Raw genomic sequence first — 115,343 nt, 5'->3', positions numbered from 1 at the left:
CTCCGCGGAGATGTTAGCGAGATAGTTTCAGCAATTAGGAAGTATGTCTCTCCGTCCGGGCGCGAACATGTATTCCGCAAATCAGAACCATCCAACATAATGAGTCTAATATGTGAGCTATGCGATATATTTGGAGCACTCAACGAGAAAGATATTATTGATTTTCTCGGATTGCTCGACATACCAGTAAGCTCAATAGAAATTTCACGGTATTTATTTTTATTGCAGAAATGCCAGTTGCTATTTGTAAAATCTAAAGGCCATGGTCGGTATTTCTATGCAGATGATTGGGTTTCACGCATATCCTTCGGATACGTCCCGGGGACCAAGTTCAATCGAGAACGCGTGAAAATTGATACCATTTCATTTTATGAAAACAAGATTCCAACCAGAGCCCAAGTCGTAAAGTCAATACGGAGGGCCAAATGACCGGCCTTGTATCCAAAATTTCCTCCCTGATTGGAATATCCACTTCAAGTTGCCGTGTAATAGCCAGGGGTGCATATCGCAGATACAAAATATTTAACATTCCCAAAAAAAATGGTGATAGACGGGTCGTTGCGCAACCGGCCCGAGAAGTAAAAGCTGTACAGCGTGCAATCTGTCACCTACTCAGTAAAGAAATAGAAATCCACCAAGCAGCCACTGCCTACAAGCCCGGAAGTTCAATATTACGCAATGCGGATATCCATAAGGGCGCAAAATATCTAACAAAACTTGATTTTTCTGATTTTTTTAGCAGCATAGATGAAGAGTCCATTGTCCATCTGTTGCAAGAAAAATGCACCCATTTAAGTGTTTCTGAGCTTAAGTTCATTGTAGACGCTTGTACTTGGAGGCCAACGGGGAAGCCGGTACTTTGTATCGGCGCGCCGAGTTCACCATTTTTTGCGAACGCTGTAATGTTTGAATTTGACGAAAAAGTCTCCGTTCTCGCACGTTTCCTTAATGCGCGATACACTCGCTATTCGGACGACATTGCGATTTCTTCGTCAGATCCTGACGTACTCAGTGAACTTGAAAATGGGATTCGCCAGTTGGTGGAAAAATCTCGCCTGCCTACAGTAAAATTTAATGAAAAAAAACGCATAGCGGTTTCTCGCTCGACATCAATGACGGTTACAGGCCTAACTCTCACCAACCAAGGTGGCGTCAGTGTAGGGCGAGAACGAAAAAGAGGAGTTCGTGCAGGAGTTTTTCGTTTTTTAAGTGGCCAGCTAAACGATATCGAAGCAGAAAGGCTAAAAGGCGAAATAGCTTTTGTTCTGAGTATAGAACCAAGCTTCAGGGGAGTACTTATCAACACATATGGTATGCGCGCTTGGAGCCTGCTTCCAAAAATCCGCCAAGATTAATATCTGCGACAGTGGTTAAGCACAGCTTGGCGGAGAGCAAAAGCCAAACAACCTACCGCTGAAGTAAACCTATCCGAGGCTATCTTGAGCCCGATAGGTGACTATGGAAGGGCTCTCATGGGTTAACAGTGTCACTTAGCTACATGACGTGTGACCAATACCCCTGCCATGCGCGAGCGCCGTTATCGCGATACATTACGAGAGATCAGCGGGGCGGGCTCCAATCGCCACACGCTGCGGATCGAGCCCAACCTCTGCAACGTCCGGCATCGCCAGCGCATCGGCAATGCGCCGCTGCCTTGTCAGCCGTTGATAGTCCTCGAAGCTCAGCAGCACGTGCGCAGGCTTGCCGCGATCCGTGATAAACACCGGACCGCTCTTGGTGGCCTTCTTTGCTCGCATCATATCCAGGTTAAGTTCGCGGCTGGACAGGATTGTGATGGTCATAGGTGCACCTCCTACATCAGTTGCATGTAATTACGTTACTACAATGACGATTGGCCGGAGGGGAGGGATTAAGCGGCAAGCGCGAAGTCCAGGTTGATCGCCCCGCCTTGGTAGATCACTGTTGCTGCTGTGTCAGCGAAGAAACCACTGGCACGATCTGCGTCGCGGGAAGCCTCCAGCACAGCGATGATCGGAGCATCTTGGCGTGCCGAGCGGAGGTCCTTGAACTTTCCGCCGGCCTCATAGACTGCCTTCCACTGGATCACATTTCCGTCAGCAGCGATGGGCTGCACATAGGCGCGCCGGTCACGGCCCATGTCTAAGGCGAAGGGAAAACGAATTTGGTGGCCACTGAGCCCTGTCACTTCTACCCGCTTCCGGAGGCGTTCGCCGTACTTATTCGCGAGGGCGTCGCCAACGATCCTCGTGAACCGCTCTTCATCGCGCGGCCGATGTTTCAACCCCTTCGTCGCGATAGCGGAAGCAGCTTGCAGGTATTGACTAAGAACGCTGGTCAGCTCTGTGTCCCCGCAGGTCACGCTGATGACACCCTCATCGTTCAGCGATAGGCCGTGCTCTTCCGCAATCGATCGGTAAGCCTTGATACGGGACGGAGTGATCTCAGCGCCGGCTGCCGCAACGTGAAACGCAACGTCGCCGTCGTCTGTAACGACAAAGCGCCCTGGACCAGCCTCGAGCACGTACGCGCCAATGAGCGTTCCATCGACAGGGAACGCTAAGGGCGACTCGATGTAGCCCGAGCCGTCGCTGATGGCGGTGTAATGTCCGCAGATGGCATGTGCTAGCGCGTCGTGGTTCATCGTAGTGGTAGTTCGCGCTGACCTGGCGGAAGGCTGAAGTTAGGACCGTTCTGGATACCGGCGAGGAAGAGAAAGCTATCTATCCCAGTGTTCAGAAAACTCGGCTGGTTCTAGGGGCTCAGCATAGCCGTATATTGCATCGTCGCTGATGGTGTGCAAATGCGGGTGGTGGATAGATTTTAGGAAATGCGGGCGGCCTTCACCAACACTGTTCCTGTGACGACTTGGACCGTCCTCATCGAGACCTAGGATTCGTTGATCACGATAGAACAGGCTAAGTGAGAGCTTGTCAGGTACGCCTTCAATGCTTGACGGCTTGTAGTATCCGTCGACGTAGAGGCTTCCTGGCGTGTGACCTTGAACAGACAGTGCTGCCCGGAACTTGTAGCCTTTCGGCTTGCCACCAGCATCCACCCAGGCTATCTCGCCAGCTGAGATCCAAGCCTTTGGCGTTGCCAGCACCTGCCGTAGATCGCGGACAAATTCTCGGTCTGGCGGCGTCCTGCGTGCCATGCGTTACCCTCAGTCTACCCGTCCGCCAATCCAGTAGACGCAGCTGATCACTTGGATCGATGACCGTTGAGCATTCACGTTCACTCCTCGCCTCAGCTTTCATCAGATTAGCAAGCATAGCAACGGCCTGAGCGAGGCGCGCAGACAGATGCAGAGCGCGGTGTAGCTGCTGAGGCCGGCATAGGCAAACGGGCACCGACAGGAGTTCACGGGCAACGCCAATGGCTACAAATCAATGTAAGTCATTGAATTCCCTGGTGGGCCCACCAGGATTCGAACCTGGAACCAAAGGATTATGAGTCCTCTGCTCTAACCGTTGAGCTATAGGCCCGGACGCGTCCGGAGCGGGCGGGCGAGGCGTCGGCCGCCGGCTTGGCGCCTCTGGCGTGCATGCAGAGGAAGGCGCCGAGGCGGGCGTGAGTTTAGCGTCCGGGGTGGTGTCGTGTCTTCCTGGGCTGTCGATGCGCGTGCAGCCGCTGACTCGCATGCGTGTTGGCTACCCAGGGCAAAAGGCAGGGCTGCGCCTGATTGGGACGACGCCCCGGGCAATCCGCAATGGAAGAGCATCAGCTCTGATGGTGAGCCGGGAAAGCCCGTCGGGACTGAAGTCCCTCCCACAACAGCCTGCTTTTCCACAACAGCGCCGCATCGACGGCCGATGCGACGCCGCTAAGCGCGCAAGCGCCCTCCCCTCAATCCTCCAACCCCAACACCAGCACCCCCAGCGGCGGGATGGTCAGTGACAGCGAGGCCGGATGCCCATGGGCGCCGATTGCCTCGGTGCGCACGCTGCCGCCGTTGCCGGTGTTGCTGCCGCCGTAGATCTCGGCGTCGGAGTTCAGCAGTTCGCGCCAGCGGCCGCCGCGGGGCACGCCGATGCGGTAGCCGTGGTGCACCAGCGGGGTGAGGTTGGCCACCACCAGCAGCGGGGCGTCGCTGCCCTGGGCGGTGCGCAGGTAGGCGAACAGGCTGTTGCCGGCGTCGTCGCCGATGACCCAGGCGAAGCCGTCGGGGGTGTCGTCGCGGGCGTGCAGCGCGGGGTGTTCGGCGTACAGGCGGTTGAGGTCGCGGACCAGGCGCTGGATGCCGCGGTGGCGCGGGTCGTCGAGCAGGTGCCAGGGCAGCGCGGCGTCGTGGTTCCACTCGGTGGGCTGGGCGATTTCGCAGCCCATGAACAGCAACTTGCGCCCGGGGTGGGTGTACATGTAGCCGAGGTAGGCGCGCAGGTTGGCGAAGCGCTGCCAGTCGTCGCCGGGCATGCGCCCGAGCAGGGAGCGCTTGCCGTGCACCACTTCATCGTGCGAGATCGGCAGCATGAAGCGCTCGGAATACGCGTAGACCATGCTGAAGGTCAGTTCGCCGTGGTGGTAGCGGCGGTAGATGGGGTCCAGTTCGATGTAGTGCAGGCTGTCGTGCATCCAGCCCATGTTCCACTTGTAGTTGAAACCCAGGCCGCCGTGCGCCAGGTCTGCAGTGACGCCGGGCCAGGCGGTGGATTCCTCGGCGATGGTGATGGCGCCCGGGGCGTGTTCGGCGACCACTTGGTTGAGCCGGCGCAGGAAGGCGATGGTCTCGTAGTTCTCGCGGCCGCCGTGGATGTTGGGCACCCACTCGCCGGCGTTGCGGCTGTAGTCGCGGTAGAGCATGGAGGCCACCGCGTCCACGCGCAGGCCGTCGACGTGGTAGCGCTGCAGGAATTCCAGGGCGCTGGCGATCAGGAAGCCGGAGACTTCGCGCCGGCCGTGGTTGTAGATGAGCGTGTTCCAGTCGCGGTGGAAGCCTTCGCGCGGGTCGGCGTGTTCGTACAGCGAGGTGCCGTCGAAATGGGCCAGGCCGTGCGCGTCGGTGGGGAAATGCGCCGGCACCCAATCGACGATGACGCCGATGTCCTCGCGGTGGCAGCGGTCGACGAAGCGGGCGAAGCCGTCGGGCGAGCCGAAGCGCGCAGTGGGCGCGAACAGGCCCAGCGGCTGGTAGCCCCAGGAGCCGCCGAACGGGTGTTCGGTGACCGGCATCAGTTCGATATGGGTGAAGCCCATGTCGGCCACGTAGGGAATCAGGCGGTCGGCCAGGGCATCCCAGTCGAGCATGCTGCCGTCGGCGGCATGCATCCACGAGCCGGCGTGGATCTCGTACACGCTCAGCGGCGCGCTGGGGCCGTGGCGGCGCGCGCGCGACGCCATCCAGGCGTCGTCGCGCCACTGGAACGGGGTGGGATCGGCCACGATCGAGGCGGTGCCGGGCGCCAGTTCGGCGCGGCGCGCGACCGGGTCGGCCTTGGCCGGCAGGTCTTCGCCGCGCGGGCCGCGCAGGGCGTACTTGTAGTGCGCGCCCACGTCGACGCCAGGCACGAACAGTTCCCACACGCCGGCCTGGTGGCGCAGGCGCATCGGGTGGCGGCGCGCGTCCCAGGTGTTGAAGTCGCCGATCACCGCCACGCGGGTGGCGTTGGGTGCCCACACCGCGAAGCGGGTGCCGCGCGCGCCGTCCACCTCGACCACGTTCGCGCCCAGCGCATCGGCCAGTTGCAGGTGGTGGCCTTCGGCAATCAGGTGCAGGTCGAAATCGCTGAGCTGCGGGCCGAAGGCATAGGGGTCCTCGGTGACCTGCTCGCCGCCGGGCCAGCGGATGCGCAGCCGGTAGCGGCCGTCGTCGGGCAGCGTGGCGGCGAAGAAGCCGGGGCTGGGGCCTTCCTGCAGCGGAACCTCGCGGCCGTCGTCGAGCACCGCGATCACCGCTTCGGCGCCGGGCAGGTAGTTGCGCAGCACGCGCGCGTCGCCGATGCGGTGCGCGCCGAGCACGGCGAACGGATCGCCGTGGCGGGCGTTGGCGAAGGCACGCAGCGTCGCCTCGTCCCAGGCGTGGCCGGCATCACTCATCGAATCGCCTCCTCGGGCGCGGGAAAGCGCTCGAGTATGCGCAACAGTCCCTGTATCGGCACCATGATCCAGGCCGGGCGGTTGGCGGCCTCGTAGCGAATTTCATAACTGGCCTTCTCGATCAGGAACAACAGGGTGGTGGTCTCGAAGGCGGCCGGCGCCACCCACGGATGCGGGCTGGCGTCGAGCACCTGGCGGTAGGCGGCCAGGAAGGTGGCGCTGGCGCGGCTGCGGAACGCGGACAGGAAGGCGTCCAGCGCGGTGTCCAGGCCGACCCCGGCGCGCGCGGCGGTACCCTCCTCGCCGCGTGCGGACACTTCGCTGGCGTAGTCCAGCGAGCGCAGGAAGCCGGCCACGTCGTGCAGCGGGCTGGCCTTGGCGCGGCGTTCTTCCAGCGACTTGGCCGGCTCGCCTTCGAAGTCGATCAGCACCACGTCGTCGAACGCAACCAGGATCTGGCCGAGGTGGAAATCGCCATGCACGCGGGTCAGCAGCGCGCCGGCGAGCAGGGCCGGCGCCTGCCGCAGCCAGGCGTCCAGGCGCGGGCGCTGCGCGAGCAAGGCGTCCACCGCGGCGCGCTCGGCGCCGTCCTCGCTGCCGTCGCGATGCGAGGACAAGGTGTCCCACATCGCCTGCACTTCGTGCTCCACGCCGGCGACCACCTGCCGCGCGGCCGCATCGTCCACCGGCTGCGGCGCGAACGCGGCGGCGTCGGTGGGCTGGGCCAGCGCGTCGTGCAATTCGGCCAGGCGCCGGCCGACCACGGCGGCGAAGGCGTCGTAGCCGGCGACGCTCTCCTCGCGTGCGGCCTCGTCCTGCGCGGCGGCGTATTCCTCGGCGCCGCGCGCCAGGTGGTCCAGGGTCCAGCGCCAGGCATCGCCCTGGTTGCGCACGAAGCCCTGCAGCAGCGCCAGCGTGGTTTCCCCGCCCTGCGCATCGACCCGGGTGACGTGGCCGAACAAGGGCGCGGCGTTGGCATAGCCGATCTCGGTCAGGCGCGCGCCGAGTTCGATCTCGGGATTGGCGCCGGCGGAGACGCGGCGCAGCAGCTTGAATACGGCCTTGTCGCCGACGATCAGCGAGCTGTTGCTCTGCTCGGCCGACAGCCAGCGGATCTCGGCATCATCGGCGATCTGCACCGCGGCCAGCGCCGGTGTGGGGCAGAAGCGGATCTGTTCGGGCGCGGCATCGGCGCCGGCATGGGTTTCGCCATCCACCGAGATCACCGCGCCCTCGCGCAAGGCGGCGAGCGTGCTGCGGGTCAGCGCTTTCAGCGCGAAGCCGTCGGTGAGGTAGCCGACTTCGCGGCCATGCCGCACCCGCGCCAGCGCCAGCTGCTCGGCCAGCACGCTGGGCTGTTCGCGGTCCCAGACGATGCCCAGCGGCAGGATGTAGCGCTCGCGTTCGCCATGCTCCAGTTCCGCTTCGATCTCCAGCAGGGTGAGCCCGTCGCTGCCGGGCAGCGGCGTGCGCCGGGCGATGCGCACGCCGCGCAGCGCGCGGTCCTTGGCCGCGAACCAGCGCCGCGTGGACAGCCAGGCCGGCAGGATGTCGCGCTCCAGCGTGCCCAGGTGCGGCAGCAGCGGGTCGGCATCGACCGCGCCGCGCAGCACCAGGGTCTGGTAGTCGGGCAGCGGCATCGGCGCGGGCACGTGCCAGTCCGGCAGGGTGGCGTTGCCGACCAGCTGGAACGCGTAGAAGCCGAACGCCGGCACGGTGAGCAGGTAGGTCAGGCGCCCGATCGGCGGGAAGCTGCCGCCGCCGATGATGTCCACCGGCACGCGGCCTTCGAACTCGGACAGGTCCAGTTCCACCGCCTGCAGCGTGTGCGAGAGGTTGGCCACGCACAGCACGGTCTCGTCCTCGTGGCAGCGCAGGTAGGCAAGCAGGCGGCGGTTGCCGGGGTACAGGAAGCGCAACTGGCCGCGGCCGAAGGCGCGGTAGCGCTTGCGCACCGACAGGATGCGCCGGGTCCAGGTGAGCAGCGAATGCTGGTCGCGCTGCTGCGCCTCGACGTTGACCGCCTGGAAGCCGTACAGCGGGTCCATGATGGGCGGCAGCACCAGCGCGGCCGGGTCGGCGCGCGAGAAGCCGCCGTTGCGGTCGATCGACCACTGCATCGGGGTGCGCACGCCGTCGCGGTCGCCGAGGTGGATGTTGTCGCCCATGCCGATCTCGTCGCCGTAGTACAGCACCGGCGTGCCGGGCATGGTCAGCAGCAGCGAGGTCATCAGTTCGATGCGGCGGCGGTCGCGCTCGAGCAGCGGCGCCAGGCGCCGGCGAATGCCCAGGTTGATGCGCGCGCGGCGGTCGGCGGCGTAGGTCTGCCACAGGTAGTCGCGCTCCGAGTCGGTGACCATTTCCAGGGTCAGCTCGTCGTGGTTGCGCAGGAAGATCGCCCACTGGCAGCTCTCCGGGATTTCCGGGGTCTGGCGCATGATGTCGGTGATCGGGAAGCGGTCCTCGCGCGCGATGGCCATGTACATGCGCGGCATCAGCGGGAAGTGGAACGCCATGTGGCATTCGTCGGCGTTCTCGCCGAAGTACTGCTGGGTGTCTTCCGGCCACATGTTGGCCTCGGCCAGCAGCATGCGGTCGGGGTACTCGGCGTCCAGCGTGGCGCGGATGCGGCGCAGGATCGCGTGGGTCTCGGGCAGGTTCTCGTTGGAGGTGCCGTCGCGCTCGATCAGGTACGGCACCGCGTCCAGGCGCAGCCCGTCCACGCCCAGGTCGAGCCAGAAGCGCATCACTTCCAGCACCGCCTCCAGCACCGCCGGGTTGTCGAAGTTCAGGTCCGGCTGGTGCGAGTAGAAGCGATGCCAGAAGTACTGCCCGGCGACCGGATCCCAGGTCCAGTTGGAGTTCTCGGTGTCGCAGAAGATGATGCGGGTGCCGGCGTAGTCCTGGTCGCTGTCGGACCACACGTAGAAGTCGCGCTCCGGCGAGCCGGCCGGCGCGTTTCGCGCGCGCTGGAACCAGGCATGCTGGTCGGAGGTGTGGTTGATCACCAGTTCGGTGACGATGCGGATGCCGCGCGCGTGCGCCTGCGCCACCAGCCGTTCGAAGTCGGCGATGCTGCCGTAGTCCGGATGCACCGCCATGTACTCGGCGATGTCGTAGCCGTCGTCGCGGCGCGGGCTGGGATAGAACGGCAGCAGCCAGATGGTGTCCACGCCGAGGTCGGCGATGTAGTCCAGCTTGGAGATCAGGCCGGGAAAATCGCCGATGCCGTCGTCGTTGGAATCGAAGAACGATTTGACGTGCACCTGGTAGATGATCGCGTCCTTGTACCAGAGCGCATCGCGCGCCAGCGGGCGCGCCTCGCTGTCGGCGGGCAGTGCGAGTGCAACATTCATGGCGTGGCTCCGGCGCGGATACGCCATAGGGAAAACGGCCGCGAGGGATCGAGGCGAATGGTTTGCGGCTTGCCGTGCCAGGCGAATTCATGGCCGTCCCACAGGTCCTGCACGGCGACGCTGGCGTGGTCGGGCAGGCCCAGTTCCCACAGCGGCACTTCGATCTGCGCCTCCTGCGCGGCGTGCGGATCCAGGCTGATCGCCACCAGCACCAGGCTGCGGCTGCGCGCCAGGTGCGCCTCGTCCAGGAACTTGCCGAAGTACAGCACCTGGTCGTTTTGCGCGAGATAGAAACGCGTGCCCAGGTGCGACTGCAGTTCCGGATGCTGGCGGCGCAGCAGGTTGAGGCGGGTGATCTCGTCGACGATGTCGCCGGGCGCACGCTCGGGCCAGGCGCGCAGCTGGTATTTCTCCGAATCCAGGTACTCCTCCTTGCCCGGCGCCAGCGGCGTGGCCTCGCACAGTTCGAAGCCCTGGTACATGCCCCACAGGCCCGACAGCGTGGTCGCCAGTGCGGCGCGGATCAGGTGCCCGCCGCGGCCGCTCTGCTGCAGGAACACCGGGTTGATGTCCGGCGTGTTGACGAAGAAATGCGGGCGGAAGCATTCGCGCGGCGTGCCGGTGTTGAGCTCTTCGATGTAGGCCTGCAGCTCGGCCTTGTGCTGGCGCCAGGTGAAGTAGGTGTAGGACTGCGAGAAGCCGACCTTGGCCAGCCGGTACATCGGCTTCGGCCGGGTGAAGGCTTCGGACAGGAACACCACCTGCGGATGGCGACCGCGCACTTCGGCGATCAGCCATTCCCAGAACGGGAACGGCTTGGTGTGCGGGTTGTCGACGCGGAACAGGTTGACGCCTTCGTTGACCCAGAACAGCACCGCGTCGCGCAGCGCATTCCACAGCTCGGGCACCGCGCCGCTGGCGTAGAAATCGACGTTGACGATGTCCTGGTATTTCTTCGGCGGATTCTCCGCGTACGGGATCGAGCCGTCGGCGCGCCAGGTGAACCAGTCCGGATGCTCGCGCAGCCAGGGATGGTCCGGCGCGCACTGGATCGCGAAATCCAGTGCCAGTTCCAGGCCCTGCTCGGCCGCGGCGGCACGCAGCCGACGAAAGCCCTCCAGACCGCCGAGTTCGGCGTGCACTTCGGTATGCCCCCCCTCGGACGAGCCGATCGCATATGGGCTACCAGGCTCGCCGGGTTGCGCGGTCACGGCGTTGTTGCGGCCCTTGCGGTTCTTCTCGCCGATCGGGTGGATCGGCGGCATGTACAGCACGTCGAAGCCCATCGCGCGGATATGCGGCAGGCGCGCGATCACGTCGTCGAAGGTGCCGTGGCGCGCCGGGTCGCCGCTCTGCGAACGCGGAAACAACTCGTACCAGCTGGAGAAATGCGCGCCGCGGCGCTCGGCCTCGACGCGGAAGGTCATCGGGTATTCGGTACGGAACGGCTTGTCGTCGGCGCGCGCCATCGCGTCGGCGGTGCCGGGTTCCAGCAGGATCTCCGCGCGGGCGGCGGGATCCTCGCTGCGGGTGATGCGGGCGAGGATCGCCTTCAGCCGTGAGTTCAAGGCGCCGCGGCTGCGCGCGCGCGCGGCCTCGACCTGGGCCAGCGCTTCCTGCACGTCCACCGGCAGCAGCGTGCCGGCGGCGCGTTTCTTCTCCAGGTCGGCGTGGGTGGTGGCGAAGATGTCGCGCCAGGCTTCGATGCGGAACTCGTAGCGGCCCAGCCGTTCCAGCGGGAACTCGCCGCGCCAGCGGTCGTTGCCCAGCGCGCGCATCGGCGCGCTGGACCAGCTGCGCGCATCGGCGGCGCGCCACAGCAGCGCCACCGCGATGCGGTCGTGGCCATCGCAGAACGCGTCGGCTTCCACGCAGATGCGGTCGCCGACGGTGCGCTTGACCGGGAAGCGGCCGTCGTCCACCGACGGCGTCACCGCCTCGATGCACACACGTGCCGCGCCGGCGGCGACGTCGGCCGGCGTGCGCGCACGCGCGGCGGCCAGCACCGGGCGCGCCGGCACGCTGCGGTAGATCCGCACTTCGCCCGCCTCCAGGGTGCCGCCCTGGTCGCCCTGGATCGGCTCGCCCTGGTCGCTGAGCAGCGATTCGCTGTCGCCGAGCAGGCGCAACAGCGCCGACCCCGGCACCGGCAGCAGGTGGTCGCGGTCGCTGTTGAGCAGCACCAGCCACGGCGCGGCGCCCAGCGGTTCCACCGCGACCGCGGTCAACGCGCCGTCGCGCAGCAAGGGGCGCAGGCGCAGGCCGTGCGTGGCATCGACCGGGATGGCCGGCGCTGCGTCGGCATCGGTGTCGGCCGGCACCGGCACTGCGGCGGGTTCGGCGATCGCCCAGGCATCGCCGAACGCGGCGGCCAGCCGCGCGCGCTGCGTGCGCTGCAGCGGCGGCTGCGCATCCGAAGGCGCGTCGGGATCGATGGTGGCCACGACCCGGCGCGCCAGGCTGCGCAGCGCCACGTCCTCGTCGAAGAACCAGCTGCCGCGTCCGTCCCACCACGCCAGCGACGAGAACGCCGCGTCGAAATTGGCGCCGTGCAGGCCGCGCAAGGCCTCCAGGCCCAGGCCCGGGGTCCAGGCCACGAACTTGGCGTTGGGCACCTCCGCCTGCACGCCGGCGATCAGGCTGCGCCACAGCGAGGCCGGCACGCGCTGCGGCTGCAGCACGCGGAAGCCGGCCAGGCCGCCGCGCAGCCAATCGCGCAGGCGCACGCTCCACCACTGCGCCAAGCCTGCGCCTTCCTCGGCGTAGGCGAAGCGGCCCTGGGCGATGTCCGGCGTGCCGCGCTGCGTGCGCGGATCCGGCAGCGCCGAGCTGCGCGCGCGGAACCAGTGAGGATGTTCCTGCAGCAGGCGGCTGCCGCCGCCGATCTCGTCGATGCGCAGATCGACCAGCAGTTTCAGTCCGTGCTTCTGCGCCAGCGCCAGCCACTGCTGCAGCTGCGCGTCGCCCGCGGCATCGTCGGCCGCCGGATCCGCCAGCCGCCCCTGCGGGTCCTGCGCGAATGGGTTGGGCAGCACCACGTGGTCGCAGCCATTGGCCTGCGCGGCGGCCATGGCCGCCTCCAGCGCGGCCGTGTCGTGGTGGCTCGGGGGGGACAGCAGGCAGACATGCATTCGGATATCCCGTTCGGCGTGATGAGGGGTGCGCGACCAGACCGCAGCGATCGCCATCGGCAGCCCGGATCGGCCATCTCACGGGACGGAAACGGAATGCACCTGCGCGATGTGCCGCATCGGCAATCGGATTGGGCGCCGGGGCGACCATGCCGCTCGATGCGATGCGACAGCGCCACAAGACCACAGGCGATGCCAATGAAATGTGTTCATGGCATTAAGCAGGCGCATACGGCGGCTAACCACGGACGCGGGCCGATCAGATGTTGCAGCGCCGCCGCATGGGCGTTTGCGAAGCACTGCGCACTGCCACGCAGCAGTGGCGACGCCTTAACGTCATCTTCCGTTCACGCGCCTGCGACGGCTTGCGCGCGTGGGCGGGCAGTGGCGCCCGAAGGAAAGGACACGGCGTGCGGTGTGGGTCGCCGCGACGGCCCCGCACAGGTCCATCGCGGCAACCGGAGCGGCGATCGTGCGTCGTGCGTCTATTCGCTCATCGAATAAGCGCGCTCGGCCCCGCCCGCCGCCCAGGCGGTGTTCGGCTCGGCCTGCAGGGTGAAGCGCAGTTCGCCGCCGGCCATGATCTCCTCGTGGCGCAGGAAGGCGCGCTCCAGCGGGCGGCCGTTGAGGGTGACGCTGCCGATGTAGGGATGCGCGTCGTCCAGGCCGTCGGCGACGATGCTGAAACGCTTGCCGTTGGGCAGCGCCAGCGTGGCATGCGGCAGGAACGGACGGCCGATGATGTACTGGTTGCTGGCCGGCGCCACCGGATAGAAACCCAGTGCGGTGAACACGTACCAGGCCGACATCTGCCCCAGGTCGTCGTTGCCGGCCAGGCCGTCGGGACGCGCCGCGTACTGGCTGCGCATGATCTGCTGCAACCGCGCCTGGGTGCGCCACGGCTGCCCGGCGTACGCATACAGATAGGCAACGTGGTGGCTGGGTTCGTTGCCGTGCGCGTACCAGCCGATCAGCCCGGTGATGTCTTCCATGTGTTCGAACACCTTGGGATCGACCTTGGCCTCGAACACCTGGTCCAGCCGTGACAGCAGTTTGTCTTCGCCGCCGTGCGCGCGGGCCAGGCCGGCCACGTCCTGCGGCACGTACCAGGAATACTGCCAGGCGTTGCCTTCGGTGTAGTCGCTGCCGTAGCCGCTGGCGCTGGGGTCGAACGGTTCGCGGAAGCTGCCGTCGCGCTTGCGCGCGCGCATGAAGCCGGTGCCGGCGTCGAAGGCGTGCCGCCAGTTGCCGGCGCGCTTGCCGAATTCGCTGGCCACCTCGCTGCGGCCCATCGCCTGCGCCATGCGCGCGATGGTCCAGTCGTCGAACGCGTACTCCAGGGTCTTGGACGCGGCCTCGCCTTCCTCGTCGATCGGCACGTAGCCCAGTTCGCGGTACTGGGCGATGCCGTCGTAGGGGCCGTAGTTCGCACTGGCCACCATCGCCTCGAGCGCGGCGTTGGTGTCGTAGCCGCGGATGCCCTTCATGTAGGCGTCGGCGATCACCGGCACGGCGTGGTAGCCGATCATGCACCAGGTCTCCAGGCCCTGGAACGACCACACCGGCAGCACGCCGTACGGACTGTTCTTGCGGTGCGCGAGCAGCGAATTGACGATGTCGTTGGTGCGCTGCGGCGGCTGTACCAGGGTCAGCAGCGGATGCAGCGCGCGGTAGGTGTCCCACAGCGAGAACGTCGAGTAATTGGTGTAGCCCTGCGCCTGGTGCACGGCGTTGTCCGGCCCGCGATAGCGGCCGTCGCTGTCCATGAACAGCGTGGGGCCGAGCAGGCTGTGGTACAGCGCGGTGTAGAACTGGGTGCGCTGCTGCGGCGGCGCTTGCACTTCCACCGCACCCAAGGCCTGCGCCCACTGCGCGCGCGCGGCGCGGCGCGCGCCGTCGAAGTCCCAGCCCGGCACTTCGGCGTCGAGGTTGGCGATGGCGTTGTCCTCGCTGACCGGCGAGATCGACACCTTCACCAGCAGCGGCTCGCGCGTGGCCTGGCCGAAGTCGAAGCTGGCCACCAGCTGGCGGCCTTCGATCTGCGCGCGCTGCGCCGGGTCGCTGTCGCCCGGCGGCGGGAAGCCCTTGTAGGGAATGTCCTGCTCGGTGTTGTGCAGGGCATGGCCGCGCAGCGGCTGCGAGAAGCGCAGCGCGAAGTACAGCTGCCGCCCCGGCGCCCAGCCACGGGTTTCGCGGAAGCCGGTGACGGTGCCGTCGGCACGCACGCGCAGCCGCGACCAGCTGATCTTGCCCGGGTAGTCGTACATGCTTGTGCGCAGGTCCAGCAGCACGTGCGCCGGCTGGCCCTTGGGGAAGGTGTAGCGGTGCACGCCGGCACGCGCGCTGGCGGTGAGCTCGGCGCGCACCTGGTAGTCGTCCAGGGTCACCGCGTAGTAGCCGGGCTCGGCGCGTTCGTCGTCGTGGCGGAAGCGCGAGCTGTAGCCGCTGCCGGGTTTGTCCGGATCGCCGCGCTCCAGCCGCACCGCGCCGCTGATCGGCATCAGCAGCACGTCGCCCAGGTCGGAATGGCCGGTGCCGGAGAAGTGCGTGTGCGAGAACCCGACCAGGCTGCGGTCGTCGTAGCGGTAGCCGGCGGCCCAGCCGTAGGCGTCCTTGCGCGGCTGGATGCGCGTGTCCGGGCTCAGCTGGACCATGCCGAAGGGCACCGTGGCGCCGGGATAGGTATGGCCTTCGCCGCCGGTGCCGATGAACGGGTCCACCGCGGCGACGGCGCGCTCGCCCGGACTGGCCGCACTGGCCGCGGCCTGTTCGGTGGCGGCATGTGCCGCCGGCCACACGGCGGCCAGCAACAGCGCCGCGGCGGCGCGCTTGGTCCAGGTATGACGCATGGAGAACTCCCCGGCCGAATCGGTCCAAACGGATACCACAAAAGCCGCCTGCATTTTGCTGCACTGCAAAATGCGCAGCGGATCACGACGGCGCAGGATGGGCGGCCTTTTGAACCGGTCTAATCGCCGTGCCGTCGTCCCCCGCCGACAAACGCGTCACCGTGTCCGACATCGCCGCCGCCTGCGGCGTGTCGCGGGCGACCGTGTCGCTGGTGCTGCGCAACAGCCCGCTGGTGCATGCGGACACGCGCGCGCGGGTGGCGGCGGAGATCGCGCGGCAGGGCTACGTCTACCACCGCGGCGCGGCCAGCCTGCGCGGGCGCGCCTCCAATGCGGTGGCGCTGGTGGTCAACGACCTGGCCAATCCGTTCTTCGCCGAATTCGCCGGCGGCGTGGACGCGGCGCTGGCCGAGGCCGGCTACGTGATGCTGATGGGCAGCACCGGCGAATCGCCGGAGCGCCAGCACAGCGTGCTGGCCTCGCTGATCGAACACCAGCCGGCGGCGCTGATCCTGTCGCCGACCGAGAACACCGACGCGGCACGGCTGCGCCAGTTGCTGGGCACGCGGCTGCCGGTGCTGCTGTTCAACCGCGCGCTGGACGGCGACTGGCCGCTGCTGGCGCTGGACAACCGCCGCGGCGCGCGCCTGGCCACCGAGCACCTGCTGGCGCTCGGGCACCGTGCGATCGCGTTCTTCGGCGGCCACCGCCAGTCCAGTTCCTGCGCCGAACGCCGCGCCGGCTACCGCGACGCGCTGGCCGCCGCCGGCATCGCCGCCGACCCGGCCTGGCTGATCGAATGCGCGCCGACCCGGCTGGAAGCCGCGCGCCAGGCCGGCGCGCTGTGCGCGCGCGATCCCTTGCCGACCGCGTTGGTCTGCTACAACGACGTGGTGGCGCTGGGCCTGGCCAGCGGCCTGGCCGAACGCGGCCGCCACGCCGGCCACGACTACGCGCTGGTCGGTTTCGACGACATCGCCGAAGCCGCCGTCGCCACCCCGCCGCTGTCCACCGTCGCCGTCGCCCCGCGCGAACGCGGCATGCAGGCCGCGCAGCTGGTGCTGGACGCGCTGCGCCAGCAACAGTCACTGCCTGCCCTTACCATCGCCCCGTCCCGGCTGTGCCTGCGTGCCAGCAGCCGGGTCGCCCTATCGCCCGTCCCCGGAGTCGCTGCATGAGCCGTCGTCCGCTGTCCAACACTGCCGCCATCGCGGTGGTCAGCATGATCTTCTTCACCTGGGGCGGCCTGACCAGCCTCAACGATGTGCTGATCCCGCATCTGAAAGCCGTGTTCCAGATGAACTACGCGCAGTCGATGCTGATCCAGTTCACCTTCTTCGGCGCGTACTTCCTGATGTCGCTGCCGGCCGGTGCGGTGGTGGCGCGGGTCGGCTACAAGGCCAGCATCGTCATCGGCCTGGTGGTCGCGGCGATCGGCGCGGCGATGTTCTACCCGGCCGCGCGGCTGCCGTCGTATCCGCTGTTCCTGACCGCGCTGTTCGTGCTGGCCAGCGGCATCACCCTGCTGCAGGTGGCGGCCAACCCGTACATCAGCCTGATCGGCGAACCGAGCAAGGCGCCGAGCCGGCTGAACTTCGCGCAGGCGCTGAATTCGCTGGGCACCACGGTGTTCCCGCTGCTGATCGGCCCGCTGATCCTGGCCACCGCGGTGCTGTCGGCCGACAAGATCGCGGCGATGAGCGCGCTCGAGCAGGCGGCCTATCGCGGCGCGCAGGCGCAATCGGTACAGGTGCCGTACCTGTTGCTGGCCGGCGGCCTGTTGCTGCTGGCGGTGTTCGTGCTGGTGATGCGCATTCCGTCGCTGCGCGAGGACGATGCCGGCAGCACCGAGTCGCATCACAGCTTCGGCGATGCGCTGCGCCAGTCGCACCTGCTGTGGGGCGTGGTGGCGATCTTCATGTACGTGGGCGCGGAAGTGTCGATCGGCAGCTTCCTGATCAACTACATCTCCGGCCCGACCACCGGCGGCCTGACCGAAGCCACCGCCAGCCGCTACCTGGCGTTCTACTGGGGCGGCGCGATGGTCGGCCGCTTCGCCGGCGCCGCGCTGCTGCAGGTGATCCCGGCGCGCAAGCTGCTGGCCGCCTTCGCCGGCGTCGCCTCGCTGCTGCTGATCGTGACCATGATCAGCACCGGCCACGTGGCGATGTGGAGCGTGATCGCGATCGGCCTGTTCAACTCGATCATGTTCCCGACCATCTTCACCGTGGCCATCGAGCGCCTGGGTCCGCTGACCAGCAAGGCCTCGAGCCTGCTGATCATGGGCATCGTCGGCGGCGCGCTGGTGCCGCTGGCGCAGGGCGCGCTGGCCGACGTGGTCGGCATCCAGCACGCCTTCGTGATCCCGCTGCTGTGCTACGCCTACATCCTCTGGTACGGCCTGCGCGGCTCGCGACTGTCGGCCAACCTGCCAGCCGAGGTGCCCGGCGCCACGCCGGTGGCGCGCGCGATGCATTGATCCGCGGCACGGGCGCGGCGGCACGTTGCCGCCGCGCCTGCGCCTGGCCGTTCTTTTCCCTTCCCCCACCCACCTGGCTCCCAGCGACCGCATGAACCTGCCTGCCACGCCCCTGCCCGACTTCGCCGATGCCGCCGTGCTGCGCGCGCACATCGCCGACACCATGGCCTTCTACCATCCGCGCGCGATCGATCCGGATGGCGGCTTCTTCCACTATTTCCGCGACGACGGCAGCGTGTACGACGCCGGCCACCGCCACCTGGTCAGCAGCACCCGCTTCGTCTTCAACTACGCGATGGCGGCGAACGAATTCGCCGATTCGCCGCTGGCCGCCGAGTACCTGGAGGCCGTGCGCCACGGCCTGCGCTACCTGCGCGAGGTGCACCGCGATGCCGCCAGCGGCGGCTACGTGTGGACCCTGCGCGACGGCGTCGCCGAGGACCGCACCCAGCACGCCTACGGCGCCGCGTTCGTGCTGCTGGCCTACGCCACCGCGAAGAAGGCCGGCATCGACACCGACGCGTGGATGGACGAGACCTGGCAGCTGCTGGAAACCCGCTACTGGGACGCCGCCGCCGGCCTGTACCGCGACGAGGCCACGCCGGAGTGGCAGTTCTCCAGCTACCGCGGGCAGAACGCCAACATGCACCTGTGCGAGGCGCTGATCGCCGCCTACGAGGCCAGCGCCGAATCGCGCTACCTGCAGCGCGCGCTGCTGCTCGCCGACCACATCACCCGCCGCCAGGCGGCGCTGGCCGGCGGCCTGGTGTGGGAGCACTACGATGCGAACTGGCAGGTGGACTGGGACTACAACCGCGACAATCCCAAGCACCTGTTCCGGCCATGGGGCTTCCAGCCCGGCCACCAGGTGGAGTGGTCGAAGCTGCTGGTGCTGCTGCACGGGCACCTGCAGGCCGCTTCCGGCACCGCGCCGGCGTGGCTGCTGCCGACCGCGCGGCACCTGTTCGACACCGCGCTGGCGCACGGCTGGGACGCGCAATACGGCGGCATCGTCTACGGCTTCGCCTCCGGCAGCGAGGCCGAACCGGTGGTCGGCGTGCCCGACGTGGCGCAACACCCGACCTACTTCTGCGACGACGACAAGTATTTCTGGGTGCAGGCCGAAGCGATCGCCGCCGCCGCGAGGCTGCTGGCCGCCAGCGGCGATGCGTCCTACCGCAGCGCCTACGACAAATTGTGGGCGTATTCGTGGGAGCACCTGGTCGACCACCGCTACGGCGCCTGGTTCCGCATCCTCAGCCGCGACAACCGCAGCTACAGCGACGAGAAGAGCCCGGCCGGCAAGACCGACTACCACACCATGGGCGCCTGCCACGACGTGCTGGCGGTGATGCGCGGCAGCAAGGCGTTCGCGTAGGCGGATAGCGCGGAGATGCACTGTGGGAGCGACTTCAGTCGCGACGAGGCTCTACCAGGAATGCCCGTCGCGACCGAAGTCGCTCCCACACGGGTTGGCTAGCCGCTGACATGACAGCGCATGGCGGCGGCATGCACCGCCACCATGCGCAACACCACCAACGCCACGCCCACAAAAAAGCCCCGCACATGGCGGGGCTCTTCGTTGCCGCGAACCGCGCTCGATCAGTCGATGTCGAGGAAGCTGCGCAGCTGCTCGGAGCGGCTGGGATGACGCAGCTTGCGCAGCGCCTTGGCCTCTATCTGGCGGATGCGCTCGCGGGTGACGTCGAACTGCTTGCCGACTTCCTCGAGGGTGTGGTCGGTGTTCATGTCGATGCCGAAGCGCATGCGCAGCACCTTGGCCTCGCGCGGGGTCAGCCCGGCGAGCACGTCGCGCACGGTCTCGGACAGGTTGATGTTGGTGGTGTTCTCGATCGGGGACTCCACGTTGGTGTCCTCGATGAAGTCGCCCAGATGCGAATCCTCGTCGTCGCCGATCGGGGTTTCCATCGAGATCGGCTCCTTGGCGATCTTCATCACCTTGCGGATCTTGTCCTCCGGCATGTCCATTTCCTTGGCCAGCTCCTCCGGCGTGGCCTCGCGGCCGTACTGCTGGAGCATCTGCCGGGAAATGCGGTTCAACTTGTTGATCGTCTCGATCATGTGCACCGGGATGCGGATGGTGCGCGCCTGGTCGGCGATCGAACGGGTGATGGCCTGGCGGATCCACCAGGTCGCATACGTGGAGAACTTGTAGCCGCGGCGGTACTCGAACTTGTCCACCGCCTTCATCAGGCCGATGTTGCCTTCCTGGATCAGGTCGAGGAACTGCAGGCCGCGGTTGGTGTACTTCTTGGCGATGGAGATCACCAGGCGCAGGTTGGCCTCGACCATTTCCTTCTTGGCCTTGCGCGCCTTGGCTTCGCCGTAGGCCATCGCCCGGCTGATTTCCTTCAGCTCGGTCAGGCTCAGGTAGGTCGCCTGCTCCACCGCCACGGTGGCTTCCTGCTCGGCGACGATCTGGTCCTTGACGTCGCGCAGCGCCGAGGACCACTTCTGCTTGCGCTTCAGTGCATCGTCGACCCAGGCCACGTTGGTCTGGTTGCCTTCCCAGGAGCGGATGAAATCCTTGCGCGGCATCCGCGCCACGTGCGTGGCCAGGTGCAGCACGCGACGCTCGTGGTCCTTGACCTGGGCCATGGTGTCGCGCAGCTTGCGCACCAGCACGTCGGTCAGCGGCAGCGGCAGCTTCAAGGTGACGAACACCTCGGCGATGTCGGTGCGCAGCTTGGTGACCAGCTTGTGCTCGGCGCCGTTCTTGGCGTGCGCCTTCTTGAACTTGGCGTATTCGGTGGCCAGCACCTCCATGCGCCGCGCGACCTCGGCCGGGTCCGGACCGGTCGGGCCGGCCTCTTCCTCGGCGGCTTCGACTTCCTCGTCGTCGTCGTCGCTGTCGGCATCGGCGGCGCTGTCGTCGTCGCTGGCGACCACGACCGGCGCCGGCTCTTCCTCGATCAGGTCGTTGAAGCCGACCACGATCTCGGCCAGGCGCTTCTTGCCTTCCTTGTGCTGTTCGTAGTCCTCGAGCAGGGTCTCCACCGCCAGCGGGAACGCGCCCAGCGCGGCCTGGACCTGGCTGAGGCCTTCCTCGATGCGCTTGGCGATGGCGATTTCGCCCTCGCGGGTCAGCAGCTCGACCGTGCCCATCTCGCGCATGTACATGCGCACCGGGTCGGTGGTACGGCCACCTTCGGTGTCGAGCGCGGTCAGCGCCGCGGCGGCTTCCTCGGCCGCGGTGTCGTCGACTTCGCGGTTGCCGGTGTTGCCGTCGTTGAGCAGCAGGGTCTCGGCGTCGGGGGCGACTTCATGGACATCGATGCCCATGCCGTTGATCATGCCGATGATGTCTTCGATCTGTTCGGGATCGACCAGGTCGTCGGGGAGGTGGTCGTTGACTTCCGCGTAGGTCAGATAGCCCTGTTCCAGGCCCTTGCTGATCAGTTGCTTGATGTCGGATTGCTGGGCAGGACGTTCGTTGGCCATGAGTGCTCGCGCCACCGGCAGGTAGATGAATGAGTGAACCTAGCATTATAACAGCCCGGACCGCCGCTTGCCGGACGAGGAGCATGAATCGCTCCGCCAGGAGCGCCCCGGCCTAGGGCCGGAGCAGGAAAGTGACCGGGCCGTCGTTGACCAGGCTGACGATCATATGGGCACCGAAGCGCCCGCTTTCCACCCCTGGCGGGTGCCGTTCCCGGCAGATGTCCAGCAATCGGTTGAAGCCGCGTTCAGCCTCGGCCGGCGGCGCCGCGGTGGTGAAGCTGGGCCGCATCCCGGAGCCGGTGTCCGCGGCCAGGGTGAACTGGCTGACCAGCAGCAGGCCGCCGCCGGTGTCGCGCAGCGAGCGGTTCATGCGCCCGCTGGCGTCGGCGAACACGCGGTAGCCGAGCAGGCGCTCGGCCATGCGCTGCAACCTGGCCTCGGTGTCGCCCGGTTCCACCGCCACCAGCGCCAGCAGGCCGGGGCCGATACGGCCGACCACCGCGTCGTCGACACGGACTTCGGCCTGGCTGACGCGCTGGATCAGGGAGAGCATGGGCGGGATTGGGGATTGGGGATTGGGGATTCGCAAGCATCCGGGTTCGGCCGGGCGCCGTCATCCCGCCGCGATCATCGCCGAATCGCGGCGGTTGGCGGAAGTTGCGCCGGCGCGCAAGCGGGCCGATTCCGTGATGCCGATCGGGTCATGCGGCCGCACCCGGCCTGGCGCGGCCGGCGCAGCGGATAAACTGGGGCGATGAAACCTGCAACGCTCGCGACCCTGCTGTACCGCTGCGCCGCCGCCGTGGCGCGCCTGCCCTGGCCATGGCTGCGCCGCCTGGCCGATGGCCTGGCCGGGCTGTGGCTGCGCCTGGACGCGCGCGAGAGCCGGGTCACCCGCCGCAACCTGGAGCTGGCCTATCCGGAGCTGCTGCCCAGCGAGCGCATCGCGCTGCATCGCGACGTGCTGCGCTCCACCGCGCGGCAGGCGTTCGAGACCCTGGTGCTGTGGACCCGGCCGCCGGCGCAGAACCTGGCGCGGCTGCGCCAGCGCCACGGCCAGGCGCTGTACGACGCCGCGCTGGCCTCCGGCCGCGGGGTGATCGTGGCCGCGCCGCACTTCGGCAACTGGGAGCTGCTCAACCAGTGGCTGGCCTCGCGCGGCGACATCGCCATCGTCTACCGCGCGCCGGCATCCGACGTCGGCGACGCCTTCCTGCAGCTGGTGCGCAGCGGCGACAACGTGCGCCAGGTGCGCGCCGAAGGCCCGGCGGTGCGGCAGCTGTTCAAGGTGCTCAAGGACGGCGGCGCGGTCGGCATCCTGCCGGACCAGCAGCCCAAGGCCGGCGACGGCGTGTTCGCGCCGTTCTTCGGCGTGCCGGCGCTGACCATGACCCTGGTCAACCGGCTGGCCGAACGCACCGGCGCGATCGTGCTGTTCGCCTGGTGCGAGCGCGTCGGCAACGAACTGGAATTCGCGCTGCAGGTGCAGCCGGCGCCGGAGGCGATCGCCGACCCGGACCCGCTGCGCGCCGCGACCGCGCTCAACCAGGGCGTGGAGCGGGTGGCGCGCCGCGACCCGGCGCAATACCAGTGGACCTACAAGCGCTACACGCTGCGCCCGGACCCGGCCGAACCCAACCCCTACGCCACCGCCCGGCATCCGCACTAGGCCGGCACGCCGCGCAGGGGACGTGCGGCGGCCCGCGCCGGCGGCTAGTCGTCGTGCGGGTCCGCCGGGGTGGCGAGGATGCGCTGGTAGAAGGCCAGGTCCAGCCAGCGCCCGAACTTGAAGCCGGCCTCGCGCACGGTGCCGGCATGCACGAAGCCCAGTTGCTCGTGCAGCGCGATGCTGCCGGCGTTGCTGGCGTCGATGCCGCCCACCAGCACGTGCACGCCGCGCGCCTGCGCCGCCTCGACCAGCGCCAGCAGCAGGCGTCGTCCCAGGCCCTTGCCGCGGTGGTCGCGGTGCACGTACACCGAATGCTCGACGCTGTACTTGAACGCCGGCCAGGCGCGGAACGTGCCGTAGCTGGCGAAGCCGAGCAGGGTGCCGGCCGCGTCCTCGACCCCGATCACCGGGAAGCCGCCGGCGCGCTTGGCCGCGAACCAGCCGACCATGCTCTCCGGCGGGCGCGGCCGGTAGTCGTACAGGGCGGTGGAATGGACGATGGCCTCGTTGAAGATCTCCAGGATCGCGCCGGCATGGCGGTGCTCGGTGCATTCGACGAGGTGCATGCGCGGGTCCTGGAAACGATGGCGGCCTAGATTAGAAATGAATCGGCCGCGCTTGAACATGCCCGCCGCACTTGCCGGCGCGTCGCGGTCGCAACCGGGTGGGTGACCATGCGGGCGTAGGCGGTTGCATGCGGCGCATGCCGAACGGCGCACAGTGCGTTCCACCGCGCGGATGCTGGCGGCGCGGCCAAACCACGCGACAATGGCCGACCGGAACCGCGGCCGCGCCCGCCCACGCGCGACGCGACCCGGCCGTGCCGCCGCCGCCCAGCCTTGAAGCGGCGCCGGAGATCCCCATTTGGAGTCGTGCATGACCAGCCCCGCCCCCACCTCCGTGCACGCCTTCGGCGATCCCGCCGCGATCCGCAGCGAACGCGCGGCCTCGGAGCTGCGGGCCGGCCGCCCGGTGGTCATCGAGGACCGCCATGGCCATGCGCGCGCGGTCATGGCGCTGGACAGCAGCACCGCGCAGTCCTACCTGAGCTTCGCCCAGGCGGCGGCGCAGCGGCATTACCTGTTCCTGACCCCGACCCGCGCGCAGGTGCTGGGCCTGGCCGCGCCGCAAGGCGCGCGCATCGCCCTGGCCGGCCAGTCCTACGACGCGCTGGCGGCGCTGGCCTACCTGCGCGACGGCACGCTGCCGGCGCACTGGCTGCCGGGCGACGCGCTGGATGCCGGCGCGGTCGAGATCGCGCGCCTGGGCCTGCTGTTGCCGGCGATGATCGCGGTGGACCTGGGCGCGGACAGCAGCGCCTTCCAGGGCTGCCAGTCGCTGCAGCTGGACGACCTGGAACACGGCTGCGCGACCACCACGGCCGGCAGCTACGAACTGGTGACCCGCACCCAGGTGCCGCTGCGCGAGCTGGGCAGCAGCGAGTTCGTGGTGTTCCGCGGCGGCGTGGCGCAGCGCGACCAGGTCGCGATCGTGATCGGCCAGCCCGACCTGTCCGCGCCGGTGCCGGTGCGGGTGCATTCCTCCTGCCTCACCGGCGACCTGTTCGGCTCGCTGAAGTGCGATTGCGGCGACCAGTTGCGGCATGGCCTGGCCAAGCTCAAGGAGCTCGGCGGCGGCGTGCTGCTGTACCTGGACCAGGAAGGCCGCGGCACCGGCATCGCCACCAAGATGCGCGCCTACGGCTACCAGCACGACGGCCTGGACACCATCGACGCCGACGCGCAGCTGGGCTTCGGCGCCGACGAGCGCCGCTACGGCAGCGCGGTGGCGATGCTGCGCGGGCTCGGCATCCAGCGCGTGCGCCTGCTGACCAACAACCCGTCCAAGGCCGAGCGCCTGCGCGCGGCCGGCATCGACGTGGTCGAACGCATCCCGGTCACCGGCGCGATCACCGCCGAGAACGAAGGCTATCTGCGCACCAAGGCGGCCCGCGCCGGCCATGCGCTGGACGTGGACGCGCTGCTCCACGCCACGCGCTGATCCGCGGCGGCGGCCGCTGCCGCGACCGCACCGGCGCCGGTTCGCGCCGCGCACACACCGCCCAGGCCGGCGTCCGCGCCGCACGCCGCAACCGCCGTCGCGTTAGGATCGCAGGCCATGCGGCGCAGGCAGTGCGCCCGACCGCCCGCTCGAGAGCCCGCCGTGACCGCACCGCCGCCCATGGACGATCCCCCCGCCGCGCCCGGCGCAGACGCGGCCGCCATTGCGCCCGCGCCCGATGCCGGCTGGCAGCCGCTGCCGCTGCGCGGCGCCTGGCTGGCCGCGCTCGGCGGCGGCGGCATGCTGGGCCTCAGCGTGCTGATCGGCGCGGCGATCTTCGGTCTCTCCACGCACAGCCGCCAGGTGTTGCTGATCGGTGCCGGCGCGGCCGCGCTGGGCGCGCTGTTCGGCGCCTGCATCGCCTTCGTGCGCCATCGCCGGATCCGCTGGCGGCTGGACGCGCAGGGCCTGGACCTGCGCCGCGGGCGGATGTGGCAGAGCGAGGTGCACGTGCCGATCTCGCGCGTGCAGCACCTGGACCTGCGCCGCGGCCCGCTGGAGCGCCTGGCGCGCCTGGCCACCCTGGTGGTGCATACCGCGGGCACCCGGCACACCGCGGTGGCCGTGCCCGGCCTGGACCAGGCCGACGCCGAGCGCCTGCGCGAACGCCTGGCGCACCAGCTCGACCACGACGACGACGCGCTGTGAGCACCTCCCCGGACGCCGAGGACACCGCGGTCCGGCGCCTGCACCCGTGGTCGTGGCTGTTCGTGCTGCTGCAGCACCTGCGGCATTTCCTGCTGCCGCTGCTGGCGCTGGCGGTGTTCGGCGGGCGCGACGGCCGCAACGACCATGCCGACCAGCTGATGATGCTGCTGGTGGGCAGCGCGCTGATCGCCGTGTCGCTGCTGCGCTACCTCACCTACCAATACCGGATCGGCCGCGACAGCCTGAGCATCCGCAGCGGCTGGCTGGAACGCAGCCTGCGCGAGATCCCGTTCGCGCGCATCCACAACGTGGTCGTGCACCAGTCGTTGCTGCACCGGCTGTTCGGCGTGGCCGAAGTGCGGCTGGAGTCGGCCGGCGGGACCAAGCCGGAAGCGCAGATGCGGGTGCTGCGGCTGGACCAGGCGCTGGCGTTGGAGCGGCAGATCCGCCACCGCGCAGGCGACGACACCGCCGCCACCCACGTGGACGCCGCACCGGCCAGCGACGTGCTGCTGGCGCTGCCGACCGCGGAGGTGCTGCGCCAGGGACTGATCTCCAACCGCGGCATGGTGGTGGTGATGACCGCGTTCGGCGCCACCTATCACCTGTTCCCCGAGCGCATGGTCTCCAACGCGATCGAACGCTACGGGCAGCAGCTGTTCGGTTACGCCAGCAATCTGCACCTGGGCTGGATGGCCGGCGCCGTCACCGTGACGCTGATGCTGGCCACGCTGCTGCTGATCATGCGCGTGCTGTCGATGGCGCTGGCCTTGCTGCAATACCACGGTTTCCGGCTCAGCGAGAGCGAGCGCCGGCTGACCGTGGAGCGCGGCCTGCTGGCGCGGCTGCGCAGCAGCGTGGCGCGGCGCCGGATCCAGGCCTGGACCCTGCACGAGGGCGTGCTGCAACGCCTGCTGCGGCGGCGCAGCCTGCACATCGACACCGCGGTGATGGAATCGCACCACGAGCACGGGCAGGCGCTGAAGGAACTGGCGCCGCTGGCGACCCCGGCCGCCTGCGATGCCCTGCTGCACCGGCTGCTGCCGCAGATCGTGTGGCCGCCGCCGCGCTGGCAGGCGATCGCCACGCGCTGCTGGTGGCGGCTATGCCTGCCGGCGCTGTGCCTGGTGCCGCTGGCCTGTGCCGGGCTGTGGCGCGCGTTCGGCGCCTGGGCCGCGCTGGCGCTGCTGTGGCTGCCGTGGTCGGCGTTCAAGGCCTGGCGCCAGGCGCAACGGATGGGCTATGCGCTGGACGACCGCTACGTGGCGGTGCGCGGCGGCTGGTGGACGCGCTGGTGGCGGCTGGCCGAGATCGACAAGCTGCAGGCGCTGCAGCTGACCCGTTCGCCGCTGGACCGCTGCTGCGGCACCGCGACGCTGTGGCTGGATACCGCCGGCGCCCGCCATGGCGAGCCGCCGTTGCGGGTGCGGCTGCTGCCGGAGCCCGAAGCGCGGGCGGTCTACCTGCAGTTGAGCCGGGCGCTGGCGCGGCGCCGGCTGCGCTGGTAGCGGCAAGCGCAGCGCCCGGCCGCGCGCCCGGTCAACGCGCGCCGCGGCCCCAATAGCCGATGCGCCGGCGGATCTTCAGCTTGCGCCAGAAGTTCCAGGGCTTGCGCCGGGGATTGCGTCCGCCCTCGGCGACGAAGTCGTCGATCGCGCGCAGCACGCGTTCGCTGGAGCGGCCGTCGCGATAGGGATGCAGGCCGTCGGCGAAGTCGCGGATCGCCGCCATCAGTTCCGGCGGCCGCGCCAGCGCGCGGCGGATCGCCGGTTCGAACTGCGCCGGGTCGTCGATGTCGATCAGCTGCGGACCCGGACGCCGGTTCTTGAACGTCACCACCGGCTTGTAGGTGAGCAGGAACTCGTTGAGCGCCGAGGAGGTGTCCGAGCACATCAGGTCCACCTGCGGGAACAGCTCCAGGATGTTGTCGTTGTCGGCGAAGCGCAGGTAGTCGTTCTCCAGCGCGCGGTAGCGCGCCACCATCTGCGGGTCCATCTTCGGATGGAAGGTCACGATCCAGCGCCATTCGCCCGTGCGCGACAGCCGCGCGACCTCGTCGTGGAGGATGCCGGCCGCGCTCCACGACGGCGAGAACGTGGAGTGGTACAGGATCACCGGCGGCTGCCGCACCGGCGCCAGCTCGGCGCCGATCTCGCGCATGAACGGGTCGATCTTGGGGAAGCCGGTTTCCTTGACCGCGAAGTGGCCGAGCCTGCGCGCCAGCGCGCCGAACGCGGCGGTGTCGCGCGGGCCGGTGGTGCAGTACAGGTCGAAGAAGCCGCGCACGTAGATGTGCCGCGGCTTGCCGGCGTCGAAGCCGTGGAAGGTCTCGACCTTCACCCCGGGGAAGAAATGCGGCACGGCGTTGCTGGAGGTGATCACCGCGTACGGATCCCAGGCCAGCACTTCCTCGACCGTGGCCAGGTGGCGTTCGTCGGCGCTCAGGTCCGCCGCGCCGGGGCCGTCGAAGAACCACGCCACCTGGTCGCCGCGCGCGCGGATCGCCGCCTGCAGCGGGCGCAGGATCGCCAGCGCATAGCGTTCGGATCCGTACAGCAGGTAATGCTTGCTCATCAGTGCTCCAGATCGTGCCGTTGCAGCTGCGCCCGCGCCTGTTCCACCGAGGCCGGGTTGACCTGCATCTCGTAGTAACGCATGCGCTTGTACAGCGCGTAGCTGGCCGCGGTCTGCGCCACCACGAAGCCGCGCCAGCCATCGAGCATCGCCAGGCGCAGCACGTAGTCCTTGAGGAAGGCGCCGGCGAACACGAACGGGCTCTGCCACATTCTCACCGGCTTGCGCTTGTCGCGCCAGCCGAGCGCCTTCAGTTCGGCGTAGCGCAGCACCTTGAGCTGCTTGTGCACCAGGGTCGGGTTGTGCAGGTGGTTGAACGGCGGCGCGAACTCGGCGCTGGCGCCGTCGAAGCGCAGCGATTCGTGCACCCGCGCATCGCTCCAGCGCGCGCGGCCGCGGTGGTACAGCCGCGCCAGGCGTTCGCCGACCATCGGCCGGTACCAGCGCATCGGCGCCCCCATGTACCAGGTGCTGCGGCGCAGCCACACCGCGTCCAGCCGGTCCTCGGCCAGGAGTTGCGGCAACCGCGCCAGGCATTCGGCACGCAGCGCGTCGGACAGGAATTCGTCCGCGTCCAGCACCAGGATCCAGTCGTGCGCGGCCTGGGTGGAGGCGAAGTTGCGCTGCGCGCCGAAGCCCAGCCAGGCCTGCTCGACCACGCGCGCGCCGTGCGCGCGGGCGATCTCCGCGGTGGCGTCGCTGCTGCCGCAGTCCACCACCAGCTTGTCGGCGGCGAACGGCACGCTGTCCAGGCAGCGCGCGATGTTGGCGGCTTCGTTGTAGGTCATCACCACCAGGCTGAGCGGCAGGGTGGTCGCGGCGGCGTCGGCCATGGCGCTCGGTATCCGGGGCAGCGGTGCACCCTGCGGTCGCGGCGCGGACGGCGCCGCGCCGGTCGGCGGTGCGGGATCGGCAGTCTACCGGCTTCCGGCAGCGCCTTCAGCGGCGCCGGCGCGCGCGCGCGGCGTCTCCGCATCCCAGGCCGCCAGCCCGATCAGCACGCCGACCAGCGACACGTAGAAGCCGGTGGTGACCTGGTGCGCGAACATCGACTGGGTCATGCCGCACAGGATGTAGGCGGCCACCACCATGATCCCGGTCGCGGCCGGGCCGTGGAACTGCGGACACGGCCGCCGCCGGTACAGGCGCAGCAGCAGCCACAGCGGCACGCCGTAGACCAGCACGATCAGCAGTGTGCCGGGCAGGCCCTGGGTCGCGCTCCATTCGGCCAGGTCGTTGTGCGCGTGGCCCAGGTGGCAACGCTCCACCCAGGTCTTGCCGCGGCAATCGGGCAGGCGCAGCATCGCGTTGTCGAAGCGGCCCACGCCGACCCCGACCAGCGGATGCTCGAGGAAGGTCGCGGCCGCCACCTGCAGGCGCTCGATGCGCGCGCCGGCCGAGGAATCGCTGTCGCCGCGCTCGTAGCGCTGCACGTCGTGATGCAGTTCGACCAGGCGGGTCTGCCGGGTCAGCGCCGGCACGCTCAGCACCAGCACCGCCGCCAGCGCCGCGATCGCGCCCAGGATCGCCAGGCGCATGGCGCCGCTGCGCCAGCGCACGCACAGCGCGGTGGCGACCAGCAGCAGCAACATGCCCAGCCACACGCCGCGGCTGCCGCTGAGCAGGATGGTGGCGCAGCCGGCGGCGAGCGCCAGCAGCGTCCATGGCCAGCGCCCGGGCGGGCGGCAGAACACCGCCACCACCATCAGCACCAGCACCACGTCGGCGAGCACGATCGCGTTGGTCCAGCCCTCGGCGCGCGGCTGGCCCTGCAGCACCTGCACGATCGCCAGCACCAGGGTGGCGAAGATGCCCAGCAACGCGCCCCACCACAGCCCCTGCCGCGGCGGGCGCAGCGCGTAGACCCACAGCGCGGTCCACGGCAGCACCAGGAAGCGGGTGCGGTTGTCGATGTCCTTCAGCGCCTGGCCGAAGTACAGCAGGGAGAACACCGACAACCCGATCACCAGCAGCGCCAGCACCGTCAGCCAGCGCAGCGACGGCTGCAGGCCGGATGCGGCGCGGCGCATGCGGCCCAGCGCCAGCACGCTGGTCGCCAGCAACAGCAGCCCGAACGGCAGCAGCCCGCCCGGCATGCTGACCACCAGCGCCGGCAGGCACAGCAGGCCGAACGCGGCGCCCCACTCGGCCACGCTGTGGCGATGGGACGCGGCCGGCGGCCGCGCAGCATGGTGCGACGGGGCTTCTTCGGTCATCTAGGAAGGGAACGGACGCAAAGGCGGTGGGGGGCGATGATCCAAGTACGACCCCTAACCCGACCTGACCTGCACGCGGCCATCGCCGGCCGGCGCAGACGCGGCAGGCGGCGGCGCATCGCCGAGCAGATCGGCCACCACCGCCTGCAGGCGTTCGCCGAACTCGCGCTGGCGCGATTCGAAGAACGTGCGCGCGGCGGTGCCCAGCGCATCGCATTGCATCGGCGCCAGCGCCAGCGCCTGCGCCATCGCCCGCTCGATGCCGGCCGCGTCGATCTGGTAGCGCACGCCGAAGTTGTCCCCGCGTTCGCCGACCGGCGCGATCAGCACGCCGCGTTCGGCGCTGACCAGTTCGTTCATCGGCGCGCCGTCGGTGGTGATCACCACCGCGCCGACGCTCAGCGCTTCCATGATGTAGTGGCCGAAGCCCTCGACCTCGGACGGGCACAGGTGGAAGCGGTGCGCGTTCTGCAGCCGGCGCAGCTCGCGCTGGTCCAGGTAGCCGGTCAGGTAGTCGATGTTCTCGGCGTCGATCGGGCGCGATTTCTTGGCGCTCTGCACCACCGTCAGCCGCGGCCATTCCGGGTGCCGCGCCCAGGTCTGCAGCAGCACCGCGGTGCCCTTGGCCGAGCTGCGCCCGGCCACGTGCAGGCAGGCGCGCTCGCGCGGCACCTCCGGGCGGTAGCAGTCGTCGCTGCAGAACCCGATGAACGCAGTCTCCGGACCCAGCGCGGAAAAAAGCTGCTCGGCCTGCCAGGTCTTGCACAGCACCCGCTGGAAGCGCGGCAGCCAGCGCAGCCACTTGCGGCGGAACCATTCCGGATTGGGCACCAGCACGTTGCGCCGGCCGGCGCCCAGGCAGCGCGGATAGACCCGTTCCAGGAAGATCTGCAGGTCGGCGCGGCCGCGCAGCAGGCTGCGCAGGCCCAGGCGCACTTCGCGCAGATGGTTGGCGAAGCGCACGGTGCCGAAGCCGAGCACCTCCACCCGGTAGCGGCCGCTGCTGCGCAGCGCCTCGGCGACCACCTGCAGGTCGCGGCTCAGGCCGCCGCCGTTGTCGCGGCTGATGACCCGGATCAAACGCATCGGCACGCCCCTCCTCCTGCCGGCACCCGCACGGCGCCGGTGTCGCGACCGAAGCGGGCGCGGCCGCGGCTCACTCGAAGCGGTCCTTGTCCTGCTCGCGCAACTGGTCGCGGTCGTGCGCGGTGACCAGGCACTGGCCGTGCACGGCGGCGGCCGGCACCAGCCACCAGTTGCGGCGGTTGGACACGCCGGCCAGGGTACTGGCGCGGCGATCGATGCAACCGAGCATCGCCGCCTCCTGCACCAGCAGCCAGCGCCGCTGCGGCGCCTGCGCCTGCCAGGCCACGCCGCGGCGCAACTGCTCGTCCCACGGCACCACGAAGCCGAAGGTGGTCGCGGCGCGGTCGGCCATCAACAGGTTCTGTTCCTTCCATGCGACCAGGCCCAGTTCCGCGTCCGGGCCGATGCGGCGGCCCACCGCCTCCATCACCCCGCGGGCGGAACTGGACAGGTTGATCAGCGGATACACCAGCAGCCCGGCCAGCACCCACAGCATGGTCAGCAACGAGGCCAGCGCCAGTTCCGGACGCCGCCGCGCGAACACCGCCAGGCTGGCCACGCCCCACAGGCCGATCGCCAGCAGGATCCAGGCCAGGGTCTGGATGGTGTGCAGGTCGACCCCGCGTTCTTCCATCATCCGCACGCGGAAGCCGTGCCCGGCCAGGATCGCCGCGCCCACGCCGCCCAGCGCCACGGTCACCACCACGGTGAACGCCAGCAGCAGCCGCTTGACCCCGGTCTTGCGCAGCAGCCCCGGGATCAGCGGCGCCATCGCCAGGCACAGCATCGGCAGCGCCGGCAGGATGTAGACGTCGCGCTTGCCGGTGGGAATCGAGAAGAACAGCAGGATCAGCGCCCACCACGCCAGCGGCAGCAGGTAGCGCGGATCGCGCCGGCGCAGGCGCCGCGCCCAGGCCGGGATCGCCCACGGCAGCGCCAGCAGCAGCGGCAGCCACATGCTTGGCATCACCCCGAAGAAATACAGGGGCCCGTGCGGATGGTCCCAGGATTTGGTGTAGCGCCCGGCGGTCTGCCGGAACAGGATGTCGTTGAGGTAGGCGCGGTATTCCGGCTCGTTCGCCGACAGCGCCGTGCTCACCATCGGCACCAGCCAGATCGACACCGCGGCCAGGAACGCCAGCGGCCCCAGCCAGAAGCGCGGATTGCGCACGCCGACCTTGACCCCGCGCCACTGCGCCAACGCTACCGCCGCGGCCGGCAGCAGCATCAGCAAGGCCAGCGCGCCCACGCCCTTGGTGATCGTGCCCAGGCCGGCGGCGAACCAGCCCAGCGCCCACATGCGCCAGTCCGGTCCGCGCAGCAGGTGGCGCAGCAGGCCGTAGTTGGCCAGGGTGATGTAGAACACCACCAGCGGATCGATCTGCGCTTTCTTCGCCTGGTAGGTGAAGTGGAACGCGAACAGCAGCGCATACGCCGCATACATGCCGACCCGGCGCGTCCACAGGCGCCGGCCCAGGTCGTAGACGCAGGCCAGCGTGCCGAGCCCGGCCAGCAGCGACGGCAGCAGGAACGCCACCCGCCAGTTGCCGAACACCTCGTAGAACGATGCCTGCAGCCACATCAGCATCGGCGGCTTGTCCGAGTACAGCTCGGTGCCGCGGTGCGGGAACAGCCAGTTGCCGCTGTCCACCATCTGCTTGGCGACCAGCGCGAAGCGCGGCTCGTCGGCCGGGTGCGGATCGCGCAGGCCGAGGCCGGCGCCGAGCACCAGCAGCGCAAGGATGGCCAGCAACCAGAACTCTCGGGACGCGCGGGTCTTCAGCATGGGACGGGATGATACCGGGGCCGCTTCACGCCGTCTTGCGCAGCCGCGCATAGAAGAAACCGTCGCGGTCCTGCTCGCCGGGCAGGCGCTGGCGGCCGGCGCCGGATGCATGGCCGCAGGCGGCGCCGGGATCCTCGGCCGCGGCGTCGGCGGTGCGCGCCAGGAAAGCGTGCAGCTGGCGCGCGTTCTCGTCCTTGAGCAGCGAGCAGGTGGCGTAGACCAGCACCCCGCCCGGCCGCAGCACCTGCCAGCCGGCGTCCAGCAGCCGCGCCTGCAGCGCCTGCAGCGCGACCACGTCCTCGCGCCGCCGGTGCAGCAGCACGTCCGGCTGGCGGCGCACGATGCCGGTGGCCGAGCACGGCGCGTCCAGCAGCACCGCATCGAACGCCTCGCCGTCCCACCACGTGTCGGGCTGCGCCGCATCGGCGACCTGCAACAGCGCCTGCGCGCCGGCGCCGGTGCGGTCGAAGGTCTCGCGTACCCGCGCCAGGCGGCGCGCGTCCACGTCCAGCGCGGTCAGGCGCAGCGTCGGGTCGCGCTCGAGCAGGTGCGCGGACTTGCCGCCGGGCGCGGCGCAGGCGTCCAGCACGCGCGCGCCGGGCGCCGGCGCCAGCACGTCGGCGACCTGCTGCGCCGAGCCGTCCTGCACCGAGATCCAGCCCTCGGCGAAACCGGGCAAGGCGCTCATCGCCACCGATTCGGCCAGGCGGATCGCATCGGCCAGGTCCGGCGCCGCCTGCGCGGCGATGCCGGCCTCGGCCAGCCGCTGCAGGTAGGCATCGCGGGTGCCGCGCTGGCGGTTCACCCGCAGCCACAGCGGCGCCGCCTGCTGGCTGGCGGCGAAGATCGCCGCGGCCTGTTCGGGCCAGTCGGCGTGCAGCGCATCGCGCAGCCACAGCGGCCAGCCGGCGTCGGCCGCCACCGCCGGCAGCCCGTCGCGCAGCGCGCGGCGCAGCAAGGCGTTGACCATGCCGGCCTGGCGCGGCCGTTGCAATGCCCGCGCCGCCTCCACCGTCGCCGACAGCGCCGCATGCGGCGCCAGGCCCAGCACGTCGAGCTGGGCGAAGCCGGCCATCAGCAGCGTGCGCAGTTCGGCGTCGCGCTGCGGCAGCTGCTTCTGCAGCCACAGCCGCAGCGCGGCCTCGTAGGCCGGGCGCCGGCGCAGCACGGCGAAGCAGATCGCCTCGACCAGGGCGCGGTCGCGCGGATCGGGCAGCGTCGGCAGCGCCATGGCCAGTTCGGCCTTCAGCGAACGGCCGCGGTCGATCACCGCGCTCAGCACGCGCGCGGCGACGACGCGGGGCGCGACGCCCGGCGGCGGCGGCACGGCGGCAGGCGGCGCGACGGGCGTCTGGGTCATGGCCGGTCGCGCCGGTTCAGGCCAGCACCGGCAGATCGCGCCGGGCGTTGAGGTAGTCGGCGGCGGTGATCGCCTTGCCGCCTTCGCGCTGCAGCACGCGCAGGCGCAGCGCGCCCTGGCCGCAGGCGATGTCGATGCCCTGCCTGGACGCGGCCAGCACCGTGCCCGGCGGCTGCGCATGCGCCAGCTCCAGCGCCACCGCGCCGTGGATGCGCACGCGCTCGCCGGCCAACACCGCCTCGGTGATCGGCCACGGATTGAACGCGCGCACCCGCAGCGCCAGCTGCGCCGCCGGCTGCTGCCAGTCCAGCCGCGCCTGCGCCTTGTCCAGCTTGTGCGCGTAGGTGACGCCGGCGTCCGGCTGCGGCTGCGGCACCGGGCGGATGCCGGCGCGCAGCAGGCCCAGGCCGTCGGCCAGCACCTGCGCGCCGAGCGCGGCCAGCCGGTCGTGCAGTTGCCCGCCGGTCTCGCTGTCGCCGATCGGCGTGCGCTGCGACATCAGCACCGGCCCGGTGTCCAGCCCCGCTTCCATCTGCATCAGGCACACGCCGGTCTCGCTGTCGCCGGCCTCGATCGCGCGCTGGATCGGCGCGGCGCCGCGCCAGCGCGGCAGCAGCGAGGCGTGCACGTTCCAGCAGCCATGGGTGGGGATCGCCAGGACCGCCTTGGGCAGGATCAGGCCGTAGGCCACCACCACCATCAGGTCCGGCTGCAGCGCGCGCAGGGTCTGCAGCGCCTCCGGCGAGCGCAGGGTCTCCGGCTGCAGCACCGGAATGCCGCGCGCGATCGCCTCCAGCTTCACCGGCGACGGGGTCAGCCCGCGGCCACGCCCGGCGGGCCGGTCCGGCTGGGTATAGACCGCGACCACTTCATGGCGCTGCGCGGCCGCGCGCAACGACGGCACGGCGAAGTCCGGCGTACCGGCGAAGACGATTTTCATTGGGCGGGGATTCGGGAGTGGGGAGTGGGGATTCGCAACGGCGGGGTTCGGCGACCGGAAGGGAATCCGACTCGCGCTTACGAATCCCCAATCCCGAATCCCGACTCCCGGCCTTCAGGCCTTCAGGCCACGTGCTTGCGCGCCTTGGCCAGCTTCTTGCGCACCATCTCGCGCTTGAGCGGGGACAGGTAGTCGACGAACAGCTTGCCGTCCAGGTGGTCCATCTCGTGCTGCACGCAGACCGCCAGCAGGCCGTCGGCGGACAGTTCCTGCGGCTGGCCCTGGCGGTCCAGGTAGCGCACGACGATGGCGTCGGCGCGGGTCACGTCGGCATAGATGCCCGGCACCGACAGGCAGCCTTCCTGGTACACCTGCTCGCCGTCGCGCTGCACGATCTGCGGATTGATGAACACCTGCGGGGTGTTCTTCTCCTCGCTGACGTCGATGACCATGAAGCGCTGGTGCACGTCCACCTGACTGGCCGCCAGGCCGATGCCGGGGGCCTCGTACATGGTCTCGAACATGTCGTCGAGCAGGCGCTGGAACGCCGGCGTGGTCACGTCGGCAGGGTCGACCTGCACCGCCTTGGTGCGCAGGCGGGGATCGGGGAATTCGAGGATGGGAAGCAGGGCCATAGCGGTACCCAGATGGGGGCGCCGGAAAATTCGGCAAGACCGGACAATTCTACCGCGTTCTCGCCGGCGCTTGCGCCGCGCCCTGGGTTCTGGACTATAGTGCGCGGACCTGTTGGGGAATCAGGCTCCGCACTCATGTTCAATCGACTCCGTACGGTCGTCGCCGTCGCGATGCTCACCGTGGCGACCTATGCCGCTTCCGCGAGCATGGCCGCCGAACACCCTGACACCTACGTGGTGCGCAAGGGCGACACGCTGTGGGACATCGCCGGGCGCTTCCTCGGCAAGCCGTGGCTGTGGCCGGAAATCTGGCAGGCCAACCCGCAGGTGCAGAACCCGCACCTGATCTACCCCGGCGACGTGCTCAGCCTGGCCTACCTGGACCGCGTGGCGCGCGCCACGGTCAAGCCCGGCCCGCGCCAGGACGAGCCGATCGACGCGATCCCGCTGTCCGACGTCGAACCGTTCCTGAAGAACCTGCGCGTGGCCGACAGCATCGACGGCCTGCCCTACGTGGTCGGCGTCGAGGACAACCGGCTGCGCGCCACCGCCGGGCAGCTGGTCTACGCGACCGGGCTGAGCAACGCCCAGGCCGGGCAGCGCTACGCGGTGGTGCGCCCGACCGTGCGCTACGAGCTGCCCAGGCTCAGCGACGACCTGAACAACGAGGGCCGCAGCACCCCGGGCACCGGCAACCTGTGGCAGAGCTTCGTCGCGCCGGACAACAAGCGCCGCGAGACGCTGGGCTACGAACTGGCCCAGGTCAATATCGGCACGGTCACCCGCGTCTCCGCCGACGGCAGCCAGGCCACCACCCTGCTGCTGCAGGACAGCGCCCGCGAAGTGCGTGCCGGCGATCGCCTGATCGCGGTCGAGGCGCAGCCCTACGACCTGCAGTTCATCCCGCACCCGCCCGCGGCGCAGGCGCTCGACGCCGGGCTGCGCGTGCTGGCGGTGGCCGACGCGTTCAGCGCCGCCGGCCCGCACGACGTGATCGCCATCTCCGGCGGCCGCCGCGAAGGCATCGACAACGGCACCGTGGTCTCGCTGTGGCGGCACGGCACCCGGGTCAACGACCGCGTGCGCCATCCGAACACCTCGCGCGCCGACGACGGCTTCACCGGCGGCGCCGGCACGGTCGCCCTGCCCGACGAATACGCCGCGCACGCGATGGTGTTCCGCACCTTCGACAAGGTCAGCTACGCGCTGGTGATGGACGGCATCAAGCCGACCCGGATCGGCTACGACGTGAAGCACCCGGACGCACGCTGACCCGCGCACGCGGGCAAGTCCTACATCCACAGCAGACGGCGCCCGAGGGCGCCGTCCGCGTTTGTGGCCCAGCCTGGGGCGCATGTCCGCCCTGACCGACCACGCGCGCCCCGATCCCGCCGACCCCGCCTTGCTGGCGCTGGCGCTGGCCGGCGGCGCCAGCGCCCCGCGCAGGCGCCTGCTCGAACACTGCGGCAGCCCCGCCGCCGCGCTGGCCGCCGGCGACGCCGCCTGGCGCGCGGCCGGGCTGGACCCGGCGCAGATCGCGGCGCTGCGGCAGCCGGACCGCGCCGCGGTGGACGCCGCACTGGCCTGGCTGGCGCAGCCGCGCCGGTACCTGCTCGGCTGCCACGATCCCGACTATCCGGCGCTGCTGCTGCGCAGCCCCAACCCGCCGCTGGCGCTGTACCTGGAAGGCGACCCGGCGGCGCTGTGGCATCCGGCGGTGGCGGTGGTCGGCAGCCGCTCGCCCAGCGCCGGCGGCCGCGACAACGCGCATCGCTTCGCCCTGGCGCTGGCCACGGCCGGGCTGGCGGTGACCAGCGGCATGGCCGCCGGGGTCGATGCCGCCGCGCACGCCGCGGCGTTGTCGCGCCAGGACGGGCTCACCGTGGCGGTGGTCGGCACCGGCGCGGACCTGGCCTACCCGCGCCAGCATGCGGCCCTGCGCGAGCGCATCGCCGCGCGCGGCGCGGTGGTCAGCGAGCATCCGCCCGGCACCCCGGCGCGGCCCGGCCATTTCCCGGCGCGCAACCGGATCATCGCCGGGCTGGCGCTGGCCACCCTGGTGATCGAGGCCGCCACCCGCTCCGGCGCGCTGATCACCGCGCGCCTGGCCGCCGAGGCCGGGCGCGAGGTGTTCGCGCTGCCCGGCTCGATCCACAACCCCATGGCGCGCGGCTGCCACCGCCTGATCCGCGACGGCGCCGGGCTGGTGGAGAGCGCCGAGGAAGTCCTGGCCGGCGTCGCGCCGCTGGCCGCCGAACTGGCCGACGCCTTGCGCGGGCGCCTGCGCGCCCCCACTGAGAGGATCGCCGACGACCCCGGCGCCACGCCGTCCTTCCCCCATCCCGACTACCAGCGCTTGTGGCAGGCGCTGGGCCACGACCCCACCTGTATGGATTCAGTGATCGCGCGCACCGGATTGACGACCGCGGCGGCGTCCTCCATGCTGCTGGCCATGGAACTGGATGGCTACGTGGCGGTCGAACGAGGTCGTTACACCCGCAAACCCTAGTTTCTTCACCTCCACAGCGTCTAGCGACGCAGGCCGAGGGGCAATGAAAGAGAGCATTCTGGATGTCCTGCTGTACCTGTTCGAACATTATTTTAGCGAGGATGCGGACCCGGTCCGCGATCGCGACTCCCTCCAGAATGGCCTGATCCAGGCCGGCTTCAGCCCCACCGAGATCAGCAAGGCGTTCGATTGGCTCGATGCCCTGGCCGACCAGCGGCCGGCCGTGGCGCAACCGCGCATCGACGGCCCGATCCGCATCTACCACGGCCCGGAGCTGGACAAGCTCGACGTGGAATGCCGCGGTTTCCTGCTGTTCCTGGAACAACACGGCATCCTCGACAGCGACCAGCGCGAGCTGGTGCTGGACCGGGCGATGGCGCTGGACCAGGACGAACTGGACCTGGACGACCTGAAATGGGTGGTGCTGATGGTGCTGTTCAACCAGCCCGGCGCCGAGGCGGCCTACGCGTGGATGGAAACGCAGATGTTCGTCGACGAGCCGGAGCCGGTGCACTGACGCACTGACGGGCCCTGTCCGCATGCACGAGGAACCCGCCCACAGCGCCTGGTACTACGCCGACGCGGCACGCCAGCGGCACGGCCCGCTGAGCACCGCGGTGCTGCTGCAACGCCTGCGCGACGGGCTGCTGGAGCGCAGCACCCTGATCTGGCGCGAAGGCATGCCGGAGTGGCGGCCGCTGCACGCGCTCGCCGACGAACTGGGCCTGTCGGAGCCGCCGCCACCGCCACCGCCGCTGCCCCCGCCGGCGAGCGCCGCCCCGGCCGTGCCCGCTGCGGCCCCGCGCAACGGCCTGTCCGGCTGCGGCGTCGGCGCGATCGTGGCGGTCGTGGTGGGCGCGGTGTTGCTGTCGATGCTCGGCATCCTCGCCGCCATCGCCTTGCCCGCGTACCAGGACTACACGCTGCGCACCAAGGCCACGCTGGCGATCGGCAGCATCACCCCGCTGAAGGCGCAGATCTCCGGTTTCGCCATGCAGCACGGGCGCTGCCCGGTGAACGGCGACGACGGCTTCGGCACCGCGCAGAGCTACGCCAGCGAGTTCGTCGCGCAGGTGCGGGTCGGCCGTTTCGACAACGGCCACTGCGGCCTGGAAGCCACCTTGCACGCGCCCGGGAAGGACAAGCTGGATGGCAAGGCGCTGTGGCTGGACTACGATGAGCGGAGCTCGGCCTGGAAGTGCAGTTCCGAGCTGGACGACCGCTACCTGCCCGCGCCCTGCCGCGGCGGCTGAGCGGAAACGGATTTTCGATCGCAACCCTGGGGGACAGGAATGAGTGAGTGGTACTACGCCGACGCGGCGCAACAGCGTCACGGACCGATGCCGGCCGACGCGCTGCAGCAATGCTTTCAGCGCGGCGAGGTCGGCCTGACCACGCTGGTCTGGCGCGACGGCCTCAGCGAATGGCATCCGCTGGCCGACTTCGTCGACGAACTGGGCCTGACCCAGGCAGCGCCGGCGTTGGTGCCGGCCGACGCCGCCGAGGCGCCGCCCGCCGCGCCCGCGCAGGCATTGCCGGCAGCCTGGACCACGCCCGTGGCCGATGCCGCGGTGCACTCGCCCTACGCCGCGCCCAGTGCCTCGACCGCCGAGACCTCGCACTTCGTCGCCGGCGGCGAGGTGGTGCAGGCCGGCTTCTGGAAGCGCACCGCCGCCTACCTGATCGACGGCATGCTGGTCGGCATGGTCGCCCAGGTGATCCAGTTCGCGATCATGCTGGGCTTCTTCGGCTTCAGCGGCCTCGGCGGCGGCAGCACGCCCAATTTCAATACCGCCAGCGGCATCGTCATGCTGGTGCTGGTGTACCTGGTGCCGCTGGCGATGTCGGCGCTGTACTTCGGCCTGTTCCACGCCTCGACCAAGCAGGCCACGCTGGGCAAGATGGCGGTCGGCATCAAGGTGGTGCGCGGCGACGGCAGCCGGATCAGCGTCGCCCGCGGCATCGGCCGCTACTTCGGCTTCCTGCTGAGCAGCCTGACCATCTTCATCGGCTTCCTGATGGCCGCCTTCACCGAGCGCAAGCAGGCCCTGCACGACATGCTCTGCGACACCCTGGTGGTGGACAAGTGGGCCTATACCGACCACCCGGAGTGGCAGCAGCGCAAGCTGGGCACGGTCACCGTGGTGATCCTGTCGCTGTTCGGGGTGCTGATGGTCGTGGTGCTGCTGGTGATGCTGCTGCTGATCGGCGTGGCGGCCAGCGGCAACTGGCACTGAAGGCCGGGATTCGGGACCGGGGACCCGGGACCCGAAGAACGGAAGTCGGCAGGGCCTCGCAAGCGTGCGCATTTTCCGGCATCGCCGGCGGCGGCGCTTGACAGCCGCCGCCGGACATGTCCACTAATAAAAAGAGACGCAGCTGAACGCCCGGGGTGCCTGCCCCGGGCGTCGGCCTCTCTGAACACCGCAACGCTTCACTAACCGGAGCAATTGCGCCACCCTACCGCCCCCAGGGCGCCCGCCCCGCCCATCGAAGCCCAGTCCGCCATGTCCAAGCACCTGCTCATCGTCGAATCGCCCGCCAAGGCCAAGACGATCAACAAATACCTCGGCAAGGACTTCCACGTCCTGGCCTCGTATGGGCACGTGCGCGACCTGATCCCGAAAGAGGGCGCGGTGGACCCGGACGACGGCTTCGCGATGCGCTACGCGCTGATCGAGAAGAACGAGAAGCACGTCGAGGCCATCGCCAAGGCCGCCAAGGCCGCCGACGACATCTATCTGGCGACCGACCCGGACCGCGAGGGCGAGGCGATCAGCTGGCACATCGCCGAGATCCTGAAGGAGCGCGGGCTGCTCAAGGACAAGCCGCTGCACCGGGTGGTGTTCACCGAAATCACCCCGCGCGCGATCAAGGAGGCGATGGCCAACCCGCGCCAGATCGCCGTGGACCTGGTCGATGCGCAGCAGGCGCGGCGCGCGCTGGACTACCTGGTCGGCTTCAACCTGTCGCCGGTGCTGTGGCGCAAGGTGCAGCGCGGCCTGTCCGCCGGCCGCGTGCAGTCGCCGGCGCTGCGCATGATCGTCGAGCGCGAGGAGGAGATCGAAGCCTTCATCGCCCGCGAATACTGGAGCATCGGCGCCGACTGCCTGCACCCCTCGCAGCCGTTCGCGGCCAAGCTGGTCAAGCTCGACGGACAGAAGTTCGAGCAGTTCACCATCACCGACGGCGACACCGCCGAAGCGGCGCGGATGCGCCTGCAGAAGGCCGCGCAAGGCGCGCTGCACGTCACCGACGTGGCCAGCAAGGAGCGCAAGCGGCGCCCGGCGCCGCCGTTCACCACCTCCACGCTGCAGCAGGAGGCCTCGCGCAAGCTCGGCTTCACCACCAGCCGCACCATGCGCGTGGCGCAGAAGCTGTACGAAGGCGTGACCCTGGGCGACGAAGGCACGGTCGGCCTGATCAGCTACATGCGTACCGACTCGGTGAACCTGTCGCAGGACGCGCTGGCCGAGATCCGCGACGTGATCGCGCGCGACTTCGGCACCGGCGCGCTGCCGGACAAGCCGAACATGTACCAGACCAAGTCCAAGAACGCGCAGGAAGCGCACGAGGCGATCCGCCCGACCAGCGCGCTGCGCACCCCGGCGCAGATGGCCAAGTACCTGGACGACGACGGCCGCCGCCTGTACGAGCTGATCTGGAAGCGCGCGGTGGCCTGCCAGATGGTGCCGGCGACGATGAACACCGTCACCGTGGAGCTGGCCGCCGGCAACGAGCACAGCTTCCGCGCCAGCGGCACCACGGTGATCGACCCGGGCTTCCTGGCCGTGTACGAGGAAGGCAAGGACCAGAAGGCCGCCGAGGACGAGGACGAGGGCCGCAAGCTGCCGCCGATGAAGCCCGGCGACCGCATCCCGCTCGACCGCATCCACGCCGACCAGCATTTCACCGAGCCGCCGCCGCGCTACTCGGAAGCCTCGCTGGTCAAGACCCTCGAGGAATACGGCATCGGCCGCCCGTCGACCTATGCCTCGATCATCCAGACCCTGCTGTTCCGCAAGTACGTGGAGCTGGACGCGCGCCGATTCCGCCCGTCGGACGTGGGCCGCGCGGTCAGCAAGTTCCTGTCCGGCCACTTCACCCGCTATGTCGACTACGACTTCACCGCCAAGCTCGAGGACGAGCTGGACGCGGTGTCGCGCGGCGAGGAGGAATGGCGGCCGCTGATGGAGAAGTTCTGGGGCCCGTTCAAGGAACTGGTCGAGGAGAAGAAGGAATCGGTGGACCGCTCCGAGGCCACCGGCGCGCGCGAACTCGGCACCGACCCCAAGACCGGCAAGCCGGTCAGCGTGCGCCTGGGCCGGTTCGGGCCGTACGCGGCGATCGGCAGCACCGCCGAGGACGCCGAGGACAAGCCCAAGTTCGCCTCGCTGCGGCCGGGCCAGAGCATGCACACCATCACCCTGGACGACGCGCTGGAACTGTTCCTGATGCCGCGCGCGCTGGGCGAGGACAAGGGCGAGGACGTCAGCGTCGGCATCGGCCGCTTCGGCCCGTTCGCCAAGCGCGGCAGCGTCTATGCCTCGCTGAAGAAGGAAGACGACCCGTACACCATCGACCTGGCGCGCGCGGTGTTCCTGATCGAAGAGAAGGAAGAGATCGCGCGCAACCGCATCATCAAGGAATTCGCCGGCAGCGACATCCAGGTGCTCAACGGCCGCTTCGGCCCGTACATCAGCGACGGCAAGCTCAACGGCAAGATCCCCAAGGACCGCGAGCCGGCCACGCTGACCCTGGAAGAAGTGCAGAAGCTGCTGGAAGAGACCGGCAAGCCGGCACGGCGCGGCTTCGGCGCCAAGAAGGCCGCGGCCAAGAAGGAAGCCGCGCCGAAGAAGAGCGCGGCCAAGAAGGCCGCCGCCGACGCCCCGGCCAAGCCCGCGGCGAAGAAGGCGGTCAAGAAGGCGGTCAAGAAGACCGCGAAGAAAGCCGCCAAGAAAGTGGTCAAGAAGGCCGCGGCCAAGCGCGCCTGAGCCACCCCGCTGCTGCGGATGCGACATCCGCACCGCAGCAGCGACGCCGGATGGCCGATGGCCATCCCTCGCGCCACGCGGTCCGACAACGCCCGCCGCGATCGCAGGCCCACCGGACCTGCTTCGGCCGCAGCGCCGCAGCGACTGAAACAATCGAGATGGCCGCAGCCTGCCCACCAAGCCCGCCCTCGCGCCGCCCGCGCCGCCCGCAAGCGATCGAACCCGGAACCGCAGGAAGGCGCGCTTCGCTCTTGCCAATCCCGAATCCCGAATCCCCACTCCCAGCCCCCCGCCATTGCCGCAAAGCGACGGCCTGCCGCATCATGCGCGGATGACCGACCTGTCGCTCAACCAAGCCGTCGCCGCCCTGCAGCAGGGCGGCGTCATCGCCTACCCGACCGAGGCGGTCTGGGGCCTGGGCTGCGATCCGCACGACGAGGCGGCGGTGACCCGGTTGTTGCGGATCAAGCAGCGGCCGGTGGAAAAAGGCCTGATCGTGGTCGCCGCCGAACTGGAGCCGCTGCGCCCGCTGCTCGAGCTGTCGGCGCTGCCGCCGGCACGCCTGGCCGCCGTGCTGGCCAGCTGGCCCGGGGCGCATACCTGGGTGCTGCCGGCCGCGGCGCAGGCACCGCCCTGGATCACCGGCGCGCACCGCAGCATCGCGGTGCGGATCAGCGCGCATCCGCAGGTGGCCGCCCTGTGCCGCGCCTGGGGCGGCGCGCTGGTGTCGACCAGCGCCAACCGCGGCGGCGAGCCGCCGGCGCGGCAGCGCGGCGAACTGGACCCGCAACTGCTGGCCCTGCTCGACGGCGTGGTCGATGGGCAGACCGGCGGCCTGGCCCAGCCCACCCCGATCCGCGACGCGGTCAGCGGCGAGGTCCTGCGCGCCTGAGCGCGTTGCCGATCCCTGCCCGGCCCCGGCTTTTCATGGCCGGCGAAGGCGCGCAAGATGCGCGCATGACCGTCCTCGTCCACCCGGCCCTGCTCCTGTTCGCGCTGCTGCCGCTGGCCGGCGCCGCCTGGGCGCAGAGCACGCAGAGCGTCAGCAGCGACGGCGCGCAGGGGTCGGTGCGCATCTACCGCTGCATCGGCCACTCCGGCACGGTCAGCCTGCAGAACGCGCCCTGCGAGAACGCACGCCAGCAGCAGGTGCTGGACATGCAGCGCCCGCGCGATCCGCCGCCGCGCCCGACCACCACGCTCAGCACCGACCCGGCGCGCGCCGCGGCCTCGCCGGCGCCGCTGCCGCAGCGCGAGATCCGCATCGTCAGCGTGCAGCCGCCGCAGCCGATGTACGAATGCGTCACCAGCGAGGGCCAGCGCTATACCAGCGACGACAACGAAGGCAATCCGCGCTGGGTGCCGCTGTGGACCATCGGCTATGCCGGCGGCTACGGCGACGGCTATCGCCACGGCAATGGGGGCGGCCGCCCGCGTCCGCCGCCGGTGTATCCCGGCGTCGGCGTGGTGGTCCCGGCCGGCAGCACCCTGATCCGCGACACCTGCAACGCCCTGCCGCCGCAGGAAGTGTGCGCACGCCTGACCGACCGCCGCTGGGAACTGATCCGCCGCTACAACAGCGCGCTGCAGGGCGAGCGCCGCGCGCTGGAGACCGAACAGCGCGGCATCGACGCGCGCCTGGACCGCGATTGCGGCGGCAGCTGATGCGCCGCGGCGCCTGCCTGGCGGCGCTGCTGGCCTGCGCCGGCGCCGCGCGGGCCGAGGACGTGGTGTTCTATCGCTGCACCGACGCGCACGACCATCTGACCGTGCAGAACCAGCCGTGTCCCAAGGGCATGCGCCAGGAAAAGAAGGTCATGCAGGGCGTCGGACGCGCGCCCGCGCAGATGCCGGGTGTCGTGCCGGCTGCCCCAGCCATCCCAGCCGCGCCTGCGCCGCCGACAGCGCCTGCCCCCGTACCCGTACCCGCCCCTGCGCCCGTCGCCACCGCGCCCGATCCGCCGCCGGCACCGGTGGAGACCACGCCGCGCCTGCCGCCGCCCACGCTGTATGCCTGCACCACCTACGAGCAGCAACGCTACGTCGGCGAAGTCGCCGAGCCCGCGCCGCGCTGCGTTCCCTTGCGCACCATGGGCCTGGACGGCAGCCCCGACAAGACCGGCGGCAGCGCCTGCGAAGTGCTGCGCGACCGCTGCGACGCGCTGCCCGAGGCCGGCGCCTGCGACGCGTGGAAGAGCTACGTGGCCGAAGCCGAGACGCACTGGCGCTTCGCCGTGCCCGAGCACGCGGAGCAATTGCGGCAGGAATTCCTGCGCCGCCAGCAGGTGCTCGAGGCGAGCAGCTGCGGCGCGCCGGACCAGAAGGTGCCTTGACGCATTTTCGATTTCGATCCTGACGATGCCACCTGTAGGAGCGGCTTCAGCCGCGACCGGGCGTTACCAGGAAAGCCCCGGTCGCGGCTGAAGCCGCTCGTACAGGGTTTGCGGTGCGCGGCCAGGACCAGGTGAGGCGCGCCTGCAGCAACGAGCAGGCAAGAAAGCGCGCTAGAACCCGTAACGCAGAAACCCGCCATCCACCGCGATGCATTCGCCGGTGATGTAGCTGGCCGCCGGCAGGCACAGGAAGCCGACCGCGGCCGCCACTTCCTCCGGCTCGCCGATCCGGCGCATCGGCGTGCGCTCGATCACCTGCTCGTAGTAGTCCGGGTCCGACAACGGTCCCGAGGTGCGGCGGGTGCGGATGTACCACGGCGCCACCGCATTGACCCGGATGCCGTCCTCGGCCCATTCGGCGGCGAGGTTGCGGGTCAGCTGGTGTAGCGCGGCCTTGGTCATGCCGTACGGCGCGCCGCTGCGCACGTGGGTCAACCCGGACACGCTGCCGACGTTGACGATCGCCGAGGCCGCGTGCTGCGCCAGCAGCGGGTGCGCATAGCGCGACAGTTCGAACGCCGAGAACAGGTTGGTCTCGAAGATGCCGCGCCACTCGTCCTCGGTATAGTCCACCGCGGCCTTGCTGACGTTGCCGCCGGCGTTGTTGATCAGCAGGTGCAGGCCGTCGGCGTGGTCCTCGACCCAATCCAGGATCTCGCGCCGGTCCTCGTCGTCGGCCACGTCGGCGGCGAGCGCCAGGATGCGGCGCTCCGGGTAGGCGTCGGCCAGTTCGTCGCGCGCCGTTTCCAGCGCATCGATGTCGCGCGCCACCAGCAGCAGCTCGGCGCCGAAGCCGAGCAACTCGCGCGCGATCGCCAGGCCGATGCCGGCGCTGGCGCCGGTGATCAATGCGGTCTGTCCGTCCAGCCGCCAACGTTGCTGCATCGCCTTGCCTGTCTGCACCGGGGTGGGCGTAGGATAACGCCCACGCTCAACGAGGTCGCTGCCATGCCGGGTTCACTGCGCTTGATGACGTTGGCACTGTCGCTGCTGGCCGTGCTGGCCGCCTGCAAGCCGGCACCGCCGAAACCGCCGGACACACCGCCCGAACCGCAGGCCGGCGCGCTGCGCGCGGCGATCGCGCAACCGCTGGATCGCGCCAAGCAGGCGCAGGCCGACACCGAGCAGGCCGCGGCCGCACAGAAGGCGGCGATCGACACCGCCACCGGGCAATGAAAAACGCCGGCATCGGCCGGCGTTTTTCCTGGTTGCTTGCAGCGCGCCCGCCGGGTGGCGGACGCGCCTCGGGCCTGCGTCAGAAGCCGCAGAAGCAGTAGGCCAGCGCCTTGACCGGCGTGCCGTCGCGCTTGTCGGTCGCGTCCTTCACGAAGCGCAGCTGGGTATCCAGCTCCGGCATGCTGCGCGCCAGCAGCGCGTGCGCCAGCGCCGAGTCGCCCAGCATCCACGCGCCCATGCGGCTGCCGGCGAAGCCGCCGAGGAACTGCGCGAACGGCGTGGCCGGCTTCTCGATGTAGCGCACGCGGTACTTGTCGCGATCGCCGAGCTTGGCCCGCGCGGCGGCATCGGCCACCGCGTCCTTGAAGCCGCCGAACGCGTCCACCAGGCCGCGTTCCTTGGCCTGCGCACCGCTCCACACGCGGCCGCGCGCGACCTGGTCGATCGCCTCCACCGGCTTGCCGCGCGCCTGCGCGACCTTGCCGGTGAAATCGGCGTAGCCCTTGTTGATCACCGACTGGATCACCTGCCCCACCACCGGGTCCATCGGCCGGGTGACGTCGAACGCGCCGGCGAACCGGGTGGTGCCGACGCCGTCGGTATGCACGCCGATCTTGTCCAGGCTGCGGGTCAGGTTGGGGATCATGCCGAAGATGCCGATCGAGCCGGTGATCGTCGACGGATCGGCGTAGATGCGATCGGCGTTCATGCTGATCCAGTAGCCGCCGGACGCGGCCAGGTCGCCCATCGACACCACCACCGGCTTGCCGGCCGCCTTCAGCGCCACCACCTCGCGGCGGATCTGCTCGGAGGCGAACACTTCGCCGCCCGGCGAGTCCACGCGCAGCACCACCGCCTTGACCGCCTCGTCGTCGCGCGCCTCGCGCAGCAGCGCCGCGGTCGACTCGCCGCCGATGCGCCCGGCCGGCTGCTCGCCGCCGCTGATCTCGCCCGCGGCGACCACCACCGCCACCTGCGGCCGCGAATCCACCGGCGACCGGCGCAGGTCCAGCTGCTGCAGGTAGGCGTCCAGGTTGACGTTGCGGAAACCGCTGTCGGCATCGTCGTCGGCCACGCCGCGCTTGGTCAGCAGTTCCTCGACCTCCTCGCGGGTCTTCAGGCCGTCGACCAGCTTCTGCTGCAGCGCGAACTTGGCCATGTCGCCGCCGGCCGCGGCGATGCCCTCGGGCATCGTGTCGATGCCGGCGGAGATCTGCTCGGGCGCCAGCTTGCGCGCCTTGGCGATGTCGGCCACGTAGCGCTGCCACACGTCGTTCATCCAGAACAGGTCGGCTTCCTTGGACGCCGGCGACGCCGCGTCGAGCACGTACGGCTCGGCCGCGGACTTGAACTCGCCGACCTTGAACAGGTGCACGTCCACGCCGAGCTTGTCCTGCAGGCCTTCGCGGAAGTACTGGCGATAGCGGCCCAGGCCTTCCAGCACCACCGAGCCCATCGGGTCCAGGTAGACCTCGTTGGCCTGCGCGGCCAGCAGATACTGCGCCTGGCTCAGGCTGTCGCTGTAGGCCACGACCTGCTTGCCGGACGAGCGCAGGTCCTGCAGCGCCGCGACCACTTCGCGCATCGAGGCGAAGCCGCTGGGCTGCAGCTTGTCCAGCCGCAGAGCCACGCGCTCGATCTTCGGATCGGTCTTGGCCGCTTCCAGCGCGCGGATCAGGTCGCGCAGCTGGATCTCCTCGGCGCCCTTGTCGCCCATCGCCTTGGTCAGCGCGCGGCTGACCGGGTCGGCGCTGAACTGCTCGACCAGGGTGCCCTCCGGCGCGATCAGCAGCGTGGTGCGGTCGCGCAGCGTCTTGGCGCCGTCGCCGCGCGCCATCGCGAACACGATCGCCAGCAGGACCAGCAACAGGAAGCCGAAGAACACCAGGTTCAGGATCAGCCGGCGGGTGAAGTTCATCACATCCCATAGGCCAACGAAGAAGCTGGCGATGGGGCTGCGACGCACGGGTTGGTTCATGGAAAACTCCGGAAGGAAGGCGTCTTGCGCGCGTGCAGCATACCGGCTGCGCCGGCGCCGCACATGCGCCTGAAGTCAGGGGTCAGGCGGACGCGGCGGCGAGCAGGCGCCCGCTGCTGAGGCGGAAGCGCGCGGCCATCATCACCGCGGCCGCGGTCAGGCCCAGGATCAGCCCGATCCACATGCCCTGCGGCCCCCAGCCCAGCCACAGGCCGAGCCCGGCGCCCAGCGGCATGCCCAGGCCCCAGTAGGAACACAGGGCAAGCAGCATCGGCACGCGGGTGTCCTTGAGCCCGCGCAGCGCGCCGGCCGACAGCACCTGCACCCCGTCCGGGAACTGGAACGCGGCCGCGTACAGCAGCAGCGTGGAGGCCAGCCCGGCCACCGCGATGTCGCGGGTGTAGACGCCGACGATGGCGTCGTGGCCGAACAGCAGCACCAGCGCCGACAGCGCCTGGGTGCCGAGCACGATCGTGTAGCCGGCCCAGGCCGCGCCGCGCACCCCGACCGCATCGCCGGCGCCGGCAGCGCGCCCGACCCGCACCGTGGTCGCCTCGGCCACGCCCATCGGCACCATGAAGCACAGCTGCGCCACGTTGATCGCGATCTGGTGCGCGGCCGCCGGCACTTCGCCCAGCCGCGCGATCAGCAGCGCGGTGACGATGAACAGCCCGCCTTCCATCAGGATGGTGATGCCGATCGGCAGCCCGGTCCTGAGCAGCCCGCCGATCGCGCGCAGGTCCGGCGCCTCGAAGCGGGCGAACAGGCGCAGCGGCGCGAAGCGCCTGGAGCGCGCCAGGTAGATCGCGAAACACAGCGCCTGCAGCCACATCATGATCGCCGAGGCCATGCCCAGCCCACCGGCGCCGCGCTCGCGCAGCCCGAACAGGCCGAAGGTCAGCACATAGCCCAGCGGCGCCAGCACCAGCAGCCCGCCGAAGCCGAGCAGCATGGTCGGCAGCGTCCAGTGCATGCCCTCGCTGAGATAGCGCATGCAGAAGTACAGCACCATGGCCGGTACGCCCCAGCGGATCGCATGCAGGAAATCGCGCGCGCCGGGCACGATCTCCGCGGCGATGCCCAGTTGCGGCAGCGCCATCGGCATCACGCTCAGGAACGCGAACATCAGCGCGCCCAGGCCCAGCGACAGCCACAGCGCCTGGCGGAACATCGGCCCGATCAGCGCATGGCGCTTGCCGCCGTCGAGCTGCGACACCGACGCGGTCAACGCGATCAGGGTGCCGATCGGGATCATCATCGGCAGCCACAGCAGCGCGGTGCCGACCGTCACCGAGGCCAGCGTGCGGGTGCCGTGGTGCCCGGCGATCACGTTGTCGACGAAGCTGATCAGGCCGGCGGAGATGTGCCCCAGGACCAGCGGCAGGGCGAGCTGCGCGGTGGTGCGCAGTTCGCGGCCCCGGACCGACGCCGGGGGGGAAGACGAAGACATTGCAAGACTCTGGCGATCCCGCCGACTGCGGCCGCGCGGGAAGCGCCGGCGCCGGGTGGCGGAGGGGCCGCAGTTTACCCTGTGCGGGGGATTTTTCGGGACTCGGGACTCGGGACTCGGGACTCGGGACTCGGAGAGCGGAGAACGGAGAGCGGAGAGCGGAGAGCGGAGAGCGGCGGATGCTGCGCTCAGCGCGCGGCGCGCTGGCGCAGCCAGGCCGCGCGCGTGTCCGCGCCCTGCGCCAGCAGTTCGCGGCGCAGCGCCGCGCGCTCCTGCGGCGGGGTGCGCTGCGACAACAGCGCCAGGTGCTCGCGTTGCTCGGCCGGCAGCGTGCGCAGCAGGCCCAGCAGCGCCGCACGCTGCGCGTCGGGCACGTAGCCGAACAGCGGCTGCAGCGCCCAGTATTCGCTGCCCAGTTCCGGGCCCAGCAACCAGCCGTGGCGTTCCAGCGCATCCAGCGCCGCGAATTGCGCGCGCAGCGTGTGCTGCTGCTCCACCGGCAGGCCGGCGAAGGCGCTGGCGACCTGGCGCAGGCGCGCCTGCACCGCCGCGTCCAGCGCATCCCAGGCGGCCTGGCGCGCGCGCAACTGTGCCGGGGTCAGCGCCGGCGGCGTGTCGCCCGCGGTGGACGCTGCCGGCGCCGCGGCGAGGCCGCTGGCCGGCGGCGCCGCCGCGGCTTCGGCCGCCTCCTCCGCGCTCGGGGCGCTGCGCTCGATCCGCGCCGGCGGCGCGCCCGCCGCGTACCAGGCGAAGAAGTCCAGGTCGTAGACCGCCGGTTCCGGCAGCGGTACCGGCGCGGCGGCCGGAACCGGCGGCGCGGTGGACGCATCCGACTCGGCCGGCAGTTCCTCCACCTGCACCGGCCCGGTATCGCCCAGCGCCAGGCCCGAACCGGCGCCCGCCGCGGCGGGCCGCGACGGCGCCCGCCCCCACCACACGGTGCCGAGCAGGGCCAGGACCACGACCACGCTGACCGCCGCCGCCAGCCGCGCGCGGGTCAGGCCGCGCCCGCCGCGGCGGCGCGGGCGCATCGCCGCCGGTGCCGCCGGCGCCGACGTGGGCGCCGTGCCGGCGATGGCGGCGTCGCGCAGCTGGGCCAGCGCCTGCAGCCGCGCCGGCGGCAGTTCGCGCAGATGCTGCTGCGCGGCGTCGGCCAGCGCCCGCCAGCCGGCCGCATCCGGGCGCCCGCCGGCATCGCGCGGGCAGGCCCGCGCCAGCGCCTGCTGGTAGTCCTGGGTGGATTGGTTCAGCACCTGCGCCGCGGTCGGCTCGTCCAGCCCGGCCACGATCCGCAGCAGCAGCGCCAGGCGGTCGGCCGCCTCCACCTCGCCCAGGTGCGCCAGCGGCGCCGGCCAGCCGCTGCCGGCCGCGGTCGCGACCTGGCGCAGCGACGGCACCGCGGCGAGCAGCTTCCAGAAGCGCAGCGGCCAGTCGGCCATCGGCAGGGTCGCGGCATGGCTGCGGAACGCGCGCATCGCCGCGGCCAGCGCCGGCACGCCGCGCTCGACGCTGCCGCTCTGCAGCTCGGCCAGCACCGCGGCGCGGCGTTCGATGCCGCGCAGGAAGGCGGCCAGGGCAGGCGGTGCGGCCGCGCCGTCGGAGGGGGGCGCGGCGGTCATCGGAACTCCATCATCGGCGCGATGATAGCGAGGCCGCCGCCGCGCCGCGCGCTTGACAAGCGCGCGCCGATCGGCTGCTTCAGGCGCCAGCGGGGCGCGCCGCGGCGGCGGGTTGTGCACAGCGCCCGGGGGACGCCGCCGGCGCCACCTGTCAAGCCCCCGGAAAATCACATTGCAGCCATGTTTCACGGCTAAGTTGTTGTTATTTATTGAAATTATTCGATTGGCGCTTTTTTGTCCAACTTGTGGCAGACGCTTGTGAATCCGTCTTCACGGCGTGGAGCATCCCCTTCATGCACAGCTTTATCCACAGCAGGTGTGGATAAATTCGATTCTCCAAGCGCGGCAGCTATTTACGACCTGTTTATCACTTTGCGAGCAGCTATCGCGTGCAACTCGCGCTGCCGCCGGCGGCCGATCGCCCAGCCGCTGGCGCCGGCGCGGCGGCCGCTAGACTAGTGCCGATGCCGTCCCCTGCCGCCACCCTCCGCGTCGCCCTGCCGCTGCCGCTGCCGCAGCTGTTCGACTACCTGCCGCCGCCCGGCAGTGCCGCCGCCGCCGGCGACATCGGCCGCCGCCTGCGGGTGCCGTTCGGCAACCGCGAACTGAGCGGGGTGGTCGCCGCGCTCGGCCAGCTCGAGGACAGCGACGGCCTGCGCGAGGCGCTGGCCTGGCTGGACCCGGTGCCGCTGCTGCATGGCGAACTGGCCGACTCGCTGCACTGGCTGGCGCGCTACAGCCATGCGCCGCTGGGCGAGGTGCTGGCGACCGCGCTGCCGGTGACCCTGCGCCGCGGCGAGGCGCTGCCCGACACCCATGCCTGGGCCTGGCGCCTGACCGAGGCCGGCGCCAGCCATCGCGCCCGCCCCGGCACCCGCCCGCACCGCTTCGCCGCGCTGCTGGCGGACGGCCCCGTGGACGAGGACCGGCTCGACCAGGCGATGGACGACTGGCGCAGCGCCGCGCGCAGCCTGGCCAAGCGCGACTACGCCGAACGCATCGCGGTCCCGGCCAGCAACGCCGCGCCGCAGCCGCAGCCCGGCCCCACCCCGAACCCGGAACAGCAGGCCGCGATCGACGCCGTCGTCGCCGCGCCCGGCTTCGCCCCGTTCCTGCTCGACGGGGTCACCGGCAGCGGCAAGACCGAGGTCTACCTGCAGGCCATCGCCGCCTGCCTGGCGCGCGGCCGCCAGGCGCTGGTGCTGGTGCCGGAGATCGGCCTGACCCCGCAGACCCTGGCGCGGTTCCGCGCGCGCCTGGGCGTGCCGGTGCACGCGCTGCATTCCGGCCTCACCGACAACGAACGCGCGCGGGTCTGGGCCGCGGCCTGGCGCGGCGAGGCGCGGGTGGTGGTCGGCACCCGTTCGGCGGTGTTCGTGCCGCTGCCGCAGGCCGGGCTGATCGTGGTCGACGAGGAGCACGACGGCAGCTACAAGCAGCAGGACGGGATCCGCTACCACGCCCGCGACTTCGCCCTGGTGCGCGGCAAGGCGCTGGACGTGCCGGTGCTGCTGGGCAGCGCCACGCCCTCGCTGGAAAGCCTGCACAACGCCGCCGGCGGCCGCTACGCGCACCTGCGCCTGACCCGCCGCGCCGGCGACGCGCGGCCGCCGACCGTGCGCGTGCTCGACGTGCGCAAGCGGCCGCTGCAGGACGGCCTGTCGCCGGAGGTGCTGGCCGGCATCGGCAGCGCGCTGGCCGACGGCGGCCAGGTGCTGGTGTTCAAGAACCGCCGCGGCTACGCGCCGGTGCTGCTGTGCCACGACTGCGGCTGGACCGCGCCGTGCCAGCGCTGCAGCACGCCGCTGCACGCCACGCCGATGACCGTGCATGCCGGCGGCCGGCGCCTGCAATGCCACCATTGCGGCGCGCGGCAGCCGGCGCCGCTGGCCTGCCCGGACTGCGGCAGCCTGGCGCTGCAGCCGCAGGGCATCGGCACCGAGCGCCTGGAAGAGCGCCTGCTGCAGGCCTTCCCCGACGTGCCGGTGCTGCGCATCGACCGCGGCACCACCCAGCGCCGCGACGCGCTGGAGACGCAGCTGGCCACGCTCGGCACCGCGCCGGGGATCCTGGTCGGCACGCAGATCCTGGCCAAGGGCCACGACCTGCCGCAGCTGACCCGGGTGGTGGTGGTGGGCATCGACGAAGGCCTGTTCTCGGCCGACTTCCGCGCCAGCGAGAAACTGGCGCAGCAGCTGATCCAGGTCGCCGGCCGCGCCGGCCGCGCCGCGCGGCCGGGCGAGGTCTGGCTGCAGACCCACCATCCCGGCCACGCGCTGCTGGAGACCCTGGTGCACGGCGGCTACCACGCCTTCGCCGCGGCCGAACTGGCGCAGCGCGAGGCGGCTGGCTTCCCGCCGTTCGCGCACCTGGCGCTGCTGCGCGCCGAGGCCAAGCAGGTCGAACACGCCAACGCCTTCCTCGCCGCGGTGCGCGCCTCGTTGCCGGAGCAGGTCGAGGTGCAACGCTTCGGGCCGATGCCGGCGCCGATGCCGCGCCGCGCCGGTTTCCAGCGCACCCAGTTGCTGCTGTCGGCGTCGACCCGGCGCGCGCTGCATGCGGTGCTGGACGCGGCGGTGCCGGCGATCCATGCGCTGCCGCAGGCGCGGCGGGTGCGCTGGTCGCTGGACGTGGATCCGCAGGACCTGTACTGAGCGCGGCCGCCTGCGCGGCGGCGCCAGCGCTCAACTGCGTGCGGCCAGCGCCTGCAGCAACCGCGCGCGCAAGGCGGCCGCGTCGCCGGCCTCCACGCACTGCCATGCGCACGCGCCGAGGCCGCAGGCGGCGGTGGCGATCACCGGCTTGCCCAGCGCCAACGCCATCAGCGCGCCGCGCGGTTGCTGCTCGATCCAGGCCGGCAGCACCACCACCGCGGCCGCCTGCACACCCTCCGCCATCGACGCGACCCGGCGCACGTCGAAGCCGCTCCAGAACTGCGGCGTCTCCTGCGCGCCCGGCGGCAACAGCAGTCGCACCGGCAAGCCCTGCAGCGCCTCGCGCAGTTCGAACGCGCCCTTGCGCGCCAGCGCCGACGCCGCCAGCAGGACCTGCGGCGCGCCGCGGTTGCCGCTGGATGGCGCCGGGTCGGGCAGCGGTGGCTGCCGCCATTCCAGGCCGATCCCGCGGCCGCCGGCCAGGGCCAGCAATTCGCGATGCGGGGTGATCCAGTGCCGCGCCTGCGCCAGCGCCGCGCGTTCGGCCTCGACCAGCAGCGGATCGGCGCGGAAATCGCGCAGCGTGGCGCTGTCGGGATGGCGCTGCGCGGCCGCGTCCAGGCGCGCCTGCAGCAGGTGCATCGGCAGGGCGGTCATGCACACGTCCCAGCGCCGGCCCTGCAGTTCGCCGGCCAGCCACAGGCCCGGCAACAGGCTCTGCGGCAGCACCAGCTCGACATCCGCCGCGCCGAGCCGCCGTCGCAGCGCGCGCAGGCGGATGCGCTGCGCGCGCTGCCGCAGCTGCGGCAATGGCAGCCCGCGCCACAGCCACCAGCGTTGCAGCACTGCCGCCTGCACGGCGGCGAGGCTGCTGCGGCGCAGCGCCAGCACCCGGTCGCCCGGCTGCATGCGGCGCCGGCGGTCCTCGGCGAATTCCGGCCAGTCCTCGTCCACCAGCCAGGTGCGGCGGATGCCGTGGGCGCCGGCAGGCACGTGCCGATGGCAAGCCTCGCGGCCGCAGTGCGTGCAGTCGTTGGCCGCGTTCGCCGCCGGCGTGCGCCGCAGCGGCAACAGCGGCAGCGCGGCAGTGGCCGGCGCACCGCCGAGGATGCGCACGTGCAAGGCCTCCCCGTCCAGCCACACCTCCAGGCGCCACGCCGAAGCCGCGCGCAGGCGCAGGTCCACGTAGTTCCAGAACACCACCGCATCGCGATCGCGTTCGGCCAGCGAACCGGCGATCACCTGCGTATGCCGATGCCGCTCGACGATCTCCAGGCCCTGGCGCAACGCCGCGTCGTAGATCGCATTGGACAGCTGGCACAGTCCGCCGCCGATCGACGGCACCAGGCAGCCCTCGCGCAGTTCGCGCCCGGCGGCGAAGCCGCGCCGGCGCGTGGCCCGTCCCAGCTGCCGCCAGAAACTGAAGGTCGCGCCGGCCGGCACCTCGATCCCGTGCAGCACGCGTGCGGCCACGCGCAGGTTGTGGATCTTGCCGGCGACCAGCAGCGGCGCGGTCTCCTCCGACTCGGGCCACAGCGCGGTGACCGATTCGGAGACCGCCGCCGCGGCGATCGGCAACCCCGCGTCGCGGCGATGCCGGCGCGGTCCGCCGCGCAGATCGCGCAGCGCGCGGCGCAGCTGCAGCGCGCGGGTCTTCAGCGCGAACAGCAGGCCACCCAGGCGCGACGGCGTCGCCGCGACGGGCGAAACCAGAGGCCGATCAGTTGCTGTCGCTCGCCTTACCACGCGCCCTCCGCGCATCCCTGCCTGCGCCTGCCATCGCGCTACTATAGGCGCATGCCGTTACAGCCCCCATCTGCACGGCGCCGCGACCATCGCGTGCATCACGACGCTGCACCCCGCGGCGTGCGTGCAGCGTCCGCGCCCATCGCCCGCGCCCCGATCGCCGCTTGCGCCTCGCCTTTCCGTTCCTCTGGAGTCCTGCATGGCTAACCCACCCGTGCCGCACCTGATCGTGGTCGGCGGCGGTTTCGCCGGGCTGTGGGCCACGCGTGCGCTGGCCAGGGCGCCGCTGCGCATCACCCTGATCGACCGCCGCAACCACCACCTGTTCCAGCCGCTGCTGTACCAGGTCGCCACCGCCGGGCTGTCGTCGCCGGACATCGCCGCGCCGCTGCGGCAGATCCTGCGCCAGCAGGACAACGTGGAAGTGCGCCTGGGCGAAGTGCTGCGCGTGGACAAGCAGGCGCGGCAGGTGCAGCTGGCCGGCGGCGAGACGCTGGACTACGACTACCTGCTGGTCGCCACCGGCGCCACCCATGCCTACTTCGGCCACGACGAATGGGCCAGGCACGCGCCCGGCCTGAAGACCCTGGACGACGCGCTGCACCTGCGCCGCCACCTGCTGCTGGCGTTCGAGCGCGCCGAAGCGGAAACCGACCCCGCCGCGCGCGCGGCCTGGCTCAGCTTCGCCATCGTCGGCGGCGGCCCGACCGGGGTGGAACTGGCCGGCACCCTGGCCGAGATCGCGCGGCATACGCTCAAGCACGAATTCCGCCGCATCGACCCGGCGCAGGCCAGGGTGCGGCTGATCGAAGCCGGCCCGCGCGTGCTGGCCTCGTTCCCGGAACGGCTCTCGGCCAAGGCGCAGAAGCAACTGGAAAAGCTCGGCGTGGAAGTGCTGACCGGCGTGCCGGTGGCGGAGATCGACGCCAGCGGCTACCGGCTGGGCAGCACCTTCGTGCCCGCGCGCACCGTGGTGTGGGCCGCCGGCGTGGCCGCATCGCCGCTGGCACGGACCCTGGAGGTGCCGCTGGACCGCAGCGGGCGCGTGCAGGTGCAACCGGACCTGAGCGTGCCCGGGCATCCGGAGGTGTTCGTCGCCGGCGACCTGGCCGCGCTGCAGCAGGCCGACGGCAAGCCGGTGCCCGGGGTGGCGCCGGCGGCCAAGCAGATGGGCCGGCACGTCGCCGAAAATCTGCTGCGACGGCTGCGCGGCGAACGCGGCGACGCGCCGTTCCGCTACGCCGACTACGGCAACCTGGCCACCATCGGGCGCATGGCCGCGATCGTGCACCTGGGCCGCCTGCAGCTGTCGGGCCTGCTGGCCTGGTGGTTCTGGCTGGCCGCGCACGTGTTCTTCCTGATCGGCTTCCGCAACCGCCTGGTGGTGCTGCTCAACTGGGCCTGGGCGTACTGGAGCTACCAGCGCGCGGCACGCATCATCCTCGGCGACGACACGCGCGCTGCCGGGCCCGCGCCGGCCGAGCCGGAGCCGCCGCCGACCGCGTGACACCCCGCGGCGGGGCTGCGATCCTAGCCGCCCTTTGCCGCTGTGCAGCGCTGTCTTGGCGACCTTCCTGTTCCTGCTCGACCTGCTCGGCACCTTCGTGTTCGCGATCAGCGGCGCCACCGTCGGCGTGCGCCACCGCCTGGACCTGTTCGGCGTGCTGGTGCTGTCGTGCGCGGCCGCGGTGTCCGGCGGCATCGCCCGCGACGTGCTGATCGGCGCCATCCCGCCGGCCGCGCTCGGCGACGCGCGCTATCTCGGCGTCGCCTGCCTGGCCGGGTTGCTGACCTTCTACAGCCACAACACGGTCGAGCGCCTGCGCAACCCGGTGCAGATCTTCGACGCGCTCGGCCTGGCGCTGTTCGCGGTATACGGCACCAGCAAGGCGCTGGCGTTCGGCCTGGGTCCGCTCAGCGCGACCCTGCTCGGCATGCTCAGCGGCATCGGCGGCGGCATCGTCCGCGACCTGCTGGTGGCGCGCACGCCGGTGGTGCTGCAGGCCGAGCTGTACGCGGTGGCGGCCTTGCTCGGCGGCGGCGTGGTCGCCGCGGCGCATGCGCTGCACCTGCCGCAGCCGTGGGGATTGGCGATCGGCGCCACGCTGTGCTTCGGCCTGCGCTTCATGGCGATCCGCTACGGCTGGCATCTGCCGGTGGCGCGCCCGCCGGAGCCGTGAACCGGTCCGGCGCAGCGCCGCCTTAGTCGGCTGCCGCTGCGGCTCGGGCAAGCCGGCTGCGGACGCGGCGCGTCGCCCTGCGCCGCCTGCAGAGTCACCCCCGGCCGATGCGCCGGGGCGCCTGCGCGCTTCAGCCGTAGTTGAGTTCGCCGGCGTAGCGCATCACCAGATACAGCACGGCCGGCGTGTCGCCGGGATTGCGGTAGGCGTGCGCCTGATCGGCGCGGAAATGGATCGCGTCGCCGGCCTGCAGCGCATGGGTCTGTCCGCCGACCTCGATCTCCACGCTGCCGGCGTTGACCACCAGGTTCTCCACGGTGCCGGCGGCATGCGCGGCCGCGCGCTCGACCGCGCCGGGCAGCAGGCGGATCTCGTAGAACTCCACCGCATGCGCGCCGAGGAACGGGAACAGCGCGCGCTAGACATAGCCGCCGTCGGCCGAGACCAGTTGTTTGGCATCGCAGGCACGCAGCACCGTCACCTGCCGCACGGGCTCGCCGTGCAGCAGTTCGGTCAGCGGCACGTCCAGCGAATCGGCGATCCGCAGCAGCAGCTTCAACGTCGGTGCGCTGCGGCCCTGCTCGATCTGCCAGAGCATCGCGCGGCTGACGCCGGACGCCTTGGCCAGCACCTCCAGCGACAGCTGCCGCTGCTTGCGCAATTGCGCCAGGCGCTGGGCGACCAGCGCGCCAAGGTCGGCCGGGTCGGCAGGACTGCCGTCATCGACCGCCGCCATGGCGCGCTCCGGCATCCGCGGTCAGCCGTGGCGCCCCGCGGCGCGCGCGTAGCGCAGGACTGCGGCGGCGGTCGGCTGGGCCGGGCGGAACACCGCCACCTGCGCCGCGCCGCTGCCCGGATGCACCCACAGGAACTCGCGGCGCCGGCTGCCCTGCCCGCAATCGCGCAAGGCCTTGCGGCGGCGGTAGTCCGCGACGTCGTGGAGGTCGGCGATGGTGTGGGTGCTCATGGGACGAACCGGCGTATCCGAAGGAGGCCTGACTGTGCCGCCGCGCGCGCCGGCACGGAAACAACCGCTGCGCATAGCCATATAACCGTGTCCAATAAAACGCACGCCCGTTCAGGATAACGGAAATTTTCCTTTAATAATCAATGCGTTGAAATGCTCATGACTTGTTGGCATGATGGTATAGCCAAAGACGATCAAGCCCCTTCCCACCCTGACCGGAGCCTGTCATGAACACCGCGATGAACATGATGCCGATGAACACCATGCCGATGCCGGGCATGTCCTCCATGCCGATGGCGACCATGATGCCGATGATGTGCCACATGGATTGCTCCATGACCGCCGACGGCATGATGTGCGTGATGAAGCCGGCCGAAGGCAGCTCGATGGAGATGCTCAAGGACTGCTGCGACATGATGATGGCGATGATGGCGTGCGGCACCCCGTGCGGCATGATGTGCGGCAACATGCCGATGATGGCCTGCTGCGGCATGCCGATGATGCCGAAGATGACCTGCACGATGGAGTCGCAGGGCATGGTCTGCATGATGATGCCGACCGGCATGATGAGCATGGACATGCTCAAGATGTGCTGCGAGAACATGAACCGCATGATGGGCTGCGGCATGCCGATGACCATGATGTGCGGCAACATGCCGATGATGGTCTGCATGCACTGACCCGTATCGCGAGCTATAAAAAACGGCCCTTTCGGGCCGTTTTTTTTACCCCACGGCCCGATCGTCCGGGCGCTTGCGGAAGGGAGCCGGCATCACGCCACGAACAACGCCTTCATCTTCTTCAGCGCGTTGGCCTCGATCTGGCGGATGCGCTCGGCCGACACGCCGTACTCGTCGGCCAGCTCCTGCAGCGTGATCTTGCTGTCCGCGTCCAGCCAGCGGCGCTTGATGATGTCGCGCGAACGCGCATCCAGCTCGGCCAGGCCTTCGCGCAGCAGCTGCAGCTGGTTGTCCTCGCTGTCGGCGCGCTCGTAGGCCTGCGAGGGGTCTTCCTCGGCGGCCATCAGGTAGGCGGCCGGCGACGGCGGCGCGTGATCGTCATCGTCGTCGGACGGCGCGTCGAAGCCGATGTCGCGACCGGACAGGCGCGACTCCATCTCCAGCACCTCGCGCTCGGACACGTTGAGGTCCTTGGCGACCGCGGTCACTTCCGCGGCGTTCATCCAGCCCAGGCGGGTCTTGGACTTGCGCAGGTTGAAGAACAGCTTGCGCTGCGCCTTGGTCGTGGCGACCTTGACGATGCGCCAGTTCTTCAGGATGTACTCGTGCATCTCGGCACGGATCCAGTGCACCGCGAAGCTGACCAGGCGCACGCCCATTTCCGGGTCGAAGCGCTTGACCGCCTTCATCAGGCCGATGTTGCCTTCCTGGATCAGGTCGCCCAGCGGCAGGCCGTAGCCGTTGTAGCCGCGGGCCACGTGGACCACGAAGCGCAGGTGGGAGTGGACCAGTTCGCGCGCCGCATCCAGGTCTTCCTGGTCGCGGTAACGCACCGCCAGCGCGCGTTCCTCTTCGGACGTCAGCACCGGGATCTGGTGCACGGCGCCGATATAGGCATCCAGCGAACCGAGCGGACTGGGGATCGGGAGATTGTTGGCCACCAGCGCGGTGGCAGGTATGGTCTGGCTCATAGGGCTCATCTTAGCAGTCAACTAACTAGACTGCTGGGTACAGTAAAAAGTTCCTGCGTTCCGTTTATGGAACATTCGAATCAGGAAACGGACTGTGACGGAAGCCACTGGAACGCTGGGAGAGGGAAGGCGGCACTGCTTGCGAGCGTCGAACCTAGCACCCGCCTTGCGAAATTTGCGTACATGCGGCGCGCGCCAGGCGCCGCCGTCGAACCACGGTTCAGCCGCCGCCCGCCGCCGCGTCCAGCACCGCCCGCGGCGGCAGGCTCCAGTCGATCGGCGCGGCGCCGCGGCGCCGCAGGTACTCGTTGGCCGCGGAGAAATGCTTGCAGCCCAGGAAGCCGCGGTGCGCCGACAGCGGCGAGGGATGCGGCGCCTTCAGCACGCGGTGGCGGCGGGTATCGATGACCTTGCCCTTGGCCTGGGCGTAGCTGCCCCACAGCAGGAACACCAGGCCTTCGCGCTCGCGGTTCAGGGTCTCCACGACGTGGTCGGTGAAGCCTTCCCAGCCCTTGCCCTGGTGCGCGCCGGCGCGGCCTTCCTCGACCGTCAGCACCGCATTGAGCAGCAGCACGCCGCGCTGCGCCCAGGGCAGCAGGCAGCCGTGGTCGGGACGGCGGATGCCCAGGTCGTCCTCGATCTCCTTGTAGATGTTCAGCAGCGACGGCGGCACCGGCACCCCGGGCAGCACCGAGAAGCACAGCCCGTGCGCCTGGCCGTAGCCGTGGTACGGATCCTGGCCGAGGATCACCACCTCGACCTTGTCGAACGGAGTCGCCTCGAACGCGGCGAAGATCTGCCGCCCGGGCGGGAAGATGCGCGCGCCGGCGGCCTTGCGCTGGCGCAGGAACGCAGACAGCTCGCGCATCTCCGGACGCAGCAGCCAGTCGCCGACCTGCGCCTTCCACGAGGGTTCCAGCTGGATCCGGGTGTCGTCTTCGTTGCTCATGCAGGGTCGGCGGGTCGATCGGTCAGAAGGTCACGGCATTGTCGTTGAGCTTGGCCAGGCGCAACTGGAACAGCACCTTGGTGACCAGCAGGCGCTCCTCGATCGGCTTCTGCACCAGGTCGTTGGCGCCGGCGCGCAGCAGCTCGGACTGGTTGTGCGGATTGCTGTCGCCGGTCATCACCAGCACCGGCATGCGCCGCTTGCCGTAGGCGAAATCGATGCGGATGCGCTGCACCACGTCGCGGCCGTTGAGCTCGCCCTTCAGGGTGACGTCGGTCAGCACCAGGTCGATGCGGCGGGTGGTGCGGCCCAGCGATTCGGCGGTGAGCAGCGCGAACGCGTCCTCGGCGGTCAGCACGTGCACCACGTGCAGTTCCTGGCGCTCGAGCATGCGCTTGGTCGCCTCGGCCACCACGCGGCTGTCCTCGACGTAGAGGATGGTGGCGCCGGCCACCGGCTGCGGCTGCACGTAGCCGCGGATGAAGGTCGCCAGCGCCTCGTGGCCCAGCGCCTTGTCGAAGTAGTCGGTGACGTATTCGGTGAAGCGGCGTTCGACCAGGTGCTGCTGGGCGTCGCCGGAGACCACGATCACCGGCACGTAGGCCTGGCCGGCGGCCTCGCGCACGCTGCGCGCCAGGGCCAGGCCATCGCCGTCGGGCAGCGCCAGCGAGGTGGTGACCAGGTTCACCGGGCCGGCCTCCAGCGCGGCGCGCGCCTCGGCGATGCTGGCGCACCCCACCACTTCCACGTCCGGCAGTTCGCGGTGCAGCACATCGGCGATCAGCTTGCGCACCAGCTTGGAGCCATCCACGACCATCACCCGCGGGGCGTCGCTGATCAGGTGCTTGAGCTCGTGCCGGGACATGCGCGCCTCAGGTGTCGGTGGGACGCGTCTGGCGCAGGAAGTGGCCGGTCACCAGCCAGGCGCCGAGCCAGCCCAGCAGCAGGGTGCCGAGCAGCACCAGCGACGCGTGCAGCGCGTCCAGCCCGTGCAGCGCGAAATGGCTGCCGTAGCTGTCGGCCAGTTCCGCCAGCGGCGGCCCCAGCGCCAGCCCGGAGGCGGCGATCAGGCCCAGCGCCAGCACCCCGGCACCGAAGCCGTACCAGGCGCCCAGGTACAGGAACGGGCGGCGGATGAAGCCGTCGCTGGCGCCGAGCAATTGCAGCACGCCGATTTCCTCGCGCCGCGACTGGATGTCCAGGCGCACGGTATTGCCGACCACCAGCGCCGCGCCGGCGCCGAGCAGCACCGACAGCACCTGCACCAGGCGTTCGCCGAAGCGCAGCCAGCCGTCCAGGCGCTTGCGCCACAGCGCGTCGTGCTGCACCAGGTCGGCCTGCGGCAGCGCGCTCAGCGAGGCCGCCAGCTGCGCGTCGTCGGCCGCGGCCGGGGTGACGATCAGCAGCGTCGGCAACGGATTGTCGTCGAGCGCGTCCAGCGCCTCGCCCAGCCCCGCGCTGTCGCGCAGTTCGGCCATGCCCTGCTCGGGCGTGCGCAGCGCCACGGCGGCGACGTCGGCGCGGCCGCGCAAGCTCGTGGCCAGCGCGTTGGCCGCGGCGGCATCGACCCCGGTCTTCAGGAACACGTTGATGTCGCGCGACTGCTGCACGCTGCCGGCGAACTGCTTGAGGTTGTCCAGCGCGATCGACAGTCCCAGCGGCAGTGCCAGGGCCAGCGCCATCACCGCCATGGTCAGCAGCGTCGCCCACGGCTTGCGCATGGCCCGGCCGAGGCTGTAGACGATGCTGTGCAGGTGATGGTCCCACCACACGCCCAGCCGCGAGGGCCCGGCGCTGCCGGCATTGCGTGCGCTCATTCGGCCAGGTCCTGTGGGGAGATGTCGTCGACCAGGCGGCCATGGTCGAGGATCAGCACGCGCTTGCGCATCTGCTTGAGCAGGGCCAGGTCGTGGCTGACCACCAGCACGCTGGTGCCGCGCGCCGGCAGTTCCGCGAACAGTTGCATGATCTCGGCGGCCAGGGTCGGGTCGAGGTTGCCGGTCGGTTCGTCGGCGACCAGCAGGCGCGGTTCGGCGACCATCGCCCGGGCGATGCCGACGCGTTGCTGCTCGCCGGCCGACAGCTGCGACGGCAGCGCCTTCTCGCGGTGGCCCAGGCCCATCCGCTCCAGCACCGAGCGCACGCGCTTGCCGATCTCGGCGCGGCGCGTGCCGCGCAGGATCAGCGGCAACGCCACGTTCTCGGCGATGCTGCGGTCCATCAGCAGGCGGTGGTCCTGGTACACGGCGCCGACCTCGCGCCGGTGCAGCGGCACGCGCCGCCCGCGCACCTTCAGCAGGTTGCGCTCGCCGAACAGCACCGCGCCGCGCGATGGACGCTCGCTGAGATGGATCAACTTGAGCAGGGTGCTCTTGCCCGCCCCCGAGTGGCCGGTGACGAACAGCATCTCGCCCTCCTCCACCTGGAAGCTGACGTCCACCAGCGCCTCGTGGCCACCGGCGTATTGTTTGCTGACATTGTCGAACCGCAGGACGCTCATCCGGCGATTATGCCGGAGCGGCCCGGGTTTTCGTCCACCGTGCGCACGCCGCGAACGGTGGAACGCCGGTTCATCAGGAGCTGGAGACCAGCGAACGCAGCTTGCGGCCGAGGCGGGTCAGGAACGAATCGTTCGCTGCCGCGACCGGCGCCGCGGCGCGCTCGCCCTGGCGCGCGGCCCTGACCTGCACCGGCTTGGCCGGCGCATCGCTGGTCGCAACGGCGGCCGCACCCTCGGCGCCGTCCAGCGGACGGCCGCCACGACGACGCCGACGCTTGCGCGGCGCGCGCTCGCCCTCCGCCGCAGGCGCGCCTTCGGCCGCCACGCGGGCCGGCTTGGGCGTGGGCGCCGCGACCGCTGCCGCTGCCGCCTCGGTGGCGACCGCAACCGGCGCCTCGGCGACGGCCGCGACCGCTGCGCCGGCCTCGGCCGGGCGCGGGGTACGCGGACGCCGCGGCTTGCCGTCGGCACCGCGCGCTTCGCCGCTGCGGCCGGCACCGCCGCCCGGGCCGCCGCGGCCGGCGCCGGGCTTGCCGCGGCTGCTGCCGCCGCCGCGGCGCTGTTCGTCGGCCTCGCGCTGCGCGCGCGCCTCGCGGAAGATGTCGCCGATGCTCTCGTCGGCATCCGCGTCGACCTCGCCCGCCTCGCCCTCGACCGGCGCGCGCGGGGTGCGCGGCAGCGCCACCAGCAGTTCGGCGGTGACCGGCTCGACCGGGATCTTCTGTTCGATGTAGGCCTCGATGTCCGGCAGGCTCATCGCGTAGCGCTCGCAGGCGAAGCTGATCGCGTCGCCTTCCTCGCCCAGCCGCGCGGTGCGGCCGATGCGGTGCACGTAGTCCTCGGCGTCGAACGGCAGGTCGTAGTTGTAGACGTACTTGACCCCGTCGATGTGCAGGCCGCGCGCGGCCACGTCGGTGGCGACCAGGATCTCCAGCTGGCCCTTCTGGAAGCGGTTGAGCAGGGTCTCGCGCTTCTTCTGCGGCACGTCGCCGGACAGCACGCCGACCCGGTAGCCGTTGCGCTCCAGCGAGCGCGCCACGCGTTCGACGAAGGCCTTGGTGTTGACGAACACCATGGTCCGCGCGCCCTCGCTGCGCGACAGCAGGCCCAGCAGCAGGGTCAGCTTCTCTTCGTCGGAGGGGAAGTAGATGCGCTGGCGCACGCGCGCGGCGGTGATGCTCTCGGTCTCGACCACGAGCTTTTCCGGCTCGTTCATGTGCTCGTAGGCCAGCTCCAGCACGCGGTGGCTGAGGGTGGCCGAGAACAGCAGGGTCTGGCGGGTGCCGCGCTCGGGCATGCGCCGCAGCAGGAAGCGGATGTCCTTGATGAAGCCCAGGTCGAACATGCGGTCGGCTTCGTCGAGCACGCAGATCTCGCAGGCGTGCAGCGACACCACTTTATGTTGCTTGACGTAGTCGATCAGCCGGCCCGGGGTGGCGATGATCACGTCCACGCCCTGCTGCAGCAGTTCGCGCTGCTTGTCGTAGTCCACCCCGCCGTAGACCAGCGCGAAGCGCAGGCCGAGGTCGGCGCCGAACTTGACCGCGTCCTTGTGGATCTGGATCGCCAGTTCGCGGGTCGGAGCCAGGATCAGCGCGCGCGGATCCTCGGGTTTGCGGTCGGCCAGCGCCGGGCGGCTGAGCAGGCGGTTCATCACCGTCACCAGGAACGCCAGGGTCTTGCCGGTCCCGGTCTGGGCCTGGCCGGCCACGTCGCGGCCCGGCAGGGCCACCGGCAGGGTCAGCGCCTGGATCGGCGTGCAGCGGGTGAAGCCGGCGCCTTCGAGCCCGGCCAGCAGCGCCGGTTGCAGCTCGAACGCGGAAAAAGTCACATCGGTCAGCGGTTTGTCGCTCATCATTCCATCTTCGTCAGGCCACCCCGCCCGAAGCGTAAGGTCGCGGCTTGCATCGGCCCCGGCAGCGTCGCACACTGGCTACTTCCATGCCGGGTCGCGCGACAGGGGGAATCCCTTGATTTCGCCGCGCAATGCCCCAGTTTACCGCAATGCGGCGGCCACCCGGTCCGGCCGGTCGCATTGGCCCAGGAGATACCCCAAGTGAGCGATAAGGTCCTACACGTCGGCGACGCCGATTTCGATACCGCGGTGCTGCAGTCCGGCGAACCGGTCCTGGTGGACTTCTGGGCGGAATGGTGCGGCCCGTGCAAGATGATCGCCCCGGTCCTGGACGACCTGGCCGACACCTACGACGGCAAGCTCAAGGTGGCCAAGGTCAACGTGGACGAGAACCGCGCCACCGCGATCAAGTACCACGTGCGCTCGATCCCGATGCTGCTGCTGTTCAAGGACGGCAAGGTCCAGGCCACCCAGATCGGTGCGGTCGGCAAGGGCCAGCTGACCCAGATGATCGACAAGAGCCTGGGCGGCGCCGCCGCCTGACGCCGCGGGCCGCTCCGGGTCGGAGCGGCCGCTGTGGTACCGGCCCGCGGCGCCGCTGCCGGCCGGCTGAATCGCCCGGTAACGCCTGCTTGCCGTGGTTGCGCGGCGATGATAGTGTCGGCGTATCCGGTGGCATTCGCGCACCGCACCCCCTCTGGAAGATTCTCTTCTAGACCCCTTCCCAACCCGTTTGCCCCCACGCTGGGCGCTCGCACTCATAGCGAGGAATCACCACTTGTCCGATAACACCATCACCGAACCCGGGAGCGTCGACGCCCCCGCCGAGAAGCGCGCGCGCAAGCCGCGTGTCAGCAAGGCCGTTGCCGGCGCTGAAGGCGGAGCCGAGCACGGCGCGCCGGCGCAGCCGAACCTGCCGCTGAACCCGGCGCCGGCCCAGGCCGACGCGCCGCGCGCCGCGCAACCCGAACGCCAGGAACGCGCCGCGCCGCAGGAACACGCGCAGGCCCCGTCGCAGCAGCCCCAGTCCCAGCCCGCTCCCGCCTCCGGCGGCGACGCCCAGGGCCAGGGCGGCCAGGGCGGCGGCAACCAGGGCAACCAGAACGACGGCGGCGAAGCCCGCGAGCCGCGCGAAGGCGGCAACCCGCGCTTCAACAACCAGAATCCGCAGAACCAGAACAACCAGAACCAGAACAACCAGCAGGGCAATCGCCGCGACCGCTTCCGCAATCGCCGCGATCGTGGCGGCGGCGGTGGTGGCAATGGCGGCGGCCGCGAGCGCTACCCGGACAACGGCCTGCCCAACGACAACGGCGCCAACGAGGTGTTCGTGCCGCGCCCGCACGCCAACGTGCCGGAAGGCTTCCCGATCTACTCGCTGAGCGACCTGAAGCGGATGCCGGCGCAGAAGCTGCTGGACATCGCCGAGCAGCTCAACATCCAGGACGGCGTGGCCCGCGCGCGCAAGCAGGACGTGATCTTCGCGCTGCTGAAGGTGCTGACCCGCCACGGCGAAGGCGTCGCCGCCGACGGCGTGCTGGAGATCCTGCCGGACGGCTTCGGCTTCCTGCGCGCGGCCGAGGCCAGCTACCTGGCCGGCCCGGACGACACCTACATCTCGCCCAGCCAGATCCGCCGCTTCAACCTGCGCACCGGCGACCACCTGTCCGGCCGCATCCGCTTCCCGAAGGACGGCGAACGCTACTTCGCGCTGTCGATCGTCGACACGATCAACGGCGAGCCGCTGGAAGCGAGCAAGAACAAGGTGCTGTTCGAGAACCTGACCGCGCTGTTCCCGCGCAAGCGCTTCACCCTGGAACGCGGCAACGGCTCCTCGGAAGACATCTCCGGGCGCATCCTCGACCTGATGGCGCCGCAGGGCAAGGGCCAGCGCGCGCTGATCGTGTCCCCGCCCAAGGCCGGCAAGACCATGCTGATGCAGCAGGTGGCCACGGCGATCACCACCAACCATCCCGACGTGCACATGATCGTGCTGCTGATCGACGAGCGGCCGGAAGAAGTGACCGAAATGCAGCGCACCGTGCGCGGCGAGGTCATCTCCTCCACCTTCGACGAGCCGGCCGCGCGCCACGTGCAGGTCGCCGAGATGGTGATCGAGCGCGCCAAGCGCCTGGTCGAGCACAAGAAGGACGTGGTGATCCTGCTCGACTCGATCACCCGCCTGGCCCGCGCCTACAACAACGTGGTGCCGTCCTCCGGCAAGGTGCTCAGCGGCGGCGTGGACGCCAACGCGCTGCACCGCCCGAAGCGCTTCTTCGGCGCAGCGCGCAACGTCGAGGAAGGCGGCTCGCTGACCATCATCGCCACCGCGCTGGTCGAGACCGGCAGCAAGATGGACGAGGTGATCTACGAGGAGTTCAAGGGCACCGGCAACAGCGAAGTGCACCTGAACCGCCGTATCGCCGAGAAGCGCGTGTACCCGGCGATCGACATCAACCGTTCCGGCACCCGCCGCGAAGACCTGCTGATCGAGCCGGAGCTGCTGCAGAAGATCTGGATCCTGCGCAAGCTGCTGCATCCGATGGACGAGATCGCGGCGATGGAATTCCTGCTGGACAAGATGAAGAACACCAAGTCCAACGACGAGTTCTTCGGTTCGATGAAGCGCTGAGTCCAGCGCCGGTTCGACCGCGAACGCCCCGCCTCGGCGGGGCGTTCTGCGTTTGCGCGGAGCCGAATGCGCGGGCGGCGGCCGCAATGTTCCGGCATCGCGCGATCCGACCGGTTTTCGACATGCCGCTGGCGATGCTGGTCCGGTCCCGTCACCCGTGCCGCATCGATGAACGCCACTGCCGCCACTGTTGCCAAGGTCGCACCGGTCACCCTGGGATTCTGGGTGATGAAGATCTGCGCCACCACGCTGGGCGAGACCGGCGGCGACCTGCTGTCGATGACCCTGGACGTCGGCTATGCGCTGAGCAGCGCGCTGCTGTTCGGCGTGTTCCTGGTCTCGCTGTGGGCGCAGCTGCGCGCGCGCCGTTTCCGGCCATGGCTGTACTGGTGGGTGATCCTGAGCACCAGCACCGCCGGCACCACGCTGTCGGACTACATGGACCGCAGCCTGGGCCTGGGCTACGCGCAGGGCGCGCTGATCCTGAGCAGCTGCCTGGCGTTGACCCTGGGCGCATGGTGGCTGAGCGAACGCAGCCTGTCGGTCAAGCAGATCGACGGCGGCCGCGCAGAAGTCTTCTACTGGGTGGCGATCCTGTTCTCCAACACGCTCGGCACCGCGCTGGGCGACTACCTCGCCGACGATTCGGGGCTGGGTTTCCTCGGCGGCGCGGCGCTGATCGGGGCGACGCTGGCCGCGATCGCCCTGGCCTACGCGTTCACCCGCATCGACCGCATCGTGCTGTTCTGGGCCGCCTTCGTGCTGACCCGGCCGTTCGGCGCCACGCTCGGCGACCTGCTGACCAAGCCGGTCGCCAAGGGCGGACTGGACCTGGGCACCGTCGGCGCCTCGCTGGTGCTGGCCGGGATCCTGGTTGGGGTGCTGTATGCGACCACGCGCGATCGTGCGACCGCGCCGACGACCACGTGACGTCGCCCTGCAGGAAAGCGCCCGCGGCGCGCAGCACTTCCCGGCGGAACCGCGCGCAACGGCCGCAACAGCGGCGCGCCAACGCGCTCAACCGCCGTGCAGCGGCGTCAGCAGGCGCGGACCGCTGTTGTCGACCATGTACACGCCGCCGGCCGACAGCGCGTCGGGCGAGAAACCCGCCGCGTCTTCGCCGGTGACCCACGGCGCACGCTCGCGCGGGCCGGGAACGTAGCTGATCCAGCGCCCGTAGCCGCCGGGCGTGTCTTCGTTGGGTTGCTCGCCGAGCGAATAGTTCACCGGCACGCGCACCGCCCAGTACGGCGCCGACGCGTCATCGCCCTCGGTCGGCGCGCGGAAGGTCCAATTGCGCGCTGCGGCCAACGCGCTCCTGGCGAAGATCGCGCGCAGCTTCTTCATCTCGCTTTCGGACGCGACGATGCGCAGGTTGACCTGCTCGACCGCGGCATCGGCGACGCTGCCGTCGCGCGCCACCTTGAGCAGCAGGTAGGCCGAACCCGAGGCGCCCACGCGGAACGCCGATTCCGGATAGGCCGGCGGCGCCAGGTTCACCGACGTCACCACGCTGCGGTCGTTGCGATCGTAGGCGATGAAGCTGGCATGGCGGATCTCCACCCGGTAGGCGTCGCCCTCCTGGCGCTTGGCCACGATGCGCAACGTCATCGGCGCGCGCGCCGGCACCGGCTTGCCGTCGCGCAGCGCCGGCTCGAACTTCCACTGCATCGCCGCGCTGCGCACGAAGGCGACCACGCCGCCGGGCAGCTTGTCCTCGTGGTCGATCGCCAGCGCCGACACCGCGCCGTCGGCCTCGATGTCGATCCTGCCGGTCACCAGCATGCTGCTCTCGACCTGCTTGCGCACCGCGCCTGGCCCGGTGCCGGTGGCGAACGCGGCAGCGGCCAGCAGCGCCAACAGCAGAGCGCACCAACGCCACGTCGAGAGTCCTGATGTGCGGTGCATCGCGCGTTCCTTGCATGGATGAGGTGCCGATTACAGCGCAGCCGGCCGACGCGGGCAAGTCAGGCCAGGCGCAGCGACTCCGGGTACGGCGGCGCGTCCGGATAGTCGTCCTCGCGCAGCCGCGCCTGCAGGTCGCGCCACCACTGCGGGTCGAACAGTTCGCCATGGGCGCGCCTGACCGCTTCCAGCGAGGCGGCGGGCAAGCCCATGAACAGCGCGAAGCGCTCCGGGAACACGTCGCGCGCGGCGACGTGGAACCAGGGTTCGGCGGACATGGCTTCCTCGTCGTTGCGCGGCTGCGGCCAGTCGCGGAAGGTGCAGTCGGTGACCAGGCACAGCTCGTCGTAGTCGTAGAACACCGCGCGTCCCTGCCGCGACACGCCGAAGTTCTTCAGCAGCATGTCGCCGGGGAAGATGTTGTTGCGCGCCATGTCCTTGATCGCCTGCGCGTAGTCCAGCGCCGCCTCGCGCGCCGCCTCGGCGGCCTGCTCGCGCAGGTACAGGTTCAGCGGGCGCAGGCGCCGCTGCACGTAGCACAGCTCGAAGATCAGGTCCTCGCCGTCCTCGCGCAGGCTGCGCGCGCAGCCCTGCAGCAGTTCGGCGAGCAGCGCAGGGGCGAAGCGCGCGCGCGGGAAGCGCAGCGAACGGTACGGCTGCGCGTCGAGCAGGCGGCCGACCCGGTCCAGGTTGAACACCAGCGCGTACTTGTCCTCGACCTGCTCGCGGCTCATCGTCTTCGGATAGGCGAAGCGGTCGCGGATCAGCTTGAACACCAGCGGGTAGCTGGGCAGGGTGAACACCGCCATGACCATGCCGGGCGTGCCGTCGGCATGCACCAGTTGCTCGTTTGGCTGGGCCTGGAAGTGGCGGAAGAAGGTGCGGAAGCGCTCGGTCTTGCCCTGCTTGGCGCGGCCGAGCATCGTGTACAGCTCGTCGATCGGCTTGTGCGGCAGCAGGCTGCGCAGGAACACCACCGCATCGCCGACGGTGGCCAGGTCGGCCTGGAAATAGCTGCGCGAGATGCCGAACAGCTGCGCCACGTCGTTGCGCCTGGTCAGCACCGCCTCGGCACGCAGGCCGTCGGCGTCGTTGACCAGCGCGATCACGCACGGCGAGAAGCGGTGTTCGCCGAACACGCGGCCGACCAGGTAGGCGCGGCGCTCGCGGTAGAACACCGTTTCCAGCAGCTCGATGCCGCGCACCGGTTGCTCGCCCCAGTGCGCCAGGTCGTCCTGCAGGCGCACCGCGATGGCCGCGGCGCAGCGGGTGCGGTGCGCGTACGGCACGTCGAACGGGTAGTCGCCGAGCACGCGCACGAACGCATCCACCGGCCGCGTCTCGGAGACCACGTAGTTGTGCCGCGCCACCGGATGGGTGATCGCGTCGGTGGGTTCGATATCCAGCGCCACGAACTCGATCCGCGCATCCACGCCCTGGGTCCGGAAGAAGCGCCGGGTCAGCGTGTTGTAGAAGGTCTTGTACAGTTCCTGGTCGATCAGCCCGTGCAGTTGCGCGGCGAAGCTGTCGCGGACCTGCGCCCACAGCGTGCGGTCGTGGGTCTGGCCGAGCAGCAGCGTGCGCAGGCGCAGCATGCACTCGCCGATGCACTGGTCGTACAGCGCGATGCGCTCGACCGCGTCGTTGCGCGCGGCGTTCCAGTCGCGGCGCTCGAAGCGGCGGCGGGCGCGGCGGCTGATCTGCGCGAAGCGCGCGTGGTAGTCCTCGAACGCATCGCGGATGCTGCGCGCCACGGCGTCGGCGCGGGGTTCTGCGGGCACGGGCGGAGCGGGCGTGTCGGTCATGGCCGCAGTCTACCCGCGCGCGCGGCGGCGCTTGCGCGCGGCCGGCGCCGCGGTGGCCTGCCCGTGCTGCAGATGTTCGTCGGCCTGCGCGCGCAACCAGCGGCGGAACGCCAGGAAACCGCCGTGCTCGGCCGAGCGCGACGGATACACCAGATAGTGCGACCACGCCGCCTTCAGCCGCTGCGGCGACAGCGGCAGCAGCTGGCCGGCGTCGAGCATCAGACGGGCGCGGGTGATGCGGCCCAGGGCCACGCCGACGCCGTCCAGGGCCGCGCGATGGTGCGACTCGGAATCGTCGAACACCGCCACGTAGCGCTCAGGCGGGGTTTCGCCGGCGGCGGCGAACCAACGTTCCCATTCCCCATCCGGATCGCCGATCAAGGGCCACTGCGCCAGCGGCGCGCGCTTGCGCGCGCCCATCCTCGCGATCAGCGCCGGGCTGGCCATCGGCACCAGCCACTCGTCGAACAGCGCCTCGACCGCCAGGCCCGGCCACTGTCCGCTGCCGATGCGCAGCGACGCATCGATCTGCGGCTGGCGCTCGAAATCGACCAGGCGCTGGTCGGACAGCAGATTGATCTCGATCTGCGGATGCCGCGCCAGGAAATCGCCCAGGCGCGGTACCAGCCATGCCGACGCCATCGACGGGGTCAGGCTGATCGTCAGCACGTTGTCGCGGCGCGCGGCGAACGGCTGCAGCGCCTCGCCGATCGCATCCAGGTGCGGGCCGATGCGTTCGAGCAGGCGCCGCCCGTCGGCGGTCAGCGTGACCCCGCGCGCGTGCCGGTCGAGCAAGCGATAACCCAGGCGCTGCTCCAGCGCGCGCATCTGATGGCTCAGCGCGCTGACGGTGAGATGCAGCGCGGCCGCCGCGCGCGACAGGTTGCCGAGCCGGGCGACGCTGACGAAACCTTGCAGGGCATGCAGCGGAGGACGCGCCATGTTGAATCCTGTTCAAGCCTGACTTGCAGAATGGTCGCTTTTTCAGGCATCAGCTTGCGCCTATCGTCGATTCCACTCAAGACAGGAGGATCACGATGAGCATCTACAGCGATCTGTTGTTCCACCATGGGCATATCGCCGACGTGGCGCTGGCGCAGTCGCTGGCGGCCACGGCGAAGGCACAGGCGGTGCCAGCCGATATGCCCGCCGCAGCGCCAGCGGAGTCGCCCGATGCCGCGGCCGGCGCTGCCACGAAGCGCGCGCGGGCGGCGGCCAAGAATCATCGCGCGCGTGCGCTGCTGCGCCGCACGATGACCGTACTGTCGCCATTCCGCTGAGGCCGGCGGCATCGGCACCGCCGCGAGTGGCGGCGCGTCGGCCAGCTGCGCTGCCGCCGCGACGGATCGGCCACGCGCGGGCGACGCCGGCAGTGGACCCGATCAGGATGACGCTGCATGCAGCCCACCGGCGTTCGCGTGCGACGGCGCAGGCGTGCGGCGCGCGCAAAAAAACCCGGCCGACGCATCCGCGTCGGCCGGGTTCGGTCGGCAGCGCCGTCGCAGCGAACTGCTACGCCGTCAGCGTCGCCAGCGCGGCGTTGAACGTCGCGCTCGGCCGCATCGCCTGGCTGACCAGCTCCAGGTTCGGGCGGTAATAGCCCTGGATGTCGACCGGCTTGCCCTGCGCGCCGTTGAGCTCGGCGACGATGGCGGCCTCATGCTCGGCCAGTTGCTTGGCCAGCGGCGCGAAGCGCGCCTGCAGCGCCGCGTCCTCGTCCTGCGCGGCCAGCGCCTGCGCCCAGTACAGGGCCAGGTAGAAATGGCTGCCGCGGTTGTCGAGTTCGCCGACCTTGCGCGAGGGCGACTTGTCGTTGTCCAGGAACTGGCCGTTGGCCTGGTCCAGGGTCTTGGCCAGCACACCGATGCGCGCGCTGCCTTCGCGCTGGCCCAGATGCTCCAGCGACGCGGCCAGGGCCAGGAACTCGCCCAGCGAATCCCAGCGCAGATAGTTCTCTTCGACGAACTGCTGCACGTGCTTGGGCGCCGAACCGCCGGCGCCGGTCTCGAACAGGCCGCCGCCGGCCATCAGCGGCACGATCGACAGCATCTTGGCGCTGGTGCCCAGCTCCATGATCGGGAACAGGTCGGTGAGGTAGTCGCGCAGCACGTTGCCGGTGACCGAGATGGTGTCCTCGCCGTTGCGGATGCGCTGCAGCGAGAACGCGGTCGCCTCCACCGGCGGCAGGATGCGGATGTCCAGGCCCTGGGTGTCGTGGTCCTGCAGGTAGCGCTCCACCTTCTGGATCATCAGCGCATCGTGCGCGCGCTGCGGGTCCAGCCAGAACACCGCCGGGGTGTCGCTCAGGCGCGCGCGGCTGACCGCCAGCTTGACCCAGTCCTGGATCGGCGCGTCCTTGACCTGGCACATGCGCCAGATGTCGCCGGCCTCGACCGCATGCTCGAGCAGCACTTTACCGTCGCTGTCGCTGACCCGCACCGTGCCGTCGGCGGCGATCTGGAAGGTCTTGTCGTGCGAACCGTATTCCTCGGCCTTCTGCGCCATCAGGCCGACGTTGGGCACGCTGCCCATCGTCGCCGGATCGAACGCGCCATGCTGTTTGCAGTCCTCGATCACCGCCTGGTACACGCCGGCGTAGCAGCGGTCCGGGATCAGCGCCTTGGTGTCCTGCAGCTTGCCGTCGGCATTCCACATCTTGCCCGAGTCGCGGATCATCGCCGGCATCGACGCATCGACGATCACGTCGCTGGGCACGTGCAGGTTGGTGATGCCCTTGTCGGAATTAACCATCGCCAGCGCCGGGCGCTGCGCGTACACCGCCTGCAGGTCGGCCTCGATCTGCGCGCGCTGCGCGTCGGGCAAGCCGGCGATGCGCGCGTACAGGTCGCCGATGCCGTTGTTCGGATCGAAGCCGACCTGCTTCAGCGCCTCGGCATGCTTGTCCAGCACGTCCTGGTAGAACGCGCCGACCACCACGCCGAACATGATCGGGTCGGAGACCTTCATCATCGTCGCCTTCAGGTGCAGCGAGAACAGCACGCCCTGCTGCTTGGCATCGGCGATCTGCGCCTGCACGAAGCTGGCCAGCGCGCGCTTGCTCATCACTGCCGCGTCGATGATCTCGCCGGCCTGCACCGCGGTCTTTTCCTTCAGTACGGTGACCGCGCCATCCTTGCCGACCAGTTCGATCCTGACGCTGCCGGCCTGCGCGATCAGCGCCGAGCGCTCGCTGCCGTAGAAATCGCCGTCCTGCATATGCGCCACGTGCGAGGTGGAGTCGGCGCTCCACGCGCCCATGCGGTGCGGGTGCTTGCGCGCGTAGTTCTTCACCGACAGCGGCGCGCGGCGATCGGAATTGCCTTCGCGCAGCACCGGATTGACCGCACTGCCCTTGACCCGGTCGTAGCGCGCCTTGGCCTCTTTCTGCTTGTCGTCCTGCGGCTCGTCCAGGTAGTCCGGCAGCGCGTAGCCCTGCTGCTGCAGTTCCTTGATCGCGGCCTTGAGCTGCGGCACCGAGGCGCTGATGTTGGGCAGCTTGATGATGTTGGCTTCCGGCGTGGTCGCCAGCTGGCCCAGCTCGGCCAGGTCGTCGGCGATGCGCTGGTCCTCGCGCAGGTATTCGGGGAACTGCGAGATCAGCCGGCCGGCCAGCGAGATGTCGCGGGTTTCCACGGCGATGCCGGCGGTGCCGGCGAAGGCGGCGACGATCGGCAGCAGCGACTGCGTCGCCAGGTACGGGGCTTCGTCGGTGAGCGTGTACAGGATCTTGGGCGTATTCGACATGAGTGACGTGGGCTCTCTTGCGATTCGGGAAGGACGCGCTGCCGCGGGAAAGGCCGCCGATGGCACGGCGCGGACGGCGTGCGGACGGTGGCGCTTTCGACAAGGGAAACCCCGCGACGGCAATGGCATTACGGCCGCCGATTGTCGCGTTTTCTGCGGGCCGGAGAAAGCGCTTGCATGGAACGGTGGAGGCTGTCGATGCCGAAAACGCGCATGCCGTCGGCGACGCGCGGCGGCGCGCGGCCTCAATGACTTGTGTTGGCTCGCAGGACAAATTCCGTCATCGCTTGCGGCGCAAGGCGGTGCGTCCACCCTGCGCATGCGTATGGAATGCGCTGCCGCCGCGCGTGCCGACGGTATCGGTGGCGAGCGACGCATGCGTGCATGCGCCCGCGCATGGCGGACGTCGGCGCATGCGGCGCGCTTGCGCAGTGCGGCGTGCGCGGCGCGCGCGTGCACTGCGCGACCTGCGCGGCGACAGGCACACGCGGCCAAAAAAAAGGCGCAGCCTCGCGGCTGCGCCCAGCGTCCCGCGCCGGCCGGGAGAGAGTCGGCAGGCGCGATCCGTGACTGCGGCGCATCGCCTCAGCGATGCGCGGGAGGCGTCACTTGACTTCGAATTCCTGCGGCGTCCCGGCCGGCTGGCCGTTGACGGTGACCTCGGCCTTGTATTTGCCGGCCGGCCAGCCCTTGGCGTTGGTGAAGGAGATATTGGTGGTCTCGGCACCGGCGGTGGTCAGCGTCGCGCTCTGCTCGCCGGCGGTCTGGCCGTCCTGGAACAGCAGCTTGGCGCCGACGCTGGTGTTGGTCGAGGAACCCTCGGTCTTCACCGAGACGATGATGGTGTCCTTGCTGCCCAGGGTGGTCAGCGGCGCCACCGCCTTGTCGGCCGCGGCCGTGTTGCCCACGGTCACGGCCGACACCGTCACCGCGCCAGCATTGGCCGCGGCAGGCGCGGTCTGGGCGGCATCGGCCGGTCCCGGCATCGCCTCGGTCGGCGCGGACGAGGTCGGATCGGGCGTGGCGCTCTGGCTCTGCTCCTGCTTCTTGCAGCCGGCCAGCGCGAGCGCGCCGACCAGGGCCAGCAGCAGTGGCGAGGTCAGTGTCTTCGAATGGATCTTCATGAGGTGATGCTCCTTGGTGGAATGACGGGATCGCGAAGGCGTGCGGCGCGGTCCGCGCTAGGCGCGGGCAGGCAGTTTCAGCGTCTGCCCCGGATAGATCTTGTCGGGGTCGTCGAGCACGTCGCGGTTGGCTTCGAAGATGCGGGTCCAGGCGTTGCCGTCGCCGTAGTGGAGCTTGGCGATCTTGGACAGGGAGTCGCCCTGCTTGACCACGTAGACCTGCTGCACCTGTTCGGCGGTGCTGTCCACGTGCGACTGCATGGCGGAGAAATCCGCCTTCGGCGTGACCTCGGCCGTGGTGTCCACCTTGGCGGTGACTGCCGAGAAATCGGCGCGCTTGTCGCTGTTCATCGCATGTGGCTCCGTGCGTGGATGGGATGCGGCCACGGTTGCACATGATTTGTTAAAAGCGGATCGCGCAGCCGTGAACGGCGCCGACCCGATTCAGCCTTGCGCTACTGGCGCGGATCGCGGTGGAAGGCGATCGGCTCGGCCACGTCGGGCGTGGCGCGCCAGGGATTGATGTCCAGGCCGCCACGGCGGGTGTAGCGCGCCTCCACCTGCAAGGACTGCGGGCGGCAGTGGGTCAGCAGGTCGTGGAAGATCTGCTCCACGCACTGCTCGTGGAAGCCGGCATGCTCGCGGAAGCTGATCAAATAGCGCAGCAGGCCTTCGCGGTCGATGCGGCCGCCGCGGTAGCGCACGCACAGCGTGGCCCAGTCCGGCTGGCCGGTGACCGGGCAGTTGGACTTGAGCAGCGCGCTGCTCAGCGTCTCCTCGACGATGTCGTCGGCCGCGGCGAGCAGGAACTGCGGACGCGGCGGGCCATAGCAGTCGATGGCGATGTCCAGCGCGTCCAGCGACTCGCCTTCGCCGAGCGGGTCCACCGGCGGCAGGCCGAACTCCATGACGACGTCGGCGCCGGCGCGCGCCGACAGGTCGGTGACGATGCAGGCGCGCACCGCTTCGGCGCTGTTGAAGCGCATCGCGTTGAGCGAGTTGAGGTAGAGCTTGAGCGACTTGGATTCGATCAGCTGCGGCGAGGTGCACGGCACCTGCAAGGTGGCGGTGGCCACGCAGGGCTTGCCCTGCGCATCCAGCCAGCCCAGTTCGTAGGCGTGCCAGCGGTCGAGGCCGAAGAACGGCAGCGGCGCGGCGTCCAGGCCGATCTCGGCACGGCCGCCGGCGCGGGGGATCGGGAACAGCAGCGCGGGGTCGTACTGCGAGGGATACGCGACCTCGCGGCCGAGACTGGAATCCTGGGGGGTGTTCATGCCGGCCAGTTTAGCGGGGGCGGTCTGGCTGGAAGGTGTATGGGGGGCCGGGATTGGGGAGTCGGGATTGGGGATTGGCAAAGCGGCGCCGCGCGAGCTGCGGCTTGAGCTGCGGCTTGGCCAATCCATCCGGATCCAGAAGTGCGAGGGAGTGCGGCGCTATCTCCGCACCGGGCAACCGCTTTGACGAATCCCCAATCCCCAATCCCCAATCACCGCTTCATACCCAGATAGTCCAAAGACACCTGCAGCAGCGCGCGCAGGCCCACGTCCAGCGCCGATTCGTCGAGCAGGAACTGCGGCGAGTGGTTGCTCGGCGCGGTCGCCGGGTCGATGCCGGTGCCGGTGGCGCCGACGAAGAAGAACATCGACGGCACCTGCTGCGCGTAGAACGAGAAGTCCTCCGCGCCCATCTGCAACGGCGGCTCGTAGACGTTGTCGGCGCCGACCACCGCCTGCAGGCTGGGCAGCATCTTCGCGGTCAGCGCCGGGTCGTTGACCGTGGCCGGGTTGCCGTCCTGGTCGGGCACGTGCGCCTCGGCCTTGGCGCCATGCGCGGCGGCGGTGTGCTCGGCGACCGTCTTCAGGTCGGCGAAGATCTGCTGACGCATGCCCTCGTCGAAGGTGCGGATGGTGCCGACCATCTCCACGTCGTCGGGAATGATGTTGTAGCGGATGCCGCCCTTGATCGCGCCGAAGCTGACCACCGCCGGCTGCCGGGAAATGTTGGCGCGGCGGCTGACCACGGTCTGCGCCGCGCCGATCAGGTCGGCGCTGGCCACGATCGGGTCGATCCCGTTCCACGGCGCCGAGCCGTGGGTCTGGCGGCCGATCACCTTGATGCTGAAACGGTCCGAGGCGGCCATCAGCGGGCCGCCGCGCACCGCGATCTTGCCCGCCTGCACGCTGGAGAACACATGCAGGCCGAACATCGCGTCGGGCTTGAAGTCGCGGAACAGGCCTTCCTTCAGCATCAGCGAGGCGCCGCCCTCCTCGTTGCCCGGCGCGCCCTCCTCGGAGGGCTGAAACACCAGCATCACCTCGCCCGGCAGCTGCGCGCGCATCGCCACCAGCGCCTCGGCCACGCCCAGCAGGATGCTGGTGTGGGCGTCGTGGCCGCAGGCGTGCATGACCCCGACCGTCTCGCCGCGGTACTCGCCGGTGGCCTTGGAGGCGAATGCCAGGCCGGTCTGCTCGGTCACCGGCAGCGCGTCCATGTCCGCGCGCAGGGCGATCTTCGGCCCCGGCAGCGCGCCCTTGATGATCGCCACCACGCCATGGTGGGCGATCCCGGTCTGCGGCTTCAGGCCCAGCGCGCGCAGCCGCTCGGCGACCTTGGCCGCGGTGCGCTCCTCGCGGTTGGACAGCTCCGGGTGCTGATGGAAGTCGCGCCGCCAGTCCACCACCTTGGCCTGCAGCTTGGCCGCTGCGGCCGCCACCTCCGGGCGTTCGGCGGACTGGGCGCAGGCCAGCGCGGGGACGGCGAGCAGCATCGCGGACAGCAGACGGGACAGGCGCGGCATGGGGGTCTCCGATGGGATTTTTCGTGGGGCGTTCAGTCAATGTATTGCATTCGCGGCGGGCAGGCACCGGCCGCGACCGCGCCACGGCGGAAAAACCCTTAGGAATCCGTGTCAACCGATCCGCCACTGGCGCGTTGCCGCTGCCAGCGACGCCGCCGCAGGCGTGCGCGTCCTATCCCTTCAGTCATGGTCCAATCGCAGCACGCCGGCGATATGCTTCACCGCTTGTCGCACCAGCCACTGCGGGAGGGTCCCCCACCCCGCCTCGCCACAGGAGTTACCCCCGGATGTCGCGTTTCTGGAAGATTGCGCTGCTGATCGTCGCAGCGGTGGTGGTGGTGCTCGTGGGCGCGCACTTCCTGCGCAGTGGCAATGGCCACGGCCGTGGCGGCGCGGGGGCGAGCGGCGATGCCGACGACAGCGCGCCGGTTCCGGTCACCGTGGTCGCCGCCGGCAGCCAGGCGGTGCCGATCTACGCCACCGCCACCGGCACCGTGACCGCGCTCAGCACGGTCACCGTCAACCCGCAGGTCGGCGGCCAGCTGATGAGCCTGAACTTCCGCGAGGGCCAGGAAGTGAAGAAGGGCGATGTGCTGGCGCAGATCGACCCGCGCTCGCTGCAGGCCAGCTACGACGAGGCGGCGGCGAGCAAGCGCCAGAACCAGGCGCTGCTGGCCACCGCCCGCTCCACCTTCCAGCGCTCCGATTCGCCGGCCTACCGCCAGTACGTGGCCAAGACCGACCTGGACACGCAGCGCAACCAGGTGGCGCAGTACGAGGCCGCGGTCGCCGCCAACGACGCGTCGATGCGCGCGGCGCAGGTGCAGCTGCAGTACACCCGCATCATCGCCCCGACCGACGGCATCACCGGCATCCGCGGCGTGGACGTGGGCAATATCGTCAGCACCAGCAGCAGCATCGTCACCATCACCCAGATCCATCCGATCTACGTGGTCTTCAACCTGGCCGAACGCGAGCTGCAGGGCCTGCGCGAGGCGCAGGCGGCCGGGCCGCTGACCGTGGCGGCGCTGGACCGTACCGATGCGCACGTGATCGCCGGCGACGGCCGGGTCGACGTGATCGACAACCAGATCAGCAGCGACACCGGCACCTTCAAGGTCCGCGCCGAGTTCCCCAACCCGGGCAACGCGCTGTGGCCGGGCCAGTTCGTCAACGTGCGGCTGACCCTGCGCACGCTGGCCAGCGGCGTGGTGGTGCCGACCCAGGCGGTGCAGCGCGGCCCCGACGGCGACTACGTGTACGTGGTGCAGGGCGACAACACGGTCAAGATGCAGACGGTGGTGCAGGGCGTGGAGGTGGGCGACAGCCAGGTGCAGCTGGCGCAGGGCCTGAAGGCCGGCGAGCGGGTGGTCACCGAAGGCCAGTTCCGGCTCAAGCCCGGCGCCAAGGTCACCCCGCTGAAGCCGGGCGAGGCGCCGCCGCAACCCACCGAGGCCGAACTGAAGGCGGCGGAAAGCAAGCAGCAGCGCAAGGACGGCGCTGGCGGCGGCCGGCGCGGCGGCGGCCCGCGCTAAGGCCCGGCGCGCGGCCCGGCGCCCTGCGTCCGGCCGCGCCGGCGCGCACGGCCCAGGGCCGAACGCCGCACGCCCCCAGGCGGCGCGCGCGCCATCGGCGCCGCCGCAGATCGATCCGCTCCATCCCGACTTCCGAGCAAGGACACCCCCGTGGGCTTTTCGACGATCTTCATCCGCCGCCCGATCGCCACCACCTTGCTGATGGCCGGCGTGCTGCTGCTCGGCATCCTCGGCTACCGGCAGCTGCCGGTGTCGGCGCTGCCGGAGATCGACGCGCCCAGCCTGGTGGTGACCACCCAGTACCCCGGCGCCAACGCCAGCACCATGGCCTCGCTGGTGACCACGCCGCTGGAGCGGCAGCTGGGGCAGATCTCCGGCCTGCAGATGATGACCTCCGACTCGTCGGCGGGCCTGTCCACGATCATCCTGCAGTTCGCGATGGACCGCGACATCGACATCGCCGCGCAGGACGTGCAGGCGGCGATCCGCCAGTCCACCCTGCCCTCGTCGCTGCCCTACCAGCCGGTCTACAACCGGGTGAACCCGGCCGACGCGGCGATCCTGACCCTCAAGCTCAGCTCCGACACGCTGCCGCTGCGCGACGTCAACAACTACGCCGACTCGATCCTGGCGCAGCGCCTGTCGCAGGTGCCCGGCGTGGGCCTGGTGTCGATCGCCGGCAACGTGCGCCCGGCCGTGCGCATCCAGGTCAACCCGGCGCAGCTGTCGAACATGGACCTGACCATGGAGGCGCTGCGCAGCGCGCTGACCGAGACCAACGTCAACGCGCCGAAGGGCTCGCTCAACGGCAAGACCCAGTCCTACAGCATCGGCACCAACGACCAGCTGGCCAGCGCCGCCGACTACCGCGACACCGTCATCAGCTACAAGAACGGCGCGCCGGTGCGGCTGTCGGACGTGGCGCAGGTGGTGGACGGGGTGGAGAACGACCAGCTCGCGGCCTGGGCCGACGGCAAGCCGGCGGTGCTGCTGGAGGTGCGCCGCCAGCCCGGCGCCAACATCGTGCAGACGGTGGAGCAGATCCGCGCGATCCTGCCGCAGCTGCAGGCGGTGCTGCCCAGCGGCGTGCACCTGGACGTGTTCTCCGACCGCACCGAGACCATCCGCGCCTCGGTGCACGAGGTCAAGTTCACCCTGATCCTGACCATCGGCCTGGTGGTGGCGGTGATCTTCGTGTTCCTGCGCCGGCTGTGGGCCACGATCATCCCGTCGGTGGCGGTGCCGCTGTCGCTGGCCGGCACCTTCGCGGTGATGGCCTTCGCCGGCATGTCGCTGGACAACCTGTCGCTGATGGCGCTGGTGGTGGCCACCGGCTTCGTGGTCGACGATGCGATCGTGATGATCGAGAACATCGTGCGCTACATCGAGCAGGGCAAGAGCGGGCGCGAGGCGGCGGAGATCGGCGCCAAGCAGATCGGCTTCACCGTGCTGTCGCTGACCGTGTCGCTGGTGGCGGTGTTCCTGCCGCTGCTGCTGATGCCGGGCGTCACCGGGCGGCTGTTCCACGAGTTCGCCTGGGTGCTGTCGATCGCGGTGGTGATCTCGATGCTGGTGTCGCTGACGCTGACGCCGATGATGTGCGCCTACCTGCTCAAGCCCGACGCGCTGCCCGAGGGCGAGGACGCGCACGAGCGCGCGGCCGCGGCCGGCAAGACCACCGTGTGGACGCGCACCGTGGCGCTGTACGAGCGCACCCTGGACTGGGTGCTCGGGCACCAGCCGCTGACCCTGGCGATCGCGCTGGCGACGATGGTGCTGACCGTGGTGCTGTACGTGGTGATCCCCAAGGGCCTGCTGCCCGAGCAGGACACCGGGCTGATCACCGGCGTGGTCCAGGCCGACCAGAACGTGGCGTTCCCGCAGATGCAGCAGCGCACCCAGGCGGTGGCCGAGGCGCTGCGCCGGGATCCGGCGGTGACCGGGGTCGCCGCGTTCATCGGCGCCGGCTCGATGAATCCGACCCTCAACCAGGGCCAGCTGAGCATCGTGCTGAAGACCCGCGCCGACCGCGACAGCCTGGACGAGGTGCTGCCGCGACTGCAGAAGGCGGTGGCCGGGCTGCCGGGCGTGGCGCTGTACCTGAAGCCGGTGCAGGACGTGACCCTGGACACGCGCGTGGCCGCCACCGAATACCAGTACTCGCTGTCGGACGTGGACAGCGCCGAGCTGGCGGTGCAGGGCGCGCGCCTGACCGAGGCGCTGCGCAAGCTCCCGGAACTGGCCGACGTGGACAACAACCTGGCCAACCAGGGCCGCGCGCTGGAACTGACCGTGGACCGCGACAAGGCCAGCGCGCTCGGCGTGCCGATGCAGACCATCGACGACACCCTGTACGACGCGTTCGGCCAGCGCCAGATCTCCACCATCTTCACCCAGCTCAACCAGTACCGCGTGGTGCTGGAAGTGGCGCCGGAGTTCCGCAACAGCACCGCGCTGCTGAACCAGCTGGCGGTGGCCAGCAACGGCAGCGGCGCGCTGACCGCCAGCAACGCCACCAGCTTCGGCCAGACCACCTCCAGCAACTCGTCCACCGCCACCGGCATCGGCAACCAGAACACCGGCATCGCCGTCGGCGGCGGCGGCACCGTGCCGCTGGCCGCGCTGGCCGAGGCCAGGGTCACCACCACCCCGCTGGTGGTCAGCCACCAGCAGCAGCTGCCGGCGGTGACGGTGTCGTTCAACCTGGCGCCGGGCTATTCGCTGTCGCAGGCGGTGGCGGCGATCGAGCGGACCAGCGAGCAGTTGCAGCTGCCGCCGCAGCTGCATGCCGAATTCATCGGCAAGGCCGCCGAATTCACCGGCAGCCAGACCGACATCGTGTGGCTGCTGCTGGCCTCGGTGGTGCTGATCTACATCGTGCTGGGCGTGCTCTACGAGAGCTACATCCATCCGCTGACGATCATCTCCACGCTGCCGCCGGCCGGCGTCGGCGCGCTGCTGGCGCTGATGCTGTGCGGGCTGAGCCTGTCGGTGGACGGCATCGTCGGCATCGTGCTGCTGATCGGCATCGTCAAGAAGAACGCGATCATGATGATCGACTTCGCGATCGACGCGCGCCGCGAAGGCGCCAACGCGCACGACGCGATCCGCCGCGCCTGCCTGCTGCGCTTCCGCCCGATCATGATGACCACCGCCGCGGCGATGCTCGGCGCGCTGCCGCTGGCGCTGGGCGACGGCATCGGCTCGGAACTGCGGCGCCCGCTGGGCATCGCCATCGTCGGCGGCCTGCTGCTGTCGCAGCTGGTCACGCTGTACACCACGCCGGTGATCTACCTGTACATGGAGCGCTTCTCCGAGCGCTTGCGCGCCTACCGCGAGCGCCGCGCGGCGCGGCACGCGGCGGCGGCGGAGCGTCCGGCGTGAGGGGCCGGGAATCGGGATTGGGGAATGGGGAATCGCCGGGCGTCTGCAGCCTGCGGTCGCCCCGAACGCCTGACGACTTGCGCGAGCAAGGAGCGTGCAAGTGCGCCGCTTCGCGAATCCCGAATCCCCAATCCCCACTCCCGGCCCCATGAACATCTCCGGCCCCTTCATCCGCCGCCCGATCGGCACCACGCTGCTGGCCATCGGCCTGTTCGTGATCGGCATGATGTGCTACCTGCGCCTGGGCGTGGCGGCGCTGCCGAACATCTCCATCCCGGTGATCTTCGTGCAGGCCAGCCAGGCCGGCGCCGACGCCTCGACGATGGCGTCCACGGTCACCGCGCCGCTGGAACGGCACCTGGGCCAGATCCCCGGCATCGACACCATGCGCTCCTCCAGTTCGGAGGGGAACAGCCAGGTGTTCATGATGTTCCAGAGCGACCGCAACATCGATTCGGCCGCGCAGGACGTGCAGACCGCGATCAATGCCGCGCAGGCGGACCTGCCCTCGGGCCTGTCCACGCCGCGCTATCAGAAGGCCAATCCCAACGACGACCCGGTCATCGCCATCGCGCTGACCTCGGACACGCAATCGGCCGACGAGCTGTACAACGTCGCCGACTCGCTGCTGGCGCAGCGCCTGCGCCAGATCACCGGCGTGGCCTCGGTCGACATCGGCGGCGCCTCCACCCCGGCGGTGCGGGTGGACGTGAACCTGCGCGCGCTCAACGCGATGGGCCTGACCCCGGACGACCTGCGCAATTCGGTGCGCGCGGCCAACGTGACCTCGCCCACCGGCTTCCTCAGCGACGGCAGCTCCACCACCGCGATCGTGGCCAACGATTCGGTGGCCAAGGCCGCCGACTTCGCCCAGTTGGTGATCTCGCAGCAGGACGGCCGCACCGTGCGCCTGCGCGACGTGGCCAACGTCTACGACGGCCAGCAGGACGCCTACCAGGCGGCCTGGTTCGGCGGCAAGCCGGCGGTGGTGATGTATGTGTTCACCCGCGCCGGCGCCAACATCGTGGAGACGGTGGACCGGGTCAAGGCGCAGATCCCGATGCTGCGCGGCTACCTGCAGCCTGGCACCAGGATGTCCGCCTACTTCGACCGCACCCCGACCATCCGCGCCTCGTTGAACGAGGTGCAGGCCACGCTGTTGATCAGCCTGGCGATGGTGGTGCTGACCATGGCGCTGTTCCTGCGCCGGCTGGCGCCGACGCTGATCGCCGCGGCCACCGTGCCGCTGTCGCTGGCCGGCGCGGCGCTGGCGATGTACGTGATGGGCTTCACCCTGAACAACCTGAGCCTGCTGGCGCTGGTGATCGCGATCGGCTTCGTCGTCGACGATGCGATCGTGGTGATCGAGAACATCATGCGCCACCTCGACGAAGGCATGTCGCGCCTGGACGCTGCACTGGCCGGCGCGCGCGAGATCGGCTTCACCATCGTCTCGATCACCGCGTCGCTGGTGGCGGTGTTCATCCCGATCCTGTTCGCCAGCGGCATGATCGGTGCGTTCTTCCGCGAGTTCACCGTGACCCTGGTCGCGGCGATCTGCGTCTCGGCGGTGGTCTCGCTGACCCTGACCCCGGCGCTGTGCAGCCGCTTCCTGTCCGCGCATGCCGAACCGGAGCGGCCCGGCCGTTTCGGCGCATGGCTGGAGCGCGTGCACGCCGGCATGCTGCGCGTGTACACGGTGGCGCTGGATTTCTCGCTGCGGCACGCGCTGCTGCTGGCGCTGACTCCGCTGCTGCTGATCGCCGCCACCGTGTTCCTGGCCGGCGCGGTGAAGAAGGGTTCGTTCCCGGCGCAGGACACCGGCCTGATCTGGGGCCGCGCCAGTTCCAGCGCCACCGTGTCCTTCGCCGACATGGTCAACCGCCAGCGCCGCATCACCGACATGCTGATGTCCGACCCGGCGGTGAAGATCGTCGGCGCGCGCCTGGGCAGCAGTCGCCAGGGCTCCAGCGCCAGCTTCAACATCGAGCTCAAGCGCCGCGACGAGGGCCGCACCGAGACCACCGCGCAGGTGCTGTCGCGGCTCAGCGCCAAGGCCGACCGCTACCCGGACCTGCAACTGCGCCTGCGCGCGATCCAGGACCTTCCCAGCGACGGCGGCGGCGGCACCAGCCAGGGCGCGCAGTACCGCGTCTCGCTGCAGGGCAACGACAACGCGCAGCTGCAGGAATGGCTGCCCAAGCTGCAGGCGGCGCTGAAGCAGAACCCGAAGCTGCGCGACGTCGGCACCGACGTGGACACCGCCGGCCTGCGCCAGAACATCGTCATCAACCGCGCCCAGGCCGCGCGCCTGGGCGTGTCGATCGGCTCGATCGACGGCGCGCTGTACGGCGCGTTCGGCCAGCGCCAGATCTCCACGATCTATTCGGACCTCAACCAGTACAGCGTGGTGGTCAACGCATTGCCCGAGCAGACCGCCACGCCGGCGGCGCTGGACCGGATCTACGTGCCCACGCGCAGCGGCGCGATGGTGCCGCTCACCGCCGTGGCACACCAGGTGCCGGGGCTGGCGCCGCCGCAGATCACCCATCAGAACCAGTACACGACGATGGACCTGAGCTACAACCTGGCACCCGGGGTGAGCACCGGCGAAGGCGATGCGATCATCGCCGCCACCGTCGCCGGCCTGCGCATGCCCGGCGACATCCGCATCGCCGACGGCGGCGGCTTCGGCGTGGCACTGCAGCCGAATTCGATGCTGATCCTGGTGCTGGCGGCGATCGTGGTGGTCTACATCGTGCTGGGCATGCTGTACGAAAGCCTGGTGCACCCGGTGACGATCCTGTCCACGCTGCCGGCCGCCGGCATGGGCGCGCTGCTGGCGCTGTGGGTCACCAACACCGAGCTGTCGGTGATCTCGATGATCGCGCTGGTGCTGCTGATCGGCATCGTCAAGAAGAACGCGATCATGATGATCGACTTCGCCCTGGTCGCCGAACGCCAGCACGGCAAGTCGCCGCTGGACGCGGTGCGCGAGGCCTGCGTGGTGCGCTTCCGCCCGATCATGATGACCACGATGGTGGCGATCCTGGCCGCGGTGCCGCTGGCGGTGGGCCTGGGCGAAGGTTCGGAGCTGCGCCGCCCGCTGGGCATCGCGATGATCGGCGGCCTGCTGATCTCGCAGAGCCTGACCCTGCTCAGCACCCCGGCGCTGTACGTGATCTTCTCCTGCCTGCGCGAGCGCTGGCGCGCGCGGCGGGCACGGGCACGCGAGCGGCGCCAGGCGCGTCGCGCGCCGCAACAGCCGGCCGCATCGCACTAGTCGGTCTGCATTTACTCAAAGCGCAGCGCTTGGTGCCGGACCCTCACCCCAACCCCTCTCCCGGTGGGAGAGGGGCTATGCACCGCGGCTGTTCCTTCTCCCACCGGGACCATGGCCCCCTTTTCGGGGGAAGGTGCCCCGAAGGGGCGGATGAGGGTACGGGCGCAGCCTCGCGCACCCAAACTCCACGAGACGCTTCGCGCCGGACCCTCACCCCGACCCCTCTCCCGGTGGGAGAGGGGCTTTGTGGGTCAGGCCTTCAGGGCTTCCAGCGAGGCGCGCTCGATGTCCGCGTAGATCGCGAACTCGTCGTGCACCGGCGCGCCCAGCGCCTGTTCGAACGCAGCGCGGTTGGCGTGCGCGGCATAGGCGCGCTGTTCGCCGCCGCCGAGGTTGGACTGGAAGATGCCGGCGGCGCTGACCGGCAGGAAATCCTCGTAGACGATCGGGTCGGCGCTGGCCAGGCCGTCGGCGATCAAGGCCTCGGCAGGCTTGCCGGCCAGCGCCGCGGCGCCCGCCGCGCGGCCGGCATCGGTCAACGCGTAACGGAAATAGCCCAGGCCTTCGCGGCGCAGCGTGGCGTGGTCGTCGGGGAAATCGGCGAAGGCGGCCTGCAGGCGCGCCGCGTAGTCGCCGCCGGCGCTGCCCTCGGCGGCGCGCGCGCGCTCGAGCAGGGCGTCGTACAGCGCGCGGCCCTTCGCGGTCAGGGCCAGCCCGCGCTGCTCGATCTCGCCGAAGCGCGCGGTGTGGGTGCCGGCCTCGGCGGCGCCATCGCCGGCCGGGAAGCGCACCGTTTCCTCCAGCGCCTTGAAACTGGTCTGGCGCAGCAGGATCGGGCAGCGCCGGCGCGGCGGACCTTCGATCACCGCCTTGGCGTCGATGCCCCGGCGCAACATCTCCGCCTGCGCCGCATCGATGTCCAGCGTGCGCGGGGTCAGGTGGTTGATGTGCGGGCCGTGGAAGCTGACCACGTCGGCGATCAGCTTGTGCGCATCGCTCAGCGCGCGGTAGGTCGGCAACGTCACGGTCGCGTCGCTGTGCCAGCGGAAGGTCTCCAGCGCCTCGGCGACGAAGCGCTGCGCGTCGGCCTCGACCAGGCCGCCGTCGCGCTCGCAGCGTTCGATCAGCTGCAGCGCGCCGTCGGTGAAGATGCGCCGCTGCGCGAGGATCTGTGCGGCCTGCGCGCGCAGCGCCGGATCCTCGATCAGTTCCAGCCGCAGCAGCGAGGTGAACACGCGGAACGGATTGCGCGCCAGCGCCGCCGCATCGAGCGGGCGGAACGCGGTGGAATGCACCGGCACGCCGGCCACCGACAGGTCGTAGTAACCGACCGGATGCATGCCCATCACCGCGAACAGCCGACGCAGCGTGGCCAGTTCCTCGGCGCTGCCGACACGGATCGCGCCATGCCGCTCCTGGTCCAGCCGCGCGCGCTCGTCGTTGCGCTGCAATTGCGCGTCCAGCGCCGGATCGGCGGCCAGGGTCGCCGCGTTGACCTGCGCCACCAGCTCCATCAGCGTGCCGTACAACGGCACCTCGGTGCGGTACATGTCGGACATGGCCTGCGCGAACAGGCTGCGGATGGCATCGGGCGAAACGAAAGCAGTGGTCATCGGGCGGTCCGGAGCGGCGGTGGCGCCGGGCATCGGGTCCGGCAGAACGCCTATTCTCGCGCCGCGGCGGCGGCGCGGCCAGTCGTGCGGCAGATGGCAGCCATGGCGAGCGTCCGGGATGGGCGCGATGGGAGCGCGGCAGCCGCGGAAGCCATGGCGGGAGATAGACAGACCGAACCGAAAATCGCGCTGGAAGTGGTATCGGGACTAAGGCGCTAGCCTCCCGGCGGCCGGCTGGCCGCAAGCCGCTGTGGGAGCGGCTTCAGTCGCGACGCGCCGATCTCGTCGTAGACGCACCGAGGCTACGCCAATATCGGGGACCGGCAGGCATCGCTGCTGCGCGCGTCGCGACTGAAGTCGCTCCCACACAAGCACCACGGGGACGGCTGGACGCCTCGCGCATCAAGCCGGGTTCCAGCACCCGCGGCCTGCCGACCGGCCCGCTGTACGCCGCCGACCGCCCCTACTGCGCAGCCGCCCGGTCGCGCTGGGCGCGATCGCCGAGCTGGCGGCGCAACAGCGCGTCCAGCTCGATCGGCCGGTCCCAGTGGTCGTAGCTGGCGACGATGGCGTGGCGCAGCGCGCGGTAGGTCAGCGACCCGGGCTCGACCTGCAGCGCGTTCGCCACGTCGGCCCAGCTGGCGTCCGGGCCGGCGCTGGCCCGCGCACGCACCACCTCGCGGTACGGCAGCCCCGCGGCCCTGGCCAGGAAGCAGGCGAAGTAGATATCGCGCGGCGGCCAGCGGCGCTCGCGCAGCAGCGCCTCGGCATAGCCGCGCGGCAGCTGCGCGTAGCGCGCCACTTCATCGAGGAAGCTGTCCGGATAGCGCGCGGCGTAGCGGTCGATGTCCAGCAGCTGGCGGTCGACCCAGGCATCGCCGCTGCCGGGCTCGGCCGCATCCGCCGCTGCAGCGATCGGCGCCGCCGCCTCCTGGGCCATTGCGGCGCTCGCCGTGCATAGCGCCAGCGGCAGGATCAGACAGGCGGAGCGCAGGCGGGACGGCATGCGTCGATTCTGCCGGATGCCGGCATCGCTGTCAGGGTGGCGCGGTCGGCACGGTCGTCAAGGAAGGCACGCAAGGCGCCGCATCCGCCCGGCATGGCGGATACGCTCGGCTTACGCCCCGCACAGGAGCGCTGCTGATGGAGAAGCGCCGGCACCGATGGTACGCGGCCATCCCGCTCGGGGCGCTCCCGCGGCGCGGCGGCCAAGGCGAGGCGCGCGCGCGTGCTTGCCGCTATCAGCGCCTGCTTTCGTACTCGCTGCACGCACTGGCGGCGCGGCGATCGAGGCCTCGGGGACAGGCGCCGCGAGCGTCCTCACGCCGGCGGCAAGACACCTTGCGCCGCCGCATGCCGGTTCAGGTCGGCCACCGCCTGCGGCCACTCGGCCGCCGTGGCCACCTCGCGCAGGCGCGGTTCGTCGGCGGACAGGCCATGCTCGGCCTCGTGCGCCCAGGTGGTGGCATACGGCGTGTGGATGCCCCAGCCGCCGAGCGCGATCACCGGCTCCACGTCCGAGCGCAGCGAATTGCCGATCATCACGAAACGCTCGGCGCCGATGCCGAATTCGGCCAGCACCCTGGCGTAGGTGGTCGGATCCTTCTCCGACACGATCTCGATGCGCGGAAACAGTTCGCCGAGCCCGGATTGCGCGATCTTGGCTTCCTGGTGGAACAGGTCGCCCTTGGTGATCAGCACCACCTCGAACTCCGCGGCGATCGCGGCCACCGCCTCGCGCACGCCGGCGATCACCTCCACCGGATGCTGCAGCGTGGCGCGGCCGATCTCGACGATGCGTTGCAGGTCGCGCGCGGAGATGCGCGCCTCGGTCAGCTCGATCGCCGCCTCGATCATCGACAGGGTCATGCCCTTGGCGCCGTAGCCGAACACCTTGAGGTTGCGCCGCTCCACCGTCAGCAAGTGCTGCAGCGTGCCGGCATCGCGCAGGTCCAGGTACTGGCCGAGGATGGCTTCGAACGCCGCTTCGGCGTCGCGGTAGTAGTCCTCGCTCTTCCACAAGGTGTCGTCGCCGTCGAAGCCGACCAGGGCGATGGCGGAGGAGCGCTGAGCGGTAGGCGTAGGCATCGCACAAGCATAGCAGCGCGGCTTATTGCGCTGCAGGGTCGCCGGGGCCGGGCTGGTAGTGCGCGTACTCCTCGCGCGACAGCGCGCCGTCGGCATCGGCGTCGAACGTGTCGAAGGTTTCGCGCAGGACCGGGTCCGCGGCGGCTTCGGCGCGGCCGATACGGCCGTCGCGGTCCAGGTCCAGCGCGGCGAAACTGCGCGCGCCTGCCGCCGCGCCGGCATCGCTGGCAGGCGCCGCCGGCACCGGCAAGGTCGATGCCGGCGGCGTGGGCAACGGCGGCAGCGTCGCCGGCGCCGGGGTAGGCGCGGGCATCGGCACGGGTTGAGGCAACGTGGGTGCGGCCGGATCCTGCTGCGCGGCGGCCAGGCCGGACGCGGCGAAACCGGTCAGCAGCGGCACCAGGCACAGGCGTAGCGAGCGGCGGGAAAGGGCCATGGCAGCCTCGTCGATCGGCGGACCGCTACCCTACACCGTGCATGTCGCGTTTCCTGGTGAAGCGCACACGGCAGAAGGGCGGCACCAGGCCGCCCTTCCTTGCGCACGTGTCGCATTCGAGTCGGTGCGGGACTGCTCGCGGCAGTCCTGCGCGGGAGCCGGCGCGCCATCGTCTAGGCGCGCCGGCCGTCGAATCAGCCAGCGTCTGCGTTACTGGCCGTTGCTGCCGGCCGCGCCGCCCTGCTGCTTGGCCACATAGGCCTTGTATTCGTCCGGCGTCAGCTTGCCGTTGTGGTCCGCATCGGCCTGCGCAAAGATCTGGCTGAGGCCTGCGTTGACCTGCGCCTCCTGCTTGCTGATCGCGCCGTCGCTGTCGGTATCGACGTCCGCCCAGGTCTGGCCGCCGCCCGAAGCGCCGGACTGCGCGGGCTGGCCGGTCGCGCTGGTGGGCGACTGCGCCTGGGTGGCGGCATCGCTCTGCGCGTCCTGGGCGAAGGCCGGCAGGGCCAGCGCGGCGGCGAGAATGGCGGCGGTCCCGATCAGCGGCGTGCGGTTACGAATGTTCATGGGTGGTCTCCTTGTGCTCTCTCGGTGTGTGGCATGCCCGGTCGAATCCGGTGCATGGCCACACCGTGCCGGTGCCAGGCTGAATCCATTCCCTTGCGAAAAAGCCTGCGCAACGCTTCGTTAACCACCGCGGCGGAAACACGCGCTACCGGCTTGGTTAGTGCCTGGTGAGCGTGCGGTAAGGCCTTCGTTCGAGACGTTCGCAACCCGCAAAGAAAGCGTGTGTTTCACCCGATTTCGCGCTCGCCGTCGCCGGATTTTTCGCTTGAACGCGAACTGAACGCGACCCACGCGATCGCCACGCCGGCGAGCGCGCCGGACACTTCCAGCACCACCCGGCTGCCCAGTTCGTTCGGATCGTGGATGCTGGCCAGCGCCAGGCGCGCGTACAACGGCGACTCCAGGCGCACGATGCCGGTGTAGAACAGGTTCCAGCAATCGATCCCGGCGGACACCGCGACCGCGATCAGGCACGACCAGCCCAGCGCATGGCCCTCGGACCACTGCAGCCAGCGGCACAGGCGATGCCACAGCGCATAGATCAGGAACCCGACCGCGAGCGCGATCAGCCCGGCTTCGAGCGAGCCCAGCAGGCCGAAGTACAGCGGCAGGTTCATTGCGGTGTTTCCGGTGACGAGGACAGCGCCAGTCTAGGGGGTGCAGTCGGTCGTGTGCGGGTCTCGCGCTGCGGATTCCGGCAGCGCATGGATGCATCGCCGCGACAGGTTGCAGGGAGCGCCTATCGCGACCGATTGCCCAAGGCCAGCCGGCGTCGCCCGCCAAGTGTCCGTCGCCGTCGTCCCGCCGATGGGAAACGCGCTAGCCGTCGTTCTCGGCACTGGCGCTCACCACTGGCGCGCCGTCCTCGTCCCAGCCCACCGTCACCAGCATCGGCCGGCAACAGACCTGGCAATCCTCCACGTACTGCTGCGCTTCGACCGACGGGTCCAGCGCCAGGTCGATCCATTCGCCGCAATACGGGCACTGCAGGTCGATGAAGCTTTGCATGCCGGACATGAGCTTGGCCTATGAAGCGAGACGGGACGCCCTAGCGTACCGGTACGTCGTAGGCGGTGCCGGGACTCGGCTCGGGCTGGAAGGTGTAGTGCCACCATTCCAGCGGGTAGTTGGCGAAGCCCTGCGCCGCCATCGCGCGCAACAGGCGCTGGCGGTTCGCGCGTTGCGCGGGGCCGATTCCCGGCGCATCGGTGTGCGCGGACGGATCGAAGAAGTCGAAGCCCGTGCCCATGTCCAGCGGCGTGCAATGGCCGCCGCGGCAGTCGAGCAGGCCCAGGTCGACGGTGGCGCCGCGGCTGTGGCCGGAGGTCTCGGCGATGTAGTCGCCGAGCAGCACGCGCTTGTCCAGGTGCGGGTAGTAGCGCGCCTTGGCGATCTGGTCGTGCAGGTCGCCCGCCCAGTTCACGAACGCGCGCACCGAGCGCTGCGGCCGGTAGCAATCGAATACCTGCAGGCTGTAGCCCTCTTCGCGCAGCGCATGCTGCACGCGTGCCAGCGCCTGCGCGACCGGGGCCAGCAGGTAGCACGTCGGTGCGTCGTAGCCCGGCACCGGGCGGCCGGTGAAGTTGTCGTGGCCGGCATAGCGGATGTCCATCGCGATGTCCGGCGCGACCTCGTGCACGTCCACCAATCCGGCTTGCGCAGGCGTGGTCGCCGGCGACAGGACCGGAGCGGGCGCCGCGCTCAGCGCGCGGCCCGGCCCGACGATGGCACATGCAGCGAACAGCGCGAGCGCGGCCCGGCGTGCGCGCCATGCCTGACGCAGGCGACGCGGCACGGGAGACGGCGCAACGGAGGCGAAATGCGGCATGGACGCAGCATAGGCCATCGCAGCGCACGACGGCCTGCCCGCGCCATTGGATTCGACCGCGAGGCACGCATGGCGGCGACCGCCTGCGTGCCGCTCAGGCGTTGTGCTTCGCGGTGCTCGCCGCCATCCGCCCGCGGCACGGCGCCGGCTCGCGCATGGCCGTGCGCGCGGGCGACGGCGCAGGATCGCCGCTCGCCGCCGCGTCGGGCGGGGGCGGCGGCACATGGACTTGCGCGTCCTCCTTGGCCGGGCGATGCGTCAGGAAACCGAACACCATGCCGCTCGACAGCACCGTGATGGCGCTGAGGATGTAGAGCAGGAGGCGAAAGGCATCGCCGTAGCCGTGCACCAGCAAGGCCCGATCGATCCAGGGCAACACGCTCCCGGCATGCGCCAGGTCGCCCATCGCCAGGCGCTGCGCGGCCTCGGGCAAGGCCTGCGCCAGATCCGCCAGTCCCGCGTCGCGCAAGCGGGACTGCACCAAGGCGGCGAGCATGGCGGCCACCACCGCCAGCGCCACGCCTTCGCCGGCCACGCGCGTGGTGCTGAAGATGCCCATCGCCATGCCGGCGCGCTCCTTGGGCACCACGCTGACCGCCAAGCCATCCATCAGGCCCCAGGGCAGGCTGGTGCCCAGGCCGATCACCAGCAGCGGCCCCAGCCACTGCGCGGAAGGCTGTCCCGGCGTGCACTGCGCCAGCCACGCCAGGCCGCCGGCAGCGGTCAGCAAGCCGATCCCGGAGATCAGGCCGGCCGACAGCCAGCGCGTCAGCATGCCCGCCAGGATCGGCACGATCAGCATCGGCGCGGACAGGGCGATCATCATGCGTCCGGCCGCCATCGCGCTGTAACCCTCGATGCCGATGAAGCGCGCCGGCAACAGCACCTGCAGCACGACGTAGCAATAGGCGGGCGCCGCCGCCAGGAACTGCACGCCGATGAAGCGCGGGTAGCGGAACAGGGACAGGTCCAGCATCGGCCGCTTCACCATGCGCTCGATCAGCACGAAGGCCGCCAGCAACACGGCCGCGACGGCCAGCGGGCCGGCCACCATGCGATCGCCCCAACCGTGCTCCGGCGCCTGCAGCAGCGCATAGGTGAACAGCGTCAACGCCGCCGTGAAGCTGAGGGCGCCGAGCCAGTCCAGGCCTTGCGCCTCCGGGTCGCGCGATTCGGGCATGCAACGCCAGCCGCAGAGCAGGGCCAGCGAACCGAGCGCGGCGACGCCGAGAAAGACCGAGCGCCATCCCAGGTGTTCGATCAGGAAACCGGCGAGCACCGGCCCGAACGCCAGGCCGACGCCGAAGGTGGTGCCCAGCAGGCTGAAGGCCCGCGTGCGCGCATGGCCGTCGAATTGCTGGGCCAGGGCCGCCGCGCCGCCGGCGAAGGCCGCCGCGCCGGCCACGCCCTGCACGGCGCGCAGCGCATCCAGCCAGACGATGTCCGGCACGAAGGCCAGGGCCAGCGACGCGGCGGCGAAACCGCCCATGCCCAGAACGAACAGGCGGCGGCGGCCGAACTGGTCGGCGAGCGCGCCGGCCGCCATCAGGCAACCGCCGAAGCCCAGCATGAAGGCATTGGTCACCCAATTCAGGGCGATGGGACTGCCGCCCAGGCCTTGCCCGATGGCGGGCAGCGCCACCGCCGGGCCGGTGAAGCTCAGCGGCATGGACGACGCAGCCAGCAATACCGCACCGAGAAGCAGCCATTGCCGCGCTTTGGGGTCATGCGTGGGGTCGGGGAACTGCATGTCCGGTCCTTGTCAAGCGCATCCACAAACGGATGGACACAAGATAGGATGGCTGCAATCGGCTTGAAACAAGCCACGATTTCGGACAGAAAAGACAAATAGTCCTCAATCCACGTCCCGCGAGGCCGAGAAAATGGACCATGTGAGCGGGCTGACCGCGTTCGTCCGCGCAGCCGAAACCCGCAGCTACGTCGCCGCATCCAGGCTGCTGGGGCTGTCGCCCTCGGCCATCGGCAAGAGCATCGCGCGGCTCGAGGCCAGGCTCGGCGTGCGGCTGTTCCATCGCAGCACGCGCAGCATCGCCCTCACCGAGGAAGGCATGCAGTTCTTCGAGCGCTGCCGCCGGATCCTGGAAGACCTGGAAGATGCGCAGGCCGCGCTCGGCAGGAACGCGACCGTGCCCCGCGGACGCCTGCGCATCAGCGTGCCCGCCGCGGGGCATCGGCTGCTGATGCCGGTGTTGCCGGCCTTCGCCCAGGCGTATCCGGAGGTGGAGCTCGATATCGATTTCAGCGACCGGCTGGTCGACGTCGTCGACGAAGGCTTCGACATGGCGATCCGCAGCGGCGCACTGGCGGACTCGCGGCTTTCGGCACGCGGCCTGTGCCCGTTCCGCTTCAGGCTGTGCGGCTCGCCGCTGTACTTCGCCAACCACGGCATGCCCTCGCACCCGCAGGAGCTGGCGGCCCATCGCTGCCTGCGCTTCAAGTTTCCATCGAGCGGCAAGCTGCAGGAGTGGCGCCTGGGCGAAGCGGACGCAGCGGCGACCGAACTGCGCGTGCCCACCAGCATGACCCTGGGCAGCATCGAAGCCACGCTGAGCGCGGCCATCGGCGGCATGGGCATCGCCTACCTGCCCGATTTCGCGGTGGAAGATGCCGTGCGGCAGGGCCTGCTGCAGACGGCGCTGGAGCGCTACAACGTGGTCGAAGGCACGTTCTGGATGCTGTGGCCTTCCCACCGCCACGTGCTGCCCAAACTGCGCGTATGGATCGACCATCTCTCGGCCAGCCTGGGCACGCGCGGCGAACAGGCGCGGTGAGCAAGAGCATCGTTGCGCCGTGCGTCGGCAGTGCCGCCGCGGCGTTATATCTTTGCGAGCGCCAGGCGGACGATGGCGCCGCTCGCGCAGCGCTGCTGCAAACGCCTCGAACATGCGGCCGCGCCCGATGCGCAGCGCGGCGCTGCATGGCAGCACAGGTGCAATCCCATACCGCGGCGAGCCACGAACGACTGCGCCGTGGCTGTTCCGTCTGCACTCGAGACGATTGGCCGCCAGCCCGGTGAAACCAGGCCGGCGCCTGTTGCAACGCGATGGCGCCGGCGGCGGCCGCCGGCGCCGCAGCGGTCAACGCCCTTGCGACGGCGCCGCTTGCGTCTGGGTGCGCTGCTGGTCCTGGCTCTGCTCCTGCGCCTGGCGCTGGGTTTCGGCCGTCAGCTGCTGCTGGCTCTGCTCCAGCGGCACCGTCGCCGCCTGCTGGCGATCGACGTAGGCGCGGTTCACGTCGTGCGGGTTGTTCGGGTTGCGCTCCACCGCGATCATGCCCTTGCCGTCGGTGCTGTTCACCAGGTCGTCGATGCGCGACATGCCGTTGACCTTGGCTTCGAACGCCACCTGCCCGGCCGCGCGCTGCATCTCCTCGCGGCTGCCGAAACCGCCGTTCGGTCCCTGCTTCTCCAGCTGCTTGACCGCCTGGTCGAACATCGGATTGTCGTGGCGCAACTGGTCGACGCCCTGCTGCCGTTGCAGGTTTTTGTCGATGGAAGCGAGCGTCTCCGGACCGGCCTTGCCGTCCACGCCCTTGAGCCGGTTGTCCTGCTGGAATTTCTCCACCGCCGCCTCGGTCTTCGGACCGTAGGTGCCGATGGCGTCCTTCGCGTCCAGGTAGCCGAGCTTGGACAGCTTCTCCTGCAGGTCCTTCACCGCCGCGCCCTGCTCGTTGCGCTTGAGCACGCCGTCGCCGTTCTCCGCGTGCGGGCCGTTGCCGCCGTGCGACTTGCCCGGCTGCGACGCGCGCTCGCGGCTGTCGTGCTGCTCGCCGGTCTTGGCGACCGTCTTGTCCAGGTCGGCCAGCTTGAACAGGTCCGCCTTCTCGTTCTCGGCACGGTTCTTTAGCGAGTCGAGGGTCTTCTGCTTCTCCACCCGCGGGAACAGCTCCTTGACGTGCTCGGCCTTGTAGTCCTGCACCGCGCCGACGATGTCCTTGTCGGAGAGCTTGGACAGGTCGTAGTCCTTGCCGAACTTCGCCTCCATCCCCTTCAGGAACACGCCCGAACCGCCCGGCTTCTTGTCGCTGCCGGGGCCGTACTGGACCGCGGTGCTCCACAGCGCGTCCTGCACCGCCGGACCGCGGTCGGACAGGTCCAGGCCCTTGTCATGCAACCGGTCGACCAGCTTGTCGTAGTGCGTGCGCTTGATGTAGTCGTGCTGTTCCTGCGCGAAGCTGCCGTCGGTCTTGGCCAGTTCCTTCCACTTCGCGCTGAAGTCGGCCGAGCCGGGCTTCAGGCCGGCGAAGTCGTCGGCGTACTTGCTGTCCTTCACGAAGGCCGCCACGGTCCCGCCCACGATGACCGTGCCTTCCTTGGTCTTGACCTGCGAGGTCATCTGGTAGGAACCGTAGGACACGCCGCCCGGATCGTCGATGCCGGAGGACACCGTGCTCGCGCCGCGCCCGCCGGTCTCGTAATGCTTGGAGGTCTGACCCAGTTCCCAGTCCTTGTCGCTCATCGTCCATCTCCTTGTCTGAAAAGTTGCATCGCAAACATCACTGCTGGAATCAGCGCGCTTCCAGTTCGTCCGCGCGCTTGGCCGTCATGTCCAGACGGCATTCGGCGGCGTCCACGCGTCCTGCCTGCCCGCTGTCGGGATCGTAGAAACACTTTTCGTCGCGCTCGGCGATCCACTTGCGTTGCTGGTCGCGCAACGCGTTCTTTTCCTCGTCGCCCAGCTTGGCCATCAACGCCTTGTAGACCGTGTTGAGGCGCCCATCCTGGTAGGTGTATTCGGTCTCGATGCAGTCCTGCATCGTCGGCGTCACGCCTGCGGCGGCGCTGATGCATGCGTCATAGGACGGTCGCAGCACGGGAGTCTCTCCTGAAGTGGGTGAGGGCGCGGCCGCAGCCGGCGCCTGGGGGGATGGCGCACTCGCCGCAGACGCATCGCCCGCAGCTGGCGCCGCGGCCGGCGTGGCCGCAGGCGCAGCGGCGGCGGATGCCGACGGCGACGCGGATGCCGCCGTCGGCGCCGGGGCGGAAGATCCGCCGTTGCACGCGGCGGTCAGCCCGCACAGCGCCAGCAGGCAGGAAACGGGAAGAAGCTTGACGATGGCCACTGTCGGAATTCGCCTTGTGGTGATGCGGATGAGGGAGGGCAGTTCTAAACGATCGTCGAAACCATGTCCAACCGAGCGACGCGTTGCGCCGATGCCGCTGCAGCACTGTGCGAACGACGCAGCCATGCTGCCGATATTGTCCCGAACAGACCCGTGAAGCGATTGCATCCAACACGGACATCGGACGCAACGCGGAAGCCCAACGGCCACGACGGAGCCGCCCATCGATGCGAACAGCCCCTGCCGCAAGCCACGCGGCTTCCGCCACGCGACATGCCGTCGGCGGCCGGCACGATCGACGACCGGCCGGCATCGGCTGCCGTTCGACATTGCTGTCGGCGGCAGCCGATGCCAACCGCGCCGATCAGCGCGTCGGCGACTGCGTGGACTGCGCCTGGGTGCGCTGCTGGTCCTGGGTCTGCTGCTCCTGCGCCTGGCGCTGGGTTTCCGCCGCCAGCTGCTGCTGGCTCTGCTCCAGCGGCACGGTCGCGGCATGCTGCTTGTCCACGTAGGCGCGGTTCACGTCGTGCGGATTGTTCGGATTGCGCTCCACCGCGATCAGGCCCTTGCCGTCGGTGCTGTGCACCACGTCGTCGATGCGCGACATGCCGCCCACCTTGGCCTCGAACGCCACCTGCCCGGCCGCGCGCTGCATTTCCTCGCGGCTGTTGAAGCCGCCGTTCGGCCCATGCTTCTGCAGCTGCTCCACCGCCTGCTTGAACAGCGGATTGTCGGCCCGCTGCGCCTCGGCCACGGCCGGATTGGCGGCCTTGGCCTCGGCACCGGTCTTGCTCTGCGCCTGCAGCTTGCTCAGCGCGTCGAGGGTGACCTTGTCGGCGACGCCGGTCGGCTCGATGCCCTTCTCGCGCTGCAGGTTGGCCACCACTTCCTTGGTCTTGTCGCCGTAGTAGCCGGTGCCGGTCAGCAGCTTGCCGCTGTTGTCCTTGATGCCGAGCTCGATCAGGCTCTGCTGCATCGCCTTCACGTCGGCGCCCTGCTCGCCCGGCTTCAGCGACGTGCGTGCGTCGTGGCCTTGGCTGCGGTCCTGCGACTGGGTCTGCTGCTTGTCCTGCAGCAGGTCGCGCGCTTTGGCCAGCGGGTCGGACGCGAACAGCTTGGCGTTCTTGTGGCTCGCCAGGTAGTCGTCCAGCGGCATGGTGTTCACGCCCTTGCTGCCGCTGGACTGGCTGACCTGCAGCTCGCCGCTCTTGGGGTCGCGCACCACCATCAGGATGTGGTCGATGCCTTTCCAATGCTCGTGCTTGGTGTTGCCGGCGTCCACGCCGATGACCATGCCTTCCTTCAGCGCGCCGGGCTTGAACACGTCCTGGCCCTGCAGCAGCACGCCGGAACTGTCGAAGGCCTTCTTGACGATGCCGCCGGAGCCGTTCTGGCCTTGCGCCAGCATGTCCTGGCGGCCGAACACGGTGTGCCCGGCCTTCTGGTTGATCTCGCGCATGGTGGCGTTCTGCAACTCCGACACCCAGCCGGAGCAGTCGATGTAGCCCTGCTCCAGGTGCTTGCCGTCCACGCCCGGGTGGTAGAGCTTGTGGCCCTTGATGTTGATCGCGTACTGCACGTCGTCGTACTTGACGCCCATGGCGTGCGCGGCGGTGAGCTGGATGCCGGCGTGCTCGCCCTGCTGCTTGGCGGCGGCGGGCGTGGCCTGCGCGGCAGCCTGGGGCGCCTGCGTACGCTGCTCGGCGTGCTGGCCCGGCGTGGCCTGGGCCTGGCCCTCGGCGACCGGCTTGATGCCCTTTTCCGGGATCGCGATATGGTCGAACTTGGTGTCCCAGTACTTCAGGAAGGTCTTGGCCATGTCCTGGTCGGACATCTTCTTGAACTCGGCCAGCGAGGAACCGGTATAGGCCTCGAACTGCTTGGCGCCGGCAGGATCCTTTTCGCGCGGCACGTTGTTGAGGATGTTCGACCGCGTGTCCTCGCGCGCGAAGCTGCCGGTGGCGACCGCGGCCTGGATCGACCGGTAGCCGCCGGCGCCCTGCTGGTGCGCCATGTACATGTCCAGGCCATCGGGCTGCGGCTTGCCGGACAGGTACGGACGGTGGTCCTTGTCGTGCTGCCGGGTCAGCGAATGCTGGTTGTCCTGGTACAGCCGCGCCGCGGCGTCGGTATTGGCCACCGCATCCAGTTCGCGGCCGCTGATGCCGTAGGCCGCTGCGGTGCCGGGGGTGAACTGGAACAGGCCCTTGGCGCTGTTCGGGCCGCGGCTGGCCTGCTCGTCGAACTTGCCGCCGGTCTCGATATAGGCGAAGCGCATGAAATCGTCGACCGGAATGTGGCGTTCCTTGGCCTCACGCTCGATGATGTCGAGGTTCTCGGCCTTCGTATAATCGCGTGCCATCTCGTGTTACTCCTTGAGGTTGATATACGGCGGCCTGCGCCGCCAAGGTCAACCGAGCTCGTCCGTGAGCTTGTTAGTGCGCGGTCAACAAAACTGTTCGAGTACTGCGGGTGCTGCGGTCTTGCTGCTGCCGGTACGCCGATCCGCGGATCGGCGTACCGGCGGATTCATGCGCCGTCTTTCGGCAGGTACTGTCCGCTCGCCTGGTCGAACGCATAGACCACCGCGTCGGATGCATCGAGCAGCCGCGCCCGGCCGGGACCGGCGATCGCGGTGCCGCTCAGCGCCAAGTGCACGAGCGGCATCGCTTGGCCCGGCACCGTCTCCAGGCGCAGCGTGCCGACGCTGGAAACGTGCGGGACGACGCCTTCCTCGTCGCTGCTGGCTTCGTTGTCCTCGCCGGCCGCGACCGTTCCGCGGTACACCCAGCCCTGGTAGTCGCCCAGGTCGCTCTTGGCCGGATCGAAGGTGAACAGCGCGAAGCCGGCGCTGGCGACGCCGTTGCCGAAACTGGAGGTCGGCACCGCCAGCAGCAGCTGGCCGTTGTCCAGGACGTAGTGCTGCGGCTTGCGCGTCTCGTCGACCGCGTCGGCACGCTCGTAGCCGCCAAAGCTGCCGACGTACTGCTGCGCGTGGAACAGCATCCACGGCCGCTCGCTGCCGGGCGCGGTCAGCAGGAACGTGGCCTGGCTGATGGACACGCCCTCGCCCGGGTCCGCGAAGGTCTCTTCCTCGTCGTTGCCGTACTTGTTCGGCGTGGCGTAGGCGAAGCCGGTGTAGTAGTGCTTGCCGCCCAGATCGAAATGCTGGCCGTGCCAGAAGCTGGCCACGCTGCCGTTGTCGATCTCGTACGAGGTCGCGCCGTCCCCGTCGATGCCGTAGATCAGATAGAGCACGCTGCCCGGATAGGGCGGCGCTTCGGTCGCGACGGCAAGCTTGTTGTCATTGGACATGTGCAGAACATCCTGTATTCGTTGAAGAAGCCGGAAAACATTCCTGAAAATCCCGACACGCCACGCCGTCGTGTGCAGATGCCGCCCTCTTGCGCATCGCGGACACGACGCGACCCACGCGGAAACGGATCTCCTCGCAGGCGCGGCTTCGGACAGAGAACGGTGGATTGCAATCCGGCCCCAAAGCAGGGGCGGTGATGGCGTTCGCGCATGGCGAACCGCAAGCCGGCGATCCACTCCGGCATTTCGGGCGAGTGCAGCATCCATTGCCGCTCGCGAATGACTCGCCTGATCATCAGGCCCCGTGCCGGCATCTTACCCAGTTCCATCGCCGGCGACCAGCCGGCCGCGCCTCGCCGCGCCTGCCTCCGGCCGGCCCTGGCGCGGGCCGGTCGGCGGCTGTTCAGCGATCCAGCGGCGGCACGTACTTGCCCTTGGCCTGGTCGTAGGCGTAGGTGGCCACGTCGCTGGCGCCCAGGGTGCGGACCTTGCCCGGACCGGCGATGGCGGTGCCGCGCATGGCCACGCGCAGGCCCGGCATCGGCCCGTTGCCCGGCTCGAAGCTCAGCGTGCCGGTGCTGGACGCGCACTTCAGGGTGCCCTCGTCGTCGCAGGCCGCGCCGTTGTCCTCGCCGGTGGCCACGGTGCCCAGGTAGACCCAGCCCTTGTAGTCGCCCAGGTCGTTCTTGTTCGGGTCGAACGTGAACACGGCGAAGCCCGAGCTGGTGATGCCGTCGGCGAAGTGCGTGGTCGGCAGCGCCAGCAGCAGGTGGCCGTCCTTGGTCTGGGTGCTCTGCGGCGTGCGCTTCTGGTCCAGCGTGTCGGCCTTCTCGTTGCCGCCGAAATCGCCCGCCCATTGCTGCGCATGGAACAGCGTCCAGGCCGGCTTGCCGTCCGCGCTGTCGAGCACGTAGGTGGCCTGGCTGATGCTGACGCCGACGGCGGGGTCCGGCGTGGTCTCTTCTTCCGATTTGCCGTATTTCTCCGGCGTGGCATTGGCGAAGCCGGTGTAATAGTGCTTGCCGTCCAGGTCGAAGCGGTAGCCGTACCAGAAGCTGGCCACGGCGCCGTTGTCGATGGCGTAGGACGCCGATCCGTCGCCCTTCTGCCCATAGATGTCGTCGAGCACGCGCCCTGGCGCCGGCACCTCGGCCGCGACCGGCTCGGCTTGCGTGGCCGCGGGGGCCGGGGCGGCCGCTGCGTTCGCTGCAGGCGCCGCCGGCGCGGACGCGGGGGCGGCGTCGGGCTGCTTGTCCGTGCAACCACCGAGCAACAGGAGCGTTGCCGCCCACAGGGTCGTCTTTGCGAGCCTCATCACTGCGTCCTTTGGAGTTCTTGGCGCGCCAATGCTACCAAGAACGGGTTCGGATCCAGTGCATGCCGCGCGCCGGGCACGCATTGCGGCACGGGCGCCGGCCGCAGCCGCGCAACGCGGGGAGACGCGCCGCTACGGCGCGTCCGGCTCCTGCGCCGGAACCGGCGGCGGCCGCGCCAGCGCCGGCCGGGTCAATGCGTAGAGGATGCGCAGGTCCTCGGCGTCGAACGCGGTGGCGTCGTTGCCGCGGTAATGGTGGTGGAAGGCGCGCAGCGTGGCCGCGCGGTCGTCGACCGGATAGCCGATCAGTGCCAGCGCCTGCCATGGGTCGAAGCCGGGCGGCACCGGCGGCGTGTCCGCGGCGGGCCAGCGGCCGAAACCGGCCTCGGCCAGGCGCTTCCACGGAAACAGCGGGCCCGGGTCGACCTTGCGCGTGGGCGCGAAGTCCTCGTGCCCGACCACCTGCGTGCGCGGGATGCGCAGCCGCGTGCACAGGTCCTCCAGCAACAGCAGCAGACTGTCGATCTGCGCCTGCGCGAACGGAGTCTTGCCGTCGTTGTCCAGTTCGATGCCGATCGAGGCGGAGTTGATGTCGGTGATCGTGCCCCAGCGCCCGGCACCGCCGTGCCAGGCGCGGCGCTCGTCGCTGACCAGCTGGTAGCGCTTGCCGTCGCGGCCGATCAGGTAGTGCGCGCTGACCTTGCCCTTGCTGTTGTGCGAGCGCAGCGTGTCCAGGCTGCGCTGCACCGAGTCCTGGTCGGTGTAGTGGATCACGATCAGGATCGGCCGGCGCAGGTCCTGGTTCGGCGACGGCACCCATTCGGCCAGCGGATTGCGCTGCGGCGCGTGCGCGCAGGCGCCGAGCAGGGCGGCGAGCGCCAGCGGTGCCAGCCAGCGGGTGCGGGGCGATGCGGGTGCGGGAAAGAGTCGGGTCATGGGGGAAGATTCCGGGGGATCTGACAGTGAGCGACGAGCGCAAGCAACAGCAGTATCTGGAAACGCGGTGAACGGGATGGTTGTTGTGGGAGGGACTTCAGTCCCGACGGCCTCCACCTTCAAGGCGTCGGGACTGAAGTCCCTCCCACACGATCGGGACAAGCCCCCACCCGCACGAATTCCAGGTCGGCATAGTCGTAGCTGAAATCCGCGTTCGGATCGACATGCGCGAGCCGCATGCGCGGCGCGCCATCGGCGGCAACGGCGAACTCCAGCCACGGCTCGGCATCGACGCTGGCCTCGTCCCAGTCCACCAGCCAGCGCGCGCCGACCTGCATGACCCGGCCGCGCAGCAGCGGCGACTTGCGCGCCTGGAAGCGCAGCGCGCCCTGTTGCGGGCACAGCGCGACCTCGCCGAACCACGGATCGCGCCAGATGCCTTGCCTAGCGCGCGATGCGGCGACGGCCACCGGCACGCGCGCGGAGGTGTCGGTGCCAGTGTCAGCGTGTGCGGCACTGGCGGCATGCGCACGCGCCTGCTCGAGCAGCGTGGCGTAGTGCGCCACATCCAGCGCCGACTCGCCGGGACGGGTGAAACGCTTGAGCAACGCTTCGCCCAGGGTGGTGCGCATCTCGCCGCCCTCGCCGTTGCTGAGGATGACGAAGCCGCTGCGCCGGTCGGGCAGCAGCACCAGCGACGAATACATGCCCATCAAGGTGCCGGTATGCGCGACCTGCCACTGCCCGTCCACGTCGGCGATGCGCCAGCCGTAGCCATAGCCGTACATGCGCGTGCCGTCCCAGTCGCGCATCTGCGCGGAGATCGGCATCGGCGTGTGCAGCGTCCACAACGCCTGGCGCTGCGCCGGCGACAGCCACGCCGCGGTGTCGCTGTCGGGCGCCAGCCACGCACGCATCCACGCCAGCATGTCGTCGAGGCTGCAGCGCACGCCGCCGGCCGCCATCGAGGGCGAATCCGGGATCCGCTCCGCATCGGCGCGCACCACCACGTTGGCCTCGCCCTGGCGCATGTGCGGCTGGGCGACGTTGCCGACCGCATCGCGCTCCCAGGCGCCGGCCTGGCAGCGATGCATCCCCAACGGCACGAACACCTGTTCGTGCAGCAACTGTTCATAGGGCCTGCCGCCGGCACGCGCCGCCACTTCGCCGGCGACCACGTACAGCAGGTTGTCGTAGGCGTAGTGCGAACGGAAGCTGTGCGTCGGCTTGAGATGGGCAAGCCCGGCGAGGATGTCGTCACGGCTGAAGGCGTTGGGCTCCGGCCACAGCATCAGGTCGCCCGCACCCAGGCCCAGGCCGCTGTTGTGGATCAGCAGGTCGCGCACCTGGAGGTTGCGCGTGACCCACGGGTCGTACATGCGGAACTGCGGCAGATACCTGGTCACCGGATCGTCCCAGCGCAGCTTGCCGGCATCGACCAGGCGCGCCAGCAAGGCCGTGGTCATCGCCTTGCTGTTGGAAGCGATCTTGAACAGCGTTTGCCCGTCGATGCGTTCGCCGCTGCCGGCGCGCAGCTCGCCGGCGCTGCGCGCATAGACCACCTCGCCGTTCTCGATCACGCCGACCGCCAGCCCCGGCAGCCGGTAGCGCGCCATCGCCTGCCCGAACAGGCGGTCGAGTTCGGCGCGCCGCGGCGCAGCGACGGCGCCGGGCGCAGGCAATGCGGCCGGAGCAGCGACCGCGAGCGCCGGCAACGCCAGGCACACGGCGAGCAGCCGACAACAGGCGCGACCTGCGGCGGCGCTGCGCCGTCCCGCGCGTGCGCGCAGCGCCTGCCGCGTGACCGCATCGCCTTGCACGCGCACGCTCAAAAGCTGTAGGTGAAGTTGGCGTACAGCTGCCGCCCGATCGCGCTGTAGACGCGCGGGAAGTACGGCCAGGCGGTGTAGGTGTCGTCGCGCGGATGGATCTTGTCGAACACGTTGAGCACGCTGATTCCGAGCGTGGCCTTGTCGGTGATCTGCTTGGCGATGTCCGCGTTCCAGACCACGTACGGCGCCACGCGACCGCTCTCGGCGTAGTTGGGGCGCGAGCCGTAGCGGTAGCCGTACAGACTGGTCGACCAGTCGCCGATGTTCCAGTTCAAACGCCAATTGGTGCGGGTGCGGAACGCCAGGTAGTCGACATCGTTCATCACGTCCACCGGCTTGGCTCCGGCGAACTGCGCCACGTCCATCTTCAGTACGCGGGTATAGCCGGCCTGCAGGCCGAACGCGCCCCAGTCGCCGAGGTCGAGGCTGTAGCGCAGGTTGGCGTCCACGCCGTCGGTGCGCATCAGCGACTGGTTGATCGGGAAGGTCTCGAACGCGGTGATCTGGCCTTCGGCGGTGAGGTCGGTGCCGGGGCTGCGGGTCACCGACTGGATGTAGAACTGGCAGGCGGCCGAGGCGCTGTCGACCGGATTGCCGGCGCGGTCGCGGCCGAGCAGGCAGTTGGCGTTGTTCTCCAGCAGGGTCTCGCTGGAGATCGATTCGACCCGGCCTTCCAGCTCGATGCGGTAGTAGTCCGCGCTCAGCGACAGCGTCGGCAGCACGTCCCAGACGAAGCCCAGCGTGGTCGACTTGCCCTTCTCCTCCTCCAGCAGCGGATTGGACGACTGGGTGGAGAAGGTCTGGTACTCGTGCGCGGCCGAACACGCATCGGACAGCGGATCCAGGCCGTCGCGGCGGCACAGGTATTCGTCGGTGACGGTGGGATTGTTGGCGCTGGTGCCGGCGTAGATCCACAGCAGGTCCGGCGCGCGGAAGCTGGTGGCGTGGCTGCCGCGCAGCAGCAGGCTGTCGAACGGCCGCCATTCCAGCCCGGCCTGCCACGTGGCGGCGTCGTCGACCGAGGTGATGTCGTCGTACTTGTCGTAGCGCCCGGCCAGCGTCGCGCTGAGCCGGCTGAAGATCGGCACGCGCAGCTCCACGCCGGCGGCGTAGCGGTCGCGCGGGCCGCCGCCCGGGGTCTGGGTCAGGTTGTAGATGCGCTCGCTGCCGGTGTAGTCCACGGTGGTGCGCGGATCCGGCTGCAGGTCGTACTTCTGCCGCGCCGCCTCCAGCACGGTGGCGATCTGCACCATGCCGGCCGGCAACGCGAACAGGTCGCCGCTGAACACGAACTGGGCCTGGTCGGTGCTGGATTCGCCGCGGCTCACCACCTCGGTGGTGAGCTGGTCGTACAGCGCCGCGCTGCCCGGCGCGAACAGCCTGTCGGCGTAGAACTCGCGGATCTCGGTGCCGTCGGGCCGATGGCCCAGCAGCGGCCCCATGTAGTAGTCGCGCACCGCGTTGGTGAGGAAGCGCGGGCGCCGCGTGGTGATGTCGTAGCGCGACAGCGACACGCTCGCGTCCCAGTCGAAGCGGCCGTCGAACAGCTTGCCGCGCACGCCGGCATTGAGGTTCCAGGACTTCTCGTCGTATTCGATGTTCTTGATCCCGCCCACTTCCGAGGGCAGGAAGATGCGCTGCGCGGTGACCAGGCCCAGGTCCGGATCGTAGACGGTGAACGCACCCTCGCCGATGTAGTAGTGGGTCTGGCTGGAGCTTTCGTCCTTGGAGCGATTGGCCAGCACCTGCGCATAGGCGGTGACCGCGTCGCTGACATCGAAACTGCCGGACAGGTAGGCGGAGGTCTTGCCGTAGCCGTTCTGCACCGAGCGGCCCTGGTAATAGCCGAACGCGCCGCAGCGGTTGGGCGCGGCCAGGCTGTCGGCGGTCTTGTACGGCACGAATGCCGGGTTGGTCGCCGCGCAGGCGGCGTCCAGCGCGCTGGCCGACGTCGACAGCGTACCGCCGCTCGGCCACAGATAGGTGTTGCCGCGGCGCAGGTAGACCCCGGAGATCGAGGCGTTGGGGCTGGACGGATCGGCCTTGTTGCCGGGATGGTCGTAGTACGAATCCAGGAAGTCGCGCTGGCTGGCGACGATCGCCTCGCGGTCCAGCCGTTCGAACGCGTAGGTCAGGCTCCAGCGGTCGCCGGTGCGTCCGCCGCTCCATTGCAGCTGGCCGCTGTCGCCGCCGCCGCGCGTGGTGGTGCCGCCGCGCAGGCGCAGCGTGTCGCCGCTGAAATCGCGCTTGGTGATGATGTTGACCACGCCGGCCACCGCATCGGAGCCGTAGATCGCCGAGGCGCCGCCGCTCATCACCTCGATGCGCTCCACCGCCGCGGCGGGAATGCTGCCCAGGCTCACCGCGGTGCCGTTGGCGTTGTAGGACTGCGGGTAATCGGCCATGCGCTTGCCGTTGAGCAGGATCAGCTGGTAGCCCGGTCCCAATCCGCGCAGGTTGAGGTATTGGCCGTTGGGCGAACTGCCGGTCTGGTCGCTTTCGTTGAAGGCGCTGCCGCTGAACTGGGTCAGCGTGCCGAGCGATTCCCACACCGTGCTGAAGCCCTGCTTCTGGATCTCCTGCGCGGTGATGACGGTGACCGGCGCCGGACCTTCCACCTGCGAGCGCGCGATGCGCGAGCCGGTCACGGTGACCTTGTCCAGATCGCGCGTGGCGGTGGCCGCGTCCTGCGCGACGGCAAGCGATGGCACTGCGAACCCGGCCAGCAACGCGAGCGCGAGGCGAGACGGTCGGACGTGGAAACGGGAACGCTGGACTCGGCTGGGCACGCGGCTCTCTCCTGCAATCGACGACGCTGACGACGGTGACCCGAGCCGACGCAGGCCAACAGCCGGCCGCCTTCCCTTGGCACCCACGCGGACAACATGGCGCACGGCCGCAGCGCGGCGCGCCCTCATGCAATCGCTACTTTCCCCAGATGCGCGTGCCGAACGACGCCCCCTGCGACATGCGCCCATCACCCCAGGCCATCGCCGCGCCGCCCGCCGAACCGGTGCATGTCGCCATCGGTCCATCGCACCTGCATTTTTGGTGTAGCACGGTGCGAAACGGCGTGTCAATCGACGCTTCTTGACAAGCCGGACCGGGGAAAACAGTATTCCGAGACCGGCGCGCAGCGGTCCGGTGCTCTCTACAACCGCCCCGGGGTCCGATGAACACGATGCGTGGCCTGTGCCTGCTCCTGGCCGCAGCGCTGAGCGTGCCCATCGCCGCGGCCAGCGCCGCCGGCGAGGTGCCGTTCCACCTGCAAGCCAGCCAACTGCAGGCCGACTACTGGATCGCGCGCCTGCCCGCTGCATCGCGTCCATTGCTCGACGCGGCGCAAGTGCAGGCCTTCAACGCACACCTGCTGCGCCACGATGCGTCGATGCACGACCTGCAGGCGCTGCCCGAGCGCTACAGCGCCGAGCAGGTGCGCGCGCAGGTGCTGGCGCTGTCGGCGCCGCCGACGCGCACGCTCTACGACGCACGCGGCGCCACGCTCGACGCCACGCGACTGGCGGCGTTGCACGCCGCGCTCGCCCTGGACGCGATTCCCGCGCAGCCGACGCCGCGCTACGCGCTGGTGGTGCGCCGCGCCGACCTGCGCACCTTTCCCACCCGGCAACGCGCGTTCAGCGGCCGCGACGACCACGACATCGACCGCTTCCAGGAATCGGCGCTGTATCCCGGCACCGCGGTGGCGATCCTGCACGCCAGCGGCGATGGCCAATGGCTGTTCGTGCTGGCGCCGAACTACGCGGCCTGGATCGAACGCGACCGCGTGGCCGAAGGCGAGCGCGACATCGTGCTGGGCTACGCGCAACGCACGCCGCGGCTGCTGGTCACCGGCGCGCGCGCGCTGACCGCGTTCACGCCTGAACTGCCGGCGGCTTCGCAGCTGCCGCTGGACATGGGCAGCGCCCTGCCGCTGCTGGAGGACTGGCCGCCGCAACAGGCGGTCAACGGCCAGTCGCCGCTGGCCGCCCACGTGGTGCAATTGCCGTTGCGCGACGCCGACGGCCGGCTGCGGCTGGCGCCCGCGCTGGTGCCGCGCGGCGCCGACGTGGCCACCGCGCCGCTGCCGGCCACGCCACGCAACCTGCTGCTGCAGGCGTTCAAGTTCCTCGGCGAACGCTACGGCTGGGGCAACGACTACGACGCGCGCGACTGCAGCGGCTTCGTCTCCGATGTCTACCGCAGCCTGGGCATCGCCTTGCCGCGCAATACCGGCGACCAGGCACGCAGCCCCAGCCTGGCCAGCGTGCCCTACGGCGCTGCCGCAGCGCCGGCGCAACGGCAACAGGCGCTGGCGCGGCTGCAGGTCGGCGACCTGGTGTACATCCCCGGCCACGTGATGATGGTGATCGGCCACGACCGCGGCCACACCTGGGTGATCCACGACGTGGCCGGCGCCAGCTACCGCGACACGTCCGGCCAATTGCAGCGCGCGCGCCTCAACGGCGTCTCGGTGACCCCGCTGGAGCCGCTGCTGCTGAGCGACGGCACGCCCTTCATCGACCGCATCACCCGCATCCAACGCGTCCGCCCGGTCGCCGCCGAATGAAGATCACCGATATCCAGCTGGGCATGCTGCGCGTGCCGCTGAAGACCCCGTTCAAGACCGCGCTGCGCACCGTGGAGACGGTCGAGGACGTGGTGGTGCTGGTGCATACCGACAGCGGCCATATCGGCTATGGCGAAGCGCCGGCGACCGCGCCGATCACCGGCGACACCCACGGCTCGATCGTCGCGGCGATCGACGGCTTCATCGCGCCGCGCCTGATCGGCGAGGACGTCGCAGACCTCAACCGGCTCACCGGGCTGATCCAGGGCGCGCTGGAGCGCAACAGCAGCGCCAAGGCGGCGGTAGAGATCGCGGTCTACGACCTGTGGGCGCAACTATACGGCGCGCCGCTGTACAGGATGCTCGGCGGCGGCGATCCGGCGATCAGCACCGACATCACCATCAGCGTGGACACGATCGACAAGATGGTGGCCGACGCGCTGTCAGCGCTCGGCCGCGGCTTCACTGCGCTGAAGATCAAGGTCGGCAAGGACATCGACGTGGACATCGCGCGGGTCGAGGCGATCCACGCCGCGGTCGCGGGCCGCGCCGTGCTGCGCCTGGACGCCAACCAGGGCTGGACGCCGAAGCAGGCGGTGTACGCGATGCGCACGCTGGAAGACGCCGGCGTGGCGTTGGAGCTGCTGGAGCAGCCGGTCAAGGCCTGGGACATCGACGGGCTGAAGTACGTGACCGAACGCGTGAACACGCCGGTGATGGCGGACGAAAGCGTGTTCGCGCCGGCGCAGGTGTTCGACCTGATCCAGCGCCGCGCCGCGGACATCGTCAACATCAAACTGATGAAGACCGGCGGGCTGTCCAACGCGATCCGCATCGCCGACATCGCGGCGCTGTACGGGGTGCCCTGCATGATCGGCTGCATGCTCGAGTCGAGCATCAGCGTGGCGGCGGCGGTGCACCTGGCGGTGGCCAAGGCCGACATCATCACCAAGGTGGACCTGGACGGCCCGTCACTGGGCCTGTTCGATCCGGTGCAGGGCGGGGTGATCTTCAACGATTCGAAGATCACCATCACCGATGCGCCGGGGCTGGGCATCCGCGAGATCCGCGGCCTGGAGTTGCTGCCGCCGCGCGGGTGATCCATCTGTGCGCAGCTACGTGGCAGACCACCGCAGCGCGATCATTTCCGTCGCAATCGCAATCGTCGTTGCCGCTTAGACGCGTCACCACAGAGATGACTGCTGTTGCTGCTGTTGCTGTTGCTGTTGCTGTTGCTGCTGTTGCTGTTGCTGGTGCTGTTGCTGGTGCTGGTGCTTTTGCTGGTGTTGGTGCTCTGCTGTTGCCCTTGCTTTTGACTTACTGGGTTCCCTTCCGCAGCGGCGGATGGACCGGGGAAAAACCCGAAGGGCGGCGCACATGGATGTGCGCCGTTCGCGGCAGGGGCAGGATGCCCCTTCCGCGAATCCCCGGTGCATCCGCGGACCCGTAGCGCGCAGCGCGGAGGGCGCAAGGCAGGGCGTGCTTTCTTTTGGTTACTTTTCTTTGCACGAGCAAAGAAAAGTGACCCGCCCCAAGGGCGGAAGCCTTTGCTCCGGCATTTTGTTCGGCGCTTGTGCTTTCTGTAGGAGCGGCTTCAGCCGCGACCAGCCCTGGCAGAAAAGCGTCGCGGCTGAAGCCGCTCCTACAATGATTCGATCATTGCGTGTGCCTGTGCCTGTGCCTGTGCCGGTTCCGGTTCCGGTTCCGGTTCCGGTGCAACAGCAACAGCTTTCGCCTGCGGCGAGTTACTTTTCTTTGCTTGTGCAAAGAAAAGTAACCAAAAGAAAGCACACCCCGCAGCGCGCCCTCCGCGCTACGCGCTCCGGGTCCGCGGCCATGACGGGGATTCGCGGAAGGGGCATCCTGCCCCTGCCGCGAACGGCGCACATCCATGTGCGCCGCCCCTTCGGGGTTTTTCCCCGCCATGGCCGCCGCGCCGAGGGGGCCCGGTAGATCAAAAGCAAAGCAACAGCAGAGTCAGCAGCAACAGCAAAGGCAAAGACAGTGACAGCGACAGCGACAGCAACGGCAACGGCAACGGCAACGGAAGATTCATGGAGGTCGGTAGCAACCGCCACGTAGAGGCCACGGCGCTCGCTAGATCAAATCGCAACCAGCCAGCTTGCTGCACCACTCGCAGCCGCCATGCCGGCCGGCAATCGCACCACCACCCGTGCGTGCCGACACCGCGCCAGCGGCCTGCGCACGACCGGCGCCACGTGCCGGACAACTGCTGTAACGTTGCAACATTGCGGCACCCGCTCGACATCGTGCGGGTGCCGCCGTCCGCACCACCCCTGCCGCCGCCAACAACGGGCGGCGAACCTGGAGCAGGTCCAACCCCGCTCCATGCCCGATCGCGACCGGAGATGCGCATGCCGAAGTTCCCGTGGTTGTCCGCCCTGAGCCAGACCGGCGCCATCCGCCGCCCCTGGCTGGCGACGCTGGCACTGCTGTGCGCCACGGTCGCCGGCACCTGCTTGGCCGGAAACGACACCACCACGCCGCCGGCACTGCAGCAGGCAAGGCAGCTGATCCTGGTGCTGGCACCGGACTGGGACAGCCCGCGCGGCCAACTGCAGGCCTTCGAACGCACGGCAGATGGCTGGCGCGCGCACGGCCAGCGCTTCGACGTGGCGCTCGGCCGCAACGGCAGCGCCTGGGGCC

Annotated in this window: 90 protein-coding genes, 1 tRNA gene and 1 pseudogene (2 of these 92 only partly in view); 33 read left to right on the top strand and 59 right to left on the bottom strand. The window is 69.9% G+C overall.

Annotated elements, in window-relative coordinates:
- Together AB3X10_RS03255 and AB3X10_RS03250 are read left to right on the top strand one after the other, a co-directional pair.
- Window positions 1–429: the end of a retron St85 family effector protein gene (locus AB3X10_RS03255; protein WP_369979035.1), read on the top strand. Its footprint begins 516 nt before the window's first position; only the last 429 of its 945 coding nucleotides appear in the window; its start codon lies beyond the left edge, outside the window; it ends in the stop codon at window positions 427–429.
- Window positions 426–1,355 (top strand): retron St85 family RNA-directed DNA polymerase, encoded by a 930-nt coding sequence (locus AB3X10_RS03250; protein WP_369979033.1) that lies wholly within the window; start codon window positions 426–428, stop codon window positions 1,353–1,355. The genes AB3X10_RS03255 and AB3X10_RS03250 overlap by 4 nt, the downstream gene beginning before the upstream one ends.
- A gap of 195 nt (window positions 1,356–1,550) precedes the next feature.
- Here AB3X10_RS03250 and AB3X10_RS03245 read toward each other — a convergent pair whose 3' ends face one another.
- From AB3X10_RS03245 to AB3X10_RS03210, 8 genes are all read right to left on the bottom strand, one after another.
- On the bottom strand, window positions 1,551–1,802 hold the full coding sequence (locus AB3X10_RS03245) for a type II toxin-antitoxin system prevent-host-death family antitoxin (RefSeq protein ID WP_369979031.1): 252 nt from the start codon (window positions 1,800–1,802) through the stop codon (window positions 1,551–1,553).
- 68 nt (window positions 1,803–1,870) lie between these two features.
- A complete protein-coding gene (locus tag AB3X10_RS03240) occupies window positions 1,871–2,623 on the bottom strand; it encodes a DUF1828 domain-containing protein (RefSeq protein ID WP_369979029.1) in 753 nt (250 codons plus the stop codon).
- A 75-nt stretch (window positions 2,624–2,698) separates the two neighbouring features.
- Complete coding sequence (locus AB3X10_RS03235) at window positions 2,699–3,136, bottom strand: hypothetical protein (RefSeq protein ID WP_369979027.1); 438 nt, start codon at window positions 3,134–3,136, stop codon at window positions 2,699–2,701.
- Between the two features lie 255 nt (window positions 3,137–3,391).
- Window positions 3,392–3,467 (bottom strand) — tRNA-Ile (locus tag AB3X10_RS03230).
- A 361-nt stretch (window positions 3,468–3,828) separates the two neighbouring features.
- Window positions 3,829–6,015, bottom strand: coding sequence for a 1,4-alpha-glucan branching protein GlgB (glgB, locus tag AB3X10_RS03225; protein WP_369979025.1), 2,187 nt, complete (start codon window positions 6,013–6,015; stop codon window positions 3,829–3,831).
- Window positions 6,012–9,371, bottom strand: a complete 3,360-nt coding sequence (treS, locus tag AB3X10_RS03220; protein WP_369979024.1) for a maltose alpha-D-glucosyltransferase — start codon at window positions 9,369–9,371, stop codon at window positions 6,012–6,014. Before treS ends, glgB begins: the two co-directional genes overlap by 4 nt.
- Window positions 9,368–12,502: an alpha-1,4-glucan--maltose-1-phosphate maltosyltransferase gene (locus AB3X10_RS03215; protein ID WP_369979022.1), complete on the bottom strand. Its 3,135-nt coding sequence runs from the start codon at window positions 12,500–12,502 to the stop codon at window positions 9,368–9,370. The genes treS and AB3X10_RS03215 overlap by 4 nt, the downstream gene beginning before the upstream one ends.
- Window positions 12,503–12,987: 485 nt before the next feature.
- Window positions 12,988–15,351 carry a GH92 family glycosyl hydrolase gene (locus AB3X10_RS03210; RefSeq protein ID WP_369979020.1) on the bottom strand — a complete coding sequence of 788 codons (2,364 nt, stop codon included), beginning with the start codon at window positions 15,349–15,351 and terminating at the stop codon, window positions 12,988–12,990.
- Window positions 15,352–15,479: 128 nt separating this feature from the next.
- Here AB3X10_RS03210 and AB3X10_RS03205 point away from each other — a divergent pair, with 128 nt between their 5' ends.
- From AB3X10_RS03205 to AB3X10_RS03195, 3 genes are all read left to right on the top strand, one after another.
- Complete coding sequence (locus AB3X10_RS03205) at window positions 15,480–16,529, top strand: LacI family DNA-binding transcriptional regulator (protein WP_369979018.1); 1,050 nt, start codon at window positions 15,480–15,482, stop codon at window positions 16,527–16,529.
- Entirely contained in the window at window positions 16,526–17,830 is a 1,305-nt protein-coding gene (locus tag AB3X10_RS03200) for a sugar MFS transporter (RefSeq protein WP_369979016.1), read from the top strand. Before AB3X10_RS03205 ends, AB3X10_RS03200 begins: the two co-directional genes overlap by 4 nt.
- A 91-nt stretch (window positions 17,831–17,921) precedes the next feature.
- Entirely contained in the window at window positions 17,922–19,208 is a 1,287-nt protein-coding gene (locus tag AB3X10_RS03195; RefSeq protein WP_369979015.1) for an AGE family epimerase/isomerase, read from the top strand.
- A gap of 224 nt (window positions 19,209–19,432) precedes the next feature.
- On the opposite strand, the gene rpoD is transcribed toward AB3X10_RS03195, so the two are convergent.
- Together rpoD and dtd are read right to left on the bottom strand one after the other, a co-directional pair.
- On the bottom strand, window positions 19,433–21,292 hold the full coding sequence (gene rpoD, locus AB3X10_RS03190) for an RNA polymerase sigma factor RpoD (protein ID WP_369979013.1): 1,860 nt from the start codon (window positions 21,290–21,292) through the stop codon (window positions 19,433–19,435).
- A 112-nt stretch (window positions 21,293–21,404) separates the two neighbouring features.
- Window positions 21,405–21,845 carry a D-aminoacyl-tRNA deacylase gene (dtd, locus tag AB3X10_RS03185; RefSeq protein WP_369979012.1) on the bottom strand — a complete coding sequence of 147 codons (441 nt, stop codon included), beginning with the start codon at window positions 21,843–21,845 and terminating at the stop codon, window positions 21,405–21,407.
- 201 nt (window positions 21,846–22,046) lie between these two features.
- On the opposite strand from dtd, the gene AB3X10_RS03180 reads away from it, so the two are divergent.
- On the top strand, window positions 22,047–22,961 hold the full coding sequence (locus AB3X10_RS03180) for a lauroyl acyltransferase (RefSeq protein WP_369979010.1): 915 nt from the start codon (window positions 22,047–22,049) through the stop codon (window positions 22,959–22,961).
- A 44-nt stretch (window positions 22,962–23,005) separates the two neighbouring features.
- On the opposite strand, the gene AB3X10_RS03175 is transcribed toward AB3X10_RS03180, so the two are convergent.
- Window positions 23,006–23,527, bottom strand: coding sequence for a GNAT family N-acetyltransferase (locus AB3X10_RS03175; protein ID WP_369979008.1), 522 nt, complete (start codon window positions 23,525–23,527; stop codon window positions 23,006–23,008).
- Between the two features lie 310 nt (window positions 23,528–23,837).
- On the opposite strand from AB3X10_RS03175, the gene ribA reads away from it, so the two are divergent.
- From ribA to AB3X10_RS03160, 3 genes are all read left to right on the top strand, one after another.
- On the top strand, window positions 23,838–24,962 hold the full coding sequence (gene ribA, locus AB3X10_RS03170; RefSeq protein ID WP_369979006.1) for a GTP cyclohydrolase II RibA: 1,125 nt from the start codon (window positions 23,838–23,840) through the stop codon (window positions 24,960–24,962).
- A 180-nt stretch (window positions 24,963–25,142) separates the two neighbouring features.
- Complete coding sequence (locus AB3X10_RS03165; protein WP_369979005.1) at window positions 25,143–25,670, top strand: PH domain-containing protein; 528 nt, start codon at window positions 25,143–25,145, stop codon at window positions 25,668–25,670.
- Window positions 25,667–27,178 (top strand): PH domain-containing protein, encoded by a 1,512-nt coding sequence (locus AB3X10_RS03160; protein ID WP_369979003.1) that lies wholly within the window; start codon window positions 25,667–25,669, stop codon window positions 27,176–27,178. The genes AB3X10_RS03165 and AB3X10_RS03160 overlap by 4 nt, the downstream gene beginning before the upstream one ends.
- A 31-nt stretch (window positions 27,179–27,209) precedes the next feature.
- Here the strand turns inward: AB3X10_RS03160 and AB3X10_RS03155 are convergent, their stop codons facing one another.
- From AB3X10_RS03155 to def, 8 genes are all read right to left on the bottom strand, one after another.
- Window positions 27,210–28,244 carry a CDP-glycerol glycerophosphotransferase family protein gene (locus AB3X10_RS03155; protein ID WP_369979001.1) on the bottom strand — a complete coding sequence of 345 codons (1,035 nt, stop codon included), beginning with the start codon at window positions 28,242–28,244 and terminating at the stop codon, window positions 27,210–27,212.
- A complete protein-coding gene (locus AB3X10_RS03150) occupies window positions 28,244–29,077 on the bottom strand; it encodes a glycosyltransferase family 2 protein (RefSeq protein ID WP_369979000.1) in 834 nt (277 codons plus the stop codon). The genes AB3X10_RS03155 and AB3X10_RS03150 overlap by 1 nt, the downstream gene beginning before the upstream one ends.
- Window positions 29,078–29,161: 84 nt before the next feature.
- A complete protein-coding gene (locus tag AB3X10_RS03145) occupies window positions 29,162–30,460 on the bottom strand; it encodes an O-antigen ligase family protein (RefSeq protein ID WP_369978998.1) in 1,299 nt (432 codons plus the stop codon).
- A gap of 54 nt (window positions 30,461–30,514) precedes the next feature.
- Window positions 30,515–31,552 (bottom strand): glycosyltransferase, encoded by a 1,038-nt coding sequence (locus AB3X10_RS03140; RefSeq protein WP_369978996.1) that lies wholly within the window; start codon window positions 31,550–31,552, stop codon window positions 30,515–30,517.
- 64 nt (window positions 31,553–31,616) lie between these two features.
- Window positions 31,617–33,332 (bottom strand): ArnT family glycosyltransferase, encoded by a 1,716-nt coding sequence (locus AB3X10_RS03135; protein ID WP_369978994.1) that lies wholly within the window; start codon window positions 33,330–33,332, stop codon window positions 31,617–31,619.
- A gap of 25 nt (window positions 33,333–33,357) precedes the next feature.
- A complete protein-coding gene (gene rsmB, locus AB3X10_RS03130) occupies window positions 33,358–34,692 on the bottom strand; it encodes a 16S rRNA (cytosine(967)-C(5))-methyltransferase RsmB (RefSeq protein WP_369978992.1) in 1,335 nt (444 codons plus the stop codon).
- A 16-nt stretch (window positions 34,693–34,708) separates the two neighbouring features.
- On the bottom strand, window positions 34,709–35,632 hold the full coding sequence (fmt, locus tag AB3X10_RS03125; protein ID WP_369978990.1) for a methionyl-tRNA formyltransferase: 924 nt from the start codon (window positions 35,630–35,632) through the stop codon (window positions 34,709–34,711).
- Window positions 35,633–35,754: 122 nt separating this feature from the next.
- Window positions 35,755–36,267, bottom strand: coding sequence for a peptide deformylase (gene def, locus AB3X10_RS03120; RefSeq protein WP_369978988.1), 513 nt, complete (start codon window positions 36,265–36,267; stop codon window positions 35,755–35,757).
- Between the two features lie 135 nt (window positions 36,268–36,402).
- Here def and AB3X10_RS03115 point away from each other — a divergent pair, with 135 nt between their 5' ends.
- From AB3X10_RS03115 to AB3X10_RS03075, 9 genes are all read left to right on the top strand, one after another.
- Entirely contained in the window at window positions 36,403–37,539 is a 1,137-nt protein-coding gene (locus AB3X10_RS03115) for a LysM peptidoglycan-binding domain-containing protein (RefSeq protein ID WP_369978986.1), read from the top strand.
- Window positions 37,540–37,621: 82 nt separating this feature from the next.
- On the top strand, window positions 37,622–38,776 hold the full coding sequence (dprA, locus tag AB3X10_RS03110) for a DNA-processing protein DprA (RefSeq protein WP_369978984.1): 1,155 nt from the start codon (window positions 37,622–37,624) through the stop codon (window positions 38,774–38,776).
- 43 nt (window positions 38,777–38,819) lie between these two features.
- Window positions 38,820–39,293, top strand: a complete 474-nt coding sequence (locus tag AB3X10_RS03105) for a DUF494 family protein (protein WP_010340686.1) — start codon at window positions 38,820–38,822, stop codon at window positions 39,291–39,293.
- A 22-nt stretch (window positions 39,294–39,315) separates the two neighbouring features.
- Window positions 39,316–40,029, top strand: a complete 714-nt coding sequence (locus AB3X10_RS03100) for a pilin (protein WP_369978981.1) — start codon at window positions 39,316–39,318, stop codon at window positions 40,027–40,029.
- A 39-nt stretch (window positions 40,030–40,068) separates the two neighbouring features.
- Complete coding sequence (locus tag AB3X10_RS03095; protein ID WP_369978979.1) at window positions 40,069–41,013, top strand: RDD family protein; 945 nt, start codon at window positions 40,069–40,071, stop codon at window positions 41,011–41,013.
- A 270-nt stretch (window positions 41,014–41,283) separates the two neighbouring features.
- Window positions 41,284–43,770: a DNA topoisomerase I gene (locus tag AB3X10_RS03090; RefSeq protein WP_369978977.1), complete on the top strand. Its 2,487-nt coding sequence runs from the start codon at window positions 41,284–41,286 to the stop codon at window positions 43,768–43,770.
- A 331-nt stretch (window positions 43,771–44,101) separates the two neighbouring features.
- Window positions 44,102–44,662, top strand: coding sequence for a Sua5/YciO/YrdC/YwlC family protein (locus AB3X10_RS03085; protein WP_369978976.1), 561 nt, complete (start codon window positions 44,102–44,104; stop codon window positions 44,660–44,662).
- 65 nt (window positions 44,663–44,727) lie between these two features.
- Window positions 44,728–45,435 (top strand): DUF4124 domain-containing protein, encoded by a 708-nt coding sequence (locus AB3X10_RS03080; RefSeq protein ID WP_369978974.1) that lies wholly within the window; start codon window positions 44,728–44,730, stop codon window positions 45,433–45,435.
- Complete coding sequence (locus AB3X10_RS03075; protein WP_369978972.1) at window positions 45,435–46,103, top strand: DUF4124 domain-containing protein; 669 nt, start codon at window positions 45,435–45,437, stop codon at window positions 46,101–46,103. The genes AB3X10_RS03080 and AB3X10_RS03075 overlap by 1 nt, the downstream gene beginning before the upstream one ends.
- A gap of 171 nt (window positions 46,104–46,274) precedes the next feature.
- Here the strand turns inward: AB3X10_RS03075 and AB3X10_RS03070 are convergent, their stop codons facing one another.
- Complete coding sequence (locus AB3X10_RS03070; protein WP_369978970.1) at window positions 46,275–47,048, bottom strand: SDR family oxidoreductase; 774 nt, start codon at window positions 47,046–47,048, stop codon at window positions 46,275–46,277.
- A gap of 63 nt (window positions 47,049–47,111) precedes the next feature.
- Between AB3X10_RS03070 and AB3X10_RS03065 the strand changes: the two genes are divergently transcribed.
- Window positions 47,112–47,339: a hypothetical protein gene (locus tag AB3X10_RS03065; RefSeq protein WP_369978969.1), complete on the top strand. Its 228-nt coding sequence runs from the start codon at window positions 47,112–47,114 to the stop codon at window positions 47,337–47,339.
- A 79-nt stretch (window positions 47,340–47,418) separates the two neighbouring features.
- Here the strand turns inward: AB3X10_RS03065 and sppA are convergent, their stop codons facing one another.
- The 3 genes and pseudogenes from sppA to AB3X10_RS03050 form a co-directional block, all read right to left on the bottom strand.
- A complete protein-coding gene (sppA, locus tag AB3X10_RS03060) occupies window positions 47,419–49,317 on the bottom strand; it encodes a signal peptide peptidase SppA (protein WP_369978967.1) in 1,899 nt (632 codons plus the stop codon).
- Between the two features lie 82 nt (window positions 49,318–49,399).
- The gene (locus AB3X10_RS03055) at window positions 49,400–50,767 is read right to left on the bottom strand and encodes an MATE family efflux transporter (protein ID WP_369978964.1); all 1,368 of its coding nucleotides are present in this window, start codon (window positions 50,765–50,767) and stop codon (window positions 49,400–49,402) included.
- Window positions 50,768–51,429: 662 nt separating this feature from the next.
- Window positions 51,430–52,386 (bottom strand): annotated as a pseudogene (locus AB3X10_RS03050) (hypothetical protein); the annotation flags it as partial.
- Window positions 52,387–52,850: 464 nt separating this feature from the next.
- Here AB3X10_RS03050 and AB3X10_RS03045 point away from each other — a divergent pair.
- Window positions 52,851–55,040 carry a primosomal protein N' gene (locus AB3X10_RS03045; RefSeq protein WP_369978962.1) on the top strand — a complete coding sequence of 730 codons (2,190 nt, stop codon included), beginning with the start codon at window positions 52,851–52,853 and terminating at the stop codon, window positions 55,038–55,040.
- 30 nt (window positions 55,041–55,070) lie between these two features.
- Here AB3X10_RS03045 and AB3X10_RS03040 read toward each other — a convergent pair whose 3' ends face one another.
- Window positions 55,071–56,786 carry a VanW family protein gene (locus AB3X10_RS03040; protein WP_369978960.1) on the bottom strand — a complete coding sequence of 572 codons (1,716 nt, stop codon included), beginning with the start codon at window positions 56,784–56,786 and terminating at the stop codon, window positions 55,071–55,073.
- 199 nt (window positions 56,787–56,985) lie between these two features.
- Between AB3X10_RS03040 and AB3X10_RS03035 the strand changes: the two genes are divergently transcribed.
- Together AB3X10_RS03035 and AB3X10_RS03030 are read left to right on the top strand one after the other, a co-directional pair.
- Window positions 56,986–58,293, top strand: a complete 1,308-nt coding sequence (locus tag AB3X10_RS03035; RefSeq protein WP_369978958.1) for an NAD(P)/FAD-dependent oxidoreductase — start codon at window positions 56,986–56,988, stop codon at window positions 58,291–58,293.
- Window positions 58,294–58,348: 55 nt separating this feature from the next.
- Complete coding sequence (locus AB3X10_RS03030) at window positions 58,349–58,966, top strand: trimeric intracellular cation channel family protein (protein WP_369978956.1); 618 nt, start codon at window positions 58,349–58,351, stop codon at window positions 58,964–58,966.
- A gap of 130 nt (window positions 58,967–59,096) precedes the next feature.
- On the opposite strand, the gene AB3X10_RS03025 is transcribed toward AB3X10_RS03030, so the two are convergent.
- The 10 genes from AB3X10_RS03025 to rhlB form a co-directional block, all read right to left on the bottom strand.
- A complete protein-coding gene (locus AB3X10_RS03025; RefSeq protein WP_369978954.1) occupies window positions 59,097–59,351 on the bottom strand; it encodes a cupin domain-containing protein in 255 nt (84 codons plus the stop codon).
- Between the two features lie 33 nt (window positions 59,352–59,384).
- Window positions 59,385–59,702 carry a helix-turn-helix domain-containing protein gene (locus AB3X10_RS03020; protein ID WP_369978952.1) on the bottom strand — a complete coding sequence of 106 codons (318 nt, stop codon included), beginning with the start codon at window positions 59,700–59,702 and terminating at the stop codon, window positions 59,385–59,387.
- A 21-nt stretch (window positions 59,703–59,723) separates the two neighbouring features.
- Complete coding sequence (locus AB3X10_RS03015) at window positions 59,724–59,933, bottom strand: hypothetical protein (RefSeq protein WP_369978950.1); 210 nt, start codon at window positions 59,931–59,933, stop codon at window positions 59,724–59,726.
- Window positions 59,934–60,090: 157 nt separating this feature from the next.
- Window positions 60,091–60,606 (bottom strand): hypothetical protein, encoded by a 516-nt coding sequence (locus AB3X10_RS03010; RefSeq protein WP_369978948.1) that lies wholly within the window; start codon window positions 60,604–60,606, stop codon window positions 60,091–60,093.
- A 99-nt stretch (window positions 60,607–60,705) separates the two neighbouring features.
- On the bottom strand, window positions 60,706–61,584 hold the full coding sequence (rpoH, locus tag AB3X10_RS03005) for an RNA polymerase sigma factor RpoH (RefSeq protein ID WP_003469114.1): 879 nt from the start codon (window positions 61,582–61,584) through the stop codon (window positions 60,706–60,708).
- Window positions 61,585–61,804: 220 nt separating this feature from the next.
- A complete protein-coding gene (gene ung / locus AB3X10_RS03000; protein WP_369978946.1) occupies window positions 61,805–62,533 on the bottom strand; it encodes a uracil-DNA glycosylase in 729 nt (242 codons plus the stop codon).
- Between the two features lie 22 nt (window positions 62,534–62,555).
- Window positions 62,556–63,398, bottom strand: coding sequence for a response regulator (locus tag AB3X10_RS02995; RefSeq protein WP_369978944.1), 843 nt, complete (start codon window positions 63,396–63,398; stop codon window positions 62,556–62,558).
- 7 nt (window positions 63,399–63,405) lie between these two features.
- Window positions 63,406–64,350, bottom strand: a complete 945-nt coding sequence (gene ftsX / locus AB3X10_RS02990) for a permease-like cell division protein FtsX (RefSeq protein ID WP_369978942.1) — start codon at window positions 64,348–64,350, stop codon at window positions 63,406–63,408.
- Window positions 64,347–65,033 (bottom strand): cell division ATP-binding protein FtsE, encoded by a 687-nt coding sequence (gene ftsE / locus AB3X10_RS02985; protein ID WP_145703370.1) that lies wholly within the window; start codon window positions 65,031–65,033, stop codon window positions 64,347–64,349. The genes ftsX and ftsE overlap by 4 nt, the downstream gene beginning before the upstream one ends.
- A gap of 73 nt (window positions 65,034–65,106) precedes the next feature.
- Window positions 65,107–66,888, bottom strand: a complete 1,782-nt coding sequence (rhlB, locus tag AB3X10_RS02980; protein WP_369978940.1) for an ATP-dependent RNA helicase RhlB — start codon at window positions 66,886–66,888, stop codon at window positions 65,107–65,109.
- 201 nt (window positions 66,889–67,089) lie between these two features.
- On the opposite strand from rhlB, the gene trxA reads away from it, so the two are divergent.
- The 3 genes from trxA to AB3X10_RS02965 all read left to right on the top strand — a co-directional run bounded on the left by trxA (window position 67,090) and on the right by AB3X10_RS02965 (window position 70,450).
- Window positions 67,090–67,431 (top strand): thioredoxin TrxA, encoded by a 342-nt coding sequence (gene trxA / locus AB3X10_RS02975; protein WP_145703374.1) that lies wholly within the window; start codon window positions 67,090–67,092, stop codon window positions 67,429–67,431.
- Window positions 67,432–67,666: 235 nt separating this feature from the next.
- Entirely contained in the window at window positions 67,667–69,520 is a 1,854-nt protein-coding gene (gene rho, locus AB3X10_RS02970; protein ID WP_369978938.1) for a transcription termination factor Rho, read from the top strand.
- 168 nt (window positions 69,521–69,688) lie between these two features.
- The gene (locus AB3X10_RS02965; RefSeq protein WP_369978936.1) at window positions 69,689–70,450 is read left to right on the top strand and encodes a hypothetical protein; all 762 of its coding nucleotides are present in this window, start codon (window positions 69,689–69,691) and stop codon (window positions 70,448–70,450) included.
- Window positions 70,451–70,537: 87 nt separating this feature from the next.
- Here the strand turns inward: AB3X10_RS02965 and AB3X10_RS02960 are convergent, their stop codons facing one another.
- The 3 genes from AB3X10_RS02960 to AB3X10_RS02950 are packed head-to-tail and all read right to left on the bottom strand — an operon-like array spanning window position 70,538 to window position 74,172.
- A complete protein-coding gene (locus tag AB3X10_RS02960) occupies window positions 70,538–71,428 on the bottom strand; it encodes a TonB family protein (protein ID WP_369978934.1) in 891 nt (296 codons plus the stop codon).
- 59 nt (window positions 71,429–71,487) lie between these two features.
- Window positions 71,488–73,230 carry a bifunctional isocitrate dehydrogenase kinase/phosphatase gene (gene aceK / locus AB3X10_RS02955; protein WP_369978932.1) on the bottom strand — a complete coding sequence of 581 codons (1,743 nt, stop codon included), beginning with the start codon at window positions 73,228–73,230 and terminating at the stop codon, window positions 71,488–71,490.
- 9 nt (window positions 73,231–73,239) lie between these two features.
- Window positions 73,240–74,172, bottom strand: a complete 933-nt coding sequence (locus tag AB3X10_RS02950) for a LysR substrate-binding domain-containing protein (protein WP_369978930.1) — start codon at window positions 74,170–74,172, stop codon at window positions 73,240–73,242.
- Window positions 74,173–74,267: 95 nt separating this feature from the next.
- Here AB3X10_RS02950 and AB3X10_RS02945 point away from each other — a divergent pair, with 95 nt between their 5' ends.
- Window positions 74,268–74,510, top strand: coding sequence for a hypothetical protein (locus AB3X10_RS02945; RefSeq protein ID WP_369978929.1), 243 nt, complete (start codon window positions 74,268–74,270; stop codon window positions 74,508–74,510).
- A 232-nt stretch (window positions 74,511–74,742) separates the two neighbouring features.
- Here AB3X10_RS02945 and AB3X10_RS02940 read toward each other — a convergent pair whose 3' ends face one another.
- From AB3X10_RS02940 to AB3X10_RS02920, 5 genes are all read right to left on the bottom strand, one after another.
- Entirely contained in the window at window positions 74,743–76,974 is a 2,232-nt protein-coding gene (locus AB3X10_RS02940; protein WP_369978927.1) for an NADP-dependent isocitrate dehydrogenase, read from the bottom strand.
- A gap of 605 nt (window positions 76,975–77,579) precedes the next feature.
- Window positions 77,580–78,098, bottom strand: a complete 519-nt coding sequence (locus AB3X10_RS02935) for a hypothetical protein (RefSeq protein ID WP_369978925.1) — start codon at window positions 78,096–78,098, stop codon at window positions 77,580–77,582.
- Between the two features lie 57 nt (window positions 78,099–78,155).
- Window positions 78,156–78,449, bottom strand: a complete 294-nt coding sequence (locus AB3X10_RS02930; RefSeq protein WP_369978923.1) for a LysM peptidoglycan-binding domain-containing protein — start codon at window positions 78,447–78,449, stop codon at window positions 78,156–78,158.
- A gap of 104 nt (window positions 78,450–78,553) precedes the next feature.
- The gene (gene queF, locus AB3X10_RS02925) at window positions 78,554–79,372 is read right to left on the bottom strand and encodes an NADPH-dependent 7-cyano-7-deazaguanine reductase QueF (protein ID WP_369978921.1); all 819 of its coding nucleotides are present in this window, start codon (window positions 79,370–79,372) and stop codon (window positions 78,554–78,556) included.
- A gap of 212 nt (window positions 79,373–79,584) precedes the next feature.
- Window positions 79,585–80,895, bottom strand: coding sequence for a M20 family metallopeptidase (locus tag AB3X10_RS02920; RefSeq protein ID WP_369978919.1), 1,311 nt, complete (start codon window positions 80,893–80,895; stop codon window positions 79,585–79,587).
- 287 nt (window positions 80,896–81,182) lie between these two features.
- Between AB3X10_RS02920 and AB3X10_RS02915 the strand changes: the two genes are divergently transcribed.
- The 3 genes from AB3X10_RS02915 (at window position 81,183) to AB3X10_RS02905 (ending at window position 89,097) form a co-directional block, all read left to right on the top strand.
- On the top strand, window positions 81,183–82,430 hold the full coding sequence (locus tag AB3X10_RS02915) for an efflux RND transporter periplasmic adaptor subunit (protein WP_369978917.1): 1,248 nt from the start codon (window positions 81,183–81,185) through the stop codon (window positions 82,428–82,430).
- Between the two features lie 150 nt (window positions 82,431–82,580).
- On the top strand, window positions 82,581–85,814 hold the full coding sequence (locus AB3X10_RS02910) for an efflux RND transporter permease subunit (RefSeq protein WP_369978916.1): 3,234 nt from the start codon (window positions 82,581–82,583) through the stop codon (window positions 85,812–85,814).
- Window positions 85,815–85,962: 148 nt separating this feature from the next.
- Window positions 85,963–89,097: an efflux RND transporter permease subunit gene (locus tag AB3X10_RS02905; protein WP_369981618.1), complete on the top strand. Its 3,135-nt coding sequence runs from the start codon at window positions 85,963–85,965 to the stop codon at window positions 89,095–89,097.
- A gap of 251 nt (window positions 89,098–89,348) precedes the next feature.
- Here AB3X10_RS02905 and AB3X10_RS02900 read toward each other — a convergent pair whose 3' ends face one another.
- The 9 genes from AB3X10_RS02900 to AB3X10_RS02860 form a co-directional block, all read right to left on the bottom strand.
- Entirely contained in the window at window positions 89,349–90,710 is a 1,362-nt protein-coding gene (locus AB3X10_RS02900; RefSeq protein WP_369978914.1) for a VOC family protein, read from the bottom strand.
- 463 nt (window positions 90,711–91,173) lie between these two features.
- Window positions 91,174–91,716, bottom strand: coding sequence for a hypothetical protein (locus AB3X10_RS02895; RefSeq protein ID WP_369978912.1), 543 nt, complete (start codon window positions 91,714–91,716; stop codon window positions 91,174–91,176).
- Window positions 91,717–92,030: 314 nt separating this feature from the next.
- Entirely contained in the window at window positions 92,031–92,798 is a 768-nt protein-coding gene (locus AB3X10_RS02890) for an HAD family hydrolase (RefSeq protein WP_369978910.1), read from the bottom strand.
- A 22-nt stretch (window positions 92,799–92,820) separates the two neighbouring features.
- Complete coding sequence (locus AB3X10_RS02885) at window positions 92,821–93,234, bottom strand: EF-hand domain-containing protein (RefSeq protein WP_369978908.1); 414 nt, start codon at window positions 93,232–93,234, stop codon at window positions 92,821–92,823.
- A 210-nt stretch (window positions 93,235–93,444) separates the two neighbouring features.
- The gene (locus AB3X10_RS02880; RefSeq protein ID WP_145703414.1) at window positions 93,445–93,801 is read right to left on the bottom strand and encodes an EF-hand domain-containing protein; all 357 of its coding nucleotides are present in this window, start codon (window positions 93,799–93,801) and stop codon (window positions 93,445–93,447) included.
- Window positions 93,802–94,028: 227 nt separating this feature from the next.
- Window positions 94,029–94,418: a hypothetical protein gene (locus AB3X10_RS02875; protein ID WP_369978905.1), complete on the bottom strand. Its 390-nt coding sequence runs from the start codon at window positions 94,416–94,418 to the stop codon at window positions 94,029–94,031.
- Between the two features lie 202 nt (window positions 94,419–94,620).
- Window positions 94,621–94,818 carry a CPXCG motif-containing cysteine-rich protein gene (locus AB3X10_RS02870; RefSeq protein WP_369978903.1) on the bottom strand — a complete coding sequence of 66 codons (198 nt, stop codon included), beginning with the start codon at window positions 94,816–94,818 and terminating at the stop codon, window positions 94,621–94,623.
- A gap of 31 nt (window positions 94,819–94,849) precedes the next feature.
- Window positions 94,850–95,629 (bottom strand): M15 family metallopeptidase, encoded by a 780-nt coding sequence (locus AB3X10_RS02865; RefSeq protein ID WP_369978901.1) that lies wholly within the window; start codon window positions 95,627–95,629, stop codon window positions 94,850–94,852.
- 94 nt (window positions 95,630–95,723) lie between these two features.
- Window positions 95,724–97,379, bottom strand: coding sequence for an MFS transporter (locus tag AB3X10_RS02860; protein WP_369978899.1), 1,656 nt, complete (start codon window positions 97,377–97,379; stop codon window positions 95,724–95,726).
- 133 nt (window positions 97,380–97,512) lie between these two features.
- Here AB3X10_RS02860 and AB3X10_RS02855 point away from each other — a divergent pair, with 133 nt between their 5' ends.
- The gene (locus tag AB3X10_RS02855; protein WP_369978897.1) at window positions 97,513–98,421 is read left to right on the top strand and encodes a LysR substrate-binding domain-containing protein; all 909 of its coding nucleotides are present in this window, start codon (window positions 97,513–97,515) and stop codon (window positions 98,419–98,421) included.
- Window positions 98,422–98,727: 306 nt separating this feature from the next.
- Here AB3X10_RS02855 and AB3X10_RS02850 read toward each other — a convergent pair whose 3' ends face one another.
- The 8 genes from AB3X10_RS02850 to AB3X10_RS02815 form a co-directional block, all read right to left on the bottom strand.
- Window positions 98,728–100,107 carry an XVIPCD domain-containing protein gene (locus AB3X10_RS02850; protein WP_369978895.1) on the bottom strand — a complete coding sequence of 460 codons (1,380 nt, stop codon included), beginning with the start codon at window positions 100,105–100,107 and terminating at the stop codon, window positions 98,728–98,730.
- 49 nt (window positions 100,108–100,156) lie between these two features.
- The gene (locus AB3X10_RS02845; protein ID WP_369978893.1) at window positions 100,157–100,837 is read right to left on the bottom strand and encodes a lysozyme inhibitor LprI family protein; all 681 of its coding nucleotides are present in this window, start codon (window positions 100,835–100,837) and stop codon (window positions 100,157–100,159) included.
- Window positions 100,838–101,075: 238 nt separating this feature from the next.
- Window positions 101,076–103,073: an XVIPCD domain-containing protein gene (locus tag AB3X10_RS02840; RefSeq protein ID WP_369978891.1), complete on the bottom strand. Its 1,998-nt coding sequence runs from the start codon at window positions 103,071–103,073 to the stop codon at window positions 101,076–101,078.
- Window positions 103,074–103,240: 167 nt separating this feature from the next.
- Window positions 103,241–104,026 carry a hypothetical protein gene (locus AB3X10_RS02835; RefSeq protein WP_369978889.1) on the bottom strand — a complete coding sequence of 262 codons (786 nt, stop codon included), beginning with the start codon at window positions 104,024–104,026 and terminating at the stop codon, window positions 103,241–103,243.
- A gap of 403 nt (window positions 104,027–104,429) precedes the next feature.
- Window positions 104,430–105,341 (bottom strand): hypothetical protein, encoded by a 912-nt coding sequence (locus tag AB3X10_RS02830; RefSeq protein ID WP_369978886.1) that lies wholly within the window; start codon window positions 105,339–105,341, stop codon window positions 104,430–104,432.
- A 132-nt stretch (window positions 105,342–105,473) separates the two neighbouring features.
- On the bottom strand, window positions 105,474–106,277 hold the full coding sequence (locus AB3X10_RS02825) for an N-acetylmuramoyl-L-alanine amidase (protein WP_369978884.1): 804 nt from the start codon (window positions 106,275–106,277) through the stop codon (window positions 105,474–105,476).
- Between the two features lie 119 nt (window positions 106,278–106,396).
- Window positions 106,397–108,004, bottom strand: a complete 1,608-nt coding sequence (locus AB3X10_RS02820) for a serine hydrolase (protein WP_369978882.1) — start codon at window positions 108,002–108,004, stop codon at window positions 106,397–106,399.
- Between the two features lie 101 nt (window positions 108,005–108,105).
- Complete coding sequence (locus tag AB3X10_RS02815; RefSeq protein ID WP_369978880.1) at window positions 108,106–110,898, bottom strand: TonB-dependent receptor plug domain-containing protein; 2,793 nt, start codon at window positions 110,896–110,898, stop codon at window positions 108,106–108,108.
- A 383-nt stretch (window positions 110,899–111,281) separates the two neighbouring features.
- Here AB3X10_RS02815 and AB3X10_RS02810 point away from each other — a divergent pair, with 383 nt between their 5' ends.
- The 3 genes from AB3X10_RS02810 to AB3X10_RS02800 form a co-directional block, all read left to right on the top strand.
- Window positions 111,282–112,676 carry an SH3 domain-containing protein gene (locus AB3X10_RS02810; RefSeq protein WP_369978878.1) on the top strand — a complete coding sequence of 465 codons (1,395 nt, stop codon included), beginning with the start codon at window positions 111,282–111,284 and terminating at the stop codon, window positions 112,674–112,676.
- The gene (locus AB3X10_RS02805; RefSeq protein ID WP_369978876.1) at window positions 112,673–113,776 is read left to right on the top strand and encodes a dipeptide epimerase; all 1,104 of its coding nucleotides are present in this window, start codon (window positions 112,673–112,675) and stop codon (window positions 113,774–113,776) included. The genes AB3X10_RS02810 and AB3X10_RS02805 overlap by 4 nt, the downstream gene beginning before the upstream one ends.
- Window positions 113,777–115,051: 1,275 nt before the next feature.
- Window positions 115,052–115,343, top strand: partial view of a L,D-transpeptidase family protein gene (locus tag AB3X10_RS02800; protein WP_369978874.1) — the beginning only. 530 nt of this gene lie beyond the right edge of the window; only the first 292 of its 822 coding nucleotides appear in the window; its start codon is at window positions 115,052–115,054; its stop codon lies off the right edge, out of view.

The sequence above is a fragment of the Xanthomonas sp. DAR 80977 genome, from assembly GCF_041240605.1.
In the GTDB taxonomy this organism is placed as follows: Bacteria; Pseudomonadota; Gammaproteobacteria; order Xanthomonadales; family Xanthomonadaceae; genus Xanthomonas_A; species Xanthomonas_A bundabergensis.
Note: the sequence above shows the minus strand (reverse complement) of the source record. Positions and strands in the feature narration are given on the sequence as shown.

Bases quoted from the DNA above. Each gene is read 5' to 3' on its own strand.
- AB3X10_RS03175 (WP_369979008.1), bottom strand. From the start codon at position 23,527: ATGCACCTCGTCGAATGCACCGAGCACCGCCATGCCGGCGCGATCCTG.
- rsmB (WP_369978992.1), bottom strand. From the start codon at position 34,692: ATGACCCAGACGCCCGTCGCGCCGCCTGCCGCCGTGCCGCCGCCGCCG.
- AB3X10_RS02930 (WP_369978923.1), bottom strand. From the start codon at position 78,449: ATGAACAGCGACAAGCGCGCCGATTTCTCGGCAGTCACCGCCAAGGTG.
- AB3X10_RS02865 (WP_369978901.1), bottom strand. From the start codon at position 95,629: ATGCCGCATTTCGCCTCCGTTGCGCCGTCTCCCGTGCCGCGTCGCCTG.
- AB3X10_RS03065 (WP_369978969.1), top strand. From the start codon at position 47,112: ATGCCGGGTTCACTGCGCTTGATGACGTTGGCACTGTCGCTGCTGGCC.
- ftsE (WP_145703370.1), bottom strand. From the start codon at position 65,033: ATGAGCGTCCTGCGGTTCGACAATGTCAGCAAACAATACGCCGGTGGC.
- AB3X10_RS02845 (WP_369978893.1), bottom strand. From the start codon at position 100,837: ATGGCTGCGTCGTTCGCACAGTGCTGCAGCGGCATCGGCGCAACGCGT.
- dprA (WP_369978984.1), top strand. From the start codon at position 37,622: ATGTCCGCCCTGACCGACCACGCGCGCCCCGATCCCGCCGACCCCGCC.
- AB3X10_RS03115 (WP_369978986.1), top strand. From the start codon at position 36,403: ATGTTCAATCGACTCCGTACGGTCGTCGCCGTCGCGATGCTCACCGTG.
- dtd (WP_369979012.1), bottom strand. From the start codon at position 21,845: ATGCTCTCCCTGATCCAGCGCGTCAGCCAGGCCGAAGTCCGTGTCGAC.
- fmt (WP_369978990.1), bottom strand. From the start codon at position 35,632: ATGAAAATCGTCTTCGCCGGTACGCCGGACTTCGCCGTGCCGTCGTTG.
- ribA (WP_369979006.1), top strand. From the start codon at position 23,838: ATGACCAGCCCCGCCCCCACCTCCGTGCACGCCTTCGGCGATCCCGCC.
- AB3X10_RS02835 (WP_369978889.1), bottom strand. From the start codon at position 104,026: ATGTCCAATGACAACAAGCTTGCCGTCGCGACCGAAGCGCCGCCCTAT.
- treS (WP_369979024.1), bottom strand. From the start codon at position 9,371: ATGAATGTTGCACTCGCACTGCCCGCCGACAGCGAGGCGCGCCCGCTG.
- AB3X10_RS03090 (WP_369978977.1), top strand. From the start codon at position 41,284: ATGTCCAAGCACCTGCTCATCGTCGAATCGCCCGCCAAGGCCAAGACG.
- AB3X10_RS02870 (WP_369978903.1), bottom strand. From the start codon at position 94,818: ATGTCCGGCATGCAAAGCTTCATCGACCTGCAGTGCCCGTATTGCGGC.
- queF (WP_369978921.1), bottom strand. From the start codon at position 79,372: ATGAACACCCCCCAGGATTCCAGTCTCGGCCGCGAGGTCGCGTATCCC.
- AB3X10_RS03105 (WP_010340686.1), top strand. From the start codon at position 38,820: ATGAAAGAGAGCATTCTGGATGTCCTGCTGTACCTGTTCGAACATTAT.
- AB3X10_RS03095 (WP_369978979.1), top strand. From the start codon at position 40,069: ATGAGTGAGTGGTACTACGCCGACGCGGCGCAACAGCGTCACGGACCG.
- AB3X10_RS02810 (WP_369978878.1), top strand. From the start codon at position 111,282: ATGAACACGATGCGTGGCCTGTGCCTGCTCCTGGCCGCAGCGCTGAGC.
- ftsX (WP_369978942.1), bottom strand. From the start codon at position 64,350: ATGAGCGCACGCAATGCCGGCAGCGCCGGGCCCTCGCGGCTGGGCGTG.
- AB3X10_RS02920 (WP_369978919.1), bottom strand. From the start codon at position 80,895: ATGCCGCGCCTGTCCCGTCTGCTGTCCGCGATGCTGCTCGCCGTCCCC.
- AB3X10_RS02855 (WP_369978897.1), top strand. From the start codon at position 97,513: ATGGACCATGTGAGCGGGCTGACCGCGTTCGTCCGCGCAGCCGAAACC.
- AB3X10_RS02860 (WP_369978899.1), bottom strand. From the start codon at position 97,379: ATGCAGTTCCCCGACCCCACGCATGACCCCAAAGCGCGGCAATGGCTG.
- AB3X10_RS02945 (WP_369978929.1), top strand. From the start codon at position 74,268: ATGAGCATCTACAGCGATCTGTTGTTCCACCATGGGCATATCGCCGAC.
- AB3X10_RS03145 (WP_369978998.1), bottom strand. From the start codon at position 30,460: ATGACCGAAGAAGCCCCGTCGCACCATGCTGCGCGGCCGCCGGCCGCG.
- ung (WP_369978946.1), bottom strand. From the start codon at position 62,533: ATGAGCAACGAAGACGACACCCGGATCCAGCTGGAACCCTCGTGGAAG.
- AB3X10_RS03035 (WP_369978958.1), top strand. From the start codon at position 56,986: ATGGCTAACCCACCCGTGCCGCACCTGATCGTGGTCGGCGGCGGTTTC.
- AB3X10_RS03020 (WP_369978952.1), bottom strand. From the start codon at position 59,702: ATGGCGGCGGTCGATGACGGCAGTCCTGCCGACCCGGCCGACCTTGGC.
- AB3X10_RS02965 (WP_369978936.1), top strand. From the start codon at position 69,689: ATGAACGCCACTGCCGCCACTGTTGCCAAGGTCGCACCGGTCACCCTG.
- AB3X10_RS03045 (WP_369978962.1), top strand. From the start codon at position 52,851: ATGCCGTCCCCTGCCGCCACCCTCCGCGTCGCCCTGCCGCTGCCGCTG.
- AB3X10_RS03135 (WP_369978994.1), bottom strand. From the start codon at position 33,332: ATGCTGAAGACCCGCGCGTCCCGAGAGTTCTGGTTGCTGGCCATCCTT.
- AB3X10_RS02935 (WP_369978925.1), bottom strand. From the start codon at position 78,098: ATGAAGATCCATTCGAAGACACTGACCTCGCCACTGCTGCTGGCCCTG.
- aceK (WP_369978932.1), bottom strand. From the start codon at position 73,230: ATGACCGACACGCCCGCTCCGCCCGTGCCCGCAGAACCCCGCGCCGAC.
- AB3X10_RS03075 (WP_369978972.1), top strand. From the start codon at position 45,435: ATGCGCCGCGGCGCCTGCCTGGCGGCGCTGCTGGCCTGCGCCGGCGCC.
- def (WP_369978988.1), bottom strand. From the start codon at position 36,267: ATGGCCCTGCTTCCCATCCTCGAATTCCCCGATCCCCGCCTGCGCACC.
- AB3X10_RS03180 (WP_369979010.1), top strand. From the start codon at position 22,047: ATGAAACCTGCAACGCTCGCGACCCTGCTGTACCGCTGCGCCGCCGCC.
- AB3X10_RS03200 (WP_369979016.1), top strand. From the start codon at position 16,526: ATGAGCCGTCGTCCGCTGTCCAACACTGCCGCCATCGCGGTGGTCAGC.
- AB3X10_RS03100 (WP_369978981.1), top strand. From the start codon at position 39,316: ATGCACGAGGAACCCGCCCACAGCGCCTGGTACTACGCCGACGCGGCA.
- AB3X10_RS02890 (WP_369978910.1), bottom strand. From the start codon at position 92,798: ATGCCTACGCCTACCGCTCAGCGCTCCTCCGCCATCGCCCTGGTCGGC.
- AB3X10_RS02900 (WP_369978914.1), bottom strand. From the start codon at position 90,710: ATGACCACTGCTTTCGTTTCGCCCGATGCCATCCGCAGCCTGTTCGCG.
- AB3X10_RS03015 (WP_369978950.1), bottom strand. From the start codon at position 59,933: ATGAGCACCCACACCATCGCCGACCTCCACGACGTCGCGGACTACCGC.
- AB3X10_RS03070 (WP_369978970.1), bottom strand. From the start codon at position 47,048: ATGCAGCAACGTTGGCGGCTGGACGGACAGACCGCATTGATCACCGGC.
- rhlB (WP_369978940.1), bottom strand. From the start codon at position 66,888: ATGAGCGACAAACCGCTGACCGATGTGACTTTTTCCGCGTTCGAGCTG.
- AB3X10_RS02875 (WP_369978905.1), bottom strand. From the start codon at position 94,418: ATGAACCTGCCGCTGTACTTCGGCCTGCTGGGCTCGCTCGAAGCCGGG.
- AB3X10_RS02995 (WP_369978944.1), bottom strand. From the start codon at position 63,398: ATGTCCCGGCACGAGCTCAAGCACCTGATCAGCGACGCCCCGCGGGTG.
- AB3X10_RS02960 (WP_369978934.1), bottom strand. From the start codon at position 71,428: ATGCACCGCACATCAGGACTCTCGACGTGGCGTTGGTGCGCTCTGCTG.
- AB3X10_RS03235 (WP_369979027.1), bottom strand. From the start codon at position 3,136: ATGGCACGCAGGACGCCGCCAGACCGAGAATTTGTCCGCGATCTACGG.
- AB3X10_RS02825 (WP_369978884.1), bottom strand. From the start codon at position 106,277: ATGACCCGACTCTTTCCCGCACCCGCATCGCCCCGCACCCGCTGGCTG.
- AB3X10_RS03085 (WP_369978976.1), top strand. From the start codon at position 44,102: ATGACCGACCTGTCGCTCAACCAAGCCGTCGCCGCCCTGCAGCAGGGC.
- AB3X10_RS03240 (WP_369979029.1), bottom strand. From the start codon at position 2,623: ATGAACCACGACGCGCTAGCACATGCCATCTGCGGACATTACACCGCC.
- AB3X10_RS03150 (WP_369979000.1), bottom strand. From the start codon at position 29,077: ATGGCCGACGCCGCCGCGACCACCCTGCCGCTCAGCCTGGTGGTGATG.
- AB3X10_RS02805 (WP_369978876.1), top strand. From the start codon at position 112,673: ATGAAGATCACCGATATCCAGCTGGGCATGCTGCGCGTGCCGCTGAAG.
- AB3X10_RS02885 (WP_369978908.1), bottom strand. From the start codon at position 93,234: ATGGCCCTTTCCCGCCGCTCGCTACGCCTGTGCCTGGTGCCGCTGCTG.
- AB3X10_RS03165 (WP_369979005.1), top strand. From the start codon at position 25,143: ATGGACGATCCCCCCGCCGCGCCCGGCGCAGACGCGGCCGCCATTGCG.
- AB3X10_RS02880 (WP_145703414.1), bottom strand. From the start codon at position 93,801: ATGAACATTCGTAACCGCACGCCGCTGATCGGGACCGCCGCCATTCTC.
- AB3X10_RS02830 (WP_369978886.1), bottom strand. From the start codon at position 105,341: ATGAGGCTCGCAAAGACGACCCTGTGGGCGGCAACGCTCCTGTTGCTC.
- AB3X10_RS02940 (WP_369978927.1), bottom strand. From the start codon at position 76,974: ATGTCGAATACGCCCAAGATCCTGTACACGCTCACCGACGAAGCCCCG.
- AB3X10_RS02840 (WP_369978891.1), bottom strand. From the start codon at position 103,073: ATGGCACGCGATTATACGAAGGCCGAGAACCTCGACATCATCGAGCGT.
- glgB (WP_369979025.1), bottom strand. From the start codon at position 6,015: ATGAGTGATGCCGGCCACGCCTGGGACGAGGCGACGCTGCGTGCCTTC.
- sppA (WP_369978967.1), bottom strand. From the start codon at position 49,317: ATGAACCAACCCGTGCGTCGCAGCCCCATCGCCAGCTTCTTCGTTGGC.
- AB3X10_RS03055 (WP_369978964.1), bottom strand. From the start codon at position 50,767: ATGTCTTCGTCTTCCCCCCCGGCGTCGGTCCGGGGCCGCGAACTGCGC.
- AB3X10_RS03210 (WP_369979020.1), bottom strand. From the start codon at position 15,351: ATGCGTCATACCTGGACCAAGCGCGCCGCCGCGGCGCTGTTGCTGGCC.
- AB3X10_RS03250 (WP_369979033.1), top strand. From the start codon at position 426: ATGACCGGCCTTGTATCCAAAATTTCCTCCCTGATTGGAATATCCACT.
- AB3X10_RS02850 (WP_369978895.1), bottom strand. From the start codon at position 100,107: ATGAGCGACAAGGACTGGGAACTGGGTCAGACCTCCAAGCATTACGAG.
- AB3X10_RS02895 (WP_369978912.1), bottom strand. From the start codon at position 91,716: ATGCCGTCCCGCCTGCGCTCCGCCTGTCTGATCCTGCCGCTGGCGCTA.
- AB3X10_RS02905 (WP_369981618.1), top strand. From the start codon at position 85,963: ATGAACATCTCCGGCCCCTTCATCCGCCGCCCGATCGGCACCACGCTG.
- AB3X10_RS02950 (WP_369978930.1), bottom strand. From the start codon at position 74,172: ATGGCGCGTCCTCCGCTGCATGCCCTGCAAGGTTTCGTCAGCGTCGCC.
- rpoD (WP_369979013.1), bottom strand. From the start codon at position 21,292: ATGGCCAACGAACGTCCTGCCCAGCAATCCGACATCAAGCAACTGATC.
- AB3X10_RS03010 (WP_369978948.1), bottom strand. From the start codon at position 60,606: ATGCAGACCATCATCGGCATGTTGCCGCACATCATGGTCATCGGCATG.
- AB3X10_RS02915 (WP_369978917.1), top strand. From the start codon at position 81,183: ATGTCGCGTTTCTGGAAGATTGCGCTGCTGATCGTCGCAGCGGTGGTG.
- AB3X10_RS03080 (WP_369978974.1), top strand. From the start codon at position 44,728: ATGACCGTCCTCGTCCACCCGGCCCTGCTCCTGTTCGCGCTGCTGCCG.
- AB3X10_RS03215 (WP_369979022.1), bottom strand. From the start codon at position 12,502: ATGCATGTCTGCCTGCTGTCCCCCCCGAGCCACCACGACACGGCCGCG.
- AB3X10_RS03245 (WP_369979031.1), bottom strand. From the start codon at position 1,802: ATGACCATCACAATCCTGTCCAGCCGCGAACTTAACCTGGATATGATG.
- AB3X10_RS03195 (WP_369979015.1), top strand. From the start codon at position 17,922: ATGAACCTGCCTGCCACGCCCCTGCCCGACTTCGCCGATGCCGCCGTG.
- AB3X10_RS03155 (WP_369979001.1), bottom strand. From the start codon at position 28,244: ATGAGCAAGCATTACCTGCTGTACGGATCCGAACGCTATGCGCTGGCG.
- rpoH (WP_003469114.1), bottom strand. From the start codon at position 61,584: ATGAGCCAGACCATACCTGCCACCGCGCTGGTGGCCAACAATCTCCCG.